This is a genomic window from Polaromonas sp. (genome assembly GCF_016185115.1).
GTDB lineage: Bacteria > Pseudomonadota > Gammaproteobacteria > Burkholderiales > Burkholderiaceae_C > Polaromonas.
Genome location: NZ_JACPOF010000004.1, coordinates 117,979 through 232,168 on the forward strand (window position 1 = coordinate 117,979; position 114,190 = coordinate 232,168).

The following is a 114,190-nucleotide window of genomic DNA, read 5'->3' on the forward strand; positions in this document are numbered from 1 at the left end:
CTTCTTCGCAAGCAGGGGCCGCGGAACTGGCTTCGCCAGGCCGCAGGCGCAGCGGCCCCCTCGGGGGGCAGGGAGCTACACGAAGTGAGCGACCGTGGGGGCGATATATAATCAAGGGCTTTTCAAAACACAGCTTCGCCCGAGCGCATACAAAGCAAACACCCTTACAAAAGCAGCCCGAAGACTCTCGTTTGAGAAGTTTCTTGTGCACGCTTGGGCGGACCGTAACCAAACCGGAGAACCCAGTGCTTTTGTCTCTACAGGGGAGCCACACCCAACCCCCGCACGCCATACTGGCGCTTGCAGACGGCACGGTCTTTATCGGCAATTCGATTGGAGCCGCCGGCTCCACCGTCGGTGAGGTGGTGTTCAACACCGCCATGACCGGTTATCAGGAAATCCTCACGGATCCGAGTTACTGCCAGCAGATCGTTACCCTTACATATCCCCATATCGGCAACTACGGCATCAATGCTGAAGACGTTGAAGCCAGCAAGGTGTTTGCCGCCGGCCTGATCATCAAGGACCTGCCTTTGCTGGCATCCAATTTCCGATCGACCATGACCCTGTCCGAATACCTGGTCAAGGAAAACACTGTGGCGATTGCGGGCATAGATACCCGCCAGCTGACCCGCCTCTTGCGTACCAATGGCGCCCAGAATGGCTGCATCCTGGCTCTGGCGCAAGGTGAGGCCATGAGCCAGGCGGCCATTGAGAAAGCCGTCGCTGCCGCGCGCGCTGCGCCAAGCATGGCTGGGCTTGACCTGGCCAAAGTCGTCTCTGTCAAACAAACCTATGAGTGGACCCAGACCGAGTGGAAGCTGGGCTCGGGTTACGGCGTGCAGATCACACCCAAATTTCACGTCGTAGCATTTGACTTCGGCGTGAAGAAGAACATCCTCCGCATGATGGCTGAACGCGGTGCACGCATCACGGTTGTGCCCGCGCAGACGCCTGCGGCCGATGTGCTCAAGCTCAAGCCAGATGGCATTTTCCTGGCCAATGGGCCGGGTGATCCCGAACCTTGCGATTATGCGATTGCCGCCGCGCGTGAACTGATTGAAACCGGCATCCCGACCTTCGGTATTTGCCTGGGGCACCAGATCATGGCGCTGGCCAGCGGTGCAAAGACCTTCAAAATGAAGTTTGGCCACCACGGCGCCAACCACCCGGTCAAGGATCTGGACAACGGCCGTGTCAGCATCACCAGCCAGAACCATGGTTTTGCAGTCGATGAAAAAAGCCTGCCGGCCAACCTGAGGCCTACGCACATCAGCCTGTTTGACGGCACGCTCCAGGGGCTGGCCCGTACCGACAAGCCGGCGTTCTGCTTTCAGGGGCACCCTGAGGCATCGCCCGGCCCGCATGACATTTCGTATTTGTTTGACCGTTTCACCGCGCTGATGGAACAGGCCCTGGAGAAGAAGAATGCCTAAGCGCACAGACATCAAATCGGTTCTCATCATCGGCGCCGGCCCCATCATCATCGGCCAGGCCTGCGAGTTCGACTACTCCGGCGTACAGGCCTGCAAGGCGCTGCGTGAAGAGGGCTACAAGGTCATCCTGATCAACAGCAATCCGGCGACCATCATGACGGACCCGGCAACGGCCGACGTGACTTACATCGAGCCCATCACCTGGCAGACGGTTGAAAAAATCATCGCCAAAGAGAAGCCCGACGCCATCCTGCCGACCATGGGCGGGCAGACCGCGCTTAACTGCGCGCTGGACCTCTGGCACAACGGCGTGCTGGACAAATACAAGGTCGAGCTGATTGGCGCCAAACCCGAAGCCATCGACAAGGCCGAAGACCGCCTGAAGTTCAAGGACGCCATGACCAAAATCGGTCTGGGTTCTGCCCGCTCCGGCATCGCGCACAGCATGGACGAAGCGTGGGCAGTGCAGAAGACTCTGGGTTTTCCGACGGTCATTCGTCCCAGCTTCACGCTGGGCGGCACCGGCGGTGGCATCGCCTACAACTCGGAAGAGTTTGAAGTCATCTGCAAGCGTGGCCTGGAAGCCTCGCCGACCAACGAGCTGCTGATTGAAGAATCCCTGCTCGGCTGGAAAGAGTACGAGATGGAAGTGGTGCGTGACACCGCCGACAACTGCATCATCGTCTGCTCGATTGAAAACCTGGACCCCATGGGCGTGCACACGGGTGACTCCATCACCGTGGCCCCGGCGCAGACGCTGACCGACAAGGAATACCAGATCCTGCGCAATGCATCGCTCGCGGTACTGCGCGAGATTGGCGTGGACACCGGCGGTTCCAATGTGCAGTTCTCCATCAACCCGGTCGACGGCCGCATGGTGGTGATCGAGATGAACCCGCGGGTGTCGCGCTCCTCCGCACTTGCATCCAAGGCCACCGGTTTCCCGATTGCCAAGGTTGCTGCCAAGCTTGCAGTCGGCTACACGCTGGACGAGTTGCGCAATGAAATCACCGGCGGCGCGACGCCTGCGAGTTTCGAGCCCAGCATTGACTACGTCGTCACCAAGATCCCCCGTTTTGCATTCGAGAAATTCCCGGCTGCCGATTCGCGCCTGACGACGCAGATGAAGTCTGTGGGTGAAGTCATGGCCATGGGCCGTACCTTCCAGGAGTCATTCCAGAAGGCCCTGCGCGGCCTTGAGGTCGGTGTCGACGGCATGAACGAGAAAACGCAGGATCGCGAAGTTCTTGAAAAAGAACTTGGTGCACCTGGCCCTGACCGCATCTGGTACGTGGGTGACGCATTTGCCATGGGCATGAGCGTTGACGAAGTGTTCGCACTGACCAGGATTGACCCCTGGTTCCTCGTGCAGATTGAACAGATCGTGAAGATCGAGCTTGAACTTGAGACGACGACACTCGACAGGATTGACGAAGTCACCCTGCGTGCGCTCAAGCAGAAGGGTTTCTCCGACCGCCGTCTTGCGAAGCAGCTCAAGACCACAGACACAGCCATTCGCGAAAAGCGCCGTACGCTGGGCGTACGCCCTGTGTACAAACGTGTGGACACCTGCGCGGCAGAGTTTGAAACCAACACGGCCTACATGTACTCGACCTATGAGGCCGAAGGCAGTGAGTGCGAAGCCGCGCCTACCGACAAGAAAAAGATCATGGTGCTGGGTGGCGGGCCCAACCGCATCGGCCAGGGCATCGAGTTTGACTATTGCTGCGTGCATGCCGCGCTGGCCATGCGTGAAGATGGTTACGAAACCATCATGGTCAACTGCAACCCTGAGACCGTTTCAACTGACTACGACACCTCTGACCGTCTGTATTTCGAACCGCTGACGCTTGAGGACGTGCTTGAAATCGTCGACAAGGAAAAACCTTTCGGTGTGATCGTCCAGTACGGTGGCCAGACGCCATTGAAGCTGGCGCTTGATCTTGAGAAAAATGGCGTCCCCATCATCGGCACCTCGCCTGACATGATTGACGCCGCAGAAGACCGCGAGCGCTTCCAGAAGCTGCTGCATGCGCTTGAACTGCGCCAGCCGCCCAACGCCACGGCGCGCACCGAACCTGAAGCACTTGAAAAGGCTGCCGCGCTCGGCTATCCGCTGGTGGTTCGCCCCAGCTATGTGCTGGGTGGCCGCGCAATGGAGATCGTGCACGAGCAGCGCGACCTGGAGCGCTACATGCGCGAAGCGGTCAAGGTCAGCCATGATTCGCCCGTGCTGCTCGACCGCTTCCTGAACGATGCGATCGAATGTGATGTCGACTGCATCCGCGACGCTGCCGGTGCGACCTTTATTGGTGGCGTGATGGAGCACATCGAACAGGCTGGCGTGCACAGCGGTGATTCCGCCTGCTCATTGCCGCCGTACTCGCTTGGTGCTGCAACCGTCACTGAAATCAAGCGCCAGACCGCGGCCATGGCCAAGGCGCTGAATGTTGTTGGCCTGATGAACGTGCAGTTTGCCATCCAGAACATCGATGGCAAGGACGTCATCTATGTACTGGAAGTCAATCCACGCGCCTCGCGTACCGTGCCATTTGTCAGCAAGGCCACCGGCATCCAGCTGGCCAAGGTGGCTGCCCGCTGCATGGTCGGGCAGACGCTGGCGTCGCAGGGCATCAAAAACGAGGTCACGCCGCCTTATTTCAGTGTGAAGGAAGCCGTCTTCCCCTTCGTGAAATTCCCGGGCGTGGATACCATCCTCGGGCCTGAGATGAAGTCGACCGGTGAGGTCATGGGCGTCGGCAAGACCTTCGGTGAGGCCTTTGTCAAATCCCAGCTCGGCGCGGGTACCAAACTGCCCAAATCGGGCAGGGTGTTCCTCACCGTCAAGAACAACGACAAGCCACGTGCAGTTGAGGTGGCCCGTGCGCTGGTCGCTTTGAATTTCGACCTGGTGGCCACCAAGGGCACGGCCACGGCCATCCAGGCTGCGGGAATCGCATGCACCGTCGTCAACAAGGTCACTGAAGGCCGTCCGCACGTGGTGGACATGATCAAGAACGAGGAAATCGCCCTGGTCATCAACACCGTGGAAGAGCGTCGCAATGCGATTGCCGATTCCCGGCAGATCCGCACGTCATCGCTGCTTGCGCGGGTGACCACCTTTACAACCATCGCTGGAGCCGAGGCTGCTGTGGAAGGCATGAAATATCTGGACAACCTGAGCGTTATCTCCGTCCAGGAGATGCATGCCCAGCTGGCGTGACGCCCGTATGACGTGAGTCATTTGGATTAAAATTGAGGCAGATTAGAAACGCCGCCGCCAGGTGACTGGTGGCGGTTTCGCTTTTTCAGGAGCAGAAAACATGGCAACCATACCCATCACCAAACGCGGCGCTGAAAAGCTCAAGGCCGAGTTGCACCAGCTCAAGACGGTAGAGCGCCCAACGGTTATCAATCTGATCTCGGAAGCGCGCGCCCAGGGCGACCTGAGCGAGAACGCCGAATACGATGCCGCCAAGGACAAGCAGGGTTTTGTCGAAGGGCGTATCCAGGAAATCGAGGGCAAGTTGTCTGCCGCGCAGATCATCGACCCGTCGGAGCTCGACGCGGGCGGCAAGGTTGTCTTTGGTTCCACCATCGAGCTGGAAGATGAAGATACCGGCGACAAGGTCACCTACCAGATCGTGGGCGAGGACGAGGCCGACATCAAGTTCGGCCGGGTCAACATCAGCTCGCCGATTGCGCGTGCGCTGATTGGCAAGGACGAGGGTGACACCGCCGAGGTTCAAGCCCCGGGCGGCATCAAGCGCTACGAAATCATTGCGGTGATGTACATCTAAAGATGCGCCGGAGTTTGCCCATCATCGCCGCCGCCCTCTGGTGGGGCAGCCTGACTACCCTGGGCTTTCTCGTCGTTCCCATGCTGTTCGCCAATCTGGCCACGCCGGCGATGGCGGGCGCCATGGCTGCCAAACTCTTTAGCGCCCAGACCTGGGTCAGCATCGCCTGCGGCTTTCTGCTGTTGCTGGCGCTGAACAGGAAAGATCCTGACACGGGCGCGCTGAAGGTGCCGACGGTGATGAAATTCATCGTTGCCGGCCTTTTGCTGGCTGCGCTGGTCGAATTCGGCGTGTCGCCGCGCATCGTCAGTGCGCGTTCTGATGGCAGCAACCTCAAGCTCTGGCACGGGCTGGGGACGGCCATGTATGTGCTGCAGTGGTTGTGCGCAGGCGCCACGCTCTGGCTGCTATCCCGCTCCTCACCTCAGGCGGCATCCAGCCAGTCCTGAAACGCGTATCCCATGACGGATTGGCACGAATTTTAATGCTTCGTGCTATTTAATTTATAGCTGCTCACGTGCGTATTTAAAGGGCTGCAGCCCGATTTGGTGCCTGAAAATGGCTTTTTGGGGCCTTTTTTTCAGGTTTTCGAGCCTGCCCAGCCTTCAAATTGGCAAAATGTTAATACCCAACTTAACATTTTCTCAATTTTTAACGTATACGTTAAAAATTGAGCCTCTGGGTATCTGAAGGCTCAGGCAGCGGCTTCGCGTTCGGCAGCTTCCAGCGTGTTGACCAGCAGCATGGTGATGGTCATGGGGCCCACGCCGCCTGGTACGGGTGTGATGTAGCCGGCAACCTCGCTGACACCTTCGAAGTCCACATCACCGCAGAGCTTGCCTTCGTCGTTGCGGTTCATGCCCACGTCGATCACCACCGCACCAGGTTTGACCATGTCGGCGGTCAGTACGTTGCGCTTGCCGACAGCCGCAACAATCACGTCCGCCTGCAGCGTCATGGCCTTGAGGTCTTTGGTCGCACTGTGGCAAATTGTGACGGTGGCACTTTTCTGCAGCAGCATGAGCGCCATGGGTTTGCCGACGATGTTGCTGCGGCCAATCACCACCGCGTGTTTGCCTTTCAGGTCGTAGCCAATGCTCTCCAGCATCTTCATGCAGCCGTAAGGCGTGCAGGGCCAGAAGCCTGGCTGGCCCACCATCAGCGCGCCGGCGCTGGCGACGTGAAAGCCGTCCACGTCCTTGGCGGGTGAAATCGATTCGATGACTTTCTGCGCGTCTATATGTGCCGGCAGAGGTAATTGCACCAGGATGCCGTGGATGGCCGGGTCGTTGTTCAGCGCATCAACGCGGGCCAGCAGGTCGGCTTCGCTGAGGGTGGCGGGGTACTGTTCAAGTACAGAGTGAAGTCCATTGTCCTGGCAGGCCTTGACCTTGTTGCGCACATACACCTGGCTGGCAGGGTTTTCGCCGACCAGCACCACGGCCAGGCCGGGTGTGATGCCCTTGGCACGCAGGGCGGCCGCACGCTGGGCGACTTCGGTACGCATTTGTTTTGAAAGGGCGTTGCCGTCAATGAGTTGGGCGGTCATGTTGTTGATCAATTCCTGAAATGAAAACGCCCGCAGCTATCGGGGCTACGGGCGCGTGGCGCTTTAAAAACGGGCAGGCCGTGTGTCAGGCCTTTGGTGCGTTGCTTCCAAGTGCGATCTTGAGCAGGTCGGCCACTGTGTTGGCGTTGAGCTTTTCCATGATGTTGGCGCGGTGCGCCTCTACCGTCTTGATGCTGATGCCGAGGTCGTCAGCGATCTGCTTGTTCAGGCGGCCGGCGACGATGCGCTCCAGCACCTGCGTTTCGCGCAATGTCAGCTTGGCCAGAAGGGCGTCGCGGCTGGCTGACTGCTGGAAGTCGCTGAAGGCTTCCTTGGCCTGCTCCAGCATGCGTTCGACCAGGTTGACCAGGGCTTCTTCCTGGAAGGGCTTCTGGATGAAGTCCATCGCACCCTTTTTCATGGTGTTCACCGCCATGGGCACGTCGCCGTGGCCAGTGATGAACACGATGGGCAGGGGGGACTTGCGTTCAACCAGCCTGTCCTGCAGTTCAAGGCCGGTCATGCCGCCCATGCGGATGTCCACGATCAGGCAGGCGACTTCGCGCGGGTCGTAGCGTGAGAGAAAGGTTTCAGCGGAGTCATAGCAGCGGACCCGGTAGTCCTTGCCTTCAAGCAGCCACTGCAGGGAGTCGCGTACGCCCTCGTCATCATCAACGACGTAGACCGTGCCTTTTTTGGGGATCAAGCTCATGCCAAACTTTCTCTGTGAGTTGCTGAATGAAGTCAGGTCAGTGCTACGTTATCGGTAGCAGGGGGCAGCGGTGAAAGCAGGGGTGTAACGGGAATCCAGAAGGTAAACCGGCAGCCCACAACTTCCTCGCCATTGTAGAGGTTCTCGGCCTCCATCCGGCCCTGGTGGGACTCGACAATGCTGCGGCACAACTTCAGGCCTATGCCCATGCCTTCCGCCTTGGTGGAATAAAAGGCTTCATAGAGCCGGCCCATCACTTCGGGCGACAGGCCGCGGCCAGAATCCAGCACCGAGAACTCGACCACGGCCTGGTCCTCGATGTGTTTGGGCACCACCCTCATTTCAACGCTGCGCCTTGCCGGTGGCAGGTGGGCCTGCTCAATGGACTCCGCCCCGTTTTTCATCAGGTTGATGAGGACCTGCTCGATCAGGATGGGGTCCACCATCACCTCGGGCAGTCGCGCCGCAATGTAGTGCGACAGCCGCACGTTGTGGCGGCGCAGTTCGATGTCGGCCAGCTCCATGGCGTTGTTGACCATGGTGCCCACGTCAGACAGCGTGCGGTTGGGCTCGCTGCGTTTGACGAACGCACGTATGCGCTGGATGATCTGGCCGGCGCGGTGCGCCTGTTTTGCGGTTTTTTCAAGCGCACCCAGCAGGTCTTCATTGCTGATCTGCTGGCTCTTGATGCGCGACACCATGCCATTGCAATAGTTGTTGATGGCCGTGAGCGGCTGGTTCAGTTCATGCGCCACGCTGGAAGCCATCTCGCCCATGGTGATGAGGCGGCTGGCGTTTTGCGCGCGTTCGTTCTGCAGGGCGGCCTGCTCCTCGGCATGGCGGCGCGGGGTGATGTCCGTGGCGATCACCATCTGGGCCAGGCGGCCGTCCACCCAGGTCAGGTAGCGCGAGCGCACTTCCAGCCATTTGCCGAGCTCAGGCACAAATATTTCGGCGTTTTCTGTCTGCGCGTCTGTCAGCGTGTCGGTAGGGAAACCCGCCAGGCCATCGACGGCATCCAGTGCATCGTCGGTGGGCGCCGTTGCAGGCACACCGGCCTGGGCGATCAGGTTCATGTGGCCGGACACCTCACCGCCAAACCATGAGCGGTAAAGCTTGTTGGCAAACAGCAGCTCTTCGCTGCCCAGAGGCGCCACGGACACGGCAGCGTCCAGCCCTTCAAGCACGGTGGTGAAGCGTTCATAAGACGCTGTCAGTTCATCACGAATGCGCCTCGGTTCGGTGATGTCGGTCATGGACGTCATCCAGCCGGTTTGCTGGCCGCGCGGGTCTATCAGCGGTGAGACATAAAGACGCGCATCGAAAACCTGGCCGTTCTTGCGCTTGACCTTGACCTCAAAACCCGACGGCGGCGTGCGGCCGTTCAGTTCGTCATTGAGGCGCGCCATCAGCGTGTCGATCTCTGCTTCCGGCCAGTGCGGAAAGGGAGGCGTACAGCCGACCAGTTCCGCTTCGGTCAGGCCCGTCATCTGGCAGAAGGCCGGGTTGACGTAGGTGATGCGGCCCTGCAGGTCCAGCACACGCATGCCGGTCAGCATGGAGTTTTCCATCGCCCGCCGGAAGTTCGTTTCGGTGATGAGCGCCTGCTGGGCCTGCACGCGCCTGCGCGTGTGGCGCCAGGTGCCCAGCAGCATCCACACAGTGATGGCGCTCAGGGCACTTACCAGCCAGAAAAAGCCGCTGCCTACAACACCCAGTGAGGTTCTGTAGCCCTGGGCCCTGATGAGCAGCCCATTGCCCACGGGAGACACAGGTATCTCGTATTCAGCGGCATCGTCTGACCAGGGCAGCAGCCTGGCAGCCGGATTGCGCGGCGGGGGCATGTTGCCCGCCAGCACGCGATTTTTATCGTCCACCAGCATGAACGCGTATTTGGCGGTGACTTCAGTCGGTACGCCAAAACGGAGCAGCCCGTCAATGGAGTACTCGCCCATGATCACGCCATCGAACTTTCCCTGGCTGTCGAGCGGAACCACGATCTGCAATACCGGTGCGTTGTAGCCGCTGCTGTCGTTCGGATTCAGTGGGCGCGAGTACACGGGCTGACGCAGGTCGCGGGCCAGGCCATAGGTACCGTCCGTTTCGCCGGCCTTCAATTGCTCGCCGGCGACCCTGACCTGCGCGACGTTGGCGCTGGCGGATACATACAAACCCACGACCTTGCGCTTTGAATCCACCCAGGTCACCGCCAGCAGTTCCGGGTACTGGTTGACCAGCGACTCCGCCTGCAGGATGAACTCTTCGCGGTCGATTTCCTTGTTGGAGATGTCGCGCCCTATGCGCATCAGCTGCTCCTGCCGCTCCAGCAGGCGCAGGCGCAGGCGTTGCTGGGCATATTCAACGTCGCGCCTGACGGCCTGGCGTTCGCGGTCTATTTCCTCAATGCGCAGGTAGCCAAAAGCAGCGATGACGGCGGCCAGAAAAAGAATGACCGCCAGCAGGGGGCCCAGTGTGATGAACCGGTCCTGCCGCGAGGGCGATTGTTTGCGCCACCAGTGACTCCACCACGCTGGTGATGCTGCTGACGGAAGCAGGGCGGTTGGCGGCAGTGGCGGAAGGGGGGTGGACACGCCAGCAGTTTAAGTGAGATGTCTGCTGCAGGGGTGTATCCCCCTCTGGCCTTGAGCATTACGAATTACATTACGCCGCTTTTTAAATTTCTTAATATGAAATCAAAAAGCACAATTTGAAATTTGGCAAATATTGTGGGAAACTGGAGACTTGAATCCAAATTGGGTTAAAACTCGTTTGGAGACAAGCTTTGCGCCCGGGCAGGCTGAAGCCGTAACGGGTTAAACCACAGAGTATTCAAGCAGGAGACAAACATGGCCGCCAACCCTAGCAATGCAGGTGACAGCCTGAACGCCGCCGCGAACGACGCGCTGGACAAGGACACCCAGGAAACCCGCGAGTGGATGGACGCGCTGTCCGCCGTCATCGAGAGCGAAGGCCCTGAACGCGCCCACTTCCTGCTCGAACAACTCCTGGAACATGCCCGCCAGAAAAGCATAGACATGCCTTTCTCGGCCAACACGGCTTACGTCAACACGATTGAGGCAGACCAGGAAGCACGCGCGCCCGGCAACCTTGAAATCGAAGGGCGCCTTCGCGCCTACATGCGCTGGAATGCCATGGCCATGGTGGTCAAGGCCAACCGCCTGCACCCTGCCGACGGCGGTGACCTTGGCGGCCACATCGGTTCTTTCGCGTCGCTGGCCAGCCTGTTTGGCGCAGGCTTCAACCACTTCTGGCATGCCGAGAGTGAAAACCACGGCGGCGACTGCCTCTACATACAGGGCCATGTGTCACCAGGCGTTTATGCGCGTGCATACCTTGAAGGCCGGCTGACTGAAGAGCAGTTGCTCAACTTCCGCCAGGAAGTCGATGGCAAGGGCCTGTCGAGCTACCCACACCCCAAACTCATGCCCGAGTTCTGGCAGTTCCCCACGGTCTCCATGGGTCTCGGCCCGCTGATGGCGATTTACCAGGCGCGCTTCCTCAAGTACCTGCACGCACGCGGCATTGCCAACACCGAAAACCGCAAGGTCTGGGTGTTCTGCGGCGACGGCGAGATGGACGAAGTCGAATCCATGGGTGCGATTGGTCTCGCCGCGCGTGAAAAGCTCGACAACCTCGTGTTCGTCATCAACTGCAACCTGCAGCGCCTTGACGGTCCGGTGCGTGGCAACGGCAAGATCATCCAGGAGCTGGAAGGCGAGTTCCGTGGCGCTGGCTGGAACGTCATCAAACTCATCTGGGGCAGTGGCTGGGACCCCCTGCTGGCCCGTGACAAGGATGGCATCCTGAAGAAAATCATGATGGACACCCCCGATGGCGACTACCAGGCCATGAAGGCCAATGATGGTGCCTACGTGCGCAAACATTTCTTCGGCCAGCACCCCAAGGCCCTTGAGATGGTAGCGCACATGAGCGATGAGGAAATTTTTGACCTGCGCCGTGGTGGTCACGACTCCAAGAAAGTCTACGCCGCTTTCCACTCGGCGGTTAACCACAAAGACCAGCCGACGGTGCTCCTGATCAAGACCGTCAAGGGTTTTGGCATGGGCAAGATTGGCGAAGGCAAAAACAACGTTCACCAGACCAAAAAACTGTCGGACGAGGATATCAAGGCCTTCCGTGACCGCTTCAATGTTCCCATTCCCGACAGCCAGCTGGCCGACATTCCGTTTTACAAGCCAGCAGACGACACCCCTGAAATGCAATACCTGCACGAGCGCCGCAAGGCACTCGGGGGTTACCTGCCGCATCGCCGCACCAAGGCCGATGAAAGCTTCACCGTGCCTGCGCTTGACACCTTCAAGTCGGTGATGGAGCCCACGCCTGAAGGGCGCGAAATTTCGACCACACAGGCCTATGTTCGCTTTTTGACACAGCTGCTGCGCGACCAGGCCCTGGGCCCGCGCGTCGTGCCCATCCTGGTGGATGAAGCACGTACCTTCGGCATGGAAGGCCTGTTCCGCCAGATCGGCATCTACAACCCTGCCGGCCAGCAGTACACCCCGGTCGACAAAGACCAGGTCATGTACTACAAGGAAGACACCAAGGGCCAGATCCTGCAGGAAGGCATCAACGAAGCCGGCGGCATGAGCAGCTGGATTGCCGCTGCCACCAGCTACAGCACCAGCAACCGCATCATGGTGCCGTTTTATGTGTATTACTCGATGTTCGGCTTCCAGCGCATTGGCGATCTGGCCTGGGCTGCGGGTGACATGCAGGCGCGCGGCTTCCTGCTGGGCGGCACCTCCGGCCGTACCACGCTCAATGGTGAAGGCCTGCAGCATGAAGACGGCCACAGCCACATCCTGGCCAACACCATCCCCAACTGCGTGAGCTACGACCCGACCTTTGCGCACGAAGTCGGCGTCATCCTGCACCACGGCCTCAAGCGCATGGTCGAGCGCCAGGACAACGTCTTCTACTACCTGACGCTGCTGAACGAAAACTACGCCATGCCCGGCTTGCAGCCCGGCACCGAAGAGCAGATCATCAAGGGCATGTACCTGTGCAAGCATGGCCCGGCCCTGGCAGCCAAGGCACCCACGGTGCAACTGCTGGGCAGCGGCACCATCCTCCGCGAAAGCATCGCTGCGCAGGAACTGCTTGAAAAAGACTGGGGTGTTTCAGCAGGCGTCTGGAGCTGCCCGAGCTTCAACGAACTGACCCGCGACGGCCAGGACGCCGACCGCTGGAACCTGCTGCACCCGACAGACACGCCACGCGTGCCTTTCGTGACGCAGCAGCTGTCGACAACGACCGGCCCGGTGGTAGCATCGACAGACTACATGAAGGCATATACGGATCAAATCCGCCCCTTCATACCCAAGGGCCGCACCTACAAAGTATTGGGCACCGACGGGTTTGGCCGAAGCGACTTCCGCAGCAAGCTGCGCGAGCACTTCGAGATCAACCGCCACTACATCGTACTGGCCGCGTTGAAGGCCCTGAGCGAAGACGGCACGGTGCCGGTCGCCAGGGTTGCTGAAGCCATCAAGAAATACGGCATACAGACCGACAAGATCAACCCTCTTTACGCTTGAAGCAGAGCGGAGACAAACCTTGAACCCACACACTCATATTCATTCGCTGCCCCCAGCGGGGGCGCATGCCTCCTTTCAGGCGGCTCGGCAGGAGGCATAACATGGCATTGGTAGACATTCAGGTTCCGGATATTGGCGATTTTGATGAGGTCACGGTCATCGAGTTGCTGGTCAAGCCGGGCGACACCATCAAGGCAGACCAGTCGCTGCTGACGGTCGAGTCGGACAAGGCGTCGATGGAAATCCCGTCCTCACAGGCGGGCGTCGTCAGGGAGATCAAGGTAAAACTCGGTGACAAGGTCAAGCAAGGATCTCTCGTACTTGTGCTTGAAAGCACAAGCGCGAGCTCCTTGCCAGGAGCAGTGGGCTCTCCCTCTCCCCAACCCTCCCCCCAGGGGGAGGGCGCAAAACCAGCTCAGGCAGCCCCGGCACCTGCTTCCGCCGCCGCAGCCGCTCCAGCTCCGGCCGCTCCCGCGGCCATAGCACCCGCGCCCGCAGCAGCACCCGCCGCAAAGTCAGGCCCGATCGAAGTACGCATCCCCGACATTGGTGATTTCAAGGACGTCACCGTCATTGAAGTGCTGGTCAAGCCCGGCGATACCATCAAGGCCGAGCAGTCCCTGGTGACCGTCGAGTCCGACAAGGCCTCGATGGAGATTCCTTCCTCGTCGGCCGGCGTGCTCAAAGAGCTCAAGGTCAAGATGGGCGACAAGGTCAACATCGGTGACCTGCTGGCCATACTTGAAGGCACTTCAGCCGCAGCACCTGCTGCCGCAGCGCCATTGGCTGCAACGGCAACAGCTCCCGCGCCGGCACCTGCCGCGCAGGCTGCACCTGCTCCCACGCCGGCCCAGGCATCTGCACCGGCTGCCTCACTGCCTGCGCACGAACCCACGGCCGCGCCCACCGGCAGCCTGCCGCATGCATCACCCTCTGTGCGCAAGTTCGCGCGTGAGCTCGGTGTGCCACTGTCAGAGGTCAAAGGTGCGGGCCCCAAAGGCCGCATCACGGTTGAAGACGTTCAGGCCTTTACCAAGTCCGTCATGGACGGCAGCACCCGCACCCAGGCGCAGGCCGCAAAAGCACCTGCATCCACAGGCGGTGGCGGCGCAGGTCTCGATTTGCTGCCATGGCCCAAGGTCGACTTCACCAAGTTCGGTCCGGTCGAGCGCAAGGATATGTCGCGCATCAAGAAGATCAGCGGCGCCAACCTGCACCGCAACTGGGTGATGATTCCGCACGTCGTCAACCACGACGATGCCGACATCACCGAGCTCGAAAACTTCCGCGTGCTGATGAACAAGGAGAATGAGAAAGCCGGCATCAAGATCACCATGCTGGCCTTCCTCATCAAGGCCTCGGTTGCTGCGCTGAAGAAGTTCCCAGAGTTCAATGCCTCGCTCGACGGCGACCAGCTGGTGCTCAAGCAGTACTACAACGTTGCTTTTGCCGCAGACACCCCGAACGGCCTCGTTGTGCCCGTCATCAAGGACGCCGACAAGAAGGGCATTGTGCAGATCTCGCAGGAGATGGGCGAACTCGCCAAGAAAGCGCGCGATGGCAAATTGAGCCCTGGCGACATGCAGGGTGCCTGCTTCACCATCTCTTCGCTGGGCGGCATTGGTGGGCGTTATTTCTCGCCCATCATCAATGCACCTGAAGTCGCCATCCTCGGCGTCTGCAAGAGCCAGATGGAGCCGGTGTGGGACGGCAAGGCTTTCCAGCCGCGCCTGATGCTGCCGATGTCGCTGAGCTGGGACCATCGCGTGATCGACGGTGCCTCTGCCGCGCGCTTCAATGCCTACCTCGGACAAATCCTCGGAGATTTCCGCCGGGTACTGCTGTAAATATGGCCCCCACGCTTTTCACTTCGTGTAATGCGCGAGGCCTTGCAGGCCGCGGTTCGCGAGACGCTTCACCTCTGTCGCCCCTCCAAACCTGCGCAGGCAGGTTTGGAGCCGCGGGCTCCAGCCCCTCGGGGGCTGTGCTTGCTTGGGGCGGCCCTGCGCTGCGCACTGCACCATGACAACGCTGGTAGTCGTAAAAAAAGCAGGGCAGGTCGCCATTGCAGCGGACACGCTGGTGACCTTTGGGGACACCAGCCTGGGCCACCGGTTTGAAGCCAACAGCAAGATATTCAAGGTCGACACGCCCGCTGGCATCAGCTATGTGGGCATGGCTGGCACCGTCGCGCATTTCCCGGCGCTGCGCAAGGCCATGGCTGCGTTGCCGAAAGATCAGCTCAAGCTGGGTTCGCGCGATGAAGTCTTCGACACCTTCATCAAGCTGCACCCGCTGCTCAAGGACACCTTCTTCCTGCAGACCAAGGAAGACGACAACGACCCCTATGAGTCCAGCCAGTTCACGACGGTGATTGCCAATGCCAGCGGCATTTTTGGCCTCTACAGCTACCGCGAAGTCTTTGAGTTCAAGGAGTTCTGGGGCATAGGCTCTGGACGCAGCTTCGCGCTGGGTGCCATGCATGCCGCCTGGGACAAATCAAAAACCGCACGCGAGGTCGCCATCGCCGGCATGAACGCCGGCTGCGAGTTCGATAAAAATTCCGCCGGGCCGGTGGAAGTGTTCACCCTCAAATTGAAAGCCTCCAAATGAGCGCATCCCTTATCGACATCAAGGTGCCTGACATCGGCGACTTCGACGAAGTGACCGTCATCGAATTGCTGGTCAAGCCCGGCGACAGCATCAAGGCCGACCAGAGCCTGATCACCGTGGAAAGCGACAAGGCTTCCATGGAGATTCCCTCGTCCTCCGCCGGCGTGGTGAAAGAGATCAAGGTCAAGCTCGGCGACAAGGTCAAGCAAGGATCGGTCGTTCTGTCGATTGAGGCATCTGGCGCAGCTGCTGCGGCAGCGCCCGCAGCACCAGCTTCTGCACCCGCAGCAGCCAAACCTGCATCTGCACCGGCTCCGGCCGCAGCTCCCGCACCTGCTGCTGCTCCAACGGCCTCAAGCTTTGCCGGTACAGCCGATCTCGAATGCGATGTGCTCGTCCTGGGCGCAGGCCCGGGCGGCTATTCGGCTGCGTTCCGCGCAGCCGACCTCGGCCTCAAGGTCGTGCTGGTGGAGCGTTACGCCACCCTGGGCGGCGTCTGCCTCAACGTCGGTTGCATTCCGTCCAAGGCGCTGCTGCATGTGGCTGCCGTGATGGACGAGGTCAAGCATTTCGAAAGCCTGGGCGTGAGCTTTGCAGAGCCGGTTGTCGACATCAACAAGCTGCGCACCCATAAAGAAAAAGTCGTCGGCAAACTCACTGGCGGACTGACCGCCATGGCCAAGATGCGCAAGGTCACCGTCGTGCGCGGCCTCGGTCAGTTCGTCGGCTCGCATCACCTGCAGGTTGAGGAAACCTCAGGCACTGCACAGGAGAAGTCGGGCAAGAAGCAGACCATCGCCTTCAAGAACTGCATCATCGCCGCTGGTTCGCAGGCCGTGCGCCTGCCTTTCATGCCGGATGATCCACGCGTGGTCGATTCCACCGGCGCGCTCGCGCTGAAGGAAGTCCCCAAGCGCATGCTGATCCTGGGCGGCGGCATCATCGGGCTTGAAATGGGCACCGTGTATTCCACCCTGGGTGCGCGGCTCGATGTGGTTGAAATGATGGACGGCCTCATGCAGGGCGCCGACCGCGACCTGGTCAAAATCTGGCAAAAGATGAATGCGCCGCGTTTTGACAACATCATGCTGAAGACCAAAACCGTGGGTGCCAAGGCGACTGCGGCCGGTATTGAAGTGACGTTTGAAGCGGCAGAGGCTGGCGGTACCGCGCCTGCACCGCAAACCTATGACCTCGTGCTGCAGGCGGTGGGCCGTACACCTAACGGAAAAAAGCTCGCCGCAGACAAGGCCGGCATCACGGTCAGCGACCGCGGTTTCATTCCGGTCGATATCCAGATGCGTACCAACGTGCCGCACATCTTTGCCATCGGCGACATCGTCGGCCAGCCCATGCTGGCGCACAAGGCCGTGCACGAAGCGCATGTGGCCGCTGAAGTGATTGCCGGTGAACTGCAAGGCAACAAGGAGCTCGCCAGTGCCGCCTTCAATGCACGTGTGATTCCAAGCGTCGCCTACACCGACCCTGAAGTGGCATGGGTGGGCCTCACAGAAGACCAGGCCAGGGCACAGGGCATCAAGGTCAAAAAGGGCCTGTTCCCATGGACGGCATCCGGCCGCGCAATCGCCAATGGCCGCGACGAAGGTTTCACCAAGCTGCTGTTCGACGACAGCGAAGAAGCCCATGGCCACGGCAAGATTCTGGGCGGCGGCATTGTCGGCACCCACGCCGGCGACATGATTGGCGAGATCGCGCTGGCGATCGAGATGGGTGCTGACGCCGTTGACATTGGCAAGACCATTCACCCGCATCCGACGCTGGGCGAGAGCATTGGCATGGCGGCGGAAGTGGCGCATGGCTCATGTACGGATCTGCCGCCTGCGCGCAAATAGCCAATTGCTACAAACTCAGTAAAAAGCCTGAACCTTCACCGGTTCGGGTTTTTTGCAATCGGTCTCGCTGAGGTGTTGAAAATGTCAGCCGCCCCCAATTGAGCGAATGTGGTGTTCTATGGCGTGCGTCAAGTCTGGCGCGTGCGTTGCCACCATGAAATGGTTCGCACCTTCCAGTGTCATGAATCGCGCCTGAGGCAGGTGGTCCACAAGCAGCTGGTTGCACCGCTGCATGGCCATATGGCTCAGCCCGCCGCACACCACAAGTGTGGGTACTTTCAGGGTGTCAAGGTCTGCGGGTTTGATGGAGTCTGCATAGCCGGTTTTCCAGTCAAGGATATTGGTTGGCGTGTAGCCGACCAGCTTTTCCTGCAACGCAGGGGGATAGGCATCAAAAGTTCCGGCCTCGCCATAAAAATCGATGACGTGACGTACCGCCTTCTGATTGCCACTTTCCCACTCAGTCATGTAACGGCCTGTCATGGTGTGGACTTCCTGGTTCAGGGCAGATTCGCCGCCCAGACCCAGCAGATTGAAAGCCGTCGGCTCCAGCAGTGTCATGCTCAATAATTTCGGATTGCGACGTGTGGCAAATGCCAAAGCGACCCAGGCACCAAATGAGTGAGCCACCAGGTGCACAGGAGTACCGGCTGTTTCCAGAACAGCTTCGAGAACGTCCATCTCATCCTCAATGTGGGTGCCTCCAGGTCTGCGGCGTTCCTGGGTTTTTCCATAGCCAGACAAACTGGTGGTGACGGTGCGATAACGTTCAGACAGGGGCGTACTGATATTGCGCCATGAAGATCCGGTGGAGAACGAGCCCGGCACAAAAACGATGGCCTGTCCATGACCGGTTTCCTGATATTCCACCGTAGCCTGGGGATGTGCGGTCATGATGCCAGTTCCTTTTCAAAGGGTGCAGGGCGGGTGAATCAGCCGGACGCGCGCCGTATCCAGGGCCTGAATCAAGGTACGCTGATTGCGGTCCACATTGAAGCTGTGCCCGGCGGCAAGAATCACATCGCGCATTTCACCATCCAGCGTAACCCAGACAGAGCCTTCAAGGCATTCAATGGTGATTCCCAACGCCTGTTTGATCTCCAGAATCCTGTTCGTGGCCAGTTCCTGAATGCCGGGGCGTGTGCCGGTGTCCTGTCCGCTCTGACATATGCCGCTGAAGGCGTTCGTGCGTAACCACCTGCCGATAGAACGGCTGTCGTGAATGGCGCTGTTGATGGCTGTCTGTATGGCTGCATGTATGGCGATGTTCATGACCTTCTCCGCTGGTGTTGCTGATGGAGAAAGTATGGTTTTCACAGCCCGGCCGCGCCAGTGTGCGTACTACGGTAAGTGTTCATCCTGACTACGGCAGTGCTTACCGTAGCCGACGGCCGGAGCCCGGGTCAGCCCTGTAACGTCAGCCGTCAAGCAGGCTGAGAGCCCCTGCGCGATGCACGGCCTCGGCCCGGGTCGAGCAGCCCAGTGCCTTCATGGCGCCTGACATATGCATCTCTACGGTGCGAGGGCTCAGATTGAGGGCTTTGGCCACTTCCTTGTCTGTACGTCCGTGGGCCACGGCGCGCAGGACTTCGGTTTGTCTCAGGGTGAGTTGGGGTGAAGGGCCGGTCCTGCCCAGAAAGGTGCCGAGTTCAGCCTCAAAAACCTGCATGGCTGGTTCGGTGGACAGAAGGATGTGGCCCTGAGCCTCCAGCGCCACAAAGCGGGCACCGGGGATCAGCGACGCCATCTTGCGCCCCTGTTCAAAACCGATCATTTCATCTTTTCGGCAATGAAAAACCAGTGTGGGCACGTTCACTTGCGCGCAGAGATCCCTCACGTTGATGGAGAAATTTTTTCGCAGGTACGCCGTCGCCATCTCTGCCGTCATGGACAACTGCATGCGTTCTTCCATTTCACGCTGCTGCTCAGGGGTTGCGTTGCCGAGCAACTGGGCTACGAACAGTTTGCGAAAGATTGACCTGGGGCTGTTCCAGCCTACTTCGGCGCTTTTTATAACCAGCTCAGCCTCATCAATGGCTTTTTGACTGACGTTTGGCGTGCTGAAAACAGACGTTGCAAAGCCGCTGAGCAGAATCAGGTGAGACACCTGGTCCGGATGGCGCACGGCATAGGCGACTGAAATCGCTGCGCCCATGGACATGCCCAGCAACGCAAACTTCTTCACCCCCCTGGACGCTACGACGGCTTCCAGGTCATTGACCGCGTCTTCAAAGGTCAGCGAAGGCACCTTGCGATCCGAAAGACCGCAGCCTCGCGAGTCGTAACGCACGAAGGAAAAGCCCCGGCTGAGCGCACGTATGTAAGCCTGAGGCTCTTCATGACGGGCATCACAATCAAGGTGGCTAAGCCAGGTTCCGGCCCGAACCACGGGGAAGCCGGTGCCCGTAGATGTGCTTGCTATCTTCACGCCGTCTGCACTTGTGCAAAAGCGTATGTCTTGTTGCAGTGTCATTTGGAACCCGCGGGCTTCGGAATGGTCAGTTTACTTGAGCCGGGGTTGGAATGGCATGTACGGGTATGCTGTGCACGCTGCCACGAAAGCCCATCGGTCGCTGCCGGTTGACGCGCCCCTCGCGCAGGCCGGCCGTATCACCCCTTACCTCATTAAAAGGATACTGAAGTGGATGTCATTCTTCTGGATTTGCCCGGCGTCGCCGGAGAGTGCCTGTTGACGGGGTATGAGGACAGGATCGAATGCCTGTCATACAGCCATGCGGTTGCAATGCAGATGACCGGCGATGTCTCCAGCAAGGAGCGTACATCCGGCAGGCCAAACGTGCAGGACTTCACCCTCTCGAAATACATGGACGGGTCCTCGCCCGTGCTCAACCAGTACTGCTGTGAGGGCCGGCAGATCGGCGACGGTACGGTCACGGTTGGGCGCAACGAGTCCGGCACGTTCATGCCCTTGATCGTCTATACGCTCAAGGACGTGATGATCTCCAGTGTCAGTGCAGCGTCCTCTGGCGGCGACAAGCCTGCAGAGACGATCACGCTCAACTTCACGGCTATCCAGTGGAATTACACAGCGCAGAAAGCGGATTCGGCGCTGGCAGGTGCGGCCGTCGGCAAGTGGGACATGAAGACCAACAGCCCGGCCTGAGCGCTTGATCCGCCTCCTGCACGCAATAGGTGGCTTCTGTGGCGTCAGGGCGTGGCCGGGGCACCAAACGTGACAGTGAAGGGTGGATTTTGCTATTTAAATGATAGCTGCTCACGTGCGTGTTTATTGGCCCGAGGGCCGATTTGATGCCTGAAAACAGGTCTTTTCAGGCATTTTGGCGAGCTTTTTTGACCTTGAAGAGCTTCAGGAAGGGCCTTGTTGATAATTTTTAATGTATACGTCAAATTTTTGCCGTATGCATTAAATCCGGCGATTCAGGTACTTCTGGCTCAGGGCCTGACCCCCGGTGCCTCCATCACCATGCCGGTGGCACGCGCAGCCAGGTAGACCTCCAGTTCGACCAGTTCACTCGAACCATAAGCAAACAGTTCTGCGCGCACGCCACTCATGCAGTTGCGCAGGCGGCGCTGAAGCGAGCCCATGGTTTGCCATTCAAGCCTGTACACGGGGTAGCCGTTGGGATGGGCCTGCGGAATGATGCTGCTGCCCAGCCGCCCGCCGGCGTTGCTGTCGTGGCACTGCGCGCATGAGAGATTGAGCTGGCCCATTCGCTGCATGAAGCGCTGCTCGCCCAGTTGCCTGAAGGGCTCCAGCCGTTTGTCTGCAGCTGGTGTCATGGGCAGACCGCGTGACTGCAGGGCAATGTAGCTCTCGAGGCTGAGCAGGTCTTGCGACTCAAAGCGCAGCGGGTCGGCCTGCTGGTGTTTCTGGCGGCAGATGTTGATGCGCTGGCTGAGCGTGACGGGCCGTTTGAGCACTTCGTCGAACGCCGGGTAGCGCGCCGCCACACCCTTCATGGAGCTGGATGCCGCCGCGTGGCAGGTGACGCAAGCCTTGCCACTCAGGCCCGCCGCTTTTTGCCACAGCGCCTCGCCGTCCTTCACCCACAGCATGCCGGGGTTGAGCGCATCGTCTTTCTGCATGGCCTGCGTTGAGGCGCCCATGAATTCGGAGCCCTGGCGGCGGGTGTCTGCAGGTTGGGCGAAGGCCGGGTTTGCCAGCGCCAGCAAAAGGAGGGCAAACCGGATCATCGTATTGGCGTCTGTTTCGGAAAGTCTGTCATTGCGGGCTTGACCCGCAATCCATGCACCCGCATTGGAATGCACGCGCCGCCGGGGATGGATCCCCCCGGGTCGTGGCCCGGGGCAGGCTCCTCAAGTCCGGGATGACAGCCGGGGAGGGGCGAAGACATGTGGGATGACAGGCGGGCCGCGTGCTCATGCCGTGACGGTGATGGCCACAGTCTCGGTTTGCGTGAAGCCGTTGTCGCCTTCCCAGTTCAGCACAAAGTTGCCGCTTTCCGTGGCCGTGGTGTAGAAGGCGATGTAGGGGTTGGCCGAAATGGCGGAGAACAGTTCGGCGCTGAAAACCTGCTCGCCGTTGTACTTGCAGGTGAAGGCCTGGATGATGTTGCGCGGCAGGGTCTTGCCGTTGTCGTCGGGGCGAAAGCCGGTTTCCATGGGGTGACCTATGGTGGCGCGAATCTCTATGATCTCGCCGCGCTTTGCGGTTGCCGGGATGTTGATGAGGGTGCGTGCCATGTCAATTCCCGAAGAATGCGCGCAGCGAAGGGCCGCCCCGAGCAAGCAACGGCCCCCCCGGGGGGCAGAGAACTACACGCAGTGAGTGAACGTGGGGGCTCATTTATGCTTCCCCTTCTATACATGCGACGACCGTCACGATCACGTCTACCGAATGAGACCAGTAACTGCCATCGCTCATCTGCGCCACCGCGACCAGCTTCTGCGTGGCAGCCAGCCGCATGCGGGTCGTCACGCTGGCCTTGCCGGCACGCGGGCCGAGTACAAACCTGGCGACGTCGCGCTGCGGATTTTTCTCGTTGAAGATGGCAATGCTTTTGACATGGTCTGCAGCCGTCATGGGGCTGGCCACGGTCACAGTGATGGGGACGACGTTGCCGTTGTCCACCAGCTCGGCGATGTCGATGTGGACCCTGCCTGCCTTGATGGGCGCGCGCGATGTGTAGTTGGCAATCGCAACTTCCAGGTCGCCTGCAGCCGCCAGGGCAGGGCGCAGCACCACACTGGCGCCCAGTGCGGCGGCACCGGCCAGTACATAGCGGCGAGTGTGATTTGAAGCTTTGCTGTTCATGTCAATTCTTCAGCGTCCGTAAAAAAGCCAGCACGTCTTCTATCTGCTGTGCATTGAGTATGCTCTGCCCGCGAAATGCCGGGGCTACGCGATTGAAGCCGTCACTGCGAAGGTAGGCCGGCATGATGCTTTGCGGGTTCAGGCGCGTGGCGTCGACCAGCCGCAGGCGCAACTGGCCTTCAGACCAGCGAGAACCAGCACCCGACAGATCGGGTGCCAGGTTGCCCTGAAAGCGCTCTTCAGGAAAGGGGCCGGTGTGGCAGAGCAGGCAAAGCCCTACCTGCCGGTTGGCGACGATGGCACGCCCGCGCGCGGCGTCACCGAGCGAAGCTGTAAGGGGTACGGGGATGGTGTCACCGACGATGGCCGGTGAGATGTTTGCAGGCTGCGCCGTGGCTGTCATCAGCGGAAGCCAGAAGGCAACCGCAAAAACGGCCAGGCACAACCGCGGCCTCATGCCTTTTTGAGGCTGGTGTTTTTCAGCGGCAGGTCGCGTACGCGTTTGCCCGTTGCCGCAAAAATGGCATTGAGCACGGCCGGCGCCGCCACGGCAATGGTGGGCTCGCCCACACCGCCCCAGAAGCCGCCTGAAGCAACGATGACCGTTTCGACCTTGGGCATTTCGTCCATCTTCATGACCTGATAGGTGTTGAAGTTGGTCTGCTCTATCTTGCCGTCTTTCACCGTGCACTCACCATACAGCGCAGCCGACAGGCCGTATACAAACGAGCCTTCAACCTGCGCCTCGATCTGCTGCGGATTCACGGCGTAACCGCAGTCGGTCGCTGCCACGATGCGGTGGATCTTGAGCTTGCCCTCGGGGTTGACGGACACCTCGGCCACCGCAGCAACATAACTGCCGAAGCCCATGGTCTGCGCAATGCCCTGGAAGTGCCCCGCGGGCAATGGCTTGCCCCAGCCCGCGCGCTCGGCCGCAGCGTTGAGAACGGCCAGATGCTTGGGGTGGTTGGCCATCATCTTGCGGCGCAGGGCCAGCGGGTCCTGCTTTGTGGCGAGCGCGATTTCGTCCATGAAGGACTCGAGGTAGATCGCGTTCTGGTTCAGGTTCACGCCGCGCCAGAAGCCGGGCGGCACATGCGTGTTGCGCATGGCGTGGTCTACCAGCAGGTTGGGGAAGGTGTAGCCGATGGAGGCCTCCGGGCCGGGCGCGTTCAGGCCCTGGAAGACGGCAGGGTCCTTGCCGTTCACGACAGCCTGTGGAATGGCGCTGGCCAGGATGGACTGGCCAGAGATGCGCATGTGCAGTCCGGTGATGTTGCCCTGGTCATCAAGGCCCGCGGTCATCTTGCACTGGGTGACCGGGTGGTAACGGCCCTGGGTCATGTCTTCTTCACGCGTCCAGATCAGCTTGACGGGCGTGCCTGGCATCTGTTTGGCGATGCGCACAGCTTGCGTCACGTAATCGGTAAAACTGCGCCGGCCAAAACCGCCACCAAGGTGCATGCGGTACACATCGCACTGGGTCTGACGCAGTTCGGCCGCTTCAGAGCATGCCGCCAGAGCAGCCTCTGCGTTCTGGGTCGGCGCCCAGACTTCGCAGCGCTCGGGTGTCCATTTGGCCGTGGCATTCATGGGCTCCATGGGCGCATGGTTCTGGAAGGGGTAGGAATACACCGCCTCGATCTTGCGTGCGCTTGACGCGATGGCGGCGCGCGCATCACCGTTTGAATTGCCGACCGCGCCTTCAGGGGCGTCCAGCCCGGCTTTCAGAATGGCGGCGATGCTTTCGCTGGAGACTTTTTCGCTGGAGCCGTTGTCCCAGACGATGGGCATGGCATCAAGTGCACTTTTGGCACGCCACCAGGTGTCAGCCACCACGGCTACGGCGGTATCGCCGACGCGCACCACCTTCTTGATACCAGCACGCTTTTCAATGGCGGACGCATCAAAACTTTTGAGCTTGCCGCCGAAGACGGGGCATTCCTTGATCGCTGCGTTGAGCATGCCGGGAAGCACGACATCCATGCCGTAGACCTGCTTGCCCGTGACCTTGTCGGCGGTGTCCAGCCGCGCCAGGCGTTTGCCGGCCAGCTTCCAGTCCTTGACGTCCTTGACCTTGATGGTGGCCACGTCGGGCGGCGTCAGTTTGCCTGCCGCAACTGCCACTTTGCCGTAGGTCGTCTTGCGGCCGCTAGGCGTGTGGGTGATGACGCCATTGGTCACGGTGCAGTCGGCAGGGGAGGCCTTCCAGCCGTCGGCTGCAGCCTGCACCAGCATCATCTTTGCAGCTGCGCCGCCCTTGCGCATGTAGTCGTGCGACTGGCGCACGCCACGGCTGCCCACGGTACCGAAGTCGCCCCAGATGCGTTTGCGTGCCAGGCTCTGGCCCGGCGTCGGGTACTCGGTTTTGACTTTCGCCCAGTTGCAGTCGAGCTCTTCAGCTACCAGTTGCGCCAGGCCTGTCAGCGTGCCCTGGCCCATTTCAACGCGACCTATGCGGATGATGACGGTTTCATCAGGCTTGACGACGACCCAGGCATTGACCTCGGGTGGCATCGCGTCCTGGGCATTGGCAGAGCCTGCAAAAGGGATGTGAAGGGCGACGACCAGGCCTGCGCCTGCCGTGCTGCCGAGGAAACCGCGGCGCGAGACTTTGGGGGATGACAGAACGGCGCTCATGCGACGCTCCCGTCTGTGTGGGTGATGGCGAGCCCCGCACTCTTGGTACTGCCGCCTTGCGCCACCGACTTGATGGCGGCGCGAACCCGGTTGTAGCTGCCGCAGCGGCATATGTTGGTGATGCTCTGGTCAATCTGTTCGTCAGTGGGTTTCGGCGTGGTTTTCAGCAGCGCCGCGGCGGCCATGACCATGCCGCACTGGCAAAAGCCGCATTGCGGAACGTCCAGCGCTACCCAGGCTTTTTGTACCGGGTGCGAGCCATTGGGTGAGAGGCCTTCGATGGTGACGACCTTGTCCTTGGCGTCGACCGTTGATGCGGGGCGCACGCAACTGCGGGTGGGCACGCCGTTGATATGCACGGTGCAGGCACCGCATTGGGCGATGCCGCAGCCGTATTTTGTGCCGGTCAGGCCGAGTTGCTCACGTATCACCCACAGCAGTGGGGTGTCTTCTTCTGCTTCGTACTGGCGGACTTTTCCGTTGACATTCAGTTGTGCCATTGCTGGGCTCCTCTTGGGGAAATTTCAAAGTGGGGTATGCCGCCGAATATCGTAGTCGCCGCAGGTGACAAACGGAGGCGGATTAACCCTTGGCATCGAACCAGGTATCAGTTGGTTCAAGCGGGTATCAGGTTATTGCAGCAGGTATCACTCGGGATATGGTGATCGTCGATTCAGCTCACGCTGGCCATGGCGGCGAGCATGTGTGCCTGCCAGCGCTGTACTGAAAACTGCTTCCTCAAGAGTGCCTGCGCAGCGACGGCCATGGCCTGTCGCCTGTCCGCATCATTCAACAGCGACTGGCAGAGCGAAGGCAGTTCAGCCAGCGCGCCGGTAGCAAGGTGTTCACCCGGGGTGATGCCGTGCGGCGCCAGGCCATCGGAGGTTTGGCTCACGACCACGGTGCCTGCCGCCCAGGCCTCCAGTGTGCGGAACTGGTCGAAATAGGTGTGCTGCGGGTCGGCGTGAATGGTCAGCGCGATGCGGGCGTGCCGCAGGCGCTCTTCCCTGGCCTTGCCCCACAGGCCGGCCCAGACAAATTCGGCCTTCACGCCGCTGGCCCTGAAAAGCGCTTCGGCCTCTTCTCGAGGCGGCGAAGGGTGGCCGATGAACAGCACGTCGCTGGTTCGCGCCGATTCGGGCCCGGGCGCGCGTATGTGTATGTCTGCAATCAGATAGGGCAGCTGCGAGACCGCCAGCGATGGGTAGTGCAGGCGCAGGTAGTCTTCAATCGGCTGGTCCATCGCCAGCACGGCGTCGAGCCTTGGGGCGAAGGCATCGAAGAGCCCGGCCTTGTAGCCATGTACGGTGGCCTGCGGGTTGCGTGTCAGGGGGTCCAGCATCCAGAGGACGTTTTTGCCACGCGGCAGCCCGTGTTTGCCGAATCTTTCGAAAGCGTAGATGCCGACGACCAGCAGATTGATGTCTGCTGCACCCACGTCGGGCAGCACACCCTGCTTTTCGGTACCGAGGTCTACGTACTCGACCTCATGGCCGGCGGCCAGCAATACACCCATCCAGATCCGGCAAGCCTTGCCGAAGAGGTTGTCTATGTCTGTGTAGATGTGGATTTTCAAGATCAGTGCCGGGATGCCAAGGCTCCACTTTGTCAGGCGCTGACAAGCAGTGTCATAACAAGGCGGATATTTTTTGAAACAAAAAGAAACTGATGTATTTTTCTCAAGACGCCTTTGATGCTTAGTGATGCCGCCAGGAGATAAGCCATAAGTGTTTGTGTTTGCTCCAAATTAAGACCGAATAGTTCAATTAATTCACGTTATGGGGGGCAAATCCAAATTGATAGCCTGTCAGGAAATGTAATGCGTGCGATACCCCTCTTTCCATTTTTGAAACAGCTTCCATACTTTGGTTGCCACATGGGGTTTGACTAAATTATTTATAAGTGCTGGGGTTCTTCATAACTGTCAACCACGATTCGTAGGCGCTCATCGTCCACATTTGTTTTCAGGGCAGTCATGAAACATATCGGGTTGTGGTTGAAGTCGAAGGTCTTTTGCAGCCATTTGTGGCTCCTGCTGGCTTTGCATGCAGGCGTGCCTGCGGTGCGGGCCCAGACCGTCCCGCCCCCGTCTGTCGATCCGGGGCGCCTGCGCGAGCGAATCGATTTGCCGCCCGAAACCGGGCGCCCGCTCGAGCAGCGGGAGACGGATCTCCCCCAGGGGCGGGGGGTGCCGGAATCGATGAAGTCCATGCGGGTGACCCTGAAAACCATACGCATTGAAGGTGCAACTGCCTTGCCTGGCGACGTGCTGCAGGTGAAGGCGGACAGCTACATCGGGCGCGAGATTTCCGGTAGTGACATTCTTGAACTGGCATCTTTGCTGACCGCCATGTATCGCAATGCGGGGTACATCCTCTCAATGGTTGTCGTGCCGCCCCAGTCGCTGGAGTCCGGCCTGCTGACCCTGAACGTTGTCGAGGGCTATATCGTGCAGGTGACAGTTCGCGCGGATGAAGGTGTCAGTGAACACGTCAGGGCAAGCCTTGCAGAAGCTGGCGAGAAGATCAGGGCATCGCGCCCGCTCAATGCCGCTGTGCTTGAGCGCTATTTGCTGATCGCCAACGATTTTCCGGGAATCACGCTGCGCAGTGTGCTGGCACCGTCCCGGGAGCCCGGTGCGGCTGACCTCACCCTGGTCGCAGCGCTCAACAAGGCAGAGGGTTTTTTATCCTTGGACAAATACGGATCCAGGTATCTGGGGCCGGTACAGCTGACGTTGGGTGCGACGGCAAACCAGGTGCTGGGCGTCAATGACCAGTGGCGTTTTGTGGCTGCCGGCACCGGTAATTCCGAAATGGCTTATGCCCAGGTTTCGTATGGCCAGGTGCTCAATGCCGAAGGCCTCAGGCTGACGGCCTCCATTTCCAGCGCACGCACCCGGCCGGGCGATTCGCTCAAGGCGTTTGCCGTCCACGGAATCGCAGACACGCTCTCGCTGGGCCTGAGTTATCCGCTTCTGAGAACGCGCAACGAAAGCCTGCTTGCGCGTGCGGCCTATGAGCATTCTGATATTCATACGGACATCCTTGGCGCCCGCGTGGTTGAAGACCGCATCCGGGCCTTGCGGCTTGGCCTGAGCTGGCGTGTGCTGGACCGTCTGGATGGGCAGAACACACTGGAGCTTGATTTCAGCCAGGGCCTGGGTGGCACGCAGTCGTCGGACCTGCTCAAGAGCCGCGTGGGCGCTGACGGCGTTTTCAGCAAACTCACATTCGACTATGAGCGCTCGCAGCCGCTGGGTCCCCACAGCTCAATCGTCGCGGGTATAGGGGGGCAATGGTCCAACACGCCGCTGCTCTCGTCAGAGCAGTACGCGCTGGGCGGACGCCGCTTCGGGCGCGCCTATGAACCTGCCGAACTCACGGGTGAACGCGCGCTTGCATTGCGTGTAGAGCCACGTTACGTGGATGAGATCAACACTGCGGGCCTGCGTTCTTACCAGCTCTTCGGTTTTTATGACATCGGCAGGGTCTGGAAGCTCGGCACGCCCACACCCGGATTGCCAGCCAGCCCGAGCCTTGCATCGGCGGGGTTTGGGGTACGGCTGTTCTTTGTGAAAAACATGTTTGCCGTGATTGAAGCTGCCTGGCCGCTTACCAGGGCGCTGGCCGGCAACCCTGCCGGTGGCAAGGCAGCACGCCTGCTGGCTTCAGTGGTGCTGAGGTTCTGAACCGTCAGCCCGGTGTGCAACGGAATTTGAGAGGTGCCCCATGCATAACGACTCCTGTCTGGCTGTAAAACATGGACGAATTTATGGATGTGTTCACGCACACGCTGGTGGACCTGTACGTCAGCAACACGCGCCATGGCGCAATCGGCTTTTCATGCTCAAAGCCTTGCCTGCAGCAGCAGCGCTGGTGTTCGCGCCGCCGGGGTGGTCCATTGATGGCGCGGCGGGACTGCCGCAAAACGGCACTGTGTTTTCCGGTGCTGCCAGTGGGTCGGTGTCGGGAAACCAGCTGACCATCAATCAGTCCACCGACCGCGCCGTGATTGACTGGGGATCGTTCAGCATTGATCTGGGAAAGGCTGTGCAGTTTGTCCAGCCCAATGCCGCTGCCGCGGTGCTTAATCGTGTGGCAGCCGGGCTGAATGCTTCCGCGATCATGGGTAGCTTGTCTGCCAACGGCACCGTGATGCTGATGAACCCGAACGGCGTGATGTTCGGCGCCAATTCCGTGGTGAACGTGGCCTCGCTCATTGCCACGACGGGCAATATCGATGTCAACCACTTCATCAATACTGGCGGCGCACGGATCACAGGCGCTACCGGCAGTATCAACAACAAGGGCACGTTGACAGCCCAGGGGGCGGGTCTGGTGGCGCTGGTCGCGCCTTCGGTGACCAACCAGGGCAGTATCGTTGCAACGGGAGGAACCATCTCGCTTGCCGGGTCGACCGCTGCCACCGTGTCGCTCAATGCGGGCCTCTATGAGTTTGTCGTTCCGGCCGGCGCATCGGGCGTGGCCGTGGGCAATGAGGCGGGTGGCAGCCTCAACGGCGCGACCATACTGCTGGGAGTGGGGGACGCCGCGGATCTGCTGTCCGGTGTGATCAACCTGGAGGGTGTGCAGCAGGCCAGCAATGCCATCAGGGTGAATGCCCATTCGGTCCAATTGAAGTCGGCGTTGCAGGCACCTGCCGTGACCGGCAGTTCCGCAACCATCAATGTCTCGGGTGCAGGGCGTATCCAGGACGGTGTGAACATCGTCAAATCAGGTGGATCGGTCAACGTCGCCGCTGGTACTTATGTTCAGCCTGCCACGCTGAAAATTGACAGGAGCCTGACGCTGAGCGGCGCGGGGCAGGGCGCCACCATCATCGACGCGCAGGGCGTGACCAACTACGGCATTCAGGTTACCGGCGACAACGTCACGCTGAAGGATTTCACGCTGTATGGCCCGAGTGCCGACGTCGCCTCTTCCTACGGGATCAAGGTGGCGCCGTCTGGCGGCACCCCGGCACGACTGCACGATTTTTCGATCAGCAATGTGACGATTCGCGGCTCAGGCCGGGCGGAGCTCGACCTCAACGGCGTGGTCGGCGCGCTGATCGACCATGTGACGGCCGATGGCGCGCCCGTGGGCAATGCCGCAGGCAGCACCGCCGGCGCCGGCATACAGATCACGGACAGCGCAAATGTCACGATCAGCAACTCCACCACGCGCAACAACACGTGGGGGGGGCTGGCGCTGTATCAGGCCAACCGTTCCCACGACCAGCAGGTCAACAACATCACGGTGACGGGCAACAATACCTTCAACGAATTCAACCCGGTCTACCTGCAGGATGAGTCGGCCACCCGCGATTTCGGCACGCTCAGTATTGCCGGCTTTGACCATGCGGTGCGCAACGGTTCATCGACCAACAGCAATTTCCAGTACACATGGCTGCAGGCGTCCCGCCAGAGTGCGTTTGACTTTGCGGTCAACCTGGGGTCTTCGGCATCGAGTTATATCCAGGGCTGGAACGGCGCGCAGACAACGCAGAACTTCCGGGTCGGCACAGGGCACCTGCTGGCTGGCGGTGACCAGGCCATGGCTATAGGCGCTGCCGTTGGCGCGGCAGGCGCGGGCGCTTCCGTTGATGTGTATGCGGGGACTTACGCAGAGCAACTGGTGCTCAACAAGACCGGGCTCACACTGACCGGGCATGAAGGGGCCAAACTGCTTGTGCCGGATGCTGCAGAAGTCAACGGGATCGCCGTCGCTGCCAACAACGTAACCGTCACGGGCATGGAGATCGCCGGGCCGGTGACCCAGTCTTACCTCACCTATGCATGGGGCAACAACCGCAGCCGGGGCATTGCTGTGGGTAACGGCATCACCGGATTCACACTCAGCAACAACAACATACATGATGTGCGCAACGGCATCCTGATCGATGGCCGCAATACCGGCAGCGTGACGGGTAACCGCATCGAAAACACCAAGAGCGCCATATCCGTGCAATACACCGACGGCACTGGCATCGCCATGTCGGGGAATACCCAGGGCCCCATCGGCAACGAGTGGGGGTTGAACCTGCACCTGAACGGGCACATGGCTGGATCTAACCCTGACCCTGTCTCGAACAGCACGCCCATAGCCGCTGCGCCCACATTGGCATGGCAGCAGGCCTTGCTGGCGCTGTCGTCTGCCAACAGTGGCTGGGGAGTACAGGATCAGGGCTATACGTCGTCAAACCGCACGCAGGCCAATGTGGCCACGACAGGGGCGGGTAACAACCAGGGCAGCCTGCTGACGCCGCTGGACACCATACAAGGCGGTATCGATGCCGTGGTAACGGGCGGTGTAGTGCGCGTGGCCGGCGGCACCTACATCCAGCCAGCCACCCTGACGATCAACAAAAGCCTGACGCTCTCGGGGGCCGGGCAGGATGCTACCGTCATCGACGCTCGCGCCATCCTCAACAACTATGGCATCAAGGTGAGTGCTGACAATGTCTCGCTGAAAGGGTTCACGCTCTATGGCCCTTCAGCCAATGTCGCGGCATCCTACGGTATCAAGGTGGCGCCGGTGGGCGACGCGTCGGCAAGACTGCACAACTTCTCCATCAGCAATGTCACCAGCCGGGGCGCCGGGCGGGCCGAACTGGATCTCAATGGCGTGGATGGTGCCGTCATAGACCACGTAATAGCCAACGGCGCGCCAGTCGGCAATGACGCGGGCAGTACCGCGGGTGCTGGCATACAGATCACGGACAGCGCAAATGTCACGATCAGCAACTCGACCACGCGCAACAACATTTGGGGCGGCCTGGCGCTATACCAGTCCAACCGCTACTACAACCAGCAGACCGGCAACATCACGGTGGCGGCAAACAACCAGTTCACCGAACTGAACCCCGTCTTCATGCAGGATGAGTCGGTCAGCCAGAATTTCGGCGCATTCAATATTTCCGGTTTTGACTTTGCAGTGCGCAATTCCGCCCTGACCGACAACAACGACCAGTACACGTGGCTGCAGGCTTCCCGACAGCAGGCCATTGATTACGCCGTCAACCTGAACAGCGCTGGGTCAAGTTATGTGCAGGGCTGGAACGGGGCGTTACCCACGCAGGATTTCCAGGTTGGTGTGGGTAGCCTGGCCGGTGGCGGCACGCGTGCCCTGCTTGTTGCCGCTGCGCTTGACCATGCGGGTGCCGGTGCCAGCATTCGCATCGCCGCGGGCACTTATGCGGAGAATGTGGTGGTCAACAATCCCTATAACCTTTACTTCAACGGCTCCACCGTTCACGGCCTGACGCTCAATGCAGGTGCCGCCGGCAGTGGGCTTGCCGGCGCTGTTACAGCAGATACCGCTTCAGGCATCTTGCTGAACGCCCCCATCCGCCTTCTGGGTGACACCACGCTGGCGACCCTGGGTGCCGACATCACGCTCAACGGGGATATCCAGAACGTCGGCGCCACGGCTTACGGGCTTCGCCTGATCGCCGGCACGGGCGGCACCCGGGGTAATGTCCATATGGTGACCGGTGGCACGGCCGCCAATGCGCTGGGCAGCTTTGAAGTCTCGTCCAACCAGTTCAGCCTGCTTGATACCCTGTGGGTCAAGGGCTACAAAATCGATGCCCTGGGCAGCGTGGCACTGAGCAACCACACCTTGCGCGGGCAGGATTCCTCTGCGGCCAACACCCTGAATGCGGGCGGCGACATCACCGGCGCGACCGTCAGCCAGGGCAGCGTGGTCATCACCAGCAGCGGCAACATTGCCGCCAATGTCACGGCAAGCGATGTTGCCATCAGCGCCGGCGGTGACATCTCGGGCACCACCAACAGCCTGGGCGCCGTGCAGATGACCAGTGGTGGGGACATATCCGGCAGCGTTTCGGGCAGTACGGTAGTGGTGCAGGCACAGGGCGACCTGAACCTCGCCGTGGTGGCATCCAGCTCGGCATCCCTGGCGGGTGATACGGTTGTGGTCAATGTTGTTGCGCCTGTCGTTGCTGTGGCGGCGGTGGGTGATGCGCAGGTGTCAGGCTCGTCGTCGCAGATGACCGTCAATGCACCCAGCGGCAGTGTCAGGGGCAGCTTCGGTCAGGTGACCAACTCGGGAGGTGGCCTCGTCAATGTCAATGGCAAACCCCAGGGCAACGCGCAACTCTCGTCGAATTCCGACAACAGCCGCGTCATGCCCGCCGGCAATGCGCTGGCAGATAACGCAGGGGGTGACGAAATTCAGGGTGTTCAGCTGGCACAGGCTGGCGTCCTGATGTCGCAATCCGATGGCGGCGGCATCATCCTGATGTCGCCCGGCGCTGCGGGCGAGGCCTTGAGCAACGGACAGTCTGTGGAGCTTGATCTGTCGCCGCGCAATTCACCGGCCGAATCGTCGTCTGGCAAGTCTTCAGGCGAAAAGGAGTCCGACCGGGAGTAGGTCGCATCGCAGCGACGCAGTCAGGCAGTGGGGGCGAAGATGTCGAGGCGCTTGCCTCTGACAGATAGATACGGCCAGGGAAGGCTGGAAAAGGCGCGCTTATTGCGCCTGGATCATGTACTGGTTGAGCTGCTGTACCGCAGGCGTATTGGCCTGGAGCAAGGGAGCCCTGGCGCCCAGGGCATTCGCGTTGACGGCGCTGACCTGGGCTTGTGCCTGTACAGCTGCAGTGGCGCGCATGTCGCGGGCCTGGGCTGGCTGGCCGTCCTGGCCAGAGACGCGACGTGCGCCGTCAAAACGGCGGTTCCAGTAGGCAACCGACATGCTCTCGACACGAACTTCAGCGCCGGGCTTGGGTGAGTGGATGAACTTGCCTTCGCCGACATAGATGCCGACATGGCTGAAGGCGCGGCGCATGGTGTTGAAAAAGACCAGGTCGCCGGGTTGCAGTTCGTTTCGTTCAATGTTCTGGGTGGCGGCGGCCTGCTGCTCGGCCTTGCGGGGCAGGATCAGGCCAATGCTTTGTTCATAGATGGCGCGGACAAAGCCGCTGCAGTCAAAACCCGTGTCGGCATTGTTGCCGCCGCGGCGGTAAGGCACGCCCAGGAAACCCATGGCGTTGACCACCAACTCTGACGCCTTGTTGCTGACCGTCTGGCCGGCACGCTCAATGTGCGCCATCAAGCCCTTGTCGGCCAGCAGTTTATCGATGTCATCAGCGGAACCAGCAGGGGCTGCATGGGCTCTGACAGCAAACAGCATGGCAGAAGCAAAGAGCAGGAAAGCCAAAAGGGGGGCTGTGATACGCATGGCAGGCAGGATACTTGAAGGAATGGTCCTACGTCAACCTTAAGTTGTTTCTTGATAGCACCGCCAAATCATTGATTTGTAACGATTTATAGCGTGTCTTGTCTTGGTGCTCTTTAATTAGCCTCCAAATCGTTCAAAAATGAGTTCTAAAGTATTCATACATTAAGGGGTCAGTCTTGATGACGCTTTTCCCATCCCTTTTCGGGGCTCCCAATTCGGTCTTGGGCCATGCCTGTCGTAAATACTCCGCTATTTTTTTGGTAGCGGCGCTGATGGCGGCCCCTGTGTCATGGGCGCAGGGCGTCAAACCAGAGACAGTGGCCACCGGCCTGCAAAACCCCTGGGCTGTGGCTTTTCTGCCGGACGGCAGGTTTCTGGTTACGGAGCGCGCAGGCCGCCTGCGGGTCGTTGAAGCCGGCGGCAAGATTGGTGAGCCTGTGGCGGGCCTGCCTGCGATAGCTGCAGGCGGGCAGGGCGGTTTGCTCGATGTGATCCTTGATTCGGACTTTGCTGCCAACCGCAGCCTGTATTTCTGCTTTTCAGAGCCCGGGCCGGGCAATACCAACAGTACGGCGCTGGCGCGGGCAGCCCTGAGCGCTGATAACAGCAGGCTGGACAACGTGAAAATCATCTTCAGCCAGAAGCCCAAGACTGCCAGTTCGGCGCACTTCGGTTGCCGTATCGTTGAAAGCCGTTCGCCAGGTATCAATGCCAGGCCCGACGGCAAACTCTTTTTGACCACAGGCGAACGCTTCTCGCGCAAGGAAGACGCCCAGACCCTGAACAACCACCACGGCAAGTTGATACGCATCAATAAAGACGGCACTGTGCCTTCGGACAACCCCTTTGTCGGCAAGGCAGGTGCGCTGCCCGAGATATGGAGTTATGGCCACCGTAACATGCAGGGCCTGGCGATGGCGCCTGACGGCACGCTCTGGGAGAACGAACACGGCCCGCAAGGCGGCGACGAGATCAACCTGCCAAGGGCCGGCGCCAATTACGGCTGGCCTGTCATCACCTACGGCGAGAACTACGGCGGCGGCAAGATAGGCGAGGGCATTACCAGCAAGCCCGGCATGGAGCAGCCGCTGCATTACTGGACGCCGTCCATCGCCCCGTCGGGCATGGCCTTTCTGACCAGCGACAAATACGGCAAGGCCTGGCAGGGCAACCTGTTTGTCGGTTCGCTCAAGTTCGCCTACCTTGACCGCATCGAGCTGGCGGCCCCCTATAGCGGAAAGGTGGTTCGGGAAAGCAAACTCATCAGCGAAGTCGGCGAGCGTATACGTGATGTGCGTCAGGGGCCCGACGGCCTGCTCTATGTGCTGACAGACAACAGCAATGGCAAGCTCATTCGCCTGCTGCCGCAGTAAGCGCGGCAGCTTCCGTCACATCAGGCGCAGGTTCGGGTGGTGCGGCCGGGCATGAATGTGCTGATGGCTTGACGCAGCCAGTCCATCAGCTTCACTGGTGCTTCAACCCTGCAGATGTGCACCGTGCTCCCGCCTGCGGCTGCAGTCAGCGTGACCCAGCCACTTTGCTCAGGCAGCCAGACTTCGCCTTCAGCCAGCGTGGCCTGAGGACGAAAAACCTGACCACCCAGCCAGCGCGGCGAGCCCGTCAGTTTCAACCCGCCAGCAGTGCTGGTAATGGCGCTGTCGGCATGGAGGTAAACGAACAGCGATTCACCGGCCCTGATCTGGATGGCAGGATCGCGATCTGGTGTGGCTTGCATGACTGAACTCCTTTTGATTGCAAGGCCTTCAGCTTAAAAATAAAGGCGCTTTCAAAACAGACACACGCAGCTGCGATCTGTACCGGTACAGACAGGATTTACCCCATCTGTTATGGTCTGTTTTCGGCTGATCTGTGACTGTCTGGCGCGGGCATCAAGCCGGATGATTCGAACATGCAAGCCATGGAACAACCGCTTTACCTCAAGGTCTCCAGCCACTACAGGCAAGCCATCCAGTCGGGTGTGCTGACGCCCGGCCAGCGCATGCCGTCGGTACGCGACCTCACGCGGCTGCACCAGGTCAGCCTGTCTACTGCCGCACTGGCATGCCACACGCTGGAAGATGAGGGCCTGCTGGAAGCGCGGCCGCGTTCCGGCTACTTTGTGCTGCGCAGGCGCCGTGCCGATTTGCAGCCGCTGAGCGAGCCTGAGCCGGGCAGGGCGCTGGACCCTGCGCAGTACGTCGGCATCCATGACAGGGTGTCTGACTACGTGGCCAAATGCGACCTTCACCCGCTGGTCGCCAATCTTGCAGCGGCTTATGGTTCGCCCGACATGTATCCGTCGGAAGCCTTGAAGAACGCCGCCACGCGTGCGTTGCGCCAGCACCCGCAACTGCTGGTAAGCGCGGTTGATTCGCCCCGCGACTCACCGCTGAGGGCCGTACTCGCCAGGCGCGCACTTGAAGCCGGCATGCAGCTCGCGGCAGAAGACATCGTCGTCACACACGGATGCATAGAAGCGCTGAACATTGCATTGCGTGCGGTGAGCCAGCCGGGCGATACCATCGCCGTCGAATCACCCACCTATTACGGCCTGCTGCAGGTTCTTGAAAGCCTGGGCCTGCGTGCGCTTGAAATTCCGACCAGCCCCAGCACCGGCATTTCCATAGAGGCGCTGGACCTGGCCTTCCAGACCCACGACAGCATCAGGGCCGTGGTGGTGATGCCCAATTTTCATAACCCGCTGGGCTGCGTGATGCCTGATAAGGACAAGGCCAGGCTGGTCGCGCTCTGTGAACGCCAGCAGGTGGCATTGATTGAAGACGACACCTACGGCGCGCTTGGTCACGACGATGTGCCGCGCAAGGCAGCCAAAGCCTGGGACACAACCGGCAATGTCATTTATTGCGCGTCGCTTCGCAAGACGCTGGCGCCCGGCCTGCGCCTGGGCTGGATGACCGGCGGCCGCTGGCAGGCGCGCATACAGATGCTGAAGTACGCGCAGAGTCGATCGAACGAAGCGCTGGCCCAGATGTCGGTGGCGCAGTTCATGGCCTCCAGCGCCTATGACAGGCACCTGGTGCGCCTGCGCCGCATGCTCAACGCGCAGCGCGAGCAGATGGCCGAGGCGATTGCGAAGTATTTTCCTGCGGGTACGCGTTTGAATGTACCGGGCGGCAGCATGCTGCTCTGGGTCGAGATGCCTGCGGGCACCTCTGCACAGGCGGTGTTTGATGCGGCCCTGCTGCAGGGCATACGCGTGGCTCCCGGCACCATGTTTTCAAACTCAAGCCGGTTTGACCACTACCTTCGCATCAGCTGCGGCTTTCCGTTCTCACACCAGATAGATGAGGCGCTGCGAAAGCTGGCAGACATTGTGGTCGCAAGCGCGCCTCCTGCGGGACATGTCGTTTGAGTAGGCGGGGTAAGGCTCAGAACAAACCGTTTTGCACCTGCGCCAGTGGCGTTGCACCCGGCACCTGCCTGTCGCTTATGCGCGGCAGCACGCGGATGCGGTTGTTGACGACGCCGGTGACCATGTCGCGCAACATCTCTTCAAGCTGCGCAAGAATGGTGGCCGAGCCGACATCGCAGGGGTCGATCTCGACAATCGCGATCTGGAACTGCAGCTCCGATCCTTTCAGGCCCCATTCACCCGCGCGCAGGCCGTTGGCCAGGATGCGCGTGGCGATCTGGTTGGCCGTGCCCTCGGCAATGCCTTCGGCCATGATGGCAAAGCGGTTGCCTGACAGCCGTGCCGCCGAATCCTGCGAGCGCAGTGAACCGGCAATCGCGCGGGATGCGGCCAGCAGCACGGCTTCGTTGTTGTCCATGCCGCGGTCGCGCACGATCTGCTCTATGTTGTCGGCGCGCGCCAGCAACACGGCGCAGGTATAACCCATGGAGCGCGAGCGGATCAGCGCGCCGTCCATGCGGTCGAAAAACACGCGTGGCATGGCCAGGCCGGTGAGCGGGTCCGTGCGCTCGCGGGCTTCCACGCGCAGGGCGTTTTCAGCACTGAGCCGGCTCAGCCACACCATGCCCAGATAGGTTGCTGCTGCATAAAAAGCCAGCGCCGCCAGGCCTTGCGCCTGCAGTTGCTCGGTCCATGTCGAATTGAGATGGGCGGTGCGCAGCAGGTGCTGTACGACCAGCGCCACTTGCCCGGCGGCGATCCAGACAATCCAGGGGCCGCTCTGGCTCCAGGCCCGAATCAGGTACCAGCTGGCCAGCAGAGCCCACGGAATCGCCAGCAGGCCCATCTGCCTTTGATTCAACAGGCCGAAAGCCTGGGCCGGCACCATGACGGCAATAAAGACCATGGCCAGGTACTGCATGGCTTTGGCAGGCCGGGCGATGGCGCCCGTAGAGCCGGTCGCCACGCACAGCGCCATGGTAGCCAGTGCCAGTTGCACGGCCCACATGGCAGAGGCAGAAGCCGGGTAATCCTGCCCGAGCAGGTGGGCGCCCAGTGCACCTGCGATGGCGGCAGAGTGCCACCACAGCATGTGCTCGTCGTAGGCATGGCCGATGATGAGCCCCAGCAAGACCACCAGCACGCAGATCCCGGCGAAGGCGCCGCTGGTGTAAATCCAGAAATCAGGAAAGTTAGGCATCAATCGATGATGTCGCAGCGGGCACAAGCGTGTTTACACTGCGCGCCTTCTGTTCGGTTGTTATGTGTCGTCTTTTTATGTGTCGTGTTTTCCGACCATACACCACCGGATACAGGCAAGTCCAGCCCCTGCAAACGGAAACAGGGGCTTCTGGTGAGGAAGCCCCTGTCTGGTGCCTTCCCAGGCACTTGTTCAATCTTTGCAGCTTACTGGTTTGCGACCAGCAGGTTGTTTTCGATGCGGACCTTGTCACCGACCTTGAAGGCGGGCGCCGTCGGGTAGGTCACGGTCTGTGTGCCGCCGCTTTCGAACCGGGTCACCACTTCGAAGTGGGTGTTCTTGCGCACGTTCTTTTCAATCTCGCGGCCAGCCAGGGCACCGCCGACTGCGCCCAGGACCTGTGCAGCGGTACGGCCATTGCCGTTACCTATCTGGCTGCCCAGCACAACGCCGGCCAGGCCGCCGCCGATCAGGCCCACATAGCTGCCGTCGCCCTTGACTTCAATGGTGTTGATGGCTTCGACCGTACCGCAATTCGGGCAGATTCGTGCAGGCACATTCGAAGGGCGGACAGCGCCGGTGGCTACAAGCGATTCGCGCAGTACGGTGTCTGCCTGCTTGTTGTCGAGACGCAGGTTGGCGGTCACGCGTGAAGCGGCGGTGATGCGGTCACGTGCCTTGATGGTGTAGCTGCCTTCATATTTGCCGGCAGTTGTTTCATTCAGGAATATCTTGCCCTGCATGCCATTGAGGCGTGCGCTGGCCCGGCCACCGGGCGTGCCCATCAGCGTGAAGAACAGTTCCGAGCCCGGCTCGATGCGGCTGGTGGGTGCCACGGTAAAGCTCTGGATGCGCGGTGCGGTGCCGGTTGGCACGCTGCCGGTGCGTGAGCGCCATGGGGCGCCGGCCAGCAGTGATTCGTCAAGCACCGTGGTGGCGACCTGGTTGCCCAGGCGCAGATTGGCTGTCACCAGGCTCTGTGCCGACAGGCGGTCGGAGGTGCGTATGGTGTAGGAGCCCACATAAACGCCGGGCTCGATTTCGGGCAGAAGATACTGGGCGTTGATGCCTTCGATGCTGATGCGCGTATCGGCGCCTGCGGTGCCGTAAAGCGTGAAGACCATTTCGCTGCCCGGGCTGAGGCGTTCGACCTGCTTGACGTCAAAGCCGGTGATGACGGGCGCGGCGTATTGCTGCGCGGAAGCCGTTTGGGGAATGAACGCGAGCTGGCTGAAAGCCAGCGCCGCGAACAGCATGTTCAGAATTTTTTGGCGAAGGGTCATGAGAGTGTCTCCTGGGGTAATGCGGCGGTTATGGGGTGATATATCCAGTGCTGGTATTTCCGCCGCTCACTTCGCAACGCGCCATGCTGCGCACTGTTGACCGGTTTTTCGCAGTCGGGCAGTTGGCCTACAAGCGGGGCTCCCACACGCCCGCCAAAAGCGCCCCGACGGCCCTGCGCGGCATGGCGGGCCGGTACTGCCATTCGTTATCATGGCCGCATGGTGACCATGCAATCATGGCGGGAACTGCTGACCCGCGGCAACCGCACAGTGAAAATCTGGCTGACAGAGTGGTGGCGGCTTGCGCATCTGGGCGCGTTGTTGCTGCTGCTGGCCTTGTCGCCGTCGAGCTATAAACGTGCCGACAGGTTGGTGATGGCCCGTCACATTTACGACAACACCGCACCCATCCTGACCGGTTTCACCGTTCTCTGCGCGTTGATCAGCCTTGTGCTCACGCGCATCGTCACCACCACTGCGCTCACCTATGGCCTGACGCAATATTCACTGCAGGTCATCATTCGTGTGCTGGTGCTTGAACTCATTCCGCTCACCGCCGCGTTGTTCGTGGCCTTGCGTTGCACCATCCCTGACGGCGCAGAACTGGCCGAGATGAAGTCGCGCGGTGACCTTGTGAAGCTGCGCAGCAATGGCATTGACCCGATTCACCGTGAAGTGCTGCCGCGTGTGGTGTCCGGCATTTTTTCGACCATCACGCTGGCTGTGCTCAGTTGTGTGGTCGCACTGATGGTGGCCTACATCACCATTTACGGTGGCAACCTGGCGGGCTGGGCCGCCTATACGCGTCTGTTCGGTCAGGTGTTCAACCCGGCCGTCACGCTGATCTTTGTGCTCAAGACTTTTTTCTTTGCGCTGGCCGTGTCGCTGATACCCATGGCTTCGGCCCTGTACGGCCTGGCCGAAAGCAATACCCGCACCAGTGCAGAGATGCGCGGTCTGGTGCGCATGTTTGCCGTGATTTTGCTGATAGAGGTTCTATCACTTGTTGGTAATTACTACTGATATTTCCGGAAAAAGACCCCACCCATGAGTGAAACCCCCGACAAACACCTGGCGCCCGCGCCGGGTGAAACCGCGCCGCTCAACGAGCACCTGGAGTTCAAGGCCGTGTTGCTGCTGATCTTCATGGTGGCGCTCATTGCCTGCTCCGCGCTGTACGTCATGTATGCCCGTGGTGTGTTTGAAAGCACGCAGCGGCTGGTGCTGATTTCGGAAGATTCGGAAGGCGTGGTGGCCGGCATGAACCTGACCTTCTCGGGTTTCCCCATAGGCCGTGTGCGCAACATCGAGCTGGCCGAAGACGGCAAGGCGCGCATCAATATCGATGTCGCCACCAAGGATGCGCACTGGCTGCGCAAATCCAGCGTGTTCACCATGGTGCGCGGGCTGGTGGGCGGCACCAACATTCGCGCCTACACCGGCCTGCTGACCGATGCCCCGCTCGAAGACGGCGCGGTGCGCACCGTGCTGCAGGGTGATGCGGCAGCTGAGGTGCCCAAGCTGATCGCTTCCGCCAAAGACCTGATCGAGAGTGTCAGCACGCTTGTCAGCAGTGACGGCTCTCTGGGTGCCAGCCTGGCCAACCTGCAGGTACTGACCACGCGGCTTAACGGCACGGGTGGCGCCATGTCGGTGTTGCTGGGTGGCGAGGCTGAAGCCAAAAAACTGCAGGCCACCCTGGACCGCAGCAACGCGCTGCTCACCAAACTCGACACACTCGCTGCCAAAACCGACGTGCAGGTGTTTGGCGACAAGGGCGTGATGCCCGAGACGCGTGCCACGGTGGCGCAGCTCAACGCGCTGCTGGGCGAGGCCCGCACCAGCCTGAAGAAGGTCGATGCCGTGCTGGTCGATGCGCAGGCGGTAACGTCCAACGCGCGTGAAGCGACAAACGACCTGGGCAGCCTGCGCGGTGAGGTCGAGGCCAGCCTGCGCAAGGTCGACGGCCTCATCAACGAGATCAACCGCAAATGGCCCTTCAAACGCGATACCGAGGTGAAGCTGCCATGAAAACCTCATCTGCTTTTCTGACGGCGATCGCCTGTGCTGCGCTCACCGCATGTTCGTCCGGCCCCAAAACGCCTGACTGGCAACTAGAAGCCAAGGGTTCGACGGACCGCGCCGTGGCTGCTTACCTTGAAGGCAACACAAGGGTCGAAGCCGTCGAGTTCGCCCGCGCCCGCAATGAAATCTCCAGCACCGGCAATATTGATCTGATAGCTAAAGTCGAATTGCTGCGCTGCGCCACCCGCGTCGCCAGCCTGGTGTTTGAGCCTTGCACTGGTTTTGAAAAACTCAGGCAGGATGCCGCGCCCGCCGAGCGCGCCTATGCCGACTACCTGATGGGCACCCTGAGCCCCCAAAATGCAGCGCTACTTCCGGAGTCCCAACGCTCGCCCGGTGCTGATGCAGAACCCCTGTCAAAACTCGTCGCAGCCGGCGCCAGGTTTCGCGCAGGCAATGCCAGCCCGGCATTGATTCAGCAGGCCGTAGACACCGCCTCAGCCCAGGGCTGGCGCAGGCCGCTGCTCGCCTGGCTGGGGGTGCAGGCGTCGCTGGCGGAGAAGGCAGGGGATTTAACGGAAGCTGCGCGTTTGAAGCGGCGTATGGAACTGACGGCTAATGAGGTGAAGCCACCGGCTGGTGTCGCAAAACCATGAGTTCCTGGCTTCCTCTTGGTGCGTCTTTTGTTTGTGCCTGGCTCGCCTATGACGCATGGCGACTTGCGTGGGGCGATACAAACATACCTGAGGTTTTAAACGCGGAGTGGCAGGGGGTAAACGTCAGCGGGGTTCCGCTTCAAGAGCTCGAAAAGCGCAGGCCGTGGACGCGCCGGAACGGGTTTGGTGACTTGAGTGGTGCTGTGTGGCTTTGGGCAGTTCTTGCTTTGGTGTTCTTGAGTGGTTCAATCTTTGGATTTCTTTACTAGCACTGTTCCGCAGTTGGCCTTGCCGCGCATGCCGCCTTGACCTGCCGAGGCAGAAATACCTCTCAGCTCTTTGTTAATCCTGCACTTTGTAGTCCCGATGACCTCCTCCCCCCGCCAAATTTCCCCCCTCACCATAGCCCTCGCGGGCATGATCGCCTTAGCCACCGCCATGGGCATTGGCCGCTTTGCCTTCACCCCCGTGATGCCCATGATGCTGCACGATGGGGTAATAAACCTGCTGGGTGCGAGCTGGCTGGCGACGGCCAACTACATCGGCTACCTGTTCGGCGCGCTGATCTGCACTTTCCAGCCGCTGATCTGGCGGCGCTTTCCTTCGCTGCCGCAGGTGGGCGCGTCGAGCTGGGTGCGTGCGGGGCTGGTCGCTACTGCGCTGCTGACGCTGGGCATGTCATTGAACCTGCCAGGCATCTGGCCGCTGCTGCGTTTTCTGGCTGGGGTTGCGAGTGCTTTTGTGTTTCTGTTCACCTCGGGCTGGTGCCTGGGTCAACTGGCGCGGCATGGCGCCAGCGGGCTGGGCGGTGTGATGTATGCCGGGCCGGGTGCGGGCATCATGCTCAGCGGGCTGATGTGCAGCGGCATGGTGGCGCTGCAGTGGCATGCCGCGACGGCCTGGGTCATCCTGGGGGTGATGGCGTCGATTTTGACCAGCATAGTCTGGCGCACCTTTCACGCCAGCAATGAAAAACCCATTGACCCGATTGCCGCCGCCGTGCCTTCAGCCGCCGCAGGCGTGGTACCCGCCAAAGTGCGCGCCAGCCGCAGCCAGATGCTGGTGCTGGCACTGGCCTACGGCCTGGCGGGGCTGGGCTACATCGTTACCGCCACCTTTCTGCCTGTGATTGCGCGTCAGGCGCTGCCGGGTTCGCCTTTTCTTGACATGTTCTGGCCCATGCTGGGGCTGGGTGTGATGGTGGGTGCGCTGCTGTCCACGCGCGTGCCGCTCACGGGTGACCTTCGTTATCTGCTGGCGGGCTGCTACTTCATCCAGGCGCTGTCGATTGGCATCAGCCTGTGGTCACCGACCCTGCCGGGGTTTGTAATTGGCAGCTTTGTCCTCGGCATACCGTTCACGGCGCTGACCTTTTTTGCAATGCAGGAGGTACGCCGCCTGAGGCCCGACACCGCCACCAGCTATATGGGCCTGCTGACGGCGGTCTATGGCGTGGGGCAGATTGCCGGCCCGCCCATGGTGGCGGTCATGCTCCGCCGCACGGCCACGGTAGAGGCGGGCTTCACGCTGTCGCTGGAGATCGCCGCCGGCGCGCTGGTGCTGGGCGCGCTGATCTACCTGTGGATGACGCGCATGTGGCCCATGAATCCCGAGAGGCCCCGCAGGGCTGCCTGATCAGGCCAGGCAGCAAAATTTTTGCTACTGAATTAATAGCTGCTCACGTATGTATTTATTGGCCTGCAGCCATATTTGGCACCTAAAAATGGCCTTTTTGGGCCTTTTTGAAACGATTTTGCCGTGCGCCGCGGGCTCAAAACGCCAAAAGTTAATATGGAAGTTAACTTTTTGGTAAATTTGAACGTACACGTTAAAAATTTAATGTGTACGTTAAAAACCACCGCTAACCGCCACCCATGGCCAGCGCCACCCGGTAGGTGATGAACGAGGCCAAGTAGGCCAGCGCGAACAGGTAGCCGGCAATGATGAGCGGCATGCGCCAGCCGCCGGTCTCACGTTTTACGGTGGCCAGCGTCGACAGGCACTGCGGCGCAAACACATACCAGGCCAGAAGCGAAAGGGCGGTCGCCAGGCTCCATTGTTGGGCGATGATGGGTTGCAGCGCCTGCGCAGTTTCGTCTGCACCGGCTGACAGCGCGTACACCGTGCCCAGCGAGCTGACGGCCACTTCGCGCGCCGCCATGCCGGGTACCAGCGCAATGCTGATCTGCCAGTTAAAACCAATCGGTTCGAACACCACGGCCAGGCCCTTGCCGAGCTGGCCGGCAATGCTGTATTCAATCGCCGGGCGGTCAGAACCTTCGGGCGCGCCGGGAAAGCTGGCCATAAACCACAGCGCAATCGTCAGCACCATGATCACGCCGCCCACCCGCTTCATGAAGATGGCCACGCGCTGCCACAGGCCGATGGCGACGTTGCGTATGCTGGGCAGGTGGTAGTTGGGCAGTTCCATCATCAGCGTGCGTACCTGGCCGCGTGCCGTCAGGCGCTTGAGCACCCAGGCGACGGCCAGCGCACCGACGATGCCGGCCACATACAGCGCAAACAGCACCAGGCCCTGCTGGTTGAAGATACCGATGTCACGTGCAGGAATGAAGGCGGCGATCAGCAGCGCATATACCGGCAGGCGTGCAGAGCAGGTCATGAGCGGCGCAATCATGATGGTGACCATGCGGTCGCGCGGGTTGGCGATGGTGCGCGTGGCCATGATGCCGGGAATGGCGCAGGCAAAACTCGACAGCAGCGGGATGAAGGAGCGGCCCGACAGCCCGACGCCGCCCATCAGCCGGTCGAGCAAAAACGCGGCGCGCGGCAGGTAGCCTGATTCTTCAAGCACCAGGATGAAAAAGAACAGCACCACGATCTGCGGCAAAAACACCACCACACCGCCGGCGCCGGCAATCACGCCATCGACGATCAGGCTTTTGAGCCAGGCCATGTTGCCGGTTGAAGGCAACATGTTGCCGACGGCGCTGCCTACCAATTCACTGGCGGCCTTGATGCCGTCCATCGCAGGCGTGGCCCAGCTGAACACCGCCTGGAAGATCAGAAACAGAACGATGGCCAGCATGACGGGGCCGATGACGGGGTGCAGCACAACGCGGTCAATGCGGTCGCTGGCGGTGTGGGGAATCAGGCCGTCAAGCCCCAGGCGCTGCAATATGCCGCGCACGGTTTCATGGTCGGCTTCGGTTGCATGGTGCGGCACGTCAGCGATGGTTTCCAGCGTGTCGGCCGGCCGTTTCCGCAGCTCGGGTTTGTCGAGCAGCAGGCGCAGATCCACATCGCCACCGCCGCGTGTGCCCACGGTGCTCACCACCGGCAGGCCCAGCTCTTTTGACAGCGCATCGACATCAATCGCCAGGCCGCGGTCACGCGCCAGGTCCTGCATGTTGACGGCCACCACGCAGGGAATACCCAGGCGCTTGACACCCAGCACCAGGCGCAGGCTGCGCCGCAGGTTGGTGGCATCGACCACACAGACGATGAGGTCGGGGCGCTTTTCGCCTTTGGCGCGGCCGTAGAGCACGTCGTGCGTCACGCGCTCGTCGGGTGAGCGCGGGCTGAGGCTGTAGGTGCCTGGCAGGTCGAGCACGCGCAGCGTCCTGCCTGCAGGTGTCGTGAATTTGCCTTCCTTGCGTTCAACGGTCACGCCTGCGTAGTTGGCGACCTTCTGGCGGCTGCCAGTGAGCAGGTTGAAGAGGGCGGTCTTGCCGCAGTTCGGGTTGCCGACCAGTGCCAGCAGCGGCCCCGACGGGAAAAAATTGACGACAGCCTCTTTCATGAGACCGTCCCCGCAGGCAGGGGCCTGATCTGTATGCAGGCGGCCTCATCCAGGCGCAGTGCAAAGGTCGACAGGCCCACGCGCACGACCAGCGGGTCACCGCCCGGCATGCCGCGCGCCATGATGGCGACACGCTCGCCGGCCAGAAAACCGATGTCCTCAAGCTGCAGCGCCCATTCGGGTGTGGCGGCTGGCGCAACAACCTGCCTGACGGTAAAAACCTCGCCGGTGGCGGCATCTGCCAGCGACAGGGGGGAGGGGTGCGAGGAAGTCAATTGAAGAAAGCCATTTCGTAAGGGTCAGACTTGCGCCGCATGGTTGGAGCTGTATGAGTGCCGGGCAGGCATGAATCTTAAACGATAACGATTCTCATGTAGAACAAGGCCCCGGTATTTCCCCGCCAATCGCTACGTAATACCCGCTAAGTAGCATCCCTCTGGCCGCAGCGTGGTGATCTCTCTAGCATTGGCAGATCGAAAAAACGGCTTGGCCCGGGGAGACATTGATGCGCTGTTCAGTCACAAAAATATCGGGGTTGTTTTTTGTTCTGGCGGCTGCTGCGTGCATGCCCGCTGCGGCGCAGGACCGCTATACCGCCTCGCTCGACGGCCAGGAAATCACCGACAGCAAGACCGGCCTGACCTGGCGGCGTTGCGCCGAAGGCATGAGCTGGAAGAAAACCACCTGCACCGGCAAGGCGTCGTTTGTGAACCAGGCCGATGCGGCAGCGATGGCCAAAGCGGCCGGCGGTGAATGGCGGTTGCCGGTACTCAAGGAGATGTCCAGCATCGTCGCCGTGCGCGAGGCTGAAGAAGGCAAGGCTGCGATTGACCCTCGCGCGTTTCCGGGCTCGCCGCTAGGCCGTTTCTGGACGTCCAGCAGCGTGGGCACGGGTTACTTCATGTTTGTGTCATTCACGGAAGGCAGCGCCGGCGAGGGCGCCCGCAATTCACCCGGCGCCGTGCGGCTGGTGCGGGGCAAGTAAAGCCCCGTCTGGTTTATTCAGCGGCGACCTGAAGCACCAGCTTGCCGAAGTTCTCGCCGTTGAAAAGCTTGAGCAGCGTTTCGGGGAAGGTGTCCAGCCCGACGACGACGTCCTCCTTGCTCTTCATGGTGCCTGCCTTCAGGTAGCCCGCCATCTCGGCGATGCCGACGTGGTAACGGTCGGCATAGTCGAACACCACAATGCCCTCCATACGCGCACGATTCACCAGCAGCGACAGGTAGTTGGCCGGGCCCTTGACGGGCGTGGTGTTGTTGTACTGGCTGATGGCGCCGCAGATGATGATGCGTGCACCGCGCGTGATCTTTGTCAGCACCATGTCAAGAATTTCGCCGCCCACATTGTCGAAATAAATGTCCACGCCCTTGGGGCAGTGTTCTTTCAGGCCCGCACGCACATCGCCGTTCTTGTAGTCGATGCAGGCATCAAAACCCAGCTCCTTCACCACCCAGTCGCACTTGGCCTTGCCGCCCGCAATACCGACCACGCGGCAGCCCTTGAGTTTTGCAATCTGCCCCACGGTCTGGCCGACAGCGCCTGCAGCGCCCGACACCACCACCGTTTCACCAGCCTTGGGCTGGCCGACCTCCAGCAGGCCGAAGTAACCCGTCATGCCCGGCATACCCAGCACATTGAGCCATGAGGTCAGGCCCAGGCGCGGGTCGATTTTGAACATGCCGCTGCGCTTGATGCGGTCTTCGGGAATCAACTGGTACTCCTGCACATCCAGCCCTGCATTGACATAATCGCCCACCTTGAAGTCGGGGTTGTTCGACGCGATGACCTTGCCCACGCCGCCTGCACGCATCACCGCGCCAATTTCGACAGGCGGGATGTAGCTCTTGCCTTCATTCATCCAGCCGCGCATGGCCGGGTCCAGCGAGAGGTACAGCGTCTTGACCAGCACGCCGCCGGGGCCCGGCTCGGCCACGGGCTCGGTGGTGAAGCTCCAGTTGGCGCGGGTCGGCAGTCCGCTGGGACGGCTGGCCAGGCGGACCTGGTGGTTGGTAAGGCTGGTGATGGCTGTGCTCATGGATGTCTCCCGTGGTTGGATGGCAGGAGGGCATGGTAGCGGGGAGCGGCAAGGCCTGCAGTCGCGCAGGCGATTGCATGCGCTCCCTCGAAACTCGGGGTATTTGCAAGCTGGAGCCGCGGGACCGGCTTTGCCGGACCGCAGGCGGGGCGGCCCCCTCGGGGGGCAGGGAACGACACGAAGTGCGCGACCGTGGGGGCTGTATGCTTATGTCATGAAACTTCACAACTACTTCCGCTCGTCGTCTTCGTACCGTGTGCGTATCGCCATGGAACTCAAAGGCCTCAAGTACGACTACGTTCCCGTGCACATCGCCAAAGGCGAGCACAAGCAGGAACCCTATGCCTCGATTTCTGCCGACACGCTGGTGCCGCTGCTGGAAGTCGACGGCCAGAAACTGTCGCAGTCACTGGCCATCATTGAATACCTCGACGAGAAACACCCCACGCCCGCGTTGTTGCCGGCAGATGCCGTGGGCCGTGCCAAGGTGCGTGCACTGGCACAGTCGATTGCCTGCGAGCTGCACCCCATCAACAACCTGCGCGTGCTGAAGTATCTGTCGCAGGTTCTCAAGCTCGATGACGAGGCCAAAAACACCTGGTACCGCCACTGGTGCCGCGAGGGCCTTGAAGCGTTTGAGCGCCAGCTGGCACAGTTGCCCAGATCAACCTACTGCTATGGCGACACGCCGACCCTGGCTGACTGCTGCCTGGTGCCGCAGATCTTCAACGCCCAGCGCTTCAAGGTCAACTTTGACGGCCTGCCGCGTACCATGGCGGCGTATGAGGCGGGCATGGCATTGCCAGCGGTACAAAAAGCGCAGCCTTCTGCCTGCCCTGACTTTGAAAGTTGACTGGTTAATTCCCGACTGGCCCGCGCCTTCAAACGTGAAGGCGCTGTTCACCACGCGCAACGGCGGCGTATCTGTGACCCCATGGGATAGCTTGAATCTCGGTGACCATGTGGGTGATGACGCGGCCAGCGTCCAGGCCAACCGGACCCTGTTGCAACGGGCCTGCGGCGCACACGCGGTATTCCTGAAACAGGTTCATGGCATCGATGTCCTGAAGCTCGATGCCGCCACGCCAGATGGCAGCCAGGCAGATGCGTGTGTCACGACACAAGTCGGCATCGCTTGCACCATCATGGTGGCCGACTGCCTGCCCGTGCTGCTCACCACGCAGGACGGCATCGCAGTCGCAGCCGCACATGCGGGCTGGCGCGGGCTGGCGGGTGTGGCGGCCGGTGGGCACAGGGGCGTGCTGGAATCGGCGTTTGCATCGCTGTCCGCGGCGACTGCTCGGGCATCAGCTTCAAAGGTCATCGCCTGGCTGGGTCCGTGCATAGGACCGACCGCATTTGAAGTCGGGGCTGAAGTCAGGCTTGCGTTTGAAGCGGGCCAGCCCGGGGCCGGGCGCTTTTTTGTACCTGTTGCGCCTGGCAAATACCTGGTCGACCTTGCGGGGCTTGCGCGGCACAGGCTGCAGGCGCTCGGTGTTTCGCAGGTCTATGGCAATGACGGTTCTGATGCCTGGTGTACTGTGCTGAACCCCGATAAATACTTTTCGCACCGGCGCGATGCTGGCGTCGATGGAAATGGGTTTGGGACTACCGGGCGGATGGGGGCGCTGGTCTGGATGGAGTGAGTTCCCGAAAACCAGCTTTCTGCAAGCCGAACAGGGGCTTTCCTGGCCTGTTCCGGAGATCAAAAGCCTGCTGATTTTCAGGTCATGCCGCTTTGACCCTTGCGCATGCAGGGAATTTCCGACCCTGTACAGGTATCTGGACCGCAGCGATAAAGGGGGTTTTCCCCTGTGGTTCCGGGGCTATTGAGGCCGGGATTTAAATCAGTTCCTGACCAAAGTCCTGCCGCTCCCCGCATACAATCGGGGGTTACGTTTGGGGCTCTTTGAACAGTCCCGTTTTCACTCTGTCAGTTCACCAATCCGTGGAGTTTGCCGTGTTTATTTCTTCCGCTTTTGCCCAGACCGCCCCTGCCGCCGCTGGTGGCAGCGACATGATGTCTTCGCTCACGGGCATGCTGCCGCTGGTGCTGATGTTTGTGGTGCTGTATTTTGTGATGATTCGCCCGCAGATGAAGAAGCAGAAAGAGCACCGCGCCATGATAGACGCGCTGGCCAAGGGCGATGAAGTGGCCACCGCAGGCGGCCTGCTGGGCAAAGTCACCAAGCTGGGCGATGCCTACCTGTCGCTTGAACTGGCCCCCGGCGTTGAAGTTCAGCTGCAGCGCAGCGCCATCGTGCAGGTTTTGCCCAAGGGCGCCATCGCCACGGCCAAGTAAGCTGGCTGGCAAGGGGCTGCCGGCGACGCATCGCGTTGACGGCGCGGCCCCCGCAGCAATAACAGGAAACGCCGGCCAGCCGTCGCGACAAGCGGGGCCGACGGCGTTTTGCCGGATTTTTCACCTTTCAGTCCTCTGATCAGTTCACCAGGAACAGCCGCCCATGAATCGCTACCCGGTCTGGAAATACATCATCATCGCGGTCGCGTTGCTGGTTGCAATCCTCTACACCCTGCCCAACTTCTTCGGTGAAGCGCCGGCCGTGCAGGTCTCCAGCGGCAAGTCCATCGTCAAGCTGGATGCCAGCACCTCGGTGCGCGTGGAGCAGATACTCAAGGACGCGGGCGTGAAGGCCGATGCGGTGACCTTTGACGGCAATTCGGTCAAGGCGCGTTTCAGCGACACGGACACCCAGCTCAAGGCCAGGGATGCGGTGCAGAAGGCGCTGATTCCCGACCCGGCCGATCCGGCTTACATCGTGGCGCTGAACCTGCTTTCGCGCTCACCGGCCTGGCTGACGGCACTGCACGCCTCGCCCATGTACCTGGGGCTTGACCTGCGCGGTGGTGTGCATTTCATGCTGCAGGTGGACATGCAAGCTGCGCTGACGAAGAAGGCGGAGTCGCTGGCTGGTGACTTGCGCCTGTCGCTGCGCGAAAAGAACATTCGTCACTCGGGCATCAACCGCAGCGCGCAGACGATTGAAATCCGCTTTCGCGACACGCAAACGCTGACGGCGACCAAAAACCTGATTCAGGACCAGTTCCCTGACCTGCAGACGACCGATGCACCAGACGGTGCCGAGTTCAGGATGGTGGCGGTCATCAAGCCGGAAGCGGCCCGCCGCATTCAGGACCAGGCGCTCAAGCAGAACATGGTCACGCTGCACAACCGCATCAATGAACTGGGTGTGGCCGAACCTGTGATCCAGCAGCAGGGCCTGGACCGTATCGTGGTGCAACTGCCCGGTGTGCAGGACACCGCCAAGGCTAAGGACATCCTGGGCCGTACCGCTACGCTGGAAATGCGCCTGGTGGATGAGTCGAGCGAAGGCCGCGCCGCCGAAACAAACACCGGCCCTGTGCCTTTTGGGTCGGAGCGCTACCTTGAGCGTGACGGCCGTCCCGTCATCGTCAAGAAGCAGGTGGTCATCACGGGTGAAAGCCTGACCGATGCCCAGCCCGGCTTTGACTCCCAGAACCAGGCGCCCAAGGTTGACCTGACGGTGGACGCCAAGGGCGGCCGCATCATGCGCGACATCAGCCGCGAAAACCTGAAAAAACGCATGGCCATCGTGCTGTTTGAAAAGGGCAGGGGCGAGGTGCTGACCGCGCCCGTGATTCAGGGCGAACTGGGCAACCGCTTCCAGATCTCAGGCTCGATGAGCGTGACGGAAGCCAATGACCTCGCCCTGCTGCTGCGCGCCGGCTCGCTGGCCGCACCCATGGAAATCATTGAAGAACGCACCATTGGCCCGACGCTGGGTGCCGAGAACATCTCCAAGGGCTTTCACAGTGTGGCCTGGGGCTTCACGGTCATCGTGATCTTCATGGCGCTGTATTACATGCTGTTCGGCCTGTTCTCGGGCATTGCGCTGGCCGTCAATCTGTTGCTGCTGGTGGCCATCCTGTCGATGTTGCAGGCGACCCTGACCCTGCCCGGCATGGCGGCCATGGCGCTGGCACTGGGTATGGCGATTGACTCGAACGTGCTGATCAATGAGCGGGTGCGGGAAGAGTTGCGAAGCGGTGCGTCGCCGCAAGCGGCCATCAATGCGGGCTACGAACGTGCCTGGGCGACGATTCTGGACTCGAACATCACCACCCTGATTGCCGGTCTGGCGTTGCTGGCCTTTGGTTCAGGCCCGGTTCGTGGCTTTGCCGTGGTGCACTGCATAGGCATTTTGACCAGCATGTTCTCGGCCGTGTTCTTCTCGCGTGGGCTGGTGAATTTCTGGTACGGGCGGCAGAAAAAACTCAAATCCGTGTCGATTGGCACGGTCTGGCGCGGCGCGGAAACTGCAGAGCCTGCATCGCCTGAATCCAAACCCCGCATCTCCGCGAAATAACTGGCAGGACACACAAGTCATGGAATTCTTCAAAATTCGCAAAGACATTCCGTTCATGCGGCATGCGCTGATATTCAACGTCATCTCGTTTGTGACGTTTGCGCTGGCGGTTTTCTTCCTGTTCTCGCGCGGGCTTCACCTGTCAGTGGAGTTCACGGGCGGCACGGTGATGGAAGTCGCTTACCAGCAGGCGCCCGATGTGGAAAAGCTGCGCACAACGGTGTCCGGCCTGGGTTTTACTGATGTGCAGGTACAGAACTTCGGTACCTCGCGCGACGTGATGATCCGCCTGCCGGCCCAGAAGGGCGTCAGCACGGCCCAGCAGAGCGACAAGGTCATCACGGCCCTGAAAGCGATTGACCCGCAGGTCGTGCTCAAGCGCACCGAGTTTGTCGGTCCTCAGGTCGGGGAGGAACTGGCCCACGATGGTCTCAAGGCCCTTGGCATGGTGGTGCTGGGCATCATGGTTTACCTGGCGTTTCGCTTCGAGTGGAAATACGCCGTGGCGGCCATCATCGCCAATTTGCATGACGTGATCATCATCCTTGGCTTTTTTGCCTTCTTCCAGTGGGAGTTTTCGCTCTCTGTGCTGGCCGCCGTGCTGGCAGTGCTGGGCTACTCGGTGAACGAATCTGTGGTTATTTTTGACCGGATTCGTGAAAACTTCCGCCGTTATCGCAAGATGGGTACGACAGCGATCATTGACAACGCCATCACGTCAACCATCAGCCGTACCATCATCACCCATGGCTCCACGCAGATCATGGTGCTGTCGATGCTGCTCTTTGGCGGGCCGACGCTGTTTTACTTTGCGCTGGCGTTGACGATCGGGATTTTGTTTGGTATTTACTCTTCGGTGTTTGTGGCAGCTGCCATCGCCATGTGGCTGGGCATCAAACGGGAAGACCTCATCAAGACCAGCGTGGTGAAAAAAGATGAGGATCCTAACGACCCGAACGCGGGTGCCACGGTGTAAGCTGCATACCAATTAACTAAATAGCTTTCTTAAGTTTGTGGCTGCGAATAACAAGAACAATCTTCTGGCCGTGGAGGTTCGCGAATTTTTCGCGGAGCAGGCCAGTGTTGTCCTGCCGCAATTGGCCCAGGATATTGCCACCAGGCTGTCTGAACTGATCGACCAACCGGCAAGCGCCCCTGAAATGCAGGAGCGCCGTGACGCTTGGATGACCTTCAAGTCCGCCAGCGCTGCCTGGGTGGCAGGCACCACCAGTGCCTGGAAAAAGGCGCAGCAGGCGCCTGTTGCGTCCGAATCATTCAGGTCGCTGCTGGACACCGGCAAGTTCGAACTCATGGGCAATGAAGTCATGGAAGACAAGATATTGTCTTCCCGGCTGGCCTTGCGTCTGCTGGACTTCGCCAGTTGGGAGCTCAATGACCTCAGGCTGCGCATACAAAGCCTGGAGGGGGTTTCCGAACTCCAGAAGAACGATGTACTCAGGCCGGAGGTGCTGGCTGAAAAACTGGTAGCCCAGTGGACTGCAGTCCAGCTTACCCGTGAAACCTGGATGATGGTCCAGGACCTGATCCAGTCGCGGCTTGCTGAGCACCTGCTGGAGGCTTATCACCAGGCCAATGAGTTTCTGGTCAGCCGGGGCGTGATGGCCGAGATAGACCTTCGCCCGCTTGTCAAGCGTACCGGTACGACCACCCACAACCCCTCTGGCAGTACACGCGCGGCCGCGCTTGCATCGCCCAAGGCTGCGGTCAGGGCGGGAGCTTCCGCTCAGGGCAACACGAGGTCAGGAGACATGGGCGGCGGTGGCGGTACTGGCCCGGGCGGTGGCACAGGTGGTGGTGGTGGTGGTGGTGGTGGTGGTGGTGGTGGTGGTGGTGGCACTGGCACTGGCACTGGCACTGGCACTGGCACTGGCACTGGCGGTGGCGGTGGCGGTGGCGGTGGCGGTGGCGGTGGTTGGGGATTCGGCGGAAAGAACAATACGTTTGACGAAACCCGCATGCAGACGAACACCTCGCCGCTGGCCAGGACCAAAATGCGTGCGCAAGGCGTTATGGGTCAACTCAAGCGCATGCTTTCGAGTCAGGTGGAGGGGTTTGACGACACGAGGCCCGTACAGGCTTCTCCCAGGCTGGCCCAGGCCTTTGTGGGGTTGCAGTCGTCGGAGGCTGAACGCACCATGCTTGCCGACGACATGCCCGGGCAGATCTATGACGCGGCGCATGTGGATCAGGCAGCCGGCGTTTTGCGCCAGCGCACCAGCGTGCTCAAGCAGGCTGCTTCCACCTCGGCCGAAAAGGCCACGATTGAAATTGTGGCGCTGATGTTTCAGAGCATCCTCGCAGAGGACCGCATCCCGCCCGCCATACGTGTCTGGTTTGCAAGGCTGCAGATGCCCGTGTTGCGGGTGGCGATTTCGGAGCCCGAATTCTTCGGCACCATGCAGCACCCTGCGCGCCAGCTCATTGACCGCATGGGTTCCTGCGTTCTGGGCTTTGATGCCGGGGTATCAGGCAGTGCGATCGAGATAGAGATCAAACGCATCGTGCAGGTGATCGAGCAGTATCCGGAAACCGGCAGGCGGGTTTTTCAGCTTGTCTATGACGAGTTCCAGAAATTTCTCTCGAAATTTCTTTCGGAACAGGGCAGTGCGGCGCGCGTGGTGAGCGTCGCCCAGCAGGTCGAGCAAAAAGAGACCATGGCCATCCAGTACACGATTGAGTTGCGCAAAATGCTCAACGACATGCCGGTGCGCGATGAAATCCGTGAATTCCTTTTCAAGGTCTGGGCCGAGGTGCTGGCGCTGGCAGCCATGCGCAAGGGGCCGCAACATGAAGAAACCATCACCCTCAAACGTGCGGCGGCTGATCTGGTCTGGGCCGCCAGCGCGAAACCCAATCGTGTGGATCGCGCCAAGGTTATTTCCGACCTGCCCAAGTTGCTGCAGTTGCTTCGTATCGGCATGACGATGCTGGGCCTGGATGTGAATACGCAGGACGGCCACATCAAGACCATCAGCGATACGCTGGCCGATGCCTTCATGTCCAAGACCGATGCGATTTCAGGCGAACGCATCGAAACCATGGCCAAGCGCCTGGCAAATCTGGAAGACTACCTCTCTGACGAGGACGTTGGCGACCTGCCCCTGGACACCGAAAGCCTGGTCATGATGATAGGCATAGATGCGTCTGATATTCAGGTCATCACTGATGGCGGCAGCCAGCCCACCGAGGCCATGCGTGCCTGGGCGCAGGAGCTTGAATTGGGCGCCTGGTTCATGCTGGATCACAACGGCAAAACAACGCATGTCCAGTTCGCCTGGCGCAGTGACAGAAAACAGTTGCACCTGTTTGCATCGTCGGATGGGCGCAATTTCCTGATCCAGGCACGCCGCCTGGCGGCTTACCTGCAGGCCGGGCTGCTGGTACCGACGGAAGATGAGGCGCTAACCGTGCGTGCCACGCGTGATGCGCTGGCCAAAATTGATGCAAATCCGGAGCGTTTGCTGAACTAGGGCAGGGCAGTTGCCCCGCGCCAGGCTTGCGGTGCGTTGCTATTCAGTGGGCGATCCGCTGCTCGGTGTCATCGCACAGTTCATCCAGCACCAGTGCATCGGGCTCTTCGCCAAAGCTCCAGTACACCATCAGAACGATGATCTTGAGATCGTCCAGACTCAGCGGGTCGCCGGGCGCGGCCATGGCCCGGTCAAGGACAATCTCCCGCATGTGTGGAGGCAGAACGCCTGATGATTCCAGGAAGCTCACAAAACCCAGCGATTCGGCACCCAGGTGTTCCTGTTCGGTGACGGAGTAAATCCGCAGGCTGTCGCTTGATTGTGCCTGCACGCCCTGGTTGGCATGCCGGGTGTTGTGGGGACTTGCCGATTCTTCGGGCGGCAGGCAAATCTGTGTACTTTGTGCCGCGGTGTTCAGGCCATCAAGCCAGACCAGCGCTGCCTGAATTTCTTCGGCTTCAAACCCGGCTGCAGTGAGCTTGCGGCCCAGATGGTGAAGTTCGGGGCAAGCGTCACCTTGCCAGTAATTTTCGTAGACGTACACCAGTACTTCAAACATGCTTTCAATATAACGCAGATAGGCCATGCCATGTCAATCTGGATGCGCGGTTTTTTGGCGCCGATGCCCGGACCGTCTTGTTAAAATCATGGGTTAACCAAACATCGGGGCGCAATGGTCTTTTTCTGGTACACACTGGCGGGTGGCATCGCAACCGCTGTGCATTACGCCGTGTTGCTGATCCTGGTGGAGGCATTTGGTCTGGCGCCTTCGCCTTCAGCGGTGGTGGGCGCACTTTGCGGGGCTGCTGTGTCCTATGTCGTCAATCGCCACCTGACTTTCCCGGGTGCCGCAGTGCGTCACCAGTTGGCGGTTCCAAAGTTTCTTGCCGTCGCGGTTGTCGGTGCATTGATCAACGGCGCGCTGGTGTGGGCCGGTGTGCACTGGCTCGGCTGGCATTACCTTCTGGCGCAGGCCGTGGCAACGTTGCTGGTGCTTGGCCTGACCTATCGACTTAACCGTTCCTGGACTTTTGCCTGATGAATCCAACTCCTGAAGTCCCCGGTACTGTGGCCCCTCAAGCGTCTTGCGCGCTCAGCATCGTTGTGCCGGCCTACAACGAGGAAGACGTGCTGCCCATCTTTCATCGCCGGCTGGCTTCCGCGCTTGAAGGCATTGAGGGCGGCTGGGAAGTGATTTACGTCAATGACGGAAGCAAGGATGGCACCCTGCACATACTGAAGGAGTTGCAGGCGGCTGACCCGCGCGCAGGCTTTGCTTCATTGAGCCGCAACTTCGGCAAGGAATCAGCCATGAGTGCGGGCCTCAAGCTGGCCCGCGGTGATGCGGTGGTGTTGATCGATGCTGACCTGCAGGACCCCCCAGAACTGATCCCGGACATGGTCAAGACCTGGCGGCAGGGCGCGGACATGGTCAACATGCGCCGCAAGACGCGCGATGGCGAAACCTGGTTCAAGAAGTTTTCAGCCCACTGTTTTTACCGATTCATCAACTGGCTTTCAGAGGTGCCTATTCCTGAGGATGTGGGCGACTTCCGTCTGCTCAGCCGGCGCGCTGTGGAGGCGCTCAACGAGTTGCCCGAAAGCAACCGCTTCATGAAGGGCCTGTTTGCATGGGTCGGCTACAAACAGGTCATCATTGAATATGACCGCCACTCCCGCGCGGCTGGCACCACCAAATTCCCCTATTTCAAGCTGCTCAATTTTGCGATTGAAGGCATCACCGGCTTTTCAGTAGTGCCGCTCAGGCTGGCCAGCTATGCGGGTTTTCTGACTGCATTTGCCGCATTCATCTATGCGCTGGTATTGTTTATCCGGATCATCACCGTGGGTGAGTCGGTCAAGGGCTTTCCGACCCTGATCCTGACCATCCTCATCCTGGGCGGCCTGCAGCTGATGGCCATGGGCATCATTGGCGAATACCTGGGCCGGCTGTTCATGGAGAGCAAGCGTAGACCCCTCTACCTTCTGGATGAATACCATCCTGCGGCCCTGCAAACCAGTGCAGTACGTCCGTCCGCATCCGCTACCCCATTGCCGGTCAACGCATGAACCTGAAGATTGAAAAAAAGACCGGCGCGCTGGTCGTCTGGACGCTGGCCATCGTCGCCTTGCTGCGGCTGCTGACACTGGGCATGTATCCGCTGACGGACACGACGGAGGCGCGTTATGCGGAAGTCGCGCGAAAGATGGTCGAGCTGAACGACTGGATCACGCCGTGGTACGACTACGGCGTGCCGTTCTGGGCCAAGCCGCCGCTGTCTACCTGGCTCACGGCTGCCAGCCTCAAGATTTTTGGCTTCAACGAGTTTGCAGCGCGCCTGCCGTACTTCTTGCTGGCCGTGCTGATCGCCTGGCTGGTCTGGGACTGGGCGCGCCGCCGGTCAAAACGCGAAGCGCTGCTCGCTGTTGCGGTGATGAGCGGCACCATGCTGTATTTCATTGCCTCGGCTGCGGTGATGACCGACATGGCCCTGGTTCTGGGTACCACGCTGGCCATGCGCGGCTTTTGGGCTGCGTTTGAGCGCCCTGATGCCCCACGCCCCAAAGAGGGCTGGCTGCTTTTTATCGGTCTTGGCCTGGGCCTGCTGGCCAAGGGGCCGATCGCGCTGGTGCTGGCCGGCATCCCCATCTTTTTGTGGACGGTCTTTACCGGCAACATCGTCAACGCCTGGAAACGCTTGCCGTGGATACGCGGCATCCTCTTGATGCTGGCGATTGCCGTGCCCTGGTACTGGATGGCCGAGCAGCGCACGCCAGGTTTCTGGGAATATTTTTTCATTGGGGAACACTGGAAGCGTTTCACCGTCACTGGCTGGGCTGGCGACAAATACGGCACGGCACACGCTACGGCACGCGGCGCCATCTGGCTGCTGGCGCTGGCGGCCTGCCTGCCTTGGACCTTGCTGCTGCCACTGCTGGCCATTGGGCGCAAAAAGGCCCTGGCACAGTCGGGGCAGCCTGTTCCAGCTTCGACGAAAAACTGGCGCCTGTACCTGCTGGCCTGGTCCATTGCGCCTTGCCTGTTCTTCACCATGTCCGGCAACATCCTCTGGACCTATGTGCTGCCGGCCTTGCCCGCGCTGGCCCTGCTGGCCGCCGGCTGGCTGGCTGGCGACGTGCGCACGCGCTGGGTTGATGTGTTTGTGTCTGTGGGCGTGGTGGTCATGGCCGCGCTGATTGCCGCATTCTTTATCAACCAGCAGCGCGTTGACAGCTGGAAGACGGCCAAAGCTGCGGTTGCAGCCTATGAGCTTCGCAAAACCGGCGCGCAGCCCTTGCTGTTCATGGGTGACCTGCCTTATTCCGCATCGTTCTACACACAGGGCAAGGCCAAAGCTGTGGCCGGCAATACCGAACTGGCCGCCCGTGTGAAGCAGGGCAGTGTGTTTGTGGCGCTCAATCCTGATCAGGTGAAAGAACTATCGCCTGAATTGATGGGTTTGCTGAGGTTGCAGGCAACTTCAGGAGCCTACAACCTGTACGCCACCCCTTGATTTGTTAACTTATAAGTTAACAAGTGGCCGGAATTGGGTTTCCGGCCTGCCCAAAAGCCGCCGGAAACCGCTAAAAGGCCCGTTTTCAGGCATCAAATATGGCTGCAGCCCTTTAAATACGTGCGTGGGCAGCTACTGAATTTATAGCAAATACGGAACCCCATGATTGTTCGCTTCAACATAGACACTGCCGGCCAGGACCAGTTCGATTACCGCGTGACCCACGAGGGGGAAGAACTGTACGGTGATGCCGGGCTGGACAGCCTGGAGCAGTGCATTACCGCGGCACTTGAGGGCCTTGGCAGTGACGCCGTCGCGGCAGAAGTCGCCTACCAGGGGATCATCAGCGGCACCTATGCGCTGGCCTCGCTGGCGTTGATGTCGGCACAAATTGCAGAGCACGCGGTCCAGACTACGGCTGCGATTGAAGAGGTGTTGCGCTAGCCTGGCGCTGCGCCTGCTGCAGATTGAAGCCGCCTGCGGGCTTCAAAAACACATTTGCAGCAGATCGAATAAGGTGACGAGCCTTGACATCGCCCCCGAAAACCTCAAACCCAGTATCCATGCGGGTTCCCAGAGGGGTCCGCTTGGTCAAGTGATACAGTGAAGTGTCACAGTTGAAGCGCAGATGGTAGCAAAAATAGTAATTCATTGCCTTCAAGAGGCGCAGAAGGCTGATGGTCAAAGGAGGAGCCAATGGAGACGTGGAAAGAGATATGGGGGGCATTCAAGGGCCAACTTGCTGATCGTGTTGGAAACCCGTTCGCGGGCGCGTTTCTAATTGCTTGGGTGACTTTAAATTTTCGGTTGCTGGTGGTTCTTTTTTGGGTTGAACCTTACAAAGAAAAGTTCAAGTACATCGATCAAGAGTTGTATCCGCATATAGGCTACTGGGCACTGCGCGGTTTCATCCTGCCTGTCGCTTTTGCGTACCTGTATTTGCTGACCTACTCTTGGCTCACAACCTGGACGGTGGCGCACTACAGGCGGATGCAGAGCAAAGCGAGTAATGAGATGCGTAAAGCAGCCGGTGCGGCACTCATGACTCCTGAGGAAAACGAACGAGCCCTCCAACGCATTGCGAGAGCTGAGGCGAAATGGCATCAGGAACAGGGGGATTTGCGAGCTGAGTTATCGAGACAGTCCGAACTTAACAATGCGTTGATATCGGAACTGGAGGCATTGAAGACTAAAGCAGGGAACCAAACAACTCCACTTACAGCTGAAATCGAAAACTCAGCAATTGAGGAGGGGCGGAGGCCCAGGGACCCAATCACGGGGAGATTTGTCGATGCCTCACAGGGGGCAGTTGTTAAAACTGAAACAGCAAGCCCTCAAAGTAAAAATGATGTTCTCCCAAACGATTTAACGCCCGAAAGTTTCACCGCACATTTCAAACTTAGTAAACGTCACCCTGCTCTCAAAGGAAGCTTGACTGACCATATTTTTAGTCTTGCCACATTGCGCCTCTTGCACACAATCGTTACTGTTGATTCGGCTTCTGAAGACGACCTGGCCTCTTTTCACAACACATCTCACCAACATGTTCGACGAATGCTCCAAGAGCTTCAATCGATGAACTTAGTTTGGCCTAGTCCCAGCGGAAAATTTAGCGCATCTGCAGAAGGGGTGGTACTACTCCAAGCATTCACTCAAGAGGGAGTTCCCTTGCGCTAGGCATCAGCAACCTTTGTAGTTCTTCCGGCCACTCGGGGTGATCGTGTAGGTTCCCCCACGCGGCCCCGTGTAGCAAGTTGGCTGACCCGGCTGTTTTTGAGGCACCTTGCCTGGGACCGTTTGCATGCCTTGAGAGGCCGCTAAGTTGTTATTTCGATGGCAGTGGTAGTCGCCAGTCTTGCGGTTTGTGTGGCAACCACTGGCGTCCAGCCCGCCACCGTGAGCGAGGACCTCCAGGGGCAGACCGAAAACCACTAAACATAGGGACAAACCACTCTGTGAAAGTATCTTTACCACTCTGCGAAGCAGCGTCTTAGCAGGAGACCTGACCATAAGCGCAGCGGCGTTGCTGTGGCTGTGGGGAAGGTTGATACGCTGGCTGGGGCAGGGGGCGGTAGGGGTCTACAGTGCCCTGCTGGCCCGTGTAGGGGTTCATGTTGCCCTTCGCGCTGTAGTTGTTTGTGCGGTCGGTGTCAGGGGCGCTGCGGACGTAGGGCTGAACGTATGTTCCATCCTTCCGCACATGTCCCTGAACTCCTACTTGTGCAAACGCTGCACCCGCAATACACATGCTCAAGATTCCGAAGGCTATTGTTTTCATTTTGTCTCCTCATATCCCGCCCAAAATGGGGCACCTTCAGTTTGCGCCGCATTGCCCGCTTACGGAGAGTATTAACCCTCGAACGCTACTGTCGAAGTAGTAGCCTTTTGGTTAAAAGTTATGTCACAGTCTCAGATATAAATCTTGGAGATAAGCATGAGAGGAAGATGGCGGAACATAGTTATTTTTTTAGCCCTTGGCGTAATTTCCATAGCTGGACATGCGCAAAAGCTCAATGGAGTGCGCTCTGTGGGTATTTTGGTAGAGGAGGTAGACCAGGACGCTGCAAGCTGTGGCATTTCAAAAGACGGTATCGATGCCGCGATCAGGATCCCAATATCCAATTCAAGACTTGTCATTTCCAATAGTCCACCTGGAGTTCCATACGTATATGCCCAGGTGACTGTTTTGAAATTGGGAAACGGTGGATGTGTAGGAAGCATTCATCTCGAATTAAACCGCTTTGTTTGGCTTGCGCCTGGGGCGCGACAACTTGAGAGCCAGATTGCAGCTGTTTGGGGCAGAAGCAGTGTCGTCGCGGGATTACCTACCAACTTCCCGAGAATTGCTGGCAATATGATTGAGGACATGACAAAGCTTCTTATTGCAGCGTGGCTGAAAGATAACTAGAGCGAAGTAAGGCGTGCCGAGATCAAATATTTTGGTGAAAATCTCGGAGAGCCCCCTCGACTCAGACTGGCGGGAAGTTCCCCCCTCTGGCACCCCTCACGTCCTCCCTCAGGCCCTCTCCAGGTCAACCTTCAAGACACGCAGGCCACTCCATCACAAGGGCACACGCAGGACACCTCGCGGTCTCGCTTGGGTCTATCGTGCATGTCGCTTGATGCCTGTCCTTAGCAGGCGCAGCCTTGAAGGCCTCGTAGCTGATGACCTCAAGGCCTACCGTGTGGCACCGGGGGCACTGAACAGCCTTCAGGGCCTCCGCAGGGTTGAATGATTCTGTGAACATGTGACCCTTATAACCACCTCGGACACCTTTGGGGATGCTCTGGAGTCAACTGAATGCATAGGTGTTTACCCTTCAGGGCATCGTGCGGCATTTGTTGGTAACTCTTTGCGGCCCTGAGACCTTCTCGCTGGCGGCTCTTCCGTGTGCGTGCAGGCCTTCAGTGGCGCTGCTTGCGAGGTGGCTGGTTGCATCGTTCCGATGGCATCCATACGGTCCCGTGAGGGCCTCGCTATCGAGCTTTTCTCACTTCAATAACCATTCCAACTTTCCCATTTTTATTTGCTTGGAAGCTGTGCATGATCCGCTTCACTGCCAACCCGGCAGGCAACAAAACGGAGTTAACCATGCTGCTTTCTACCTCTACCTTCCGCCTCGAACTCAATACCCCAGTGAACTTTCTGCTTCAGACCAAGGGGCTTGATGTGAACGTGGAGCGCACCTCCGGGCAACCCTTCTGGATGTTCAGCAAGGAACGCGATGCGGGCACCGTAAGGCTCTGGGGGTTCGGAGTTAACGTCACGCTGTGCCGCAAACAAGCAGATGAATCGTGGGGTCCATCACCCTTGTGACAACTAGGCATTGGCTCCCTCAGCAGAAGGGGGCCACTGTCAATCTACATGCATTGCAAAGCCACTAGAAGACTGTAGGCTGCGTCCCTTTAATCCTAAGGGGAGCGTGAATGAATTACCAAGACCGTGAGCGGCTGCGCCGCCTCATTGGCATCCTCGACCAGATCAAGGCATTCAATCCGGACATGCAGTTGCAGCACGCGATTGCCTTCCTACACATCGCGGTTCAGCCCGGAATCAACATCACGGAGCTTGCACAGGCCCAGCAAACCATCTTGCAGTCCGCCTCACGCCACGCCCATGCACTCGCGGGTGCCGGAAAGGCTCAGAGGGGCGGGCTGGTGGCGGTCGGCTTTGGGATCAATGGCCGCACCAAGGCTCTGCTACTTACCGATGAGGGACGCCGCCTGTCCAACGCGGTAGCGGCTGCGCTGGTCAATACGGGTCCACTCGCCTAGCGCTAGCTGGCCTACACGGGCGGAAAGTGTTCTTCGCCAATGGTGTTGCGATTTCCGGCTCTGCTTAAATCTCCAGCTGCGTTCGCAGCAGCAACCACCGCTGAATGCTTGGCTGTCCAGATTTGTTTAGGGTCATAGTAGAAAACACCTTCGACCCATTTCGGATGTCCTCTGCGTCCTTGAGTAGACACTGCGATTCGACCGAACCCAGGGTTGCTGTAGAGCGGTAACCAATTACCAATTTCATCGTCCGCTTCGTAGCAAAGGAAGAAATGGTCTCCCTTTACTCGAAAAGACTTTTGGCAGGTGTACTGGCCTCCAGCAGACTCCAATACATCGGGCCGCAATAACAACACCAACTCCATCCCAATATCATCTTCTTGAACCATTTTTTCCTCTTTTTGGGAAAGTATGCATCAACGTGGGCTGTACGAATTCGACCGGATACGGACACCCTTCGCAGGCATGTCCATAAAATAGCTTGACGCGGTTACGGACAGGCTCTAATATTCGGACATCGTTTACGTACATCAGGAGCTTCATCATGTCCCGAGTCTTCGCATATTGCCGCGTCTCCACCTCAGACCAGACCACTGAGAACCAAGTACAGGAGATTGCCGCCGCAGGCTTCTCAGTGACCCCTCAGCGCACCATCACGGAAACCGTCTCAGGCTCCGTAGAGGCCAACTTCAGGGCCGGATTCGGCAAGCTCCTCAACAAGCTAGAGGCGGGGGATGTTCTTGTGGTCACCAAGCTGGACCGCTTGGGGCGCAATGCGATGGACGTGAGGGCGACCGTGGAGGGCCTCACAGGGATGGGTGTCCGGGTGCATTGTCTTGCCCTGGGAGGCGTGGACCTCACCAGCCCAGCCGGGAAGATGACCATGGGCGTGATTGCAGCGGTTGCGGAGTTTGAGCGGGACCTCCTCATTGAGCGGACTCAGGCAGGCCTCGCTAGGGCCAAGTCCGAGGGCAAGACCTTAGGCCGTCCCAACAGTCTTACGGAGGCCCAGACGGAGACCGTGAAGGTGCGCCTGGAGGCCGGGGATGCGGTGGCGGCTATCGCCCGTGACTTGCAAACAAGCAGACAGACCGTGATGCGTGTCCGGGACGCTCTGGCAGAAGCGTGAGTTCACTCTGTGGGCGGCTTCCAGACACGGGCGTCATTGATTCTTTTATATCGCTCGCGCTCTTCCGCGTCGAAACTCTCATTGAACTCCTCTACCGCTACAGCTTCGGGGTCTTCGTGATGTCGCATATCCCAAAGTTCCATTCCGCGCTGAAGCTGTCCGTCCGTATCGCACTCACCGCAAACTAGCCAGTTCCACTTTTCAGCATAGGCTTGAGCCCACTGGGCGTAAGCTGGGGTCTGCGCTATGTAGCTAGCAGTGGCGGCTTTCTCTTGGATAGCTTGTTCGCTTAGCCAAGTCTCGACTGCCTTCTCACCACCTAGCCATCTGAGGCGCTCCTCCTTCCACAGCTTGTAAACCGTTGCGTCGATCATGGCGGGATTATTTCCGGACCACTCCTTCACCAAGCGAAAGCCAGCAGCGGTATGCCAATCTGTAGGCGGTTTGTCGCTCATATCAATTCAACCTGTTTTTGAGCTTTAGGAGGCTTGGGGGGCACCGGAGTCGCCACCAAGTTCTCTGCTGGGTACTGCCGTATGAAGTCCATGCTGAGTTCAGCGGGCGCATCGAGCCAAGACTCATACCGGCTCTCCGGCAGGATGACCACGATTCGCTTCTCATCCTCGGGCCGGTGAAAGTTCTTCAAGAGGGCGTGGTCGGTAGCATTCATCGTGAGCATGGTGAAGCTCAGGAGCGGCGGCTTTCCTGGCTCAGTCCAAACATCCCATAACCCCGCGATACCCATAGGCTGGCCGTCCGCCCTGGTGAACCGGGTTGACACCGCCCTCTGGGTTCTCCAATCGGGCTCATAAAAAGCATCCACAGGGATGATGCAGTGCTGGCCGCGTTGCCATGCAGGCCCGAAGGTGAAGTTCTTGTCTATGCCTTCGGTGCGGGCGTTGAAGGTGGACCGGGCCATCGCCTTTTTGATGTCATCGGGGGTTGGCTTGAGTCGCCACGGGACCAGACCCCAGCGTCCGGCCAAGGCTTCTCTCTCGGGCACGGCCTCATCATGCGGATCAGTCTCGGGGGGCTTGCGTATGAAGTAGCCGGTGTAGCGCGGCCACATGTCTAGCTTGCCTTGCTCAGGGTCGGGCGCGGTGACGTGGAAGTACTTTATGTAGTTCTCCCATTGTCTGAGGGCTTCGTAGTGGCTGCACATTCTTGAAACTTTACGCCGGTTCAATATACTGTATGTATGAACAGTATAAATCCACCCGGTGCCACGGCCTTCGCGCCTGGCCCACGCCTTCCCCTCCCGTGGGTGCAGGGCACAGTACCGGCTGGGTTTCCTTCGCCTGCGGCTGACTTCGCTGTAAAGCGCCATGACCTCAACGAACTCCTCATCACGCACCCTGCGGCCACCTTCATGTGGCAGGCAAGGGGCCTCTCGATGATTGAACTGGGCATCGCGGATGGGGACGTGCTGGTGGTCAACCGTGCCCTGAATCCCAAGCACGGAGACGTGGTAGTGGCGGAGGTCAACGGGGACTTCACTGTGAAGCAACTCTTCAAGCGGAACGGCATGGTGCAACTGCGCTCTGGCAATCCCACCTTCCCGCCCATGCTCTTCGGTGACGGACAGACGATGACCATATGCGGCGTGGTCACGGCCACCATCAAACGCTTCAGGTGACCCCGTGTATGCCCTTGTGGATGGCAACAACTTCTATGTGAGTTGTGAGCGCAACTTCAGACCCTCGCTGAAGACCCGCCCGGTGGTCGTGCTGTCCAACAATGACGGCTGTGCCATCTCGCGTAGCAACGAAGCGAAGGCCATAGGTATCCGCATGGGTGCCCCGTGGTTTGAGTGCAGGCAACTTGCTGAGGAACATGGTGCGGTAGCACTCTCCGCCAACTTCACCCTCTACGGCGATATGAGCAACCGCATGATGGGCATTGCAGCGGGCATGGGGCCTGGTCAGGAGATTTACAGCATTGATGAGAGCTTCATAGACTTGGTGGGTGTGCGGGGTGACCTGGTGAAGCGGGGTCAGGACGTGCGAGAGCGCATTCTCCAATGGATCGGCATTCCCACGGGCATTGGCATTGGACCAACGAAGACCCTTGCGAAGCTGGCTAACCACGTAGCAAAGAGCGCCGACAGGAAGCCGGGAAGCTACCCCAAGGAGTTCGCACGCGTGTGCAACTTGGCTGCGCTCCCTGCAGCTGACCTTGATTCGGTCCTTGAGGCGACCAATGTGGATGAGGTGTGGGGCATCGGGCGGCGCATTGCAAAGCAGATGAACGATGAAGGCGTGATGAACGTGCGCCAGCTGGTGCAGATAGACCCGGCAACGATCCGCAGGCGATGGAGTGTGGTCCTGGAGCGCACCGTCCGGGAACTGCAAGGCCAGCAGTGCATCAGCTTGGAGCATGAGCCTCCGCCCAAGCAGGAGATAGCGTACACCCGTAGCTTCGGTCAGCCGGTGCGGTCATTGTTTGAACTGACACAGGCGGTCACCGAGTTCGCAAGCGGTGCAGCGGCCAAACTTAGGCTCCAGAATGGCAAAGCCGGACAGATCAATGTCTTCATCCACACCAGCCCCTTCCGTGAGGGACCGCAGTACAGCCGCAACGCCACCGTGCCACTGCGAAGGCCCACCTCAGACACGCTCCTCCTGGTAAGAGCCGCGATCACCGCACTGCAAGCGATTTACAAGCCTGGCTTCAACTTCATCAAGGCGGGGGTGATGCTGCTGGACCTTCAAGACGGCAGTGTGGAACAACATGAGCTTGCCTTGGAGGATGAGCCGGAGACCCGCAGCGCCCTCATGGGCACCTTGGATAGGCTGAATGACCGCTTCGGGCGGGGTACGGTCCTAATGGCAAGCGCAGGCCTTGAGGGGAAGGAGCGAAGCTGGGCCATGCGGCAGAACCTGCTTACACCGCAGTACACAACACGGTGGGACGAGTTGCCTGTGGCGCGGGCATGAATAAAACCCCCCTATTAGGGGAGACAGAGGGGGAGTCGCTCAGACGCTGGCATAAAACCTGCCCATTAGGAGGAAAGCTTTTCCTGGAATAAAAGGCCCCCATTAGGAGACCAGGCACTAAACCCCCGCATTAGGAAAGAGCCTGACGTTCAAATTCTTCCTCAGGAATATAGGTCCGACATTAGGACAACCCACTCTAGCCGCTAGTGGCTACTAAACACCCCCAATAGGAGAGCCTGAGAGCTTTCCAGCGCCGCTTTCACTAATGGTGCACATCAGGAGAACCCCCCGGGTGATCTCCACCTTCCCAAGGCCTCCACGGCCATCTTTCACAGGCTGCACCCACCCCGCAGCCCTTCATCCCTTTTCAAGAACTGAGTTTGCATGACACAGCTACAGCACAAACACGCCCGCGCCGTCCGCGTCTTCTCCCTGCCACTTCACGCCTTCGGGCACCTCAAGGCTTTCGCACGGCTTTATCAGGAACAGGTCACCCTCAAGGGCGATGGCCGCACGGTAACCAACAGCGAGGCCCTCTGCAACATCCTGCAGGACCACGCGAACATGAGCCTGGTCGCCACCATGAATGGCCTCACGATCCCAGAGCTTTGCAGCGCATTGCTCCACCGTGACCTGATCCTGACCAAGCCCGCAGCATGACCCGCGCACAAGTCTCAGACAACTTCGGTGCGGAGCGCCTCCAGACGCAAGCCCGCGTGATCGCCCAAACCACCACGACCCAAGCGGCCCCCAACATGGAAGCCTGGAGGGGCCTCGGTGAAGCGTTCGCTGCGGGTGACATGTTGATCGACAAGAACGCGGCCTACCAGAAGGAGCAGGACGAAACCCGTGCGGCCACCTATGCGAACTCCATGACGGTCGCGGAGCTTGGCAAGCGGATCAAGGAGGACAAGATGCTGGCCTCCGAGTCGCCAGTCTTCGCAGCCACCGTGCAGCACATATGGGGCCAGAACTCCCACGATGCGATGCAGCGGGATGTGATGTCGAAGGTGACCACCGGGGAACTCAAGTTCAACAACCCTCAGGAAATTGACACGTACCTCACGGAGAGCCGGAACACCACACTCTCGGGTGCCGGTAAGTTCGCCACTGCGGGCTTCGACAAGGGCTATGCGAGCCTGCGTGAGAAGCTCATGGATTCCGTGGCGAAGGTGAACGATGCCAAGATGGTTGAGGAAGGGACCATACAGGCCTCCGACAGCCTCAGCAACACACTCCTCAAGGTCACCGGCACGGACTTCAAGGGGACACCTCAGGAGGCCGCAGCGGCTGTCCTGGATCAGTACCACCTGTTGCGCCACACGAAGGCCCTCCCGGACAAGGCCAGCAAGGCGGCTCTGGAGGAGGTGGTCACCCGTGCAGCTACGTCCGGCAAGACGGCCCTGCTGGAGTCCCTACTGAACAGTGAGCTTCCCGACCTGGGCTCCGTGAGGGGCTTCCTCGGGGAAACCAAAGCGGCCACCTTGACGAACCAGGCGACCACTCGCTACGACCAGGGGCAACGCCAGCGGATAGACGATGAGGTCCTCCCGTTCATGCAGGCCAGCGACACCGGCTCCCTCAACGTGGAGAAGTTCATGGCCTGGGCACAGCACCCGGACAACAAGAAGTACACGACAGCGGCCACGATCCACGCCATCACGCACGCCAACATGGCCGCGCTGGCGCACCAGCAGAAGGGCTTGGAGAAGTCGGCCATGCAAGGTGCTGTGATCCGTTCCGAGTATGAGGCGAAGAAGCGTGTGGACGCGGCCCTCACGAAGGGCACCCTCTGGGAAGCTCAAGGCAACAACACGCCCCAGGTGCTGACCACCACGGGTGATGTCAAGGACTTCGACGTGAAGAAGTATGCGGAGGACGCACTCACGATGAAGACCCAGGGCCTACCGTTTGACCAGCAGGTATCCGCATGGGCCATGAACGGTGTCAAGAACCCATCGTGGGAGAAGCAGCTTCAGGCTGGCCTATTGAACCTCAGCAGCATCTCAGTGGACGCCAAGGGGAAACCTAACGGGCAACTGAATGAGGCCGGGACGAAGGCTATTGAGTTGTTCAGGCAGTTGGATGCTGTCAATCCTGATGCCGCACGGCAGACGGCGGGGGAGGCGGAATACAAACGCTTCTCCGACATCGCCTTCCTGATGCACTTGGGGCGTGACCCCTCGGATGCCGCCTCGATAGCCAGTAACGCGGCCCAGGGCGGAACCTTAGGCGGGCCTGGCGAGGCAATGGCGAAGAAGGTAGCCTCTGCCGTGGGAGACCTCACGGGTACACCGTGGGCGGACTGGTTCGCCAATCGCTGGGGGAATGTGCAGGACTTCGGCAGTACCCTCAAGCGGCTGGCCCCTGTGGTCAACCCGGTTGAGAGGGTGCGCGGTGTGGTGAAGTTGGGTGCCGGTGAGGTTGCAGAGGGCGCGAGGCTCCTGCTCTTTGGTGGTGCGGTAGGTCCCGCTGAACCCGGCCATGTCATGCGGAACAGCCTTGCCAACACCTCTCAGGTCCACGGCATGGTGCAACGCTATGCGACCCTGCTGGCCCACAGCGGCCAAGTGGGCGATGCAGAGACGGCACTGAAGATGGCAGTGAGCTACATCAGCCGGCCTGAGGTCACAGCCCAGGTCAACGGCACCCTTTACCTCAAGTCTGAGATGCCAGCGGCCCCATCCAACACCCGGACCTCTGCTGAGTGGCTTGAGAAGTTCATTGATGCCGTGCCCAAGGCCCGTGCAAAGGAACTAGGCTTCCCCGGCGAATCCGTGCGGCTGGAGTATGACGACCGCTCACGCTCCTACCGTGCATTTGTAGCTGGGATTCCCCTCACGAACCCCGAAGGTGGCCTCATGGTGTGGCAGCGGGGTGCTATCCAGCAGTGGTATTCCACTCAAGACCAGATTGACCTGGTGAAGGCGGCAAGCGAAGCCTCAGACAAGCAGGTAGATGGTCTCCACGCGGCATACCTCAAGCGTGTGGGCAAGGAACAGGGCGACCTGCAAACAGCTGACCCGTTCGTAATGGAACGCTACGACTCCTCAGCAGGAGGTCAGCTGCAAGCAGCCCGCTTGTTCTCCAGGGAAGCCTTCAGGCGCATCAGCCGCGATGGCAACCAGGACAAGCCACTCAGTGAACTGATGACGCTCTACCCGGCCACAAGCCGGAAGTAACTTCCCTTTGATTTAACTCGACGGCGGGGGCCAAAAACCTCCGCCTGTAATCCTATGACAGACAGACAAACAACTACACACGGCACAGCCTCCACGGAGCCCGTTATGGGGTCTACAGGAGACGCGAGGGCAACCCGCAGACCAACATGGCGTGAGCGATACGCAGCCCAGCCACGGGCCTCTATTCGCCTCGACTACAAAAGCCATTCAGTTCGTGCCTACGCTGATGAAAGTGGCGCACTGTGGTTCGTCCTGGTGGACATCTTCAATGCCCTGGAGAAGCGCAAGACTTGGCCCCTGAGGAAGCGGATCACGGACCCGAAGGACATCATGCTGGTCCTCGCTTGGGTTCCCAATGTTGCGACTCCTGCGGGTGGCGGCTGGGCCTTGATCCAGGCTACGAACCTTAGTGGTCTTGAGGCCATGCTGACCTTTAGTTCACTCGCGACGGCTCCAGGGTTCCTCAGGTGGGCGCATGAGGTCACAGCCGCCGGGGAGCGGGCGTGACCGTGTACTCGATGGAACTCTCCGAGGGTAACCAAGCCACGTATCCGCTCGGTACATTGAAGGAGTGGGCCTGCCAATTCCTAGGTGTCCAGAGGTGTTCTCCTGCGTATCTCAAGGCACTTTCCATCGTACTGGGCAACATGGCCCGCGCTGATGCACACGGTGCAAGGCTTATCTTGAAGACCATTGTTCCCTGGGCCACGCGACAGACCATGCGGACCCTTCTGGAGCAACTGTGTGAGGCCGGGTGGTTAACCCGATGGAGCAATCCCAAGAAGGCCACCTTCGCATATGTTGGACGTGGCGATAGGACCCCCGAGGAGGACCCAGCTATGGCTTACAGCCGTCTTCAGAGGGAAGCTGAGGATGCGGACTTCAAGCGGTATCTGACCGCCTTGGGTCTCACAACTGGGGACTGTCCTTACTAACCGCCTGGAGGTGTCTTAGCAACCGCTAAACACCCCTTAGCAACCGCCTTATAAGAGATACCAAAAGGGGAACCTGAGGAATGCCCTGACCGCCATTCGCTGTGTGCCTGCTGGTGCACCGGAGACCACTTCAACATAGTCCAGCAGTAAGCCAGCGGGCGCTCTGATCGTGGAATGACCATAAATATTTCTCCCATGTGGTCAGCCAATGAAGGGTAACCGTGAGGTCACCTATTGGGCGGCGTGGGCCTCCGTCTATCTGTAGTGCCGGGGGTTGGGCTGATTGGCCGTCATTTATAGTCGAAGTCGCCTGAACCAGTAGAGGATTGGAATGAAAACTTTGCTACACACGCCTTTCAGCCTTCAACTCCTAGTGAGGCGCAGCTTAAGTGGGCCAGCCACTCGGACTCTAATTTTGAGCTCTATGCTGTGCGCGGTAGCTGTTCAGGTTAAAGCTCAAACTGCAGAAAATTACCTCTGCATTCCTGACCAATCAACTGGCTTCAGGTTCGACACCACTTCGAATACATGGCAGACGGCGCAGTTCAATGTTAAGAATTCAAAGTATTTGCTCAGCAAGAAAGCGGCCAAGTGGCAGTGGAAAGAATTCAGCAAAACAAGCTCTACGGAGTGCAGCGGCGATTTCAATGAATATGGTTTTCTGCGCTGCGATCACATGGAAAGAATTATTGTGAATCGGGATAGCCTGCGGTTTCAGATTATTTATCCAATAGGTTACGTGGTCAGTAAAAGCGTGAAAGATCAGAACCAAGATAACCCCTCGATTGAAATAGGCCGTTGCTCCGCTTTGTAGTCAACGACACACCAAGCCGCTTGTGCGTCACCTCTCATTTACTGTTGCCGCAGTACTGCTGTTTGCAAATATCAGCACCACCCTCGCGGCCACCCTTCAGGGCACCGTAGTGGGCATCCAGGACGGAGACACCATAACGATCCTTGACGCCTCCAGGACCACCCACAAGATTCGCCTTTCGGGGATTGATGCGCCTGAGAAGAAGCAGCCTTACGGCAACGCCTCCAAGCAGGCCCTCTCGGATATGGTCTATGAACGCACGGTGACCATTGAGTACGACAAGTACGACCGCTATGGCCGCAAGGTGGGGAAGGTGCTGGTGAACGGTATGGATGCCAACCTGGAGCAGGTTAGGGCGGGCCTCGCGTGGCACTACAAAAAGTACCAGAAGGAGCAACCTGCGGAGGACCGCTTGGAGTACGGAAGGGCAGAGGTCAAGGCGCGGGAGGAGGGTAAGGGGCTCTGGAAGGATGCTCAGGCGGTGCCCCCGTGGGACTACAGGCACATTCGCTAGCCTGCTAAAGCAGCCTTGGCCTGTTCAACTAATTCCTCAGAACCGTAGTTCATCTGCAGTTCTTGTTCGTTTCTCATCCACCGGAAAACCGTGTCGAAGATTAGGGGGTTCCGTTTCCTTCCATCGTAGATCTCGTTCTGTAAATTGCGCGAATTTGCGCCAAGCTCGTCTTCAGCCATACCTGCAAGAGCAGACGACCAGAGATTTTCTGAAAAAGTTTGGAGCTTGTCTAATCTGTCTGCGGCGTCTCTATGCTCAGTTGCTTGACGCAGACCTAGCGAAAATGCTGGGGTTAATGGTGCGGCAATTTTCAACACAAAATCAGCAATTGTTAGCCCGGCTGCAAAGCCTACCCATGCCGCAATTAACGCAACCAACCCAAGTGCAACTTGCAAGGTTGTGGCGTACCGTCTCCGCTGTTGCGAATCCCACCAACAGTTCGCCCGCTGACACACAAGCCTTCCCAACGGCAATGACAGTTGATCAATAGTTGGCGAATACCAATTCTTTAGCGAAGGCATTGTGCTTGCCCATTTTGAATATTTTTTTGCTTGGGCGTGCACTTTTTCAGGATCAGGACGTTTGCCAACCTTGAGTTCGTTCCATGGGAGATTCAGAACATAACAGTCGAAGATTTCTTGTATAGCAGCTGCGTTTTCCCGCAGCCTTTTTTGCCAAGGCGTCAGCAAGGCAGTATCTAAAACGGCAACACTTAATCCCCACAGGGCGGCGTGCCCCTTGTATTCTGGCAAAAAGACTGCAATCAACGCCGTGAAAATCGCTATGGGAATAGCCAATATGAGCTGAAAACCAAATACATGCTTTGCTGTCGCATAAAGCTGGCGTTGCGCTGACAGGCGCTCCAATTCGCGCTGTTCGTTCTGTCTGCTGTTGATTGTGTTCATGGGTAGTAATAGTTTGGAAATGCATCCGCATACACAAGCCGCCAATAGTCAAATGCATCAGAAGTTTTACCCGCATGTGCGTAGGCCATTGCGTTCTCAGCGCGAGTCGTGGCTCGCTTTAAAGCGGACAACGCCTCTTCCTTATTCACTGCGGACTTGCACGCAGATATCTGGCCGGAAAATCCCATCGGGTCATTGATCCCGCTCAACCCACTAGACAATAAATTCTTAAATATGTTTTTCACATCTATTGGGTAGACGATTGAGGATTCTCCCGCCGCGTATTTTGCGATCATCATCTCCAAATAAAAGGAAGATATCGGAACGTTCCTGAGATATTTCCAGGCTTTCACAAAACGAATCAGGGGTTTAACTTTTCCTGCCAACCGCTCATCTACTACACGTACATATGCGTTGTGAGCATCTGGGCTGGCTTTCATCCAACCTCCCGTACCGTCTGCAATGTCATATATCTTGCAGCCCGATTCTTCGCGTAGAAAATCTGCGGGAACTACCTCAGTGACTTCTGAGCGCAATGTTCCAAAAGGAATGACCACTGCCGGAGAACTAACCCGGACACCCGTATTTGGGTAGCGGAGGTCCAACGCCGCTCTAACTTTTTGTAGCGAATAGATTGAAGATTGGGTGAGAGACGGTGTCGGTAGGCACGCCAAATAATCAACATCGCTGTAGCCTGAAATGCTCGTGCCGTTACCAAAAGAGCCAATCCTCACGAACCGGATAAGACCAAAGTTAGCTCGTATAGCGCCTTCGATGGACGCCCTGTGACTTTTAGCTGCAGCGGTTTCTACTGATGTTGCTTTGAGCTTGCTTAGGAAGTCTTCAAAACCTTCTTCTATAGTTCTTGGCATTTCCCCTCCAATTTGTGCAACCAATTGTGCGCTTTTAAGCGTTCGTTAGATTTACCTGATTGTCTTAAGTAGTTTGAGTGCTGGGTAGCTGATAGCCTCTACAGCCGCCTGTACTTCTTTAACAGTCCAATGGTCGTAAATGATGGTGCCTACACTGCCCCCGCTTTCGTGACCCGTGATCTTGTCCATCGTGGATTCGCTGAAACCTGCACGACGCATCAATGGCCTTACGGTATGTCGAAAGCAATGGAAGTCCGGTTTCTCTCCTAAACCAATCCCCCTGCGATAACCTGAGAACCAATTGCTGAAGTAGCCGCTAGGTTTTCCTTCACGAAGCCTTAAGGTAGGCCACAAGGACACCGATCCTGACGCCCGCACGGTCGCCACGTAATCGAGGAACCCTAACCGGATCAATTCGCTGTGTATAGGAATCTTTCGCCGCCCAGCCTTCGTCTTGATCTTCTGTCCTTCGCCTTCATCGGTCAGCGATAGGACCGGGATGCCTTCAACGTCCCCCACGTCCTCGGTTCGCAACTGACAGAGTTCACCGAGGCGGGCACCCCCATAAAGCCCCAGGAGGGGTATCCAGTAAGCAGCCGCACCGCCTGAGTTCCAGGCAGTAGGCAATTCATAGGCTTGGTGCAATGGCGCATGGAAGAGGGTCTTGAGTTCGGGGTCAGTCCAAGGACGGCGCTCCCCGGTAGTCACAGAGTCAATCTTTAGGCCCACCCAAGGCTGTCGCGGAATCCACTCAAGGGTCTCAGCCGCGAACTTGAGGAGCGACTTCACCCAGTTCAGCCGGTCTCTGGCAGTTTTGGTGGTGTTGGAATTCTCCCGTAGCCATGAGCGGAAGTTATCCCCCTGAGATCTCGTGATGGCCTTGAGAGACACCCCAGGGGCAAACGACTCAAACAGCTTGAGGGCACGATTGCACGCCGCCACGGTGTCCTTAGTTCGCACACTATCGCCCGACATCTTCCAGCGGTCATACACGTCCCGCAGGGTCCGCTTCTCGTTTGACGTGGGGGTGGCTGTGGAGGGCACGGAAGGCGTCTCCACGACCTCTCCAGCGTCCCGGAGGGTGACCTCATGGAGAGCCTTGCGGTACGCCTTGAGCGACTCCTGGAGAGCCTCTCTTGCACCTGGGGTTGCTGGATTGAACGACAGGCCAAGTGATACAGCCTCTGCCTGGACTATCGGCAGCACCGTTACGAGGTTGCGCCTGCTGAGGCTCTCCGCCGCCTTGCTGTCCAAATATTCGTTCAGCCCGGCCAGTTCTCTCGCTTCGTCCTCCCGCAGGCCCCGAAGGTCGTCCGGGTCGCGGGGCGGTGGCGTGAGGTTGAGCGTGTGTGCCGGATTCGCCTTCCTCAGGTCAAGCTCGCGGCGAACGTGGGCCATTTCAGCCAGAAGGGGGAGGTCATTGCGTAGCCTGTCGTCCTCCCGAAGGACCGCCATATAGACCCGCTGGGCAAGCTGGGCGGACATCTCTGGGGTAACCGCCTGGAGCGGGAGGGGGTTTAATTCGCGGCGCTTGGCCTCAAATTTGGAGAGCCATTCGGCCCGCTTCTGGGTGGCCCTGAGGACCGCTTGGGGCCGTTCGCTAGTGTCCAGAGAGAGGTTCACTCGGGATGTCCCTAGGGCCTCCTGAAGGTCACCTGGAACGAGGATACGAACGTACCAGCGGGAGCCCCGCAGGTTCAGCCCTTCGACTTGAGCCATGTCTTTTTCCGTCTTCATAAAGTTAATGAAGTGACACAGTCAAGTGATACAAAACCGATGCGGAGAGCCGCTCTGGGCTTGAAACCCGCATGAATACTCGGTTTCTTGGTTATAAGGTGACGAGCCTTGACCCCGGCACTGGCTCCACAGTTAGGGCTGCTTGGTTCCCCACCTGACCCGGTTGGCCGCTTTACCATGCGGGAAGGCCCGTCACCTATCATTGTAAGTGACTGCCGATAGCCCTTGGATTGCCAGCGTTTTATCCGGCTATATGTAGCCCTTCAATGACGGGTACAAGCCTTGCCCACTTTAGAATGCAGACTATGGGTGCTTCCAGAAATCCAGCTTTTCGGGATGAAGTGCAAGGCGCCCGGAGCGCAGGACACCGGAATGCACTTGTGTGCATGAGGATTCCGAGCACCGCGCAACGCAGCAATTCGCCCGAAAAATGAATTTATAGAAGTACCCATGTCCTATCTCGTTCTTGCACGCAAATACCGGCCGAAAAATTTCTCTGAAATGGTCGGGCAGTCGCATGTCGTGCAGGCGCTGGGCAATGCGCTGACGACGCAGCGCCTGCACCATGCCTACCTTTTTACCGGTACGCGGGGCGTTGGCAAGACGACCATCTCGCGCATCCTGGCCAAGTCGCTCAACTGCCTGGGTACAGACGGGCAGGGCGGCATCACCGCCACGCCTTGCGGTGTGTGTCAGGCCTGTACCGACATCGACAGCGGGCGCTTTGTTGATTACACCGAGCTGGATGCCGCATCCAATCGCGGCGTCGATGAGATCGCCCAGTTGCTGGAGCAGGCGGTCTACAAACCTGTTGTGGGCCGCTTCAAGGTCTTCATGATCGATGAGGTTCACATGCTCACGAACACGGCGTTCAACGCCATGCTCAAGACGCTGGAAGAGCCCCCCGAATACCTCAAGTTTGTGCTGGCGACCACAGATCCTCAAAAAGTACCAGCGACGGTGTTGTCGCGCTGTCTGCAGTTCAATCTCAGGCCGATGGCCCCCGAGACTGTGCTCGAGCACCTGGGCAAGGTGCTGGCCGTTGAAAACGTGCCTTCAGAGCCGCAGGCCCTGCGCCTGCTGGCCCGCGCGGCCCGCGGCTCCATGCGCGATGCGCTGTCGCTGACCGACCAGGCCATTGCCTTTGGGTCTGGCGAACTGCTCGAGTCCAGCGTTCGCCTGATGCTGGGCAGCGTAGACCGGTCGTATGTCTTCCGCCTGCTTGATGCACTGGCGCGTGGAGACGGCAAGACGGTGGTGGAAACCTCCGAAGCGCTGCGCCTGCATGGTCTGAGCGCCGCATCCACCCTTGAAGAAATGACCACTGTGCTGCAGCGCATGGCCGTGCTGCAGGCCGTGCCTGAAATGATGGCGCAGGAAGCCGCAGGTGCAGGCGACAGCGATGCCGACCCGGAGGCGACGGAGACCGCAAGGCTGGCGCAAACCATGCCTGCAGATGAAACGCAGTTGCTGTACAGCCTGTGCCTGCACGGACGCGGCGAACTCGGCCTGGCGCCTGATGAATACGCAGCCCTCACCATGGTGCTGTTGCGCCTGCTGGCCTTTAAACCGCAGGGTGCGCAAACCGCTTCCATGGGGAGTGCCGCCGAGCCCCTAAAAAAGCCGCAGCCTGAGACTGCCCGGCAGGCGCCAGCCCGGAGCCCGCCATCGGTCGCGTCGTCTCCGACATCGCCTTTTGTCCCTGCGCCTGCTGCGTTTTCGCAGCCTGTCCCTGCGATGCGACTGCCGGAAAGCACTTCCCCGCAACAGGAAGGAGCCCCCGGGACAATGAATACACGGCCACCCGCTGCCGTTTCAGCCCCCGTTGAATCAGTTTCCGCGCCTGCCGCACTGGCACCAGAACGTTTGCCGCCGCAGCCTGCGGCAAAGGCCGCAGACAGCATGACGCCCGTCGTTGTGGTGCAAACCGCGCTTGGCAATGAGTGGAGCGAGATCGTGGGCCAGCTGGTGACGGCCGAGGCCATCAATGCCCTGGCACGTGAACTGGCCCTGCAGTCTGAACTTTGCGCACGGGAAGGCAACACCTGGACCTTGCGCGTCGAGCGCCAGTCGCTGAACCAGCCTGCCGCCTGCGAAAAGCTTCAGGTGGCCCTGCAGGCCCTGCTCAATGCCGAACCGGCGGTACAGGTGCTGATAGAGGTCGGCCCGGTTGCGGACACGCCGGCCCGCCGCAACCTTGCCGCGCAGCAGGAGCGTCAGCGCCAGGCGGAAGAACTCATACAAAATGATCCGTTTGTGCAGGACATGGTGCGCAACTGGGGCGGCAAGGTGGTGCCCGGCAGCATCAAGCCCGTGCCCCGGCCGGCTGCTGCCGCGATGGCCAAGCCGATATGATCAAACGCAACGCCCGTACCGATTTTTAAAGGAAATACACCATGTTCAACAAGGGACAACTCGCAGGCCTCATGAAGCAGGCCCAGGCCATGCAGGACAACCTGAAAAAGGCCCAGGATGAACTCGCCTTCGTGGAAGTCACAGCTGAGTCCGGCAACGGTCTGGTCAAGGTCACCATGACCTGCAAGCACGACGTCAAACGCGTTGAGATCGATCCCAGCCTGCTGGCCGACGACAAGGACATGCTGGAAGACCTGGTCGCTGCAGCCTTCAATGCGGCCGTGCGCAAGGCTGAAGAAGTGAGCCAGGAAAAAATGGGCAAGCTGACGCAGGGCATGCCTGGCCTGCCAGGCGGGATGAAATTCCCCTTCTAACCTTGTGTGCCCCCACGTTTGCTCACTTCGTGTAGCTCTCTGCCCCCCGAGGGGGCCGCTGCGCCTGCAGCCCGGCAAAGCCGGTTCTGCGGCCCCTGCTTGCAGGGACAAGCCCGTTTATCCCTTTGCCGTCCTGACGTCACATGGCTAACTCCAACGCTCTTGAGGGCCTGACCCAGGCGCTGCGCAAGCTGCCTGGCGTGGGCGCCAAGTCGGCTGCCCGCATGGCGTTTCACCTCCTGCAGCATGACAAGGGCGGTGCGTTGCAAATTGCCGCCGCGCTTGAGCATGCGGTGAGCAGCATCAGGCACTGCTCGCTGTGCAACACGTTGACCGAGTCCGAGATATGCAGCACCTGTGCCAGCCCCCAGCGTGACCGCAGCAAGCTGTGCGTGGTCGAGACGCCTGCGGACCAGGCGGCCCTTGAAAGAACGCTGGCCTACAAGGGTCTGTACTTTGTCCTGATGGGAAAGCTGAGCCCACTGGATGGCATTGGCCCCAACGACATCGGTTTGCAGAAGCTGTTTGATCGCGTGGTACCCAAAGATGCCCAGGGCCAGCCTTCGGCGCCTGAATCCCGCGAAGTGCAGGAAGTCATCCTGGCCACCAACTTCACGGCTGAAGGCGAGGCCACCGCGCACGTGATAGCGCAGGCGCTCAAGAGCCGGGGTGTGCAGGTCACGCGGCTGGCGCGTGGCGTGCCGGTGGGCAGCGAGCTTGAATACGTGGACCTGGGCACCATTGCGCACGCGCTGGTGGACAGGCGCTGATTTTTTGCCGGCCTTGCTGTGTGCGGCCCTAAAATTCTGAACATTGTTTGTGTACGGTGGGCGTAGCCTGCAGACCCACAGGATTTATAAAAATGACATTTGCTCGCTTCACGTTTGCCTATTGGTGTCTCCTCGTGGCTGCCCTGCTCCCCATCATTTGCGCCGGCATTGCCAAATACGGCACCTTTGACAAACCCCGGCGAGATGGTGGCTTCGACAACCACAATCCTCGCGCGTGGCTGGCGAGACAAACCGACTGGCGCGCCCGTGCCAATGCCGCACAGGCCAATACCTTTGAGGCGCTGCCTTTCTTTTTTGCGGCAGTGATCATTGCGCACCAGCTGCAGGCGCGTCAGGCCCTCGTTGATATCCTTGCTTTCATGTTTGTGGTGCTGCGTATTGCTTATGTCCTGATGTATGTCGCCGACATGGCCAAAACGCGCAGCAGTGTCTGGGCCGTGGCGCTACTTGTCAACATCGTCATTCTTTTTTCGGGCTATCGCTGATCTCACGGCAGTCGTGACCTGACTGCTGCCTGACCCATAAATCGCAGGCCTTGGGCCGGCCGTAACCATTCGTTAATGAAGCAGGTTTTTTCGGTACAAACCCGCACGGGATGACCCCGATGCGGGTTTTTTTGCGCCTTGATAAGCTTCAATCAACTTAAAAAAACAAAGGGACGCACAAACATGATCACATCCCACAAGCTCTCGCGACGCGCATTTGCCGGTGGCACCGCGATGGCTGCTGCGACGCTTGCCTTTCCTTCGCTGCGTGCGCAGGGCAAACTCGAAAAAACAAAAATCTCCCTCGCTGTCGGGGGCAAGGCCGCGTTTTATTACCTGCCCTTGACGATTTCCGAACAACTGGGGTATTTCAAGGCTGAAGGTCTCGACATCGAGATCAGCGACTTTGCCGGGGGTGCGCGTGCACTGCAGGCAGTGGTGGGCGGCTCTGCAGATGTGTGTTCGGGTGCTTTTGAGCACACCATCAACCTGCAGTCCAAAAACCAGATGTTTCGCGCATTCGTATTGCAGGGCAGGGCGCCACAAATCGCTTTTGGTGTCTCTACCAAGGCCATGCCCAACTACAAGACGATTGCCGACCTCAAGGGTAAAAAGATCGGCGTGTCTGCGCCTGGTTCTTCTACCAACATGATGGCCAACCTGGTTCTGTCACGTGGTGGCCTGCAGGCCAGCGATGTGAGTTTTATCGGTGTGGGTACGGCTGCCGGGGCGTTGTCGGCACTGCGCTCGGGCCAGATAGATGCGATGAGCAACACCGACCCGGTCATGACCATGCTGGAGCAAAAAGGCGAGGTGAAGATCATCAGTGACACGCGCACGCTCAAGGGTACACAGGAGGTGTTCGGCGGCACCATGCCCGCAGCCTGCCTGTATGCCCCTGTCGATTTCATCCAGAAGAACCCCAACACCTGCCAGGCCATGGCGAACGCCATCGTTCACGGCCTTAAATGGCTGCAGACCGCGGGCCCCGGCGACATCATCAAAACCGTACCCGAGAGTTATCTGCTCGGTGACCGTGCGCTTTACCTGGCGTCTTTCAACAAGGTGCGTGAGTCGATTTCGCTGGACGGCATCATTCCCGAGGATGGCGCGCGTACGGCGCTCAAGGCACTGGCCAGTTTTGATACCAGTATCAAACCCGACAAGATAGACATCAGCAAGCTCTACACCAATGAATTTGCGCGACGCGCCAAGGACAGATTCAAGGCGTGAGATGCGTTTGACAGGCCCTGGCGATGCGGCCCTTGAGTTCAAGGGCATCACCTGCACCTTCAGATCGAAAGACAACACCCCGGGCTACACAGCGGTGGGTGACACCACCCTGTGTGTCAACGCCGGAGAATTCGTGTCCGTTGTCGGGCCCACCGGTTGCGGCAAGTCCACCCTGCTCAATATCGGCGCGGGCCTTTTGCAGCCGACGCAAGGCAGTGTCAAAATTTTTGGTGAAACGCTGCAGGGTATCAACACCCGTGCGGGCTATATGTTCCAGACGGAGGCATTAATGCCCTGGCGCAGCGCCATCGACAATGTGATGGTCGGCTTGCAGTACCGCGGCATTCCCGATGACCAGGCACGCCTGCAGGCGCAGGCCTGGCTTGAACGTGTTGGTCTGGGCGGCTTTGGTGACCGCTACCCGCATGAGCTGTCAGGCGGCATGCGCAAGCGTACGGCGCTGGCCCAGGTGCTGGCGCTGGACCCCGACATCATCCTCATGGACGAACCTTTCAGCGCGCTGGACGTGCAGACGCGCCAGCTGATGGAAAACGAGGTGCTTGAACTCTGGGCTGCGAAGAAGAAGGCCGTGCTCTTCATTACCCACGACCTTGATGAAGCCATTGCCATGAGTGATCGCGTGATCGTTCTGTCGGCGGGCCCGGCCACGCATCCGATAGGCGAATTTGTGATTGATTTGCCCCGCCCACGCGACGTGGCGGAAGTGCGCACCCAGCCGCGTTTTGTAGAGTTGCACAAACAGATCTGGAATGTTTTGCGCGACGAAGTCCTCAAGGGGTACGCGCAACAACTAAAGAAGGTTGCATAGGCCCTGACATGTGGCACCACATCAAGCCCTCAGACAGCAACCTGCGCATCTGGCAACTGGGCCTGCTGGTTGTCATGCTGGGCGCATGGCACCTGGCCTCGCGTGACCAGCAGATCGCTTTTTTTCTCGGCGAGCCGATTCTTGTGGCCGGTCGCGTCTGGAGCTGGTTCATGCCCTTTGGTTTGGGGCCCAGCATGCTGTTTCCGGAGGGGCTCAAGGGCAACGCCAACATCTATATTCACCTGGGTACAACCCTGCTTGAGACCGTTCTGGCTTTTGGCCTGGGCACTGTCATGGGCCTGGCCTGCGGGTTGTGGCTGGCGCTTGCGCCTACGATTGGCGCCGTTCTTGACCCCTATATCAAGGCCGCCAATTCCATGCCGCGTGTGATCCTCGCACCCATCTTTGCGCTGTGGTTCGGTCTGGGCATCTGGAGCAAGGTGGCGCTGGCCATCACGCTGGTGTTTTTTGTCGTCTTTTTCAATGTGTACCAGGGCGTGAAAGAGGTCAGCCCGGTGGTGCTGGCGAACGCCCGCATGCTGGGTGCCAACCAGCGGCAACTCCTGCGCACCGTGTATTTGCCAAGCGCGACAAGCTGGGTGTTTTCCAGCCTGCACACCTCTGTCGGTCTTGCATTTGTCGGAGCGGTGGTGGGCGAATATCTTGGATCTGCCCGCGGTGTGGGCTATCTCATTTTGCAGGCGGAAGGCACGTTTGACGTCAATACTGTTTTTGCCGGCATCGTCGTGCTGACGGCCTTTGCATTGCTGCTTGACGGCATCGTTGGCAGGATAGAGGAGCGGCTCATGAAGTGGCAACCCCGCACCGGGGACACCGAAAAACTTTAATCGCCAATTGCGCGCAGTTCAGCGATAGCACCCATCACGATCTTTTCCTGCCGTCCTACAGCCCTTGTGTTATCAAGGCCGTAAAGTCATTCACACATGACAACACAGGATAAGGACACATCATGAACCTCTCACTCAGCATAGGCCCACTGGTCGCCCTCATCGCAGGCATCCTCATCCTGCTGGTGCCTCGCCTCCTCAACTACATCGTCGCGATCTACCTGATCGTGATTGGCGTTATTGGACTGGTTGGAATGAAATAGAACCTTGCGCCAAGGGGTTTCAAGCGCCGCTGTTTAGCGGCGCTTTGATTTGACGATGGTTTTGGAAGGGCTGCGCTTGACGGCAGCAACCGAATTGCGTGGGCCGCTCGCACGAACGGCGGCACGGGCCTTGATTGGCAGGTAGACCACAACCTGATGGCCCATCTTGAAAGCCGAGGACGCACTGACGCCGTTCCATTCGGCTACATTTGCCGCGCTCAGGCCATAGCGTTTTGCGATGCTGGCAACAGTCTCATTTTTGCGAGCCTTCACGTTTGTTTTGCGCGTCACGATTTCCGGTGCCAGCGACACCTGGGCGTTGTCTGCCACCTGCAATTTGACATCTTCGTCCATCTTCGCGGAGCGGGGAACCAGTAATGTTGAGCCAGCCTTGATCAGCATGCGTGGCGGAATATTATTGACCGCACGCAAGTCGGTCTCGCTCATTCCGGTGCGCCTGGCTGCTTCTGCCGTGCTGAGTGTGGATGGCGCTGTCCAGGCGGTCCAGCTCGCATACTGTCCCTGGCTGTAAGCATCAAAATTGCGCTGGAAGACTGTGGCGTTATTCCATGGCAGCAGGATCTGGGGGGTTCCTGCGGCAAGAATCACCGGCCTGTGCGCTGACGGGTTGAGTGCCTTGAAGTCTTCCAGTTTGACGTCGGCCAGTCTGGCTGCCAGTGAAACGTCAATGTCGCGCGTTATTTGTACCTGCTGGAAGTAGGGGTGGTTTTCAATCAGTGGCAATTCAGTGCGAAACCCTATCGGGTTGGCCACAATATTTTTCACGGCCTGCAGCTTGGGCACGTAAAGCCGGGTTTCGGCAGGCATGTTGAGGTCCATGTACCCCGTTCCCAGCCCGGCCTTCTGGTTGCGCGCAATGGCGCGTCCCACGCTGCCTTCGCCCCAGTTGTAGGCGGCCAGCGCCAGGTGCCAATCGCCAAACATGCCGTGCAGCTTTTGCAGGTAGTCCAGCGCGGCCCGGGTGGATGCAAGCACGTCGCGCCTGTCGTCGCGAAAGACGTTCTGCTTGAGGTCAAAGTACTTGCCGGTGGCAGGCATGAACTGCCACATGCCTGCGGCTTTGGCACTTGATACGGCTTGCGGGTTGAATGCGCTTTCAATGAAGGGCAACAAGGCCAGTTCGGTCGGCATCTGGCGCCGCTCAAGTTCTTCAACGATATGGAAGAGGTATTTGCTGGACCGCTCTGTCATGCGCTGGATGTAGTCGGGGCGGCTTGAATACCACTGCTCGCGATCCGTCACCAGTTCGCTCTGCAGGTCAGGCATGGCAAAGCCCCGGCGTATGCGGTCCCACAATTCCCTGGGGGGTTCGGTCTGGGCAATCCTGAAACCGCCTACCTGACCCGGTGTGATGCTCTTCAGGGGCCCGGAAGGAATAAGCGATGGCACGGTTTTTCCGTCAGCAGTGCCACTGGTCAGTACGGGATCTCCGGGCATTCCCGGCTGGCTGGCACAGCCCGCGAGCAGGGCTGCGCAAAATAGAAGTGTTGATAAAAAGAAGCGCGATTTGTCCGGGCGGTTTTTAAACGTCATTTGAATTGGTTTTTCCACTGCCTGATGGCGGCAAATACTGAAATGTCGTCATGTGCCGAAGCATCGAAATGCAGGGCAGCGGTTTTGACCGGAGCTTGCCGGGTACGCAGGAAAGGGTTGATTTTCAACTCCTGTTCTATTGAAGTGGGCAGCGTAGGCTGGCCAGCATCCCGCAATTTTACGCACTCGGCGTTGTAGGCCACAAGCTCTGTATTGCCTGGTTCAACGGCCAGCGCAAAACGCAGGTTGCCCAGCGTGTATTCATGGGTGCAGCAGACCCCTGTATTGGGGGGGAGCGCGGTGAGTTTGTCAAGCGAGGCAAGCATCTGCGCCGGTGTGCCTTCAAACAGCCGTCCACAGCCACCCGAAAAAAGCGTGTCGCCGCAAAAGAGCAGGGGGCGGCCATTGACCTCGGGCGTGTAATAAGCGATATGGCCTGCCGTATGGCCTGGCACATCAATCACGTTGAATTCGAGGCCCATCGCCGTGACCTTGTCGCCTTCCTTGAGGTGTTCGTAAGGCGAAGGAATTTTTTCAGTAGCAGGGCCATAAACCCTGGCTCCCGTGGTGTCGCGCAACTCATCCACGCCGCCGGTATGGTCTGCATGGTGGTGCGTGACTAGAATCGACTCCAGTTCCAGCGCGTTGGCTTTCAGAAAAGCCAGCACAGGCGTGGCGTCCCCGGGGTCTACAACCAGCGCGCGTTTGCCGTCATGCAACACCCACAGGTAGTTGTCTGCAAAGGCGGGGACGGGAATCAATTTCAACATGCAGTGGTCCTGATGAACTCGCAAATTATAGGTTTGGCTGACTGGCTCAAGACCCCCCCCGGCGAGTATCTGCTGGCCTGGGAGAGGGCGCAATTTGACGAAGCGGTGAGTGACATCTTTGGCTATCACGCGCTGCAGCTGGGCTTTCCGGAACTCGATGCGCTGGGTACAAACCGCATGCCCCATCAATGGCTTGCACTGAACACTCCACCACCGGCTGTGGCGTCTACCGTACCACCTTTGGCCGGTGCGGACTTACCTGGTTCCCTTACGAGTGCAGGCGTCGCAGCAAGTTCCCGGCCGCGCGCTGCGCTGGTGACCGATTCGGTCGCACTGCCGTTTCCTGCGGCAAGCCTTGATCTTGTCGTGCTGCCACACACACTGGAACTCAGCATGGACCCACACGCCACGCTGCGCGAAGTCGAGCGCGTGCTGGTGCCGGAGGGCCGTGTGGTCATCAGTGGCCTGAACCCGACCAGCCTGTGGAGCATGCGGCAGACACGCGGCCACTTCTACCGCCGTCTTGGCCACGGCGACCTGTTTTTGCCTGAAGCAGGCGAATTCATCGGCTACTGGCGGCTGCGCGACTGGCTGCGCCTGTTGAGTTTTGAGGTAGAGTCCGGTCGCTTCGGTTGTTATCGGCCAGCCCTGACCAGCCAGAAATGGCTGTCGCGCTTTGAATGGATGGACAAGGCCGGCGCCCGCTGGTGGCCGATTTTTGGGGCGGTGTATTTTGTTGTGGCAGTAAAGCGTGTTCAGGGCGTGAGGCTTCTGGAGCCCGCATGGAAGACGCGCAAGACTGTCGCTGCCGCACCAGCCGCGGTGGCCAACAAGGAGCCTGCAGCCAGACGCCAGGTCATGCGGGAAGCCGATTCACTCTTTTCGGAATAGTCAATCAAAAATTATCAGATGGCAGATTCACAAGACAGTACAAGCAATACAAATGGCCAGCAGGTCGTCATCTACACGGACGGCGCCTGCAAGGGCAACCCCGGCCCGGGCGGCTGGGGCGTGCTGCTCAGCATGGGCGGCACTGAAAAAGAACTGTTCGGCGGCGAGTTGGGCACTACCAACAACCGCATGGAAATGACGGCCGTCATCGAGGCACTGGCGGCGCTCAAACGGCCCTGCGCGGTCACGCTGTACCTTGACAGTGACTACGTCCGCAAGGGCATCACCGAATGGATACACGGCTGGAAGGCGAGGGGCTGGCGTACTGCCGCGAAGGCGCCGGTGAAGAACGTCGACCTCTGGCAAAAGCTCGATGCGCTGGTGGCCTCCAGCGGTCACCGCATTGACTGGCGCTGGGTCAAGGGGCATGCAGGCGACCCGGGCAACGAGCGCGCAGACGCGCTGGCAAACAAGGGTGTTGAACGCGCGCTGGGTCGCCTTTGACCTGAATGTGTGCAGGCGGTTCCGTACGGGCAACCTGAGAGCCTGTTTATGAACTGTAGGGGGTCGCGCAAGCACCTTGTCGGGATGGGCTGCAAGGCGCGGTGCGCAGCCAATAGCTCAGCTATTGGTAAGCAGCGCAACGCAGCAGACCGCCCGAGAAGGTGCTTGCCCTTCGGGTTGGGGTGAAATCGGGCGATTGCGCCGCCCAGGCCCTTGCATGGGCATGAGCCCGTGCGGCATGCCCGGACAGCACACTCATCCCGATTGCACCCCAACGCGACCCCCTACAGTTCATAAACAGACTCTAAACCATAAGCGTACATATTATCTGTCGCCGCACCGTGCCGGCCCAGTCTGTAAAGTCGTTGTAAAGCCGCCGCGTATCCCCCTGTCTGGCGACTGAAAAACGGCAGGTTGAGGCCTGTCTGCTGATACATTGGAAGTTTGTATCTTTTTATAACAAGTCTCCTTCCAGATGGCATCAAAAGCAATTTATACGGTGGTCGCGGCAGCGGGCATTGCTGTGGCGTCCGGCGCTGCATGGTGGTACCAGAAACCAAAAGCCAGTGATGCATCTGGTGCATCGCCTCTGGCGGCCGGGGCCGCCCAGGGTGCTGCGAGCGGCCCCTCTGATGGCAAGCCCTTGTCGGTAGAGTTCGCAAGAGTGGAGGTCGCCCGGATCACCGACGACACGCAGGCCGTCGGCAGCCTGCGGTCGAGGCGGGGCGTTGTGCTGCGGCCCGAGGTCAGCGGCCGCATCACCCAGCTTAATTTCACCGATGGCCAGCGTGTGCGCAAGGGTCAGGTGCTGGTTCAGTTCGACGATCAGTTGCCGTTGGCTCAGGTGCAGCAAAGCCAGGCCGAACTCTCGATTGCCCAGGCCAACCAGAAGCGCAACCAGGAACTGGTGTCGCAGAACTTCATCAGCCAGCGTTCGCTCGATGAAAGCGCGGCCAACCTGCAGGTGGCGCAGGCCAAGCTGTCTCTGGCGCAGGCGACCGCCGCACGCCTGAAGATTGTTGCGCCCTTCGACGGCATTGCCGGCATCCGTCTCGTCAATGTCGGTGACTACCTCAAGGACGGCGCCGATATCGTCAACATTGAAGACATTGATGCGCTGTTTGTCGACTTCCGCCTGCCTGAGCGCTTCCAGAGCAAGGTCAAACGCGGGCAGACTGCCATGCTTGACATCGACGCCTTGCCCGGCCGCAAGTACACCGCGCAGGTCCAGGCCATAGACCCGCTGATTGATGCCAACGGACGGTCCGTGGGTGTCAGGGGCTGCATAGACAACCGACAGCTGCAGATGCGGCCAGGCATGTTTGCACGGGTCAACGTGGTGTTTGGCGAGCGTGAAAACGCCAGACTGATTCCCGAGGAGGCGATTGTTCCCCAGGGCGGGCGGCAGTTTGTCATCAAGCTTCTTCCCGGCTCTTCTGCGCATACGCGTACGACAAAGCGGGTGGAGGTCAAAGTGGGCCTGCGTCGTCCCGGCAAGGTCGAGATTCTTGAGGGGCTGGATGCCGGCGACATGGTGGTGACCACCGGCCAGCAGCGCATACAGCGTGACGGCATGATGGTGACACTGGCAGATCTCACGGGGGGCGGGCGTGCCGCTGGCGCTGGTGGCGGGCCGGCTGCAAGGGCTTCGGCACCGGCTGCAGCCGCACAGGCCGCTTCTGCGGTTTCCGCTGGTGATACGCCGGTATCCGCTGCATCCATGCCGGCGGTGGCTGCTTCGGCGCCGCGCCTGCCTGCGGTCGTCGCTTCCGGCGCAGCAGCGGTTTCCGGGCCTAATCCGTGCGCCGAAGCCGTGCCTGCAGCGCGGGCTGCGCCCAAAGCTGGTCGCGCCTAGATCCTTGCGTCAACACGTGTCAAACAAGTATTGGGTCAACCATGCAACTCGCTGAAACATCCATACGCCGGCCAGTGTTTGCGACCGTCCTGTCGCTGCTGATATTGCTGGTGGGCGCTGTCAGCTTCAACCGGCTGAATGTGCGTGAGTATCCCAAGATCGACGAGCCTGTCGTGACCGTCAGCGTGCGTTATGCAGGCGCTTCGGCCGAGGTCATCGAATCACAGGTGACCAAGCCGCTTGAAGACTCCATCGCCGGCATTGATGCGGTGGACGTCATTACGTCCATCAGCCGTGCCGACCAGGCACAGATCAGCGTACGCTTCCGGCTTGAGAAAGACGCCGACTCGGCCGCTGCCGAGGTACGCGACCGCACCTCGCGTGTGCGCAACCGCCTGCCGCAGGCGATTGAGGAGCCCGTCATCGCCAAGGTGGAGGCCGATGCCTTCCCCGTGATCCAGATTGCGTTTTCCAGCGAGTCGATGACCCCGCTGCAGATCACGGACATCATCAACCGCATTGTCAAACCGCGCCTGCAGACCGTCAGCGGCGTGGCCGACGTGCGCATCTTCGGTGAGCGCAAGTACGCCATGCGCGTCTGGCTGGACACCGACAAGCTGGCGGCCTACAAGCTCACCACACAGGACGTTGAAGACGCCATACGCCGCAGCAATCTTGAGTTGCCTGCGGGCCGGATCGAGTCGCAGCAGCGCGAGTTCAGCGTGACCTCGCAAACCGACCTTGTCCGGCCGTCGCAGTTCAGCGAGATCGTGATCAAGACCGTGAACGGTTTTTCTGTCAAGGTGCGCGACGTGGCGCGCGTTCAGGAGGGTGCGGCCGACGAGCGCACGGCCGTACGCCTCAATGGCCGGCCTGCAGTGGCCATTGGCGTCATCCGTCAGGCCACTGCAAACCCGCTGGACTTGTCCAAAGGTGTGCGGGACGCCTTGCCCAAACTCAAGGCTGACCTGCCTGCGGACATGCTGATTGACGTGGCCAACGACAACTCCGTCTTCATCGACCGCTCCGTGAAGAACGTCTACCGCACCATCGCCGAAGCCATCGGCCTCGTGGCATTGGTGATCTTTGTGTTTTTGCGTACCATGCGTGCGTCCATCATCCCAATCGTCACGATTCCTGTCAGCCTGGTCGGCACCTTTGCGCTGATGGCCCTCGCCGGTTTCACCATCAACACGCTGACCCTGCTTGCGCTGGTGCTGGCCATTGGCCTGGTGGTGGATGACGCCATCGTGATGCTGGAGAACATCTTCCGGCACATTGAAGAAGGCATGGACCCGTTTTCAGCCGGCATCAAGGGCGCGCGTGAAATCGGCTTTGCCGTGATCACCATGACGGCGACGCTGGTGGCGGTGTATGCGCCGCTGGCCTTCACGCCGGGCCGTACTGGCAGGTTGTTTGTCGAGTTTGCGCTGGCGCTGGCCGGTGCCGTGGTGGTGTCGGGTTTTGTAGCGTTGACGCTCACACCCATGATGTGCACGCAGCTGCTCAAGCACAACCCGAATCCGAACCGTTTTGACCGTTTCATGGAAAGGGTGCTGACGTCCATGTCAGACCGCTACGGCGCCTTGCTGCGGTGGATAGTCACCACCAGGTACCAGTCGCCATCGTCTTCGACTGGCGGCATCGGCGAGCGGGTCAAGGGCTTTGTGCTGCAGGCGCGCTGGATTGTGGTCGGCGTCATGCTGCTCAGCGCGCTGGCCATTGCGCTGGTCTTTCCGACCATGAAGCAGGAGCTGTCGCCGATTGAAGACCGCGGGGTGATTCTGGCAAACGTGAATGCGCCCGACGGCGCCACGCTGGACTACACCAACCGCTATGCGCGGGCGCTCGAAAAAATGGGCGAGTCCTTTCCCGAGTTCGACCGTATCTTTGCCAGCGTCGGCAACCCCACGGTGGCGCAGGCGAGCGTCGTTTACCGTACGGTTGACTGGGACAAGCGCAACCGCTCCACCATCGACCTGGCCAGACAGTTGCAGCCTAAATTCAATGCCTTGCCCGGAGTGACGGCGTTTCCCATCACCCCGCCTTCGCTCGGCCAGGGCTTCCGCGAGCGGCCGCTCAACTTTGTCATCCAGACCTCTGACAGCTACCAGAACCTCAACGCTGTGGTGCGCCAGATGATGGAAGAGATTGCCAAAAACCCCGGCATCGTGTCGCCCGATATTGATTTGCGGCTGAACAAGCCCGAGCTGCGCATTGAGGTGGAACGCGACAAGGCGGCCGACCTGGGCGTCAGCGTGGAGGTGGTGGCCAAGGCCATCGAAACCCTGCTGGGCGGCCGCAACGTGACGCGCTACAAACGCGACGCCGAGCAATACGACGTGATCGTGCAGACCGATGCCAGCGGCCGCACCACGCCTGAAGACATCGACCGCATTTATGTGCGTGGCCGCAATGACGCCATCATCCCGCTGTCGGCCCTGGTCAAGGTGCGTGAAAGCGTGTCGCCGCGCGAGCTCAACCACTTCGGCCAGCGCCGCTCTGCCACCATTACCGCCAACCTCGCATCCGACTATTCGCTGGGTGAGGCGCTGAAGTTCATGGACCAGACCTCTGCCAGGATCCTGAAAACAGGGTACAGCACTGATTTGAACGGCACCTCGCGCGAGTTCAGAAACTCCCAGGGCGCACTGGCCATCGTTTTTGTGCTGGCGCTGGTGTTTATCTTTCTGGTGCTGGCAGCGCAGTTCGAGAGTTTTGTCGACCCGCTGGTCATCATGCTGTCGGTGCCGCTGTCCATGATTGGCGCGCTGCTGGCGCTGAAGTGGTCGGGCGGGTCGCTCAACGTTTACTCGCAGATCGGCCTGATCACGCTGGTGGGCCTGATCACCAAGCACGGCATTCTGATTGTCGAGTTCACCAACCAGCTGCGCGAGCAGGGCATGGAGATGATCGACGCACTCGTCAAGGCCTCGGCCCAGCGCCTGCGCCCCATCATGATGACGACGGGCGCCATGGTTCTGGGTGCGGTGCCACTGGCCTTCGCCCACGGTGCCGGCGCAGAAAGCCGCACCCAGATCGGCTGGGTCATTGTCGGCGGCATGTCTCTCGGCACCTTGCTGACCGTGTTTGTTGTGCCGACCATGTACACGCTGTTTGCACGTACGGCAGTTCCGGGTGCCAACACGGCCGAGGTGAAGGAAGCGCCGGGCCATCACGGTGAGCCGGAGTACGTCGCCAAATAAGGCCTGCCGGCCTCCAGGGCATGGCTTGCTTTGGGATGTACGCTCGCCGCATTCCCTCCCAACAGGCGTGTGTGGGGACTACGCCCTAGCCGCCTATGTAGCTCATTTCCACGCGCTTGCCGCTGCTTTCTGGCTGGCTGGTGTCGGCAGGCAGCGCGGCACGTTGCTCTGAATAGCGGTCGGTACGCGCCTGCCAGATATGGCCCACGGCCGCCGATAGCTGGTCATCACCATAATTGCCGCGGAGCAGGGCGCGCAGGTCGTGGCCCTGGCTGGCGAAGAGGCACAAAAAGAGCTTGCCTTCGGTCGACAGCCTGGCGCGGTTGCAGTCGCCGCAAAACGCCTTGGTGACGCTGCTGATCACGCCGACCTCGCCGCCGCCGTCTACATAGCGCCAGCGCTCGGCGGTCTCGCCTGCGTAGTTGGCCGTGATGGGCAGCAGGGGGAATTCGGCGTTGATGCGTTCTATGACCTGCGCGGAGGGCAGCACCTCGTCCATGCGCCAGCCGTTGGTGGCGCCCACGTCCATGTATTCGATGAAACGCAAAACTGTGCCGGTGTTGCGGAAATGGCGTGCCATCGGCAGGATTTCTGAATCATTGGTGCCGCGCTTGACGACCATGTTGATCTTGACGGGCGCGAGGCCGACCTTCTGCGCGGCCTCTATGCCCCCGAGCACATCGGCGACCGGAAAGTCCACATCGTTCATGCGGCGGAAAACGGCGTCGTCAAGCCCGTCGAGGCTGACGGTCACGCGCTGCAGGCCGGCATCTTTCAGCGCCTGGGCTTTTCTGGCCAGCAGCGATGCATTGGTGGTGAGCGTGATGTCCAGCGGCCGGCCCTCTGGGGTCTGCAGCTTTGCCAGCATTTCGATCAGCACTTCAAGGTTCTTGCGCAGCAGCGGCTCGCCGCCGGTGAGCCTGATTTTCTCGACGCCGTGGGCGACAAAGATCTTTGCCAGCCGGGTGATCTCTTCAAAGCTCAGCAGCGAGGTCTGCGGCAAAAAGGCGTAGTCCTTGTTGAACACTTCGCTGGGCATGCAGTAGCTGCAGCGGAAGTTGCAGCGGTCTGTGACGCTGATGCGCAAATCGCGCAGCGGCCGGCCCAGCGTATCGGCCAGCAGGCCGGTGGGCGCATCCAGCCGGGCAGGGATGTGCGGTACGCGGCTGGCGTAGCGCAGGTCTGCCAGGGGAATGGTCTTGTTGGTCATGGTGGGCTGAAGCTGGAATTTACCCTATTGGCACTGCCCAGCGGTACTTGCGGCTATTTGGGCTCAGACACAGCGAGCTCCATCGACCTCAATACACACGCCGCTGATGAAGTCTGCCTCATCGCTGGCCAGGTAAAGCGCGGCATTGGCGACGTCGAGCGCGGTTGAAAAGCGGCCCAGCGGAATGCTGGCCCTGAATCTGGCCTTGCGGTCTTCATCGACCGGGCCGCCCGCGAATTCAGCTGACAGGCCGGTGTCGGGGTTGAAGACCGGGTTGATACAGTTGACGCGGATGTTGTCGGGGCCCAGTTCGGCAGCAAGCGACTTCGATGTGGTGATGACTGCGCCTTTGGAGCCGTTGTACCAGGTCAGCCCCGGGCGGGGCCGCACACCGGCGGTTGATGCGATGTTGATGAAACTGCCGCCGCCATGCGCACGGAACACCGGCACAGCGTGGATGGTGGCGAGGTAAATGCTCTTGACGTTGATGGCGTAGCACTTGTCGAATTCGTCTTCACTCACGTCCAGCGCGGGCTGGTTGCGGTGCGTCCAGCCGGCGTTGTTGACCATGACATCGAGCTTGCCGTAGCGCTGTACTGCTGCTTCGACCAGCGCCTTCACCTCGGCAGATTTGGTGACATCGGCCGCGAAGAAGGAGGCCGTGCCGCCAGCCTTGACGATGGCCGCGACCACCTTCTCGCCCAGCGCCACATTGATGTCATTGACGATCACTTGCGCGCCTTCGGCAGCCAGCCGGCGTGCAATGCCTTCGCCTATGCCGCCGCCCGAGCCGGTGACGATGATGGATTTGTTTTTGACGCGCATGGTGGTTTCTTGTCTCTCTGTTGATTCTGAACTCAAGGCTGGGCCAGGGTGAAATTGCTATAAATTTCGTAGCTGCTCACGTCCGTATTCATTGGCCTGTAGCCTGATTTGGCACCTGAAAATGGCCTTTTTCAGGCCTCTTTTGCATTTTTTGAAGTCCACGGTGCCATTGAAAAGGCAAAAGTTAATATATAAGTTAACTCTCGGCGAATTTTTAACGTATACGGCAAAATTTGAGTTTGGCGCGATTTTCAGTCCTAGCCATGCCTGATCGCCACGGTCTTGAGCGTGGTGAAGCCGTAAAGCGCCTCAAACCCCTTCTCGCGGCCATAGCCCGACGACTTCACGCCGCCAAAAGGCAGCTCGACCCCGCCGCCCGCACCGTAGTTGTTGATGAAGACCTGGCCGCTTTTGATTTGTTTGGCCATGCGGAACTGGCGTGCGCCGTCGCGTGTCCAGACGCCTGCGACCAGGCCGAACCGTGTCGCGTTGGCGAGTTCGACCGCGTGCTCTTCGTTGTTGAAGCTCATGGCGCAGAGCACCGGGCCAAAGACTTCTTCCTGCGCCAACCGGTGCATGACCGGCACATCGCGCAGCAGGGTGGGGGCCTGGTAGAAGCCGGTGTCGGGCGCTTCGTCAACGATCTGCCCCTGGGCCACCATGGGGATGTTGGCGACCTGCGCATCGCTCAGAAAATCCCATACGCGTTGTTGCTGGCTCTGGCGAATCAGCGGGCCGACGTCGAGGTCCATCGCGGCAGGGCCGACGCGCAGGTTTTCGAAGGCTTGGCCGAGGCGCTCCAGCAGCGGCTCGTAGATCGACTGCTCCACCAGCAGGCGGGAACCCGCCGAGCAGGTCTGGCCGGCGTTCTGGACTATGGCGTTGATGATGGTCGGGATGGCGGCGTCCAGGTCGGCATCGGCAAAGACGATCTGCGGGCTTTTGCCGCCCAGCTCAAGCGTGACCGGGCAATGCCGTTCGGCGGCGACCTGCTGTATCAAGGTGCCGACGCTGGGGCTGCCGGTAAAACTGATGTGGTCTATGCCCTTGTGGCGCGCCAGCGCGTCGCCGACTTCATGGCCGTAACCCGTGACGATGTTGAGGGCGCCTGCGGGAAAGCCCACCTCAGCCGCCAACTGGGCCACACGAATCAGTGACAGGCAGGCGTCTTCAGCCGGTTTGACCACGCACACATTGCCTGCAGCCAGCGCGCCGCCCACGCTGCGGCCAAAAATCTGCATCGGGTAGTTCCAGGGAATGATGTGGCCCGTCACGCCGTGCGGCTCGCGCCAGGTCATCACGCTGTAGCCGTCCTGGTAGGGAATGGTCTCGCCGTGCAGCTTGTCGCAGGCACCTGCATAAAACTCGAAGTAGCGCACCAGCGCCGCCGCATCGGCCTTTGCCTGCTTGACGGGTTTGCCGCAGTCGCGCTGCTCTATCAGCGCCAGTTCATCGGCGTGCGCGGCAATCTTTGCCGACAGTCGCATAAGCAGCCGGCCACGCTCTGCAGCGCTGACGCGGTGCCAGACAAGGTCCAGGCAATCACGTGCGGCGCGTACGGCGGTGTCGATGTCGGCGGCATTGCTGCGCTGGATCTCGTCAAAAACCTGGCCGTCGGACGGGTCCAGCACGGGGATGGTCTTGCCTGAAGACGAAGGGACTGAGGTGTTGGCGATGTAGTTGAGTTGCATGGCTTTAAAAAATACGATTCTTCCAACCAAAAAAGCCCGCGTGAGCGGGCTTTTTGTCGGGAGCCTTGGCTTATTTTGAAGCTGCCGGCGTTGGCATGACGGTAGGCGTGGTATTACCCAGTGGTGGCATGGACGAGGAGGGCGCCATGGCCGGTGCGCTGATCGCAGCCGGGGCCGCCATCGGTGCAGCCGGCGCGGCTGCTGCCTCACCGCTGTGGAACTTCATCATCAGGGGCACGATGAGCAGCGCCACGATGTTGATGATCTTGATCAGCGGGTTCACTGCCGGGCCAGCGGTGTCCTTGTACGGGTCACCGACGGTGTCGCCAGTCACGGCCGCCTTGTGTGCTTCAGAGCCCTTGCCGCCGTGGTGGCCGTCTTCGATGTACTTTTTGGCGTTGTCCCAGGCGCCGCCGCCGGTACACATCGAGATCGCCACAAAGAGGCCGGTCACGATGGTGCCCATCAGCAGGCCGCCGAGTGCCTGTGGGCCGAGAACCAGACCGACCAGAATCGGCACCACCACGGGCAACAGGGAGGGGATCATCATTTCCTTGATGGCCGCGGTCGTGAGCATGTCAACGGCGGTGTCGTATTCGGGCTTGCCGGTGCCGTCCATGATGCCCTTGATGTCGCGGAACTGGCGGCGCACTTCAACCACCACCGCACCGGCTGCGCGGCCCACGGCTTCCATCGCCATCGCGCCGAAGAGGTAGGGAATCAGGCCGCCGATGAAGAGGCCGATGATGACCATGGGGTTGCTGAGATCGAAGCTGATGGCGCGGCCGTAGCTTTCGAGCTTGTGCGTGTAGTCGGCAAACAGCACCAATGCTGCGAGGCCGGCAGAACCGATGGCGTAACCCTTGGTCACGGCCTTGGTGGTATTGCCCACGGCATCCAGCGGGTCGGTGATGTCGCGCACGCTGCTGGGCAGTTCGGCCATCTCGGCTATGCCGCCGGCGTTGTCGGTGATGGGGCCGTAGGCGTCAAGCGCAACCACGATACCGGCCATGCTCAGCATGGAGGTGGCGGCAATGGCGATGCCGTAAAGGCCAGCCAGCTTGAACGACACCATGATGGCGATACAGACAAAAATCACGGGCCAGGCGGTGGAGCGCATGGACACACCCAGGCCGGCAATGATGTTGGTGCCATGGCCGGTGGTCGATGCCTGTGCAATGTGCTGCACGGGTTTGTATTGCGTGCCGGTGTAGTACTCGGTCACCCAGCAGAGTGCGCCGGTCAGGACAAGGCCGACCGCGCAGGCGCCGAACAGGCGCATTTGCGTGCCGGTGGCCGTCACGGCGTTGTCGGGCATGAGCCACATGGTGACAAAGTAGAAGGCAATCAGCGACAGCACGCCGGCAATCGCCAGGCCCTTGTAGAGCGCGGGCATCACGTTCTTCATGCCCGGCGAGGCCTTGACGAAGAAGCAGCCGATGATGGACGCGATGATGGACACGCCGCCCAGCGCCAGCGGGTAAACCGCTGCCGTGGCGCCGGCGCCGGTCAGCAACAGGGCGCCCAGCACCATGGTGGCGATCAGCGTGACGGCATAGGTTTCAAACAGGTCGGCAGCCATGCCGGCGCAATCGCCCACGTTGTCGCCCACGTTGTCGGCAATCACGGCCGGGTTGCGCGGGTCATCTTCAGGGATGCCGGCTTCGACCTTGCCCACCAGGTCGGCGCCCACGTCAGCACCCTTGGTGAAAATGCCGCCACCGAGACGCGCAAAGATGGATATCAGTGATGAGCCGAAGGCAAATCCGATCAGTGGGTTGAGCAGCGAGACCAGGCTCTTGTCCGGGGTCATGTTGCCGTTGCCGGCCAGGAACCAGTAGAAACCGGTCACGCCCAGCAGGCCCAGGCCCACCACCAGCATGCCGGTGATGGCACCGCCGCGGAAGGCGACGTCAAGCGCGGGGCCAATGCCTTTGGTCGCGGCCTGAGCGGTACGCACATTGGCGCGCACCGAGACGTTCATGCCGATAAAACCGCAGGCGCCGGACAGAACCGCGCCGACAATAAAGCCGAGAGAAGTCTTGACGTCGAGGAAAAGGCCAATCAATACGGCGAGGACGACGCCGACGATGGCAATGGTTTTGTATTGCCGCGCCAGATAGGCGGCTGCGCCGGTCTGGATGGCTGCTGCGATTTCCTGCATGCGGGCGTTGCCCGCGTCCTGGGAAAGAATCCAGCTGCGTGCCCAGATGCCGTAAGCCACGGCTACCAGCCCGCAGACGAGCGCAAGAATAAGCGCTGAGTTGCCTGTCATAAAAAATCTCCTGTGTCGTTTTTCGCTTGGAGGGGGCGCCACGCTAGCGGTGCCCCCGCTGCGTTGCTTCCTCGTCGCTCCTGAAAAACTGCCATGGAGACGATTGGCCAACCCCTGAAATTTAACTTGAAAATGTGACAACTTCCGCGGACGTAAGGCTTGAATCAGTAAAATGAGGGTAAATACCGACCATCCCTTTCAGCATGTGCCAGCGCCAGCCGCTGCAGCACGGCGCGTATCAAATCCCTTTTCCTTAACCTCAAAGCAAACATGTCCCTCGATAAAGTTACTCCCGGCAAAAACGCACCCCAAGCTTTCAACGTCATCATTGAGATCCCGATGAACGCCGATCCGGTGAAATACGAGGTGGACAAGGAGTCCGGGGCGATTTTTGTGGACCGCTTCATGAGCACGTCCATGCACTACCCGACCAACTACGGTTATGTGCCCAAGACGCTGAGCGGCGACGGCGACCCTGTCGACGTGCTGGTGATCACGCCGGTGCCGTTGATCCCTGGCGTGGTGGTGACCTGCCGCGCCATCGGCATCCTGAAGATGACCGACGAAGCCGGCGAAGACGGCAAGGTGCTGGCTGTGCCCATCGACAAGAAATGCTCGCTGTACACCCAGTGGCAAAAGCCTGAAGACATGAATCCGCTGCGCCTGAAGACCATTGCCCATTTCTTTGAGCACTACAAGGACCTCGAAGAAGGCAAGTGGGTCAAGATCAATGGCTGGGAAGGCACAGATGCGGCCCACAAGGAAATCTCGGACGGCATCGCCAACTACGCCAAGGCCAACGCCTGAGATTTGCTGATACCGTATGCACCGCGGGCCAATGATGGCCTTGTTATTCAGGAGCCACGCAATGAATTTTGATGAATCGGCAGGCAGGTTTGAAAAGGCTGAATCGGGTACCGATTCCTTCAAGCTTCTTTACAAGGATGCCTTTCGCCTGATGAAGGAAGACGCTGCCAATGCAGCTTTCTACTTTGTGATCGGCGTTGCCGCGCACGGTTATGTTGTGCAGTACGAAGACCAGGGCGTCACGCCGGAATCTGCAGACAAGGCCAAGGAAATCCTTGTCGGCTTCAACCGGAAGATTTCCCGGGCGTTGCGGTCAGCGCCTGATGCTGGCTTGAGCCTGCTGGGCGAAGTCACGGCGGATTACCAGTTCAATGTGCATGATTTCTAGCAGCACGATTGCTCCATAAAAAAAGGCCCCGACGGGCCTTTTTTACTTTTGAAGCTGCATCAGCGGCTGCGGGCAGGGTCCGGATAAATCAAGCCGAGAAGACGGCCTTTGTCCTGTCGTGCAAAAGGCTTCCATTGGCCTTCGGGCTGCGCCAGCCGGTCAGCCACCGCCCACCACGCGCTGGGGTTCACACCCAGGCCGATATGGCTGGCCAGCACTTCTATGTTTTCGGTATGTGGTCTTGTTTTGTCTGGTGCCTGGATGCTGGCCTGCCAGGCCACCACGCCGTCGGTGCGTGAATAGATGCTGGTGGTCGGCACGGGCGGTGCCCCTGGCAGGTCATAACTTTCCGCTTCGCGTTCAATCTTGCGTCCGCTGGCCAGCTCGTAAATGCGCCAGGCGTTGGTCGCCTTGTGCGAGCCGGCAAAGGGCGTACCGAGCGTAATGACGCCGCGCACCATCCCCGGCAATTCCTTGGCCAGTTCGCGCGCATAAACGCCGCCCAGGCTCCAGCCGATCAGGCTGACTTTTTTGCCGGTGCTTTCAAAGGTGCGGATGAGGTTGTTTTTGGCTTCGTCGAGCACTCCTGCGCGTGGGCCGAAGTTGAAACCCTGTTCCCAGCCCCAGGGCTTGTAGTTGAGCGACTGCAGATAGTGCCTGAGCGGCACTGTGGAGGCATCGTTGGCGGAGAGCCCCGGGAACACCATCACGGCATGACCATCACCCTTTGGCGCGCGAGCCAGCAAGGGCCATGAGGGCAACAGTGCGCCGAATTCCCAGAACGCACGCAGCTCGAGCGCCAGCAGCCAGGCGCTGGGAGGCTGGTCGTGGGGTGTGGACTGATTATTTTCCAACGGGCTTGCGGGTGAGTTTTTTGGCTGTTGCTTTTTTAACGGTTGACTTGCCATGGATAGGGGCATCGGACACTTTTGCTTTTGTGGGCTTGACTGCAGTATCAGGGCGCTTCGCGGTTTTAACAGGGGTGGTTTTCTCTGATGAGCCTGCTTTGACTGCGTTTTTCGTCACCTTTGTGACTGCTTGCGGGTTGGCCGTCGCAAACAGGCGCTGTACCTCGGCAAAGGCGGCTGCAATCGCTTTGGCCAGGTCATTGGCATGCGGCAGGGCTTTTTTGTCCGCAATGATGCCGAAATCGACATGCCCGTCGTAGGTCTGGATAGTGATGTTCAGCGCCAGCCCGTGAATGATGATGGACAGCGGGTGAAAGCTCAGGAAGCGGGCGCCCGCAAGATACAGGGGGACAGACGGGCCGGGCACATTTGAAATCGCCAGGTTGGCCACCATGGGCAGGCGGCTGGCCATGCCGCTCTTGCCATAGGCGTTCAGGGCCATTTTGGCGGCGCCGCCGACCAGCCAGGGCGCCAGCAGGGAAGGGTAGTCGGTTGGCAAAAGACCCTTGAGGCTTTGCATGGATGTTTTGACTTTTGCAGTCGAGGCCATGATGGCGTTCATGCGCTTGAGCGGCTGGGCCAGGTGCGTACCGAGTTCAACCAGGCTCATGCTCACCTGGTTGCCCAGATTTGATGCATCAGTTGCGCCTGCCTCGCGCAACGAGACGGGCATGGCAGCAACCAGCGATTTTTTCGGCAGGCTGTGGTGTTGCGTGAGGTAATTGCGCAGGGCAGTCGAGCAGAGCCACAGCACGATATCGTTGAAGGAGCCGCCCACAGCCTTGCCCATGGCCTTGCACTCGGCCAGCGGCACCGTGGCGGTGACGAACACCCGGCCGGTTGTGATGCCGACATTGAAAGGCGTGGCGGGCGCGAGTTTCATGGGCATTTTGGCCTTCACGCCGGTGGCCGCGGTGCCCACTGATTGCCTGGCGAGCGTGCTCCCGAAGGTACTGGCAGCAGAGGGCAGGGACCTGGCGGCCTTGACGAGTTGCCCCAGCGAACTTGAGAACACCGAGCCGATCATCTTGCCGAGCTTGAGGTCGGACTCCAGCTCACGGCGGCGGTTGGGATCAGGCGGCGGCACCTCGCGCGGCACCGGTCCGGTGTCCAGCAGGGCGTTGGCCAGCATGACCCCGCCCTTGCCGTCCAGCGCTGCATGGTGAATCTTGGAGAAGAAGCCGGCGACCACCTTGCCGCCCTGTGACTCGGGCAGCTTGATGCGGTCAAAGATATGGAACTCCCAGAGCGGGTAGTTGCGGTCTATCAGTTCCCCATGCAGCCGCGCGCAAAGCTTGTGGGCCTCTGCAAGGGTCATGGGGGCTGTGCTTGCCCGGGTCGGCCCGGCGCGGCGCACGTGATAGCTGATGTCGACTGAATCAGCCTCTACCCAGATCGGGTGGCCCAGGTCCAGCGGCATGAACACCAGCTTGCGGCTGAAGACCGGCGCCAGATGCATGCGCTGGGCAATATGTCTGGTGACTTCCCTGTGGAAGCTGCCTTTGAAGCCGGCCGGCAGCTCGCACAGGTTGAAAGAGCCCACATGCATGGGCATTTCGGGTGTCTCAAGGTAGAGAAAGGTCGCGTCCAGGCCGGTCAGTGATCTCATTGTTGTTGTCTCCGTATCAGGCACGTTAACCGGGCTGGGTTGAGGCGGCATCAGGGTTCGCCGCGATTGCTCCGGCGGTCCCGGCTCAATCGCGGTGAAGGGCTGCGAGCATCTAAAATACTATAAATTTTGTAGCATGCCACGTGCGATTTTAAAGGGCTTCAGCCGATTTGATGCCTGAAAACAGGCCGTTTTTGCCTGTTTTTTAAGCACTCACCCGGTTTAGGCAGGCATGAAAGCAGAAATGTTAACTTCCATGTTAACAATTTTAGAAAATTTAATGCCTGCATTAAATTTTTGCCGTAAACATTAAAATTTGGCAGATTTGGTCAGGCGTTGGCTGTGTGGTCACTCAATCGCAGGCCAGCAACCCCTGGTCATCATCGGTCAGGCCGGAGACCGGCGTGGCCTTGGCCAGTGCCAGCCAGACGCCGTAGGGCAGCGCCTGTCTCTGGCGCCGGGGCGCGGCACGCATGACGGTCAGGTTGCCGTTTTGCGAGAGCATCACGCCGCATTCCGCAGGAATTTCTTCCGCGGTGGCAATCGGACGGCCTTTGGCGTCGCAGCCCAGTACGTACCAGCACTCGCCGCCCAGATCGAGGTAGGCGGCACGTTTTTCGGGCTTGCGCAGGTCGCCCAGCAGGTCCGAGCGGTGCACCTTGATCTCATGCACGACCGGGTCCACATACTCGGCGACGGAGGTGTTGCGGATTGAGAAGACATCGGGCCTTGCCATGCACCAGCGCAACTTGCCGCCTTCGGCTTGCGGGGGCAACTGGGCGCGCAGGCCCAGGCCGCGCCAGGCGATGCGCCCGGCGCGCACCATGTCGCGGGCGACCTGTTCTACAAGGGCTTCGTGTTTTGAAAGGGCCGAGCGGTTTCGCACAAGCGCGCCGGCGAGATGGGCCATGCCTTCGTCGGTCACGCGCAGTGTTTCATGGCCGCTGTCGCTGCCAATTCGCTCCAGCAGGCCTGCAGCGAGCAACTCTATTTCCAGCAGGTCCTGGCAGGGCCAGCCGGCGGAGCGGTAGATTTCGCGCAGACGCCGCGCGTGGGCGCGGCCGAGCGGCAGGGCGGGGACGGGTGTGATGTCGTGCATGGCGGGCGGCGTCCATTTTGCCTCCGGCCGGATTCCCAGACGAAAAAAAGCCGGGTCAAGACCCGGCTTTTTTGCTGAAGACGTTGATTAGAACGCGTACTTCAGGCTCAAGGAATAACCGCTGGCACGAACGGTGCCGCCAGGCGCATCTTTTGCCACATTGCCAAAGTCTTCGTATTCAAGACGTGCAGACAGTGCTGGCGTGATGTTGTAGGCAACGCCCAGGCCAAGCAGCAGGGAAGTCGTGTTACCGCTATCGCGCACACCTACGACGGTCAACTGGTTGGCATTGGCGGTGACGCCCAGTTTGCCGAACAACGAGAAGCTGGAGCTCAGTGGCAGCGTGCCGGTGCCGGCGATGCTGAACTGCGAGTTCTTGTACGAACCGGTTGCCGTCGTGACACCTGCCGCGTTGCGAAGGATCAGGTCGCGGGTGCCGAGGTCGGAGTACTGAGCTTCGATGCCCCAGTTAGGCGTGATCTGGTAGCCGCCGTACACCTTGACCAGGCTGCGGCTGGTGTTTCCGCCACTCAGGGTTGAAGGTGCAATGCCCTGGTTGCCGTCGACACCGGTTAGTTTGGCGGAACCGACGCCGAAACCGATATAACCCTGGGCAAATGCAGGCGCTGCCATCATTGTTGTTGCAGCAAGCGCAGAAGCGATCAAGATTTTTTTCATTTTTGGATTTCCTGTTGGATGAGTTGACGAGATGCAACCAACTCAATCTTACATTTGGGGCTAAAAGCCGGGAACTATTTTGGTGCAATAAACCTGAAAATTTGCAATTTCGCAACGAATGAGGGCGCGTGTTGCACTCTTTTGGTTTGCCAGCACTTGTACTTGCTGCGTCACTCGCCCTCTTCGGGCCGTTGGTGGCCATTTCGATGGCTTGAGTTGAATGGATTGCGTCCCCCAAGATCGTCCATATAGCCGTCGATACCGGTGCCCTCACGTTCCAGAAAACGCTCTACGGCATCTGCGAAGGCCGGGTGGGCAAGCCAGTGGGCGCTGGTCGTTTTCACGGGCAGCAGCGCGCGCGCCATCTTGTGCTCCCCTTGCGCCCCGCCCTCAAAGCGGTTGTAGCCTTGCGCTATGCACCATTCCAGCGGCTGGTAATAACAGGCTTCAAAATGCAGGCAGTCGACGCGGGCGAGTGCGCCCCAATACCGCCCGTAGGCAACCGGCTTGTGCCGGGAACCAGGTCGCGCTTCGCTGATGGCAACCAGGCTTGCTGCCACCGGCTGGACACCATCGGCTCCGGCATGCTCGGCGATGAACAGCAGCCAGTTTTCCGGCATGGTGTCCTGCATGCGCTGGAAAAAATCGCGGCTCAGGTAGGGCGCATTGCCATGCTCGTAATAAGTGCGCTCATAACACTGGTAAAAGAAATCCCAGTCCTGGCTGCTGATGGCCCGGCCCCTGAGACTGCGAAAGGTAATGCCCGCATCGGCGACCTTGCGCCGCTCCTGGCGGATCTTTTTCCGTTTCTCCTGAGTAAGTGCCATCAGGAAATCTTCAAAATCGCGATAGGGCGGAAGCTCGCCGGTCGACCGGTTTGTCCAGTGAAATTGCACCGTGTGGCGCAGCATCATGCCCGCCTCCTGGCAGGCTGCCACGTCCTGCGGCGCAGCAAACAAAAGGTGCAATGAAGACAGCTTTCTGTCTTCGCACCACGCAATGAGCGACTTGACCAGCTGTTTGCGCTCCTCAGGAGTGCGGGCCAGCAGGCGTGCACCGGGTACCGGGGTGAAGGGTGCTGCGACCAGCGCCTTGGGGTAGTAGCTGAGCCCATGCTGCTGATAGGCATTGGCCCAGGCCCAGTCGAAAACATACTCCCCGTAGGAGTGGGCCTTGAGGTACACCGCACAGGCTCCTGCCAGCTCCTGGCCGTGCCACAAGGTGATGAAGCGGGGTGTCCAGCCCGTCTCTGGAACAGCGCTGCCGCTCTGGTGCATGGCTGCCAGGTATTCGTGACGCATGAAGGGGTTGAGTGAGCCGTCGTCGTCCTGTGCGGCCAGCAATTCATTCCATCTTGACGCGTCTACGTCCATTGGTGAGTCCAGCACACGAATGACATAATCGTTTGAGTCGTTTTTCACGTGTTTGCGGGTTCCATCTCTTCTTTTATGTCACTCAAAATTTGCGTCGCCCAATTGAACTACTGCGTGGGCGACATGCCGGGTAACGCCCAGAAAATCATTGAAGCCGCCCGGACGGCCTACGCTGAAGGGGCGCGACTGGTGGTCACGCCGGAGCTGGCCATCTGCGGCTACGCGGCCGAAGATCTCTTTTTGCGTCCTTCCTTCATCCGCGCCTGTGATGATGCCGTGAATCTGGTGGCCCATGCGCTGGCCGGGTTAAAAGGCCTGACGGTGGTGGTGGGCACGCCTACGCACGGTGACAGCGGCCTGGGCGTGCGCACAAGGAGTGTGGAGGTCCAGCAACGCCACAATGCCGCCATGGTGCTGCGTGAGGGGCGCATCATTGAAACATACGCCAAGCGCGAGTTGCCCAACTACCAGGTGTTTGACGAGCGGCGTTACTTCACGCCGGGCAAGGGGACTTGTGTTTTTCAGGCCGGCGAGGGCGAGGACGCCATCAGCGTCGGGCTTCTGATCTGTGAGGATGCCTGGTTTGAAGAACCTGCCAGGCTTGCCGCGGAGTCTGGGGCCGAGATGCTGGTGGTCATCAATGCCTCGCCATTCCACGTGGGCAAGGGTGGGGAGCGGGAGGTCATGATGGCCGCCCGTGCACAGGCCACCGGGCTGCCGCTGGTCTATGCCCATCTGGTGGGCGGCCAGGACGAAATTGTGTTTGAAGGTGGCTCGTTTGCCCTGAAGGCCGATGGCTCCCTGGCCGGGCGGGCTGAAAGTTTCAGGGAGAGTTTGTTCAATATTGAAGCGCGCCGGATTCCGTCGGGCATTGAGCTGGCGGCAAATGTGGCACCGGTTCGCAGCCCCGAGGCAGACCTTTGGGATGCCCTGGTTCTTGGCGTGCGCGACTATCTGGGCAAGAACGGCTTTCCTGGGGCGATTCTTGGTCTGTCGGGCGGCATTGATTCCGCGCTGGTACTGGCCATAGCCGTGGACGCGCTGGGTGCGGACAAGGTCCGTACGGTCATGATGCCCTCGCCCTACACGGCAGATATCTCCTGGATTGACGCACGCGAGATGGCTGCACGCGTGAAGGTGCGTTATGACGAGATATCCATCGTTCCGGAGTTTGAGGCGTTCAAGACCTCGCTGGCAGGGGAATTCAGGGGCCTTGCGGAAGACACCACCGAGGAAAACATCCAGGCGCGTATCCGTGGCGTGTTTTTGATGGCGCTGTCCAACAAGTTTGGCTCCATCGTCCTGACCACCGGCAACAAGAGTGAAATGGCCACCGGTTATTGCACCCTGTATGGCGATATGGCGGGCGGTTTTGCGGTGATCAAGGATCTCTTGAAGACGACGGTGTTCAGGCTGGCGCGCTGGCGCAATGAGAACGACCCCTACGGTACAGGCGGCCAGCCCATCCCCGAGCGCATCATCACCAGGCCGCCAAGTGCCGAGCTCAGGCCCGACCAGACCGACCAGGACAGTTTGCCGGCGTATGAGGTGCTGGATGCGATCCTGGAGCGCTATATGGAAAACGACCAGAGCATTGACAGCATCATCGCCGCAGGTTTCGAGCCTGCAGTGGTCGAGCGCGTCACGCGGCTGATCAAGATCAATGAGTACAAACGGCGGCAGGCGCCGGTTGGAATCCGGGTAACTCACAGGAGTTTCGGCAAGGATTGGCGCTACCCTATCACCAGCAAATTCAGGGCTTGAAGCGGCTCCCGGAGACGTTTGGCCGAATAGGCGCTACATTCATGCCAAAGATGTGGCTGACCAGCTTTATTTAACGGAGACCTTTAGTGAAACAAATTACCGCAATCCTCAAACCCTTCAAGCTGGAAGAGGTCCGTGAAGCACTTGCTGAATGCGGGGTGACCGGCCTGACCGTGACAGAGGTGAAGGGTTTCGGCCGCCAGAAGGGCCACACCGAGTTGTACCGGGGTGCGGAGTATGTGGTCGACTTCCTTCCCAAGGTGAAGGTTGAAGTCGTGGTTAAAACCGATGAGGTTGATCGCTGCGTGGAGGCCATTGTGCGCGCTGCACGGACCGGAAAAATCGGTGACGGCAAGATTTTCATCACCAGCGTGGAGCGCGTTTTGCGTATACGCACGGGTGAGGAAGACGACGCAGCTGTCTGATTGACGCCAGTCCCGTGAGGGATTCAGTTCAGATCTGGTCCAGCCGGGTTGCGGTGGACGAAATTCCTGCTGCATTGACCAGCGTCCGCAAAAGTGGCTCGGCCTGCCCGTTGACGTGGATGAGGTTCATCAGGGCGTCGTTCATGAAACCGGTGTCGACTGACGAACCGAGAAATGCCAGCAGGCTGTCGTAATACCCGCCCATATTGAGCAGGCCAACTGGCTTGTCGTGATAGCCCAATTGGCGCCACGTCCAGACTTCAAAAAATTCCTCGAGTGTGCCGATGCCCCCCGGCAAGGCCAGAAAAGCATCAGCGTTCTCGGCCATGATGCGTTTGCGCTCATGCATGTTCTCGACGATATGCAGTTCCGTGCAGCCGCTGTGCGCCCATTCCTTTTCAACCAGTGCTTTGGGAATCACGCCAATCACGCGCCCACCGGCGGCCAGTGTGGCATCGGCAACGATACCCATCAGGCCGTTACGCCCGCCACCATAGACCAGCTGGCCGCCATGTTGACCTATCCAGGTCCCGACGAATTCGGCAGTTGCTGAAAATTTCGGATCGTTTCCGGCGCGGGAGCCGCAGTAAACGCAGAGTGAAAAAGCGGGCGTTGTGGATGCTGGCAAGGTTTGTTTATCCCGGGAGTTTGTGGAGCAGGGCCATCGACCAGGTTCCTGCGCAGAGTATCAGGCTGAGCAGCACGGCGGCACTGCCCATGTCTTTGGCCCGTTTGGAGAGGTCATGCCATTCGGGACCTATGCGGTCGATGGCTGTCTCTATGCCCGTGTTCAGCAACTCGACAATCATGATGAGAATGACGGTGCCTGCAAGCATGGCGGTTTCCATCCAGGTGTTTCCCAGCCAGAAGGCGGCGGGAAGGAGCACCGCGGAGGCCAGCAGTTCCTGCCTGAAGGCCGTTTCGTGCCAGCCCGCACGCAGCCCGGCTACCGAATAGCCCAACGCATGCCATAGACGGCTCATGCCTTTGCGGTGTTTTTGGGGATTGGCGTCGGATGCCTGCAGAGGCGATGCGGGATGAGGGGGTTGTTCAAACATGCCGATATTCTGCGGGCGTATTGTTGCAGCTTGATGTTATGTGTATGTGTGTATCAAGCGGCCTTTTCTGTCTTGCGCCGGCTTTTTCGGGATCGTTCCGGTGCTGTCCAGGTGACCAGTTGTGTGCCCGCCCATGCGTCGTGCCAGAACTGTTTTTGAGCCTGAAACCGGGCAAGTACGGCCCAGACGCCCACCCAACCTAGCGCAAGCACAGCTGCTTCAGTGCCCGGAAGCCCCAAAAACCAGCTGATGCCAAGGGGCGGCAAAAACCAGATCCAGCTGAGTACATAGCGGAGCAGGGCGCGCTTTTGTGTGATGGGCGCGCCGCTCTTGTCGACCACGCGGATATCCCAGGTTTTCATGGCCAGGGTCTGGCCTTTGGCCCAAAACCATACGAAGTAGATGCCAAAAACCACGAACAGGAAAGCCTGCAGGGCATGACGATTGTCGAGAGCATTGCGTGTCTGGCTCAGGGTGCTGAAAAGATAGCCGGCTATGAAGACAACGCCGAACATCAGCAGACCCTCATAAACCCAGCACGCCATGCGTCGGGGTAGGGATGGTACGGACAAAGTATTCACTCGGGTGTAAGGGCAGGTTAAGCGATACGGTGCGGCGGCTTGTTGGCTGCGTGCGATTGTGCACTTTCCGGCCACTCAGGGGCCGTGCCGCGAATACGTCAGCGCTGGACAGCTGTCGCCGGGCCTGCCGTGGCCGGCACGCTGACGATGGCTTGGGCTGGCGCCATTTTAGGGGCAGTTTTTGTGCCGCCCGGTGGTACCGCTGCCAGTTTCTGAGGGGCAACGGGCTTCACAGCCGTAGCCGCACCCGCCGGTCGGGCGCTTGCCTTGGCTGCCAGTTTTTGTTTTTCTTCAGGGCTAAGGGCCTGGTATGTCTGCCACTTGGCTTTTTTCTCTTCAGGCGTCAGCTGTTTCGACAGCTCTTTTGTTTTGGCGAAATTCAGCCGGGCTTCAGCGCGCTGCTGCGGGCTCAGTGCCACCCACTCGTTCATGCGGCTGTGCATGGTGGCCTGTCCCTCGGGGGGGAGCGAGTGGTAATTTTTTGAAATTTCCAGCCATTTGCGCTTCTGCGGTTCGCTGATGCTGTTCCAGCTTGCAGCCAGGGGTTTAAGCGTCTGTTGTTGCAACGCCGTGAGTTCAGCCCATGAAGGCCTGGACACAACTGGTGCCGCTGCAGTTTTGACTGCTGGGGCGCTTGCCTTGCTGCCCAGAGCCGTACTGGCCGTCGTTAGCGGTTTTGCTGCTTGTTGCTGGGCAAGAGCAGGCATGCATAAGCATGCAGATAGAAAAAATGCCAGGGACAACAGGGTTGCCTTTGTCAATTTTTCACCCGGAAAGGATCGAACAGAAGTGAGTTCGGTTGTCGTTGAAGTGGGGGTAAGTGCAGCCAGCGCGATCATTTGGTCAATCGGGATGGCAAGGCCTAGCGGGTGGCTTTCAAAAACTGGACGAACCCGGGGTCTGCAAAAGCGGCGGGCGGAAGTTCGTCTGTCAGCAGTGCAGCATCGACTTCAGCAACCTCCTGGGCGCGGTTGTCATTCTGGATCGAATTGATGGTCAAAAGACCTACAACCAGAGCCAGCAAAGGCACTACGGAGCCAATGCGTGACCACCAGTTGAGTCCATCATCCGAGCCCCAGCCCATCACTGCGCTGCCACCCGACATGGCAACAACGCCGGCTGTCTGGGTGCGTGCGACCTTGCGTTTTGCAACCGCCTGTACGCGGGCAGCACGCAGGCGCTCGGAAATATCGTATGGGAGGTCAGCCGTCCCTGCGGACAGGTAGGAGGTGGCTTTGAGTGCAAAGCGGTCCTGGAGGATGTCAGCGCGATTTTGTAGTGAATTCGTCATAGTTTTATCCCTTTGGCACCCAGTGCCTTACTGAGAGCCAGGACAGCGCGTGAACAGTGTGTTTTGACGCTGCCCTCAGAGCAGCCCATGGCAGCAGCAGTTTCAGCGACGTCCATCTCCTCCCAGTAACGCATCAGAAACGCTTCCCGTTGACGGCCCGGCAACTGTTTTACTTCCTCTTCGATTTCCCGCAAGATCTGCGCCCGTTCAGTGGCATCCTGGGCGCTTTCTGTTCCCTCTGATCCGGTTTGGGCCTCCAAAGTTTCCAGAATATCGAAATCTCCGTCATCTCCGGCAGATTCGAAGTCGCTCATATTGGAGAAAATCGCATTTCTGGTCTTGCGGCGGCGAAACCAGTCCAGCGTAGTGTTTGACAGAATCCGCTGGAAAAGCATGGGCAACTCTGACGCGGGCTTGTCGCCATAGCTGTGCGCCAGCTTCATCATGCTGTCCTGGACGATGTCCAAAGCAGCTTCTTCGTCCCGAACATGGTAGATGCTTCGCTTGAAAGCCCGTTTTTCAACGCTTTTCAGGAAGTCAGAAAGTTCTTGTTCAGTTGCCAACGGTAGGGGAGTCCGGTTTTGTCCAGCGCTGTAGTTATTGTGGTGCTTTAGCCAAAATTATCGCATCGCAGTGCGCCATGAGGGCCGGATTTTGCGCTGTTGCGGTGATTGAGCAACATGAAATGTCATAATACGGGTCTGCAATTCAAACGGCAAACGGGTCATGGCTCGGCGGTTTATGTTTCCGCTCATGGTTTTGGCCTCAAGTCTTGACGCAGCCCCACAAAGGCAGGCGAAGAGGCACCCAAGGTATTTCGTTAGAGAAATTCACAAAGGTTCATCATCATGGAAATCTCCAGGGCGGAAATCACTTCCGCAGCAGCAGCGTCTGCAAATTCAACGTCGTCGACCGGATCGCAGGAACTGCGCGGGGCCGAAATCCTTGTCAAATCCCTGCAGGCAGAGGGTGTGAAGTACATATGGGGTTACCCAGGCGGTGCGGTACTTCACATATACGATGCCTTTTACAAACAGGATTCAATCCAGCACGTTCTGGTGCGCCACGAACAGGCTGCGGTACATGCGGCCGATGGATACGCGCGCGCTACCGGCGATGTCGGCGTGGCGCTGGTGACCTCGGGTCCCGGTGTGACCAATGCGATTACAGGTATCGCGACGGCCTACATGGACAGCATTCCAATGGTCATCATCACTGGGCAGGTGCCAGTGGCAGCCATAGGCCTTGACGCATTTCAGGAATGCGACACAGTAGGCATCACGAGACCCATCGTCAAGCACAACTTTCTGGTGAAAGACGTGCGGCACATGGCGGAGGTCATGAAAAAGGCCTTCCACATTGCCAGGAGCGGCCGGCCAGGGCCGGTGGTTGTAGACATTCCGAAAGATGTCTCGTTCAACAAGACGGCTTACACGGGCTACCCGCAGAGCGTTGAAATGCGCTCATACAACCCTGTGCGCAAGGGTCACGGTGGGCAGATTCGAAAAGCCCTGCAGCTGCTGATGACTGCCAAGCGGCCGTACATCTACACAGGCGGCGGTGTCTTGTTGAGTAATGCCTCGCAGGAGTTGCGTACGCTGGTCGACATGCTCGGTTATCCGTGCACGAATACCCTGATGGGCCTCGGCGCCTATCCGGCCAGTGACAGCAAATTTCTGGGCATGCTGGGCATGCATGGAACGGTTGAGGCCAACAACGCCATGCAGAACTGCGATGTTTTGCTGGCCGTGGGCGCACGTTTTGATGATCGTGTAATCGGCAACCCGAAACACTTTGCGCAGAACGAGAGAAAGATCATCCATATCGACATTGATCCTTCGAGCATTTCAAAGCGCGTGAAGGTCGACATTCCCATCGTTGGCGACGTCAAGGATGTGTTGAACGAGCTGATCTCCATGATCAAGGAATCCGGGACGAAGCCCGACTCAAATTCCCTTGGTGCATGGTGGGACACGATTGAAGGCTGGCGCAAGCGTGATTGCATGAAGTACAGCATGGGCAAGGGTGATGTCATCAAGCCGCAGTATGTTGTGGAGACGCTCTGCAAGATGACAAAAGACACCGATACCTACATCACCTCTGACGTCGGTCAGCACCAGATGTGGGCGGCGCAGTATTACAAGTTCGAAGAGCCGCGTCGCTGGATCAATTCGGGCGGTCTGGGCACCATGGGCGTCGGCCTGCCTTATGCAATGGGCATCAAGCTGGCCAAGCCGGACGCTGAGGTTTTCTGCATTACCGGGGAAGGCTCCATCCAGATGTGTATCCAGGAGCTTTCTACATGCCTGCAATACAACACGCCAGTCAAAATCGTGTCGCTGAACAACCGCTATCTGGGCATGGTTCGTCAGTGGCAAGAGCTCGACTACGAGGGCCGCTACAGCCACAGCTACATGGATGCACTGCCTAACTTCGTGAAGCTCGCCGAGGCGTATGGCCACGTGGGCATGCTGATCGAAAAGCCGGAAGATGTCGAACCGGCGCTGCGGGAGGCCCGCAAGCTCAAGGACAGGACTGTCTTCATGGACTTCCGTACCGACCCCACCGAAAATGTCTTTCCAATGGTGCA

The 114,190-nt window shown here is 59.6% G+C and carries 101 protein-coding genes and 1 other RNA gene (1 of these 102 cut by a window edge); 56 read left to right on the forward strand and 46 right to left on the reverse strand.

The annotated features are described in order from the left end of the window. Positions 1-245 precede the first annotated feature (245 nt). From carA to HYX42_RS01325, 4 genes are all read left to right on the forward strand, one after another. Positions 246-1,436, forward strand: coding sequence for a glutamine-hydrolyzing carbamoyl-phosphate synthase small subunit (carA, locus tag HYX42_RS01310; RefSeq protein WP_293398795.1), 1,191 nt, complete (start codon positions 246-248; stop codon positions 1,434-1,436). Next, positions 1,429-4,659 (forward strand): carbamoyl-phosphate synthase large subunit, encoded by a 3,231-nt coding sequence (carB, locus tag HYX42_RS01315; RefSeq protein ID WP_293398796.1) that lies wholly within the window; start codon positions 1,429-1,431, stop codon positions 4,657-4,659. The genes carA and carB overlap by 8 nt, the downstream gene beginning before the upstream one ends. 100 nt (positions 4,660-4,759) lie before the next feature. Further along, a complete protein-coding gene (gene greA, locus HYX42_RS01320; RefSeq protein ID WP_293398797.1) occupies positions 4,760-5,236 on the forward strand; it encodes a transcription elongation factor GreA in 477 nt (158 codons plus the stop codon). 2 nt (positions 5,237-5,238) lie between these two features. After that, on the forward strand, positions 5,239-5,685 hold the full coding sequence (locus tag HYX42_RS01325) for a DUF4149 domain-containing protein (protein ID WP_293398798.1): 447 nt from the start codon (positions 5,239-5,241) through the stop codon (positions 5,683-5,685). A 245-nt stretch (positions 5,686-5,930) separates the two neighbouring features. Here the strand turns inward: HYX42_RS01325 and folD are convergent, their stop codons facing one another. From folD to HYX42_RS01340, 3 genes are all read right to left on the reverse strand, one after another. Continuing rightward, positions 5,931-6,785: a bifunctional methylenetetrahydrofolate dehydrogenase/methenyltetrahydrofolate cyclohydrolase FolD gene (gene folD / locus HYX42_RS01330; protein ID WP_293398799.1), complete on the reverse strand. Its 855-nt coding sequence runs from the start codon at positions 6,783-6,785 to the stop codon at positions 5,931-5,933. An 85-nt stretch (positions 6,786-6,870) separates the two neighbouring features. Continuing rightward, complete coding sequence (locus HYX42_RS01335) at positions 6,871-7,497, reverse strand: response regulator transcription factor (protein ID WP_293398800.1); 627 nt, start codon at positions 7,495-7,497, stop codon at positions 6,871-6,873. Between the two features lie 32 nt (positions 7,498-7,529). Next, complete coding sequence (locus HYX42_RS01340; RefSeq protein WP_293399991.1) at positions 7,530-10,067, reverse strand: PAS domain S-box protein; 2,538 nt, start codon at positions 10,065-10,067, stop codon at positions 7,530-7,532. A 276-nt stretch (positions 10,068-10,343) separates the two neighbouring features. Here HYX42_RS01340 and aceE point away from each other — a divergent pair, with 276 nt between their 5' ends. The 4 genes from aceE (at position 10,344) to lpdA (ending at position 17,542) form a co-directional block, all read left to right on the forward strand. After that, positions 10,344-13,076 carry a pyruvate dehydrogenase (acetyl-transferring), homodimeric type gene (aceE, locus tag HYX42_RS01345; protein WP_293398801.1) on the forward strand — a complete coding sequence of 911 codons (2,733 nt, stop codon included), beginning with the start codon at positions 10,344-10,346 and terminating at the stop codon, positions 13,074-13,076. 101 nt (positions 13,077-13,177) lie between these two features. Next, positions 13,178-14,923, forward strand: coding sequence for a dihydrolipoyllysine-residue acetyltransferase (gene aceF / locus HYX42_RS01350; protein ID WP_293398802.1), 1,746 nt, complete (start codon positions 13,178-13,180; stop codon positions 14,921-14,923). A 175-nt stretch (positions 14,924-15,098) separates the two neighbouring features. Then, positions 15,099-15,689 (forward strand): MFS transporter, encoded by a 591-nt coding sequence (locus HYX42_RS01355; protein WP_293398803.1) that lies wholly within the window; start codon positions 15,099-15,101, stop codon positions 15,687-15,689. Then, positions 15,686-17,542 carry a dihydrolipoyl dehydrogenase gene (gene lpdA / locus HYX42_RS01360; RefSeq protein ID WP_293398804.1) on the forward strand — a complete coding sequence of 619 codons (1,857 nt, stop codon included), beginning with the start codon at positions 15,686-15,688 and terminating at the stop codon, positions 17,540-17,542. Before HYX42_RS01355 ends, lpdA begins: the two co-directional genes overlap by 4 nt. An 84-nt stretch (positions 17,543-17,626) precedes the next feature. Here lpdA and HYX42_RS01365 read toward each other — a convergent pair whose 3' ends face one another. The 3 genes from HYX42_RS01365 to HYX42_RS01375 form a co-directional block, all read right to left on the reverse strand. Further along, complete coding sequence (locus tag HYX42_RS01365) at positions 17,627-18,436, reverse strand: alpha/beta hydrolase (RefSeq protein WP_293398805.1); 810 nt, start codon at positions 18,434-18,436, stop codon at positions 17,627-17,629. 15 nt (positions 18,437-18,451) lie between these two features. Further along, positions 18,452-18,814, reverse strand: a complete 363-nt coding sequence (locus tag HYX42_RS01370; protein WP_293398806.1) for a DUF2917 domain-containing protein — start codon at positions 18,812-18,814, stop codon at positions 18,452-18,454. Between the two features lie 145 nt (positions 18,815-18,959). Then, entirely contained in the window at positions 18,960-20,015 is a 1,056-nt protein-coding gene (locus HYX42_RS01375) for an alpha/beta fold hydrolase (RefSeq protein WP_293398807.1), read from the reverse strand. A 168-nt stretch (positions 20,016-20,183) separates the two neighbouring features. On the opposite strand from HYX42_RS01375, the gene HYX42_RS01380 reads away from it, so the two are divergent. After that, on the forward strand, positions 20,184-20,666 hold the full coding sequence (locus HYX42_RS01380) for a type VI secretion system tube protein Hcp (RefSeq protein ID WP_293398808.1): 483 nt from the start codon (positions 20,184-20,186) through the stop codon (positions 20,664-20,666). Positions 20,667-20,956: 290 nt separating this feature from the next. Here HYX42_RS01380 and soxA read toward each other — a convergent pair whose 3' ends face one another. The 7 genes from soxA to HYX42_RS01415 all read right to left on the reverse strand — a co-directional run bounded on the left by soxA (position 20,957) and on the right by HYX42_RS01415 (position 27,015). Continuing rightward, positions 20,957-21,718: a sulfur oxidation c-type cytochrome SoxA gene (gene soxA, locus HYX42_RS01385; RefSeq protein ID WP_293398809.1), complete on the reverse strand. Its 762-nt coding sequence runs from the start codon at positions 21,716-21,718 to the stop codon at positions 20,957-20,959. 186 nt (positions 21,719-21,904) lie between these two features. Then, a complete protein-coding gene (soxZ, locus tag HYX42_RS01390; protein WP_293398810.1) occupies positions 21,905-22,228 on the reverse strand; it encodes a thiosulfate oxidation carrier complex protein SoxZ in 324 nt (107 codons plus the stop codon). A gap of 103 nt (positions 22,229-22,331) precedes the next feature. Then, on the reverse strand, positions 22,332-22,799 hold the full coding sequence (locus HYX42_RS01395; RefSeq protein WP_293398811.1) for a SoxY-related AACIE arm protein: 468 nt from the start codon (positions 22,797-22,799) through the stop codon (positions 22,332-22,334). 1 nt (position 22,800) lies between these two features. Further along, positions 22,801-23,256, reverse strand: a complete 456-nt coding sequence (gene soxX, locus HYX42_RS01400) for a sulfur oxidation c-type cytochrome SoxX (RefSeq protein WP_293398812.1) — start codon at positions 23,254-23,256, stop codon at positions 22,801-22,803. Next, on the reverse strand, positions 23,253-25,439 hold the full coding sequence (locus HYX42_RS01405) for a molybdopterin cofactor-binding domain-containing protein (RefSeq protein ID WP_293398813.1): 2,187 nt from the start codon (positions 25,437-25,439) through the stop codon (positions 23,253-23,255). The genes soxX and HYX42_RS01405 overlap by 4 nt, the downstream gene beginning before the upstream one ends. Continuing rightward, the gene (locus HYX42_RS01410; RefSeq protein ID WP_293398814.1) at positions 25,436-25,939 is read right to left on the reverse strand and encodes a (2Fe-2S)-binding protein; all 504 of its coding nucleotides are present in this window, start codon (positions 25,937-25,939) and stop codon (positions 25,436-25,438) included. Before HYX42_RS01410 ends, HYX42_RS01405 begins: the two co-directional genes overlap by 4 nt. Before the next feature lie 173 nt (positions 25,940-26,112). Further along, positions 26,113-27,015, reverse strand: a complete 903-nt coding sequence (locus tag HYX42_RS01415; protein ID WP_293398815.1) for a glycosyltransferase — start codon at positions 27,013-27,015, stop codon at positions 26,113-26,115. Between the two features lie 399 nt (positions 27,016-27,414). On the opposite strand from HYX42_RS01415, the gene HYX42_RS01420 reads away from it, so the two are divergent. Together HYX42_RS01420 and HYX42_RS01425 are read left to right on the forward strand one after the other, a co-directional pair. Further along, the gene (locus HYX42_RS01420) at positions 27,415-29,130 is read left to right on the forward strand and encodes a ShlB/FhaC/HecB family hemolysin secretion/activation protein (protein ID WP_293398816.1); all 1,716 of its coding nucleotides are present in this window, start codon (positions 27,415-27,417) and stop codon (positions 29,128-29,130) included. Between the two features lie 154 nt (positions 29,131-29,284). After that, positions 29,285-33,838 (forward strand): filamentous hemagglutinin N-terminal domain-containing protein, encoded by a 4,554-nt coding sequence (locus HYX42_RS01425; RefSeq protein ID WP_293398817.1) that lies wholly within the window; start codon positions 29,285-29,287, stop codon positions 33,836-33,838. A 99-nt stretch (positions 33,839-33,937) separates the two neighbouring features. Here the strand turns inward: HYX42_RS01425 and HYX42_RS01430 are convergent, their stop codons facing one another. Continuing rightward, complete coding sequence (locus tag HYX42_RS01430) at positions 33,938-34,648, reverse strand: C40 family peptidase (RefSeq protein WP_293398818.1); 711 nt, start codon at positions 34,646-34,648, stop codon at positions 33,938-33,940. A 272-nt stretch (positions 34,649-34,920) separates the two neighbouring features. Here HYX42_RS01430 and HYX42_RS01435 point away from each other — a divergent pair, with 272 nt between their 5' ends. Beyond that, positions 34,921-36,021 carry a PQQ-dependent sugar dehydrogenase gene (locus tag HYX42_RS01435; RefSeq protein ID WP_293398819.1) on the forward strand — a complete coding sequence of 367 codons (1,101 nt, stop codon included), beginning with the start codon at positions 34,921-34,923 and terminating at the stop codon, positions 36,019-36,021. Positions 36,022-36,041: 20 nt separating this feature from the next. Here HYX42_RS01435 and HYX42_RS01440 read toward each other — a convergent pair whose 3' ends face one another. Continuing rightward, positions 36,042-36,383, reverse strand: coding sequence for a hypothetical protein (locus HYX42_RS01440; RefSeq protein ID WP_293398820.1), 342 nt, complete (start codon positions 36,381-36,383; stop codon positions 36,042-36,044). 183 nt (positions 36,384-36,566) lie between these two features. Between HYX42_RS01440 and HYX42_RS01445 the strand changes: the two genes are divergently transcribed. After that, the gene (locus HYX42_RS01445; RefSeq protein ID WP_293398821.1) at positions 36,567-38,021 is read left to right on the forward strand and encodes a PLP-dependent aminotransferase family protein; all 1,455 of its coding nucleotides are present in this window, start codon (positions 36,567-36,569) and stop codon (positions 38,019-38,021) included. A 16-nt stretch (positions 38,022-38,037) separates the two neighbouring features. Here the strand turns inward: HYX42_RS01445 and HYX42_RS01450 are convergent, their stop codons facing one another. Together HYX42_RS01450 and HYX42_RS01455 are read right to left on the reverse strand one after the other, a co-directional pair. Next, positions 38,038-39,222, reverse strand: coding sequence for a GGDEF domain-containing protein (locus tag HYX42_RS01450; protein WP_293398822.1), 1,185 nt, complete (start codon positions 39,220-39,222; stop codon positions 38,038-38,040). Between the two features lie 206 nt (positions 39,223-39,428). Next, positions 39,429-40,505, reverse strand: coding sequence for a glycine zipper 2TM domain-containing protein (locus HYX42_RS01455; RefSeq protein ID WP_293398823.1), 1,077 nt, complete (start codon positions 40,503-40,505; stop codon positions 39,429-39,431). Positions 40,506-40,724: 219 nt separating this feature from the next. Here HYX42_RS01455 and HYX42_RS01460 point away from each other — a divergent pair, with 219 nt between their 5' ends. The 4 genes from HYX42_RS01460 to HYX42_RS01475 all read left to right on the forward strand — a co-directional run bounded on the left by HYX42_RS01460 (position 40,725) and on the right by HYX42_RS01475 (position 44,821). Next, positions 40,725-41,528, forward strand: a complete 804-nt coding sequence (locus HYX42_RS01460; RefSeq protein ID WP_293398824.1) for an ABC transporter permease — start codon at positions 40,725-40,727, stop codon at positions 41,526-41,528. A gap of 24 nt (positions 41,529-41,552) precedes the next feature. Continuing rightward, positions 41,553-42,536, forward strand: a complete 984-nt coding sequence (locus HYX42_RS01465) for an MlaD family protein (RefSeq protein ID WP_293398825.1) — start codon at positions 41,553-41,555, stop codon at positions 42,534-42,536. Continuing rightward, the gene (locus tag HYX42_RS01470; protein WP_293398826.1) at positions 42,533-43,186 is read left to right on the forward strand and encodes a hypothetical protein; all 654 of its coding nucleotides are present in this window, start codon (positions 42,533-42,535) and stop codon (positions 43,184-43,186) included. Before HYX42_RS01465 ends, HYX42_RS01470 begins: the two co-directional genes overlap by 4 nt. A gap of 417 nt (positions 43,187-43,603) precedes the next feature. Next, on the forward strand, positions 43,604-44,821 hold the full coding sequence (locus HYX42_RS01475) for a YbfB/YjiJ family MFS transporter (protein ID WP_293398827.1): 1,218 nt from the start codon (positions 43,604-43,606) through the stop codon (positions 44,819-44,821). A gap of 226 nt (positions 44,822-45,047) precedes the next feature. On the opposite strand, the gene HYX42_RS01480 is transcribed toward HYX42_RS01475, so the two are convergent. Beyond that, positions 45,048-46,949 (reverse strand): ferrous iron transporter B, encoded by a 1,902-nt coding sequence (locus tag HYX42_RS01480; protein WP_293398828.1) that lies wholly within the window; start codon positions 46,947-46,949, stop codon positions 45,048-45,050. Beyond that, positions 46,946-47,224: a FeoA family protein gene (locus tag HYX42_RS01485; RefSeq protein ID WP_293398829.1), complete on the reverse strand. Its 279-nt coding sequence runs from the start codon at positions 47,222-47,224 to the stop codon at positions 46,946-46,948. The genes HYX42_RS01480 and HYX42_RS01485 overlap by 4 nt, the downstream gene beginning before the upstream one ends. A 230-nt stretch (positions 47,225-47,454) precedes the next feature. Here HYX42_RS01485 and HYX42_RS01490 point away from each other — a divergent pair, with 230 nt between their 5' ends. Continuing rightward, positions 47,455-47,934 carry a DUF1566 domain-containing protein gene (locus HYX42_RS01490; RefSeq protein WP_293398830.1) on the forward strand — a complete coding sequence of 160 codons (480 nt, stop codon included), beginning with the start codon at positions 47,455-47,457 and terminating at the stop codon, positions 47,932-47,934. Positions 47,935-47,947: 13 nt separating this feature from the next. On the opposite strand, the gene HYX42_RS01495 is transcribed toward HYX42_RS01490, so the two are convergent. Beyond that, positions 47,948-48,985 (reverse strand): NADP-dependent oxidoreductase, encoded by a 1,038-nt coding sequence (locus HYX42_RS01495; RefSeq protein WP_293398831.1) that lies wholly within the window; start codon positions 48,983-48,985, stop codon positions 47,948-47,950. A gap of 214 nt (positions 48,986-49,199) precedes the next feature. On the opposite strand from HYX42_RS01495, the gene maiA reads away from it, so the two are divergent. The 6 genes from maiA (at position 49,200) to HYX42_RS01525 (ending at position 56,846) form a co-directional block, all read left to right on the forward strand. Beyond that, positions 49,200-49,838, forward strand: coding sequence for a maleylacetoacetate isomerase (maiA, locus tag HYX42_RS01500; protein WP_293398832.1), 639 nt, complete (start codon positions 49,200-49,202; stop codon positions 49,836-49,838). Continuing rightward, the gene (pgeF, locus tag HYX42_RS01505) at positions 49,828-50,631 is read left to right on the forward strand and encodes a peptidoglycan editing factor PgeF (protein ID WP_293398833.1); all 804 of its coding nucleotides are present in this window, start codon (positions 49,828-49,830) and stop codon (positions 50,629-50,631) included. The genes maiA and pgeF overlap by 11 nt, the downstream gene beginning before the upstream one ends. A 314-nt stretch (positions 50,632-50,945) precedes the next feature. Continuing rightward, the gene (gene yajC, locus HYX42_RS01510) at positions 50,946-51,287 is read left to right on the forward strand and encodes a preprotein translocase subunit YajC (RefSeq protein ID WP_293398834.1); all 342 of its coding nucleotides are present in this window, start codon (positions 50,946-50,948) and stop codon (positions 51,285-51,287) included. A 163-nt stretch (positions 51,288-51,450) separates the two neighbouring features. Then, entirely contained in the window at positions 51,451-53,355 is a 1,905-nt protein-coding gene (gene secD, locus HYX42_RS01515) for a protein translocase subunit SecD (RefSeq protein WP_293398835.1), read from the forward strand. Between the two features lie 19 nt (positions 53,356-53,374). Next, entirely contained in the window at positions 53,375-54,331 is a 957-nt protein-coding gene (secF, locus tag HYX42_RS01520) for a protein translocase subunit SecF (protein WP_293398836.1), read from the forward strand. 37 nt (positions 54,332-54,368) lie between these two features. Continuing rightward, complete coding sequence (locus HYX42_RS01525) at positions 54,369-56,846, forward strand: DUF1631 family protein (protein WP_366931133.1); 2,478 nt, start codon at positions 54,369-54,371, stop codon at positions 56,844-56,846. Between the two features lie 43 nt (positions 56,847-56,889). On the opposite strand, the gene HYX42_RS01530 is transcribed toward HYX42_RS01525, so the two are convergent. Continuing rightward, a complete protein-coding gene (locus tag HYX42_RS01530) occupies positions 56,890-57,405 on the reverse strand; it encodes a DUF494 domain-containing protein (RefSeq protein ID WP_293399993.1) in 516 nt (171 codons plus the stop codon). Between the two features lie 114 nt (positions 57,406-57,519). Between HYX42_RS01530 and HYX42_RS01535 the strand changes: the two genes are divergently transcribed. The 5 genes from HYX42_RS01535 (at position 57,520) to HYX42_RS01555 (ending at position 62,038) form a co-directional block, all read left to right on the forward strand. After that, positions 57,520-57,885, forward strand: coding sequence for a GtrA family protein (locus tag HYX42_RS01535; protein ID WP_293398838.1), 366 nt, complete (start codon positions 57,520-57,522; stop codon positions 57,883-57,885). Next, positions 57,885-58,916 (forward strand): glycosyltransferase family 2 protein, encoded by a 1,032-nt coding sequence (locus HYX42_RS01540; protein WP_293398839.1) that lies wholly within the window; start codon positions 57,885-57,887, stop codon positions 58,914-58,916. Before HYX42_RS01535 ends, HYX42_RS01540 begins: the two co-directional genes overlap by 1 nt. Further along, entirely contained in the window at positions 58,913-60,361 is a 1,449-nt protein-coding gene (locus HYX42_RS01545; protein WP_293398840.1) for a glycosyltransferase family 39 protein, read from the forward strand. Before HYX42_RS01540 ends, HYX42_RS01545 begins: the two co-directional genes overlap by 4 nt. A gap of 162 nt (positions 60,362-60,523) precedes the next feature. Next, a complete protein-coding gene (locus HYX42_RS01550) occupies positions 60,524-60,805 on the forward strand; it encodes a hypothetical protein (RefSeq protein ID WP_293398841.1) in 282 nt (93 codons plus the stop codon). A gap of 252 nt (positions 60,806-61,057) precedes the next feature. After that, positions 61,058-62,038 (forward strand): hypothetical protein, encoded by a 981-nt coding sequence (locus HYX42_RS01555; RefSeq protein ID WP_293398842.1) that lies wholly within the window; start codon positions 61,058-61,060, stop codon positions 62,036-62,038. A 3-nt stretch (positions 62,039-62,041) separates the two neighbouring features. Here HYX42_RS01555 and HYX42_RS01560 read toward each other — a convergent pair whose 3' ends face one another. Further along, positions 62,042-62,371, reverse strand: a complete 330-nt coding sequence (locus tag HYX42_RS01560) for a YHYH domain-containing protein (RefSeq protein ID WP_293398843.1) — start codon at positions 62,369-62,371, stop codon at positions 62,042-62,044. A gap of 424 nt (positions 62,372-62,795) precedes the next feature. Between HYX42_RS01560 and HYX42_RS01565 the strand changes: the two genes are divergently transcribed. The 3 genes from HYX42_RS01565 (at position 62,796) to HYX42_RS01575 (ending at position 64,636) form a co-directional block, all read left to right on the forward strand. Beyond that, a complete protein-coding gene (locus HYX42_RS01565; RefSeq protein ID WP_293398844.1) occupies positions 62,796-63,269 on the forward strand; it encodes a hypothetical protein in 474 nt (157 codons plus the stop codon). 636 nt (positions 63,270-63,905) lie between these two features. After that, complete coding sequence (locus HYX42_RS01570) at positions 63,906-64,178, forward strand: hypothetical protein (protein ID WP_293398845.1); 273 nt, start codon at positions 63,906-63,908, stop codon at positions 64,176-64,178. Positions 64,179-64,288: 110 nt separating this feature from the next. Then, on the forward strand, positions 64,289-64,636 hold the full coding sequence (locus tag HYX42_RS01575) for a hypothetical protein (RefSeq protein ID WP_293398846.1): 348 nt from the start codon (positions 64,289-64,291) through the stop codon (positions 64,634-64,636). An 11-nt stretch (positions 64,637-64,647) separates the two neighbouring features. Here HYX42_RS01575 and HYX42_RS01580 read toward each other — a convergent pair whose 3' ends face one another. After that, positions 64,648-65,025: a hypothetical protein gene (locus HYX42_RS01580; RefSeq protein WP_293398847.1), complete on the reverse strand. Its 378-nt coding sequence runs from the start codon at positions 65,023-65,025 to the stop codon at positions 64,648-64,650. Between the two features lie 155 nt (positions 65,026-65,180). Between HYX42_RS01580 and HYX42_RS01585 the strand changes: the two genes are divergently transcribed. Next, on the forward strand, positions 65,181-65,765 hold the full coding sequence (locus tag HYX42_RS01585) for a recombinase family protein (protein WP_293398848.1): 585 nt from the start codon (positions 65,181-65,183) through the stop codon (positions 65,763-65,765). Between the two features lie 2 nt (positions 65,766-65,767). Here HYX42_RS01585 and HYX42_RS01590 read toward each other — a convergent pair whose 3' ends face one another. Next, the gene (locus HYX42_RS01590) at positions 65,768-66,220 is read right to left on the reverse strand and encodes a hypothetical protein (protein WP_293398849.1); all 453 of its coding nucleotides are present in this window, start codon (positions 66,218-66,220) and stop codon (positions 65,768-65,770) included. Further along, positions 66,217-66,927: an SOS response-associated peptidase family protein gene (locus HYX42_RS01595; RefSeq protein ID WP_293398850.1), complete on the reverse strand. Its 711-nt coding sequence runs from the start codon at positions 66,925-66,927 to the stop codon at positions 66,217-66,219. The genes HYX42_RS01590 and HYX42_RS01595 overlap by 4 nt, the downstream gene beginning before the upstream one ends. A gap of 36 nt (positions 66,928-66,963) precedes the next feature. On the opposite strand from HYX42_RS01595, the gene umuD reads away from it, so the two are divergent. The 6 genes from umuD to HYX42_RS01625 all read left to right on the forward strand — a co-directional run bounded on the left by umuD (position 66,964) and on the right by HYX42_RS01625 (position 74,146). Further along, the gene (gene umuD, locus HYX42_RS01600) at positions 66,964-67,401 is read left to right on the forward strand and encodes a translesion error-prone DNA polymerase V autoproteolytic subunit (protein ID WP_293398851.1); all 438 of its coding nucleotides are present in this window, start codon (positions 66,964-66,966) and stop codon (positions 67,399-67,401) included. 4 nt (positions 67,402-67,405) lie between these two features. Beyond that, on the forward strand, positions 67,406-68,701 hold the full coding sequence (locus tag HYX42_RS01605) for a Y-family DNA polymerase (RefSeq protein ID WP_293398852.1): 1,296 nt from the start codon (positions 67,406-67,408) through the stop codon (positions 68,699-68,701). Between the two features lie 384 nt (positions 68,702-69,085). Beyond that, on the forward strand, positions 69,086-69,361 hold the full coding sequence (locus HYX42_RS01610) for a hypothetical protein (protein ID WP_293398853.1): 276 nt from the start codon (positions 69,086-69,088) through the stop codon (positions 69,359-69,361). Then, the gene (locus tag HYX42_RS01615) at positions 69,358-71,883 is read left to right on the forward strand and encodes a hypothetical protein (protein WP_293398854.1); all 2,526 of its coding nucleotides are present in this window, start codon (positions 69,358-69,360) and stop codon (positions 71,881-71,883) included. Before HYX42_RS01610 ends, HYX42_RS01615 begins: the two co-directional genes overlap by 4 nt. A gap of 1,266 nt (positions 71,884-73,149) precedes the next feature. After that, entirely contained in the window at positions 73,150-73,632 is a 483-nt protein-coding gene (locus HYX42_RS01620; RefSeq protein ID WP_293398855.1) for a hypothetical protein, read from the forward strand. Positions 73,633-73,654: 22 nt separating this feature from the next. Then, the gene (locus HYX42_RS01625) at positions 73,655-74,146 is read left to right on the forward strand and encodes a thermonuclease family protein (RefSeq protein WP_293398856.1); all 492 of its coding nucleotides are present in this window, start codon (positions 73,655-73,657) and stop codon (positions 74,144-74,146) included. Here the strand turns inward: HYX42_RS01625 and HYX42_RS01630 are convergent. The 4 genes from HYX42_RS01630 to ffs all read right to left on the reverse strand — a co-directional run bounded on the left by HYX42_RS01630 (position 74,143) and on the right by ffs (position 77,854). Next, positions 74,143-75,051: an S-4TM family putative pore-forming effector gene (locus HYX42_RS01630; RefSeq protein ID WP_293398857.1), complete on the reverse strand. Its 909-nt coding sequence runs from the start codon at positions 75,049-75,051 to the stop codon at positions 74,143-74,145. The two genes, HYX42_RS01625 and HYX42_RS01630, sit on opposite strands and share 4 nt — an antisense overlap. Continuing rightward, positions 75,048-75,923, reverse strand: a complete 876-nt coding sequence (locus HYX42_RS01635; RefSeq protein WP_293398858.1) for a nucleotidyltransferase — start codon at positions 75,921-75,923, stop codon at positions 75,048-75,050. Before HYX42_RS01635 ends, HYX42_RS01630 begins: the two co-directional genes overlap by 4 nt. 51 nt (positions 75,924-75,974) lie before the next feature. Continuing rightward, a complete protein-coding gene (locus HYX42_RS01640) occupies positions 75,975-77,642 on the reverse strand; it encodes a site-specific integrase (RefSeq protein ID WP_293398859.1) in 1,668 nt (555 codons plus the stop codon). A gap of 115 nt (positions 77,643-77,757) precedes the next feature. Next, an RNA gene (gene ffs / locus HYX42_RS01645) (signal recognition particle sRNA small type) lies at positions 77,758-77,854 on the reverse strand. Between the two features lie 256 nt (positions 77,855-78,110). On the opposite strand from ffs, the gene dnaX reads away from it, so the two are divergent. The 8 genes from dnaX (at position 78,111) to HYX42_RS01685 (ending at position 84,838) form a co-directional block, all read left to right on the forward strand. Further along, positions 78,111-80,015 carry a DNA polymerase III subunit gamma/tau gene (dnaX, locus tag HYX42_RS01650; protein WP_293398860.1) on the forward strand — a complete coding sequence of 635 codons (1,905 nt, stop codon included), beginning with the start codon at positions 78,111-78,113 and terminating at the stop codon, positions 80,013-80,015. Positions 80,016-80,056: 41 nt separating this feature from the next. Further along, entirely contained in the window at positions 80,057-80,389 is a 333-nt protein-coding gene (locus HYX42_RS01655; protein ID WP_293398861.1) for a YbaB/EbfC family nucleoid-associated protein, read from the forward strand. A 143-nt stretch (positions 80,390-80,532) separates the two neighbouring features. Continuing rightward, positions 80,533-81,159, forward strand: coding sequence for a recombination mediator RecR (gene recR, locus HYX42_RS01660; protein WP_293398862.1), 627 nt, complete (start codon positions 80,533-80,535; stop codon positions 81,157-81,159). A gap of 92 nt (positions 81,160-81,251) precedes the next feature. Continuing rightward, entirely contained in the window at positions 81,252-81,665 is a 414-nt protein-coding gene (locus HYX42_RS01665; RefSeq protein WP_293398863.1) for an MAPEG family protein, read from the forward strand. A 234-nt stretch (positions 81,666-81,899) separates the two neighbouring features. Then, a complete protein-coding gene (locus HYX42_RS01670) occupies positions 81,900-82,898 on the forward strand; it encodes an ABC transporter substrate-binding protein (protein ID WP_293399995.1) in 999 nt (332 codons plus the stop codon). 1 nt (position 82,899) lies between these two features. Next, positions 82,900-83,727, forward strand: coding sequence for an ABC transporter ATP-binding protein (locus tag HYX42_RS01675; protein WP_293398864.1), 828 nt, complete (start codon positions 82,900-82,902; stop codon positions 83,725-83,727). Positions 83,728-83,735: 8 nt separating this feature from the next. Beyond that, a complete protein-coding gene (locus tag HYX42_RS01680; RefSeq protein ID WP_293398865.1) occupies positions 83,736-84,575 on the forward strand; it encodes an ABC transporter permease in 840 nt (279 codons plus the stop codon). Positions 84,576-84,697: 122 nt separating this feature from the next. Beyond that, the gene (locus HYX42_RS01685; protein ID WP_293398866.1) at positions 84,698-84,838 is read left to right on the forward strand and encodes a DUF3096 domain-containing protein; all 141 of its coding nucleotides are present in this window, start codon (positions 84,698-84,700) and stop codon (positions 84,836-84,838) included. A gap of 33 nt (positions 84,839-84,871) precedes the next feature. On the opposite strand, the gene HYX42_RS01690 is transcribed toward HYX42_RS01685, so the two are convergent. Together HYX42_RS01690 and gloB are read right to left on the reverse strand one after the other, a co-directional pair. Beyond that, positions 84,872-86,296 carry a transglycosylase SLT domain-containing protein gene (locus tag HYX42_RS01690; protein WP_293398867.1) on the reverse strand — a complete coding sequence of 475 codons (1,425 nt, stop codon included), beginning with the start codon at positions 86,294-86,296 and terminating at the stop codon, positions 84,872-84,874. Positions 86,297-86,388: 92 nt separating this feature from the next. After that, complete coding sequence (gloB, locus tag HYX42_RS01695; RefSeq protein ID WP_293399998.1) at positions 86,389-87,159, reverse strand: hydroxyacylglutathione hydrolase; 771 nt, start codon at positions 87,157-87,159, stop codon at positions 86,389-86,391. 15 nt (positions 87,160-87,174) lie between these two features. Between gloB and HYX42_RS01700 the strand changes: the two genes are divergently transcribed. The 4 genes from HYX42_RS01700 (at position 87,175) to HYX42_RS01715 (ending at position 93,618) form a co-directional block, all read left to right on the forward strand. Continuing rightward, positions 87,175-88,053, forward strand: coding sequence for a class I SAM-dependent methyltransferase (locus HYX42_RS01700; protein ID WP_293398868.1), 879 nt, complete (start codon positions 87,175-87,177; stop codon positions 88,051-88,053). An 18-nt stretch (positions 88,054-88,071) separates the two neighbouring features. Then, the gene (rnhA, locus tag HYX42_RS01705) at positions 88,072-88,557 is read left to right on the forward strand and encodes a ribonuclease HI (RefSeq protein WP_293398869.1); all 486 of its coding nucleotides are present in this window, start codon (positions 88,072-88,074) and stop codon (positions 88,555-88,557) included. Positions 88,558-89,032: 475 nt separating this feature from the next. Continuing rightward, positions 89,033-90,412, forward strand: coding sequence for an efflux RND transporter periplasmic adaptor subunit (locus HYX42_RS01710; protein WP_293398870.1), 1,380 nt, complete (start codon positions 89,033-89,035; stop codon positions 90,410-90,412). A 41-nt stretch (positions 90,413-90,453) separates the two neighbouring features. Further along, complete coding sequence (locus HYX42_RS01715; RefSeq protein ID WP_293398871.1) at positions 90,454-93,618, forward strand: efflux RND transporter permease subunit; 3,165 nt, start codon at positions 90,454-90,456, stop codon at positions 93,616-93,618. 85 nt (positions 93,619-93,703) lie between these two features. On the opposite strand, the gene moaA is transcribed toward HYX42_RS01715, so the two are convergent. The 4 genes from moaA to HYX42_RS01735 form a co-directional block, all read right to left on the reverse strand. Next, positions 93,704-94,828 carry a GTP 3',8-cyclase MoaA gene (gene moaA, locus HYX42_RS01720; protein WP_293398872.1) on the reverse strand — a complete coding sequence of 375 codons (1,125 nt, stop codon included), beginning with the start codon at positions 94,826-94,828 and terminating at the stop codon, positions 93,704-93,706. 63 nt (positions 94,829-94,891) lie between these two features. Next, on the reverse strand, positions 94,892-95,653 hold the full coding sequence (locus tag HYX42_RS01725) for an SDR family oxidoreductase (protein WP_293398873.1): 762 nt from the start codon (positions 95,651-95,653) through the stop codon (positions 94,892-94,894). Between the two features lie 257 nt (positions 95,654-95,910). Beyond that, entirely contained in the window at positions 95,911-97,344 is a 1,434-nt protein-coding gene (locus HYX42_RS01730) for an aldehyde dehydrogenase family protein (RefSeq protein ID WP_293398874.1), read from the reverse strand. Positions 97,345-97,414: 70 nt separating this feature from the next. Continuing rightward, the gene (locus HYX42_RS01735; RefSeq protein ID WP_293398875.1) at positions 97,415-99,619 is read right to left on the reverse strand and encodes a sodium-translocating pyrophosphatase; all 2,205 of its coding nucleotides are present in this window, start codon (positions 99,617-99,619) and stop codon (positions 97,415-97,417) included. 270 nt (positions 99,620-99,889) lie between these two features. Between HYX42_RS01735 and ppa the strand changes: the two genes are divergently transcribed. Both ppa and HYX42_RS01745 read left to right on the forward strand, forming a co-directional pair. Next, complete coding sequence (ppa, locus tag HYX42_RS01740; RefSeq protein WP_293398876.1) at positions 99,890-100,426, forward strand: inorganic diphosphatase; 537 nt, start codon at positions 99,890-99,892, stop codon at positions 100,424-100,426. Positions 100,427-100,487: 61 nt separating this feature from the next. Further along, positions 100,488-100,814: a hypothetical protein gene (locus HYX42_RS01745; protein WP_293398877.1), complete on the forward strand. Its 327-nt coding sequence runs from the start codon at positions 100,488-100,490 to the stop codon at positions 100,812-100,814. A gap of 59 nt (positions 100,815-100,873) precedes the next feature. On the opposite strand, the gene HYX42_RS01750 is transcribed toward HYX42_RS01745, so the two are convergent. The 5 genes from HYX42_RS01750 to HYX42_RS01770 all read right to left on the reverse strand — a co-directional run bounded on the left by HYX42_RS01750 (position 100,874) and on the right by HYX42_RS01770 (position 106,481). Continuing rightward, the gene (locus tag HYX42_RS01750; RefSeq protein ID WP_293398878.1) at positions 100,874-101,668 is read right to left on the reverse strand and encodes an alpha/beta hydrolase; all 795 of its coding nucleotides are present in this window, start codon (positions 101,666-101,668) and stop codon (positions 100,874-100,876) included. Beyond that, a complete protein-coding gene (locus HYX42_RS01755; protein ID WP_293398879.1) occupies positions 101,658-103,331 on the reverse strand; it encodes a wax ester/triacylglycerol synthase family O-acyltransferase in 1,674 nt (557 codons plus the stop codon). Before HYX42_RS01755 ends, HYX42_RS01750 begins: the two co-directional genes overlap by 11 nt. Positions 103,332-103,683: 352 nt before the next feature. Then, complete coding sequence (locus HYX42_RS01760; RefSeq protein WP_293398880.1) at positions 103,684-104,430, reverse strand: hypothetical protein; 747 nt, start codon at positions 104,428-104,430, stop codon at positions 103,684-103,686. 87 nt (positions 104,431-104,517) lie between these two features. Next, a complete protein-coding gene (locus HYX42_RS01765) occupies positions 104,518-105,108 on the reverse strand; it encodes an outer membrane beta-barrel protein (protein WP_293398881.1) in 591 nt (196 codons plus the stop codon). Between the two features lie 170 nt (positions 105,109-105,278). Beyond that, positions 105,279-106,481, reverse strand: a complete 1,203-nt coding sequence (locus HYX42_RS01770; RefSeq protein WP_293400000.1) for a GNAT family N-acetyltransferase — start codon at positions 106,479-106,481, stop codon at positions 105,279-105,281. A 75-nt stretch (positions 106,482-106,556) separates the two neighbouring features. Between HYX42_RS01770 and HYX42_RS01775 the strand changes: the two genes are divergently transcribed. Next, a complete protein-coding gene (locus HYX42_RS01775) occupies positions 106,557-108,245 on the forward strand; it encodes an NAD+ synthase (protein ID WP_293398882.1) in 1,689 nt (562 codons plus the stop codon). Between the two features lie 86 nt (positions 108,246-108,331). Continuing rightward, positions 108,332-108,670: a P-II family nitrogen regulator gene (locus HYX42_RS01780; protein ID WP_293398883.1), complete on the forward strand. Its 339-nt coding sequence runs from the start codon at positions 108,332-108,334 to the stop codon at positions 108,668-108,670. Positions 108,671-108,698: 28 nt separating this feature from the next. Here the strand turns inward: HYX42_RS01780 and HYX42_RS01785 are convergent, their stop codons facing one another. The 6 genes from HYX42_RS01785 to HYX42_RS01810 all read right to left on the reverse strand — a co-directional run bounded on the left by HYX42_RS01785 (position 108,699) and on the right by HYX42_RS01810 (position 112,163). Continuing rightward, on the reverse strand, positions 108,699-109,298 hold the full coding sequence (locus HYX42_RS01785; RefSeq protein WP_293398884.1) for a TIGR00730 family Rossman fold protein: 600 nt from the start codon (positions 109,296-109,298) through the stop codon (positions 108,699-108,701). 7 nt (positions 109,299-109,305) lie between these two features. Continuing rightward, on the reverse strand, positions 109,306-109,728 hold the full coding sequence (locus HYX42_RS01790) for a diacylglycerol kinase (RefSeq protein WP_293398885.1): 423 nt from the start codon (positions 109,726-109,728) through the stop codon (positions 109,306-109,308). A gap of 53 nt (positions 109,729-109,781) precedes the next feature. After that, complete coding sequence (locus HYX42_RS01795; protein ID WP_293398887.1) at positions 109,782-110,300, reverse strand: RDD family protein; 519 nt, start codon at positions 110,298-110,300, stop codon at positions 109,782-109,784. Between the two features lie 107 nt (positions 110,301-110,407). Next, on the reverse strand, positions 110,408-110,908 hold the full coding sequence (locus tag HYX42_RS01800; protein WP_293398888.1) for a DUF3106 domain-containing protein: 501 nt from the start codon (positions 110,906-110,908) through the stop codon (positions 110,408-110,410). A 263-nt stretch (positions 110,909-111,171) separates the two neighbouring features. Then, positions 111,172-111,600: a DUF3619 family protein gene (locus HYX42_RS01805; RefSeq protein WP_293398889.1), complete on the reverse strand. Its 429-nt coding sequence runs from the start codon at positions 111,598-111,600 to the stop codon at positions 111,172-111,174. After that, positions 111,597-112,163, reverse strand: coding sequence for an RNA polymerase sigma factor (locus HYX42_RS01810; RefSeq protein WP_293398891.1), 567 nt, complete (start codon positions 112,161-112,163; stop codon positions 111,597-111,599). The genes HYX42_RS01805 and HYX42_RS01810 overlap by 4 nt, the downstream gene beginning before the upstream one ends. A 285-nt stretch (positions 112,164-112,448) precedes the next feature. On the opposite strand from HYX42_RS01810, the gene HYX42_RS01815 reads away from it, so the two are divergent. Further along, positions 112,449-114,190, forward strand: the 5' portion of a protein-coding gene (locus HYX42_RS01815; RefSeq protein WP_293398893.1) for an acetolactate synthase 3 catalytic subunit. 49 nt of this gene lie beyond the right edge of the window; the window shows 1,742 of its 1,791 coding nt (coding positions 1-1,742); it begins with the start codon at positions 112,449-112,451; its stop codon lies off the right edge, out of view.

Excerpts from the sequence above, each read along its gene's own strand:
- HYX42_RS01755 (WP_293398879.1), bottom strand. The coding sequence starts at position 103,331 with ATGAGATCACTGACCGGCCTGGACGCGACCTTTCTCTACCTTGAGACA.
- HYX42_RS01595 (WP_293398850.1), bottom strand. The coding sequence starts at position 66,927 with ATGTGCAGCCACTACGAAGCCCTCAGACAATGGGAGAACTACATAAAG.
- folD (WP_293398799.1), bottom strand. The coding sequence starts at position 6,785 with ATGACCGCCCAACTCATTGACGGCAACGCCCTTTCAAAACAAATGCGT.
- HYX42_RS01630 (WP_293398857.1), bottom strand. The coding sequence starts at position 75,051 with ATGAACACAATCAACAGCAGACAGAACGAACAGCGCGAATTGGAGCGC.
- HYX42_RS01745 (WP_293398877.1), top strand. The coding sequence starts at position 100,488 with ATGAATTTTGATGAATCGGCAGGCAGGTTTGAAAAGGCTGAATCGGGT.
- soxX (WP_293398812.1), bottom strand. The coding sequence starts at position 23,256 with ATGAGGCCGCGGTTGTGCCTGGCCGTTTTTGCGGTTGCCTTCTGGCTT.
- HYX42_RS01325 (WP_293398798.1), top strand. The coding sequence starts at position 5,239 with ATGCGCCGGAGTTTGCCCATCATCGCCGCCGCCCTCTGGTGGGGCAGC.
- aceF (WP_293398802.1), top strand. The coding sequence starts at position 13,178 with ATGGCATTGGTAGACATTCAGGTTCCGGATATTGGCGATTTTGATGAG.
- HYX42_RS01735 (WP_293398875.1), bottom strand. The coding sequence starts at position 99,619 with ATGACAGGCAACTCAGCGCTTATTCTTGCGCTCGTCTGCGGGCTGGTA.
- HYX42_RS01565 (WP_293398844.1), top strand. The coding sequence starts at position 62,796 with ATGAGAGGAAGATGGCGGAACATAGTTATTTTTTTAGCCCTTGGCGTA.
- HYX42_RS01575 (WP_293398846.1), top strand. The coding sequence starts at position 64,289 with ATGAATTACCAAGACCGTGAGCGGCTGCGCCGCCTCATTGGCATCCTC.
- HYX42_RS01375 (WP_293398807.1), bottom strand. The coding sequence starts at position 20,015 with ATGACACTGCAACAAGACATACGCTTTTGCACAAGTGCAGACGGCGTG.
- HYX42_RS01450 (WP_293398822.1), bottom strand. The coding sequence starts at position 39,222 with ATGCCTAACTTTCCTGATTTCTGGATTTACACCAGCGGCGCCTTCGCC.
- HYX42_RS01570 (WP_293398845.1), top strand. The coding sequence starts at position 63,906 with ATGATCCGCTTCACTGCCAACCCGGCAGGCAACAAAACGGAGTTAACC.
- recR (WP_293398862.1), top strand. The coding sequence starts at position 80,533 with ATGGCTAACTCCAACGCTCTTGAGGGCCTGACCCAGGCGCTGCGCAAG.
- HYX42_RS01545 (WP_293398840.1), top strand. The coding sequence starts at position 58,913 with ATGAACCTGAAGATTGAAAAAAAGACCGGCGCGCTGGTCGTCTGGACG.
- HYX42_RS01470 (WP_293398826.1), top strand. The coding sequence starts at position 42,533 with ATGAAAACCTCATCTGCTTTTCTGACGGCGATCGCCTGTGCTGCGCTC.
- HYX42_RS01335 (WP_293398800.1), bottom strand. The coding sequence starts at position 7,497 with ATGAGCTTGATCCCCAAAAAAGGCACGGTCTACGTCGTTGATGATGAC.
- soxA (WP_293398809.1), bottom strand. The coding sequence starts at position 21,718 with ATGATCCGGTTTGCCCTCCTTTTGCTGGCGCTGGCAAACCCGGCCTTC.
- lpdA (WP_293398804.1), top strand. The coding sequence starts at position 15,686 with ATGAGCGCATCCCTTATCGACATCAAGGTGCCTGACATCGGCGACTTC.
- HYX42_RS01540 (WP_293398839.1), top strand. The coding sequence starts at position 57,885 with ATGAATCCAACTCCTGAAGTCCCCGGTACTGTGGCCCCTCAAGCGTCT.
- HYX42_RS01715 (WP_293398871.1), top strand. The coding sequence starts at position 90,454 with ATGCAACTCGCTGAAACATCCATACGCCGGCCAGTGTTTGCGACCGTC.
- HYX42_RS01610 (WP_293398853.1), top strand. The coding sequence starts at position 69,086 with ATGACACAGCTACAGCACAAACACGCCCGCGCCGTCCGCGTCTTCTCC.
- HYX42_RS01730 (WP_293398874.1), bottom strand. The coding sequence starts at position 97,344 with ATGCAACTCAACTACATCGCCAACACCTCAGTCCCTTCGTCTTCAGGC.
- HYX42_RS01490 (WP_293398830.1), top strand. The coding sequence starts at position 47,455 with ATGCGCTGTTCAGTCACAAAAATATCGGGGTTGTTTTTTGTTCTGGCG.
- secD (WP_293398835.1), top strand. The coding sequence starts at position 51,451 with ATGAATCGCTACCCGGTCTGGAAATACATCATCATCGCGGTCGCGTTG.
- HYX42_RS01405 (WP_293398813.1), bottom strand. The coding sequence starts at position 25,439 with ATGAGCGCCGTTCTGTCATCCCCCAAAGTCTCGCGCCGCGGTTTCCTC.
- HYX42_RS01550 (WP_293398841.1), top strand. The coding sequence starts at position 60,524 with ATGATTGTTCGCTTCAACATAGACACTGCCGGCCAGGACCAGTTCGAT.
- carB (WP_293398796.1), top strand. The coding sequence starts at position 1,429 with ATGCCTAAGCGCACAGACATCAAATCGGTTCTCATCATCGGCGCCGGC.
- moaA (WP_293398872.1), bottom strand. The coding sequence starts at position 94,828 with ATGACCAACAAGACCATTCCCCTGGCAGACCTGCGCTACGCCAGCCGC.
- HYX42_RS01355 (WP_293398803.1), top strand. The coding sequence starts at position 15,099 with ATGACAACGCTGGTAGTCGTAAAAAAAGCAGGGCAGGTCGCCATTGCA.
- HYX42_RS01615 (WP_293398854.1), top strand. The coding sequence starts at position 69,358 with ATGACCCGCGCACAAGTCTCAGACAACTTCGGTGCGGAGCGCCTCCAG.
- HYX42_RS01480 (WP_293398828.1), bottom strand. The coding sequence starts at position 46,949 with ATGAAAGAGGCTGTCGTCAATTTTTTCCCGTCGGGGCCGCTGCTGGCA.
- dnaX (WP_293398860.1), top strand. The coding sequence starts at position 78,111 with ATGTCCTATCTCGTTCTTGCACGCAAATACCGGCCGAAAAATTTCTCT.
- HYX42_RS01765 (WP_293398881.1), bottom strand. The coding sequence starts at position 105,108 with ATGAAAAAAATCTTGATCGCTTCTGCGCTTGCTGCAACAACAATGATG.
- HYX42_RS01805 (WP_293398889.1), bottom strand. The coding sequence starts at position 111,600 with ATGACGAATTCACTACAAAATCGCGCTGACATCCTCCAGGACCGCTTT.
- HYX42_RS01725 (WP_293398873.1), bottom strand. The coding sequence starts at position 95,653 with ATGCGCGTCAAAAACAAATCCATCATCGTCACCGGCTCGGGCGGCGGC.
- HYX42_RS01420 (WP_293398816.1), top strand. The coding sequence starts at position 27,415 with ATGAAACATATCGGGTTGTGGTTGAAGTCGAAGGTCTTTTGCAGCCAT.
- ppa (WP_293398876.1), top strand. The coding sequence starts at position 99,890 with ATGTCCCTCGATAAAGTTACTCCCGGCAAAAACGCACCCCAAGCTTTC.
- HYX42_RS01685 (WP_293398866.1), top strand. The coding sequence starts at position 84,698 with ATGAACCTCTCACTCAGCATAGGCCCACTGGTCGCCCTCATCGCAGGC.
- aceE (WP_293398801.1), top strand. The coding sequence starts at position 10,344 with ATGGCCGCCAACCCTAGCAATGCAGGTGACAGCCTGAACGCCGCCGCG.
- HYX42_RS01495 (WP_293398831.1), bottom strand. The coding sequence starts at position 48,985 with ATGAGCACAGCCATCACCAGCCTTACCAACCACCAGGTCCGCCTGGCC.
- HYX42_RS01675 (WP_293398864.1), top strand. The coding sequence starts at position 82,900 with ATGCGTTTGACAGGCCCTGGCGATGCGGCCCTTGAGTTCAAGGGCATC.
- HYX42_RS01620 (WP_293398855.1), top strand. The coding sequence starts at position 73,150 with ATGAAAACTTTGCTACACACGCCTTTCAGCCTTCAACTCCTAGTGAGG.
- HYX42_RS01690 (WP_293398867.1), bottom strand. The coding sequence starts at position 86,296 with ATGCCCGGAGATCCCGTACTGACCAGTGGCACTGCTGACGGAAAAACC.
- HYX42_RS01590 (WP_293398849.1), bottom strand. The coding sequence starts at position 66,220 with ATGAGCGACAAACCGCCTACAGATTGGCATACCGCTGCTGGCTTTCGC.
- HYX42_RS01430 (WP_293398818.1), bottom strand. The coding sequence starts at position 34,648 with ATGCGTATCACAGCCCCCCTTTTGGCTTTCCTGCTCTTTGCTTCTGCC.
- HYX42_RS01465 (WP_293398825.1), top strand. The coding sequence starts at position 41,553 with ATGAGTGAAACCCCCGACAAACACCTGGCGCCCGCGCCGGGTGAAACC.
- HYX42_RS01535 (WP_293398838.1), top strand. The coding sequence starts at position 57,520 with ATGGTCTTTTTCTGGTACACACTGGCGGGTGGCATCGCAACCGCTGTG.
- soxZ (WP_293398810.1), bottom strand. The coding sequence starts at position 22,228 with ATGGCACGCACCCTCATCAACATCCCGGCAACCGCAAAGCGCGGCGAG.
- HYX42_RS01365 (WP_293398805.1), bottom strand. The coding sequence starts at position 18,436 with ATGACCGCACATCCCCAGGCTACGGTGGAATATCAGGAAACCGGTCAT.
- HYX42_RS01370 (WP_293398806.1), bottom strand. The coding sequence starts at position 18,814 with ATGAACATCGCCATACATGCAGCCATACAGACAGCCATCAACAGCGCC.
- HYX42_RS01700 (WP_293398868.1), top strand. The coding sequence starts at position 87,175 with ATGAACTCGCAAATTATAGGTTTGGCTGACTGGCTCAAGACCCCCCCC.
- HYX42_RS01640 (WP_293398859.1), bottom strand. The coding sequence starts at position 77,642 with ATGGCTCAAGTCGAAGGGCTGAACCTGCGGGGCTCCCGCTGGTACGTT.
- HYX42_RS01580 (WP_293398847.1), bottom strand. The coding sequence starts at position 65,025 with ATGGTTCAAGAAGATGATATTGGGATGGAGTTGGTGTTGTTATTGCGG.
- HYX42_RS01585 (WP_293398848.1), top strand. The coding sequence starts at position 65,181 with ATGTCCCGAGTCTTCGCATATTGCCGCGTCTCCACCTCAGACCAGACC.
- HYX42_RS01455 (WP_293398823.1), bottom strand. The coding sequence starts at position 40,505 with ATGACCCTTCGCCAAAAAATTCTGAACATGCTGTTCGCGGCGCTGGCT.
- HYX42_RS01460 (WP_293398824.1), top strand. The coding sequence starts at position 40,725 with ATGGTGACCATGCAATCATGGCGGGAACTGCTGACCCGCGGCAACCGC.
- HYX42_RS01635 (WP_293398858.1), bottom strand. The coding sequence starts at position 75,923 with ATGCCAAGAACTATAGAAGAAGGTTTTGAAGACTTCCTAAGCAAGCTC.
- HYX42_RS01670 (WP_293399995.1), top strand. The coding sequence starts at position 81,900 with ATGGCTGCTGCGACGCTTGCCTTTCCTTCGCTGCGTGCGCAGGGCAAA.
- HYX42_RS01655 (WP_293398861.1), top strand. The coding sequence starts at position 80,057 with ATGTTCAACAAGGGACAACTCGCAGGCCTCATGAAGCAGGCCCAGGCC.
- HYX42_RS01435 (WP_293398819.1), top strand. The coding sequence starts at position 34,921 with ATGGCGGCCCCTGTGTCATGGGCGCAGGGCGTCAAACCAGAGACAGTG.
- HYX42_RS01395 (WP_293398811.1), bottom strand. The coding sequence starts at position 22,799 with ATGAACAGCAAAGCTTCAAATCACACTCGCCGCTATGTACTGGCCGGT.
- rnhA (WP_293398869.1), top strand. The coding sequence starts at position 88,072 with ATGGCAGATTCACAAGACAGTACAAGCAATACAAATGGCCAGCAGGTC.
- greA (WP_293398797.1), top strand. The coding sequence starts at position 4,760 with ATGGCAACCATACCCATCACCAAACGCGGCGCTGAAAAGCTCAAGGCC.
- umuD (WP_293398851.1), top strand. The coding sequence starts at position 66,964 with ATGAACAGTATAAATCCACCCGGTGCCACGGCCTTCGCGCCTGGCCCA.
- HYX42_RS01710 (WP_293398870.1), top strand. The coding sequence starts at position 89,033 with ATGGCATCAAAAGCAATTTATACGGTGGTCGCGGCAGCGGGCATTGCT.
- HYX42_RS01680 (WP_293398865.1), top strand. The coding sequence starts at position 83,736 with ATGTGGCACCACATCAAGCCCTCAGACAGCAACCTGCGCATCTGGCAA.
- HYX42_RS01440 (WP_293398820.1), bottom strand. The coding sequence starts at position 36,383 with ATGCAAGCCACACCAGATCGCGATCCTGCCATCCAGATCAGGGCCGGT.
- HYX42_RS01790 (WP_293398885.1), bottom strand. The coding sequence starts at position 109,728 with ATGTTTGAACAACCCCCTCATCCCGCATCGCCTCTGCAGGCATCCGAC.
- maiA (WP_293398832.1), top strand. The coding sequence starts at position 49,200 with ATGAAACTTCACAACTACTTCCGCTCGTCGTCTTCGTACCGTGTGCGT.
- HYX42_RS01410 (WP_293398814.1), bottom strand. The coding sequence starts at position 25,939 with ATGGCACAACTGAATGTCAACGGAAAAGTCCGCCAGTACGAAGCAGAA.
- secF (WP_293398836.1), top strand. The coding sequence starts at position 53,375 with ATGGAATTCTTCAAAATTCGCAAAGACATTCCGTTCATGCGGCATGCG.
- HYX42_RS01665 (WP_293398863.1), top strand. The coding sequence starts at position 81,252 with ATGACATTTGCTCGCTTCACGTTTGCCTATTGGTGTCTCCTCGTGGCT.
- HYX42_RS01770 (WP_293400000.1), bottom strand. The coding sequence starts at position 106,481 with ATGGACGTAGACGCGTCAAGATGGAATGAATTGCTGGCCGCACAGGAC.
- HYX42_RS01555 (WP_293398842.1), top strand. The coding sequence starts at position 61,058 with ATGGAGACGTGGAAAGAGATATGGGGGGCATTCAAGGGCCAACTTGCT.
- HYX42_RS01560 (WP_293398843.1), bottom strand. The coding sequence starts at position 62,371 with ATGGTCAGGTCTCCTGCTAAGACGCTGCTTCGCAGAGTGGTAAAGATA.
- HYX42_RS01775 (WP_293398882.1), top strand. The coding sequence starts at position 106,557 with ATGTCACTCAAAATTTGCGTCGCCCAATTGAACTACTGCGTGGGCGAC.
- HYX42_RS01475 (WP_293398827.1), top strand. The coding sequence starts at position 43,604 with ATGATCGCCTTAGCCACCGCCATGGGCATTGGCCGCTTTGCCTTCACC.
- HYX42_RS01445 (WP_293398821.1), top strand. The coding sequence starts at position 36,567 with ATGGAACAACCGCTTTACCTCAAGGTCTCCAGCCACTACAGGCAAGCC.
- HYX42_RS01760 (WP_293398880.1), bottom strand. The coding sequence starts at position 104,430 with ATGCACGACATCACACCCGTCCCCGCCCTGCCGCTCGGCCGCGCCCAC.
- HYX42_RS01425 (WP_293398817.1), top strand. The coding sequence starts at position 29,285 with ATGCTCAAAGCCTTGCCTGCAGCAGCAGCGCTGGTGTTCGCGCCGCCG.
- HYX42_RS01530 (WP_293399993.1), bottom strand. The coding sequence starts at position 57,405 with ATGTTTGAAGTACTGGTGTACGTCTACGAAAATTACTGGCAAGGTGAC.